The sequence below is a fragment of the Planobispora longispora genome (assembly GCF_016863135.1).
GTDB classification, from domain to species: Bacteria; Actinomycetota; Actinomycetes; order Streptosporangiales; family Streptosporangiaceae; genus Planobispora; species Planobispora longispora.
Map to the genome: position 1 here is coordinate 54,942 of NZ_BOOH01000051.1, position 96,156 is coordinate 151,097.

General features: G+C 72.4%; 84 protein-coding genes and 1 riboswitch (1 of these 85 cut by a window edge). Of the genes, 49 read left to right on the top strand and 35 right to left on the bottom strand.

Annotated elements, in window-relative coordinates; genetic code table 11:
• Positions 1-482, bottom strand: the start of a protein-coding gene (locus Plo01_RS30375; RefSeq protein WP_203894158.1) for a LacI family DNA-binding transcriptional regulator. The gene continues 574 nt to the left of window position 1, outside the view; 482 of the gene's 1,056 nt are visible here — the first part of the coding sequence; its start codon is at positions 480-482; its stop codon lies beyond the left edge, outside the window.
• A 43-nt stretch (positions 483-525) separates the two neighbouring features.
• Positions 526-3,144 (bottom strand): glycoside hydrolase family 3 C-terminal domain-containing protein, encoded by a 2,619-nt coding sequence (locus Plo01_RS30380; protein WP_203894159.1) that lies wholly within the window; start codon positions 3,142-3,144, stop codon positions 526-528.
• Between the two features lie 535 nt (positions 3,145-3,679).
• On the opposite strand from Plo01_RS30380, the gene Plo01_RS30385 reads away from it, so the two are divergent.
• The 11 genes from Plo01_RS30385 (at position 3,680) to Plo01_RS30435 (ending at position 15,959) form a co-directional block, all read left to right on the top strand.
• Positions 3,680-4,978, top strand: a complete 1,299-nt coding sequence (locus tag Plo01_RS30385) for an ABC transporter substrate-binding protein (protein WP_203894160.1) — start codon at positions 3,680-3,682, stop codon at positions 4,976-4,978.
• A 99-nt stretch (positions 4,979-5,077) separates the two neighbouring features.
• Positions 5,078-6,052, top strand: coding sequence for a carbohydrate ABC transporter permease (locus tag Plo01_RS30390; RefSeq protein ID WP_203894161.1), 975 nt, complete (start codon positions 5,078-5,080; stop codon positions 6,050-6,052).
• Between the two features lie 5 nt (positions 6,053-6,057).
• Positions 6,058-6,918 carry a carbohydrate ABC transporter permease gene (locus Plo01_RS30395; RefSeq protein WP_203894235.1) on the top strand — a complete coding sequence of 287 codons (861 nt, stop codon included), beginning with the start codon at positions 6,058-6,060 and terminating at the stop codon, positions 6,916-6,918.
• Positions 6,919-7,281: 363 nt separating this feature from the next.
• On the top strand, positions 7,282-8,604 hold the full coding sequence (locus Plo01_RS30400; protein ID WP_203894162.1) for a sugar ABC transporter substrate-binding protein: 1,323 nt from the start codon (positions 7,282-7,284) through the stop codon (positions 8,602-8,604).
• Between the two features lie 80 nt (positions 8,605-8,684).
• A complete protein-coding gene (locus Plo01_RS30405) occupies positions 8,685-9,707 on the top strand; it encodes a carbohydrate ABC transporter permease (RefSeq protein WP_239317364.1) in 1,023 nt (340 codons plus the stop codon).
• Positions 9,700-10,539 carry a carbohydrate ABC transporter permease gene (locus tag Plo01_RS30410; protein ID WP_239317366.1) on the top strand — a complete coding sequence of 280 codons (840 nt, stop codon included), beginning with the start codon at positions 9,700-9,702 and terminating at the stop codon, positions 10,537-10,539. Before Plo01_RS30405 ends, Plo01_RS30410 begins: the two co-directional genes overlap by 8 nt.
• 110 nt (positions 10,540-10,649) lie before the next feature.
• Positions 10,650-12,002, top strand: a complete 1,353-nt coding sequence (locus tag Plo01_RS30415) for a GH1 family beta-glucosidase (protein WP_203894163.1) — start codon at positions 10,650-10,652, stop codon at positions 12,000-12,002.
• Between the two features lie 69 nt (positions 12,003-12,071).
• Positions 12,072-12,218: riboswitch (adenosylcobalamin (AdoCbl) riboswitch) on the top strand.
• Between the two features lie 42 nt (positions 12,219-12,260).
• Complete coding sequence (locus tag Plo01_RS30420; protein ID WP_203894164.1) at positions 12,261-13,226, top strand: ABC transporter substrate-binding protein; 966 nt, start codon at positions 12,261-12,263, stop codon at positions 13,224-13,226.
• Entirely contained in the window at positions 13,227-14,420 is a 1,194-nt protein-coding gene (locus Plo01_RS30425; RefSeq protein WP_373871742.1) for a FecCD family ABC transporter permease, read from the top strand.
• A gap of 94 nt (positions 14,421-14,514) precedes the next feature.
• Positions 14,515-15,288 (top strand): ABC transporter ATP-binding protein, encoded by a 774-nt coding sequence (locus tag Plo01_RS30430; protein WP_203894165.1) that lies wholly within the window; start codon positions 14,515-14,517, stop codon positions 15,286-15,288.
• Positions 15,285-15,959, top strand: coding sequence for an adenosylcobinamide amidohydrolase (locus tag Plo01_RS30435; protein WP_239317368.1), 675 nt, complete (start codon positions 15,285-15,287; stop codon positions 15,957-15,959). Before Plo01_RS30430 ends, Plo01_RS30435 begins: the two co-directional genes overlap by 4 nt.
• Here Plo01_RS30435 and Plo01_RS30440 read toward each other — a convergent pair.
• Positions 15,923-16,516, bottom strand: a complete 594-nt coding sequence (locus tag Plo01_RS30440; RefSeq protein ID WP_203894166.1) for a CGNR zinc finger domain-containing protein — start codon at positions 16,514-16,516, stop codon at positions 15,923-15,925. The genes Plo01_RS30435 and Plo01_RS30440 overlap by 37 nt on opposite strands.
• 39 nt (positions 16,517-16,555) lie before the next feature.
• On the opposite strand from Plo01_RS30440, the gene Plo01_RS30445 reads away from it, so the two are divergent.
• Positions 16,556-17,248, top strand: a complete 693-nt coding sequence (locus Plo01_RS30445; protein ID WP_203894167.1) for a maleylpyruvate isomerase family mycothiol-dependent enzyme — start codon at positions 16,556-16,558, stop codon at positions 17,246-17,248.
• Between the two features lie 98 nt (positions 17,249-17,346).
• On the opposite strand, the gene Plo01_RS30450 is transcribed toward Plo01_RS30445, so the two are convergent.
• On the bottom strand, positions 17,347-19,146 hold the full coding sequence (locus tag Plo01_RS30450) for a hydantoinase B/oxoprolinase family protein (protein WP_203894168.1): 1,800 nt from the start codon (positions 19,144-19,146) through the stop codon (positions 17,347-17,349).
• Positions 19,139-21,343 (bottom strand): hydantoinase/oxoprolinase family protein, encoded by a 2,205-nt coding sequence (locus Plo01_RS30455; RefSeq protein ID WP_239317371.1) that lies wholly within the window; start codon positions 21,341-21,343, stop codon positions 19,139-19,141. Before Plo01_RS30455 ends, Plo01_RS30450 begins: the two co-directional genes overlap by 8 nt.
• A 309-nt stretch (positions 21,344-21,652) precedes the next feature.
• Between Plo01_RS30455 and Plo01_RS30460 the strand changes: the two genes are divergently transcribed.
• The 4 genes from Plo01_RS30460 to Plo01_RS30475 all read left to right on the top strand — a co-directional run bounded on the left by Plo01_RS30460 (position 21,653) and on the right by Plo01_RS30475 (position 27,267).
• The gene (locus Plo01_RS30460; protein WP_203894169.1) at positions 21,653-23,479 is read left to right on the top strand and encodes a zinc ribbon domain-containing protein; all 1,827 of its coding nucleotides are present in this window, start codon (positions 21,653-21,655) and stop codon (positions 23,477-23,479) included.
• On the top strand, positions 23,479-25,164 hold the full coding sequence (locus tag Plo01_RS40585; protein WP_239317374.1) for a serine/threonine-protein kinase: 1,686 nt from the start codon (positions 23,479-23,481) through the stop codon (positions 25,162-25,164). Before Plo01_RS30460 ends, Plo01_RS40585 begins: the two co-directional genes overlap by 1 nt.
• An 86-nt stretch (positions 25,165-25,250) precedes the next feature.
• Entirely contained in the window at positions 25,251-26,546 is a 1,296-nt protein-coding gene (locus tag Plo01_RS30470) for a sensor histidine kinase (RefSeq protein WP_203894170.1), read from the top strand.
• Positions 26,547-26,601: 55 nt separating this feature from the next.
• On the top strand, positions 26,602-27,267 hold the full coding sequence (locus Plo01_RS30475) for a response regulator (protein WP_203894171.1): 666 nt from the start codon (positions 26,602-26,604) through the stop codon (positions 27,265-27,267).
• An 86-nt stretch (positions 27,268-27,353) separates the two neighbouring features.
• Here Plo01_RS30475 and Plo01_RS30480 read toward each other — a convergent pair whose 3' ends face one another.
• Positions 27,354-28,046, bottom strand: coding sequence for a hypothetical protein (locus tag Plo01_RS30480; protein WP_203894172.1), 693 nt, complete (start codon positions 28,044-28,046; stop codon positions 27,354-27,356).
• Positions 28,047-28,257: 211 nt separating this feature from the next.
• Between Plo01_RS30480 and gdhA the strand changes: the two genes are divergently transcribed.
• On the top strand, positions 28,258-29,601 hold the full coding sequence (gdhA, locus tag Plo01_RS30485; RefSeq protein WP_203894173.1) for an NADP-specific glutamate dehydrogenase: 1,344 nt from the start codon (positions 28,258-28,260) through the stop codon (positions 29,599-29,601).
• Between the two features lie 121 nt (positions 29,602-29,722).
• On the opposite strand, the gene Plo01_RS30490 is transcribed toward gdhA, so the two are convergent.
• Complete coding sequence (locus Plo01_RS30490) at positions 29,723-30,670, bottom strand: phosphotransferase (protein ID WP_203894174.1); 948 nt, start codon at positions 30,668-30,670, stop codon at positions 29,723-29,725.
• Positions 30,671-30,721: 51 nt separating this feature from the next.
• Positions 30,722-31,177, bottom strand: coding sequence for an ATP-binding protein (locus Plo01_RS30495; protein WP_203894175.1), 456 nt, complete (start codon positions 31,175-31,177; stop codon positions 30,722-30,724).
• 136 nt (positions 31,178-31,313) lie between these two features.
• On the opposite strand from Plo01_RS30495, the gene Plo01_RS30500 reads away from it, so the two are divergent.
• Both Plo01_RS30500 and Plo01_RS30505 read left to right on the top strand, forming a co-directional pair.
• Positions 31,314-32,147 (top strand): helix-turn-helix domain-containing protein, encoded by an 834-nt coding sequence (locus tag Plo01_RS30500; RefSeq protein WP_203894176.1) that lies wholly within the window; start codon positions 31,314-31,316, stop codon positions 32,145-32,147.
• Positions 32,132-32,335 (top strand): DUF397 domain-containing protein, encoded by a 204-nt coding sequence (locus Plo01_RS30505; protein ID WP_203894177.1) that lies wholly within the window; start codon positions 32,132-32,134, stop codon positions 32,333-32,335. The genes Plo01_RS30500 and Plo01_RS30505 overlap by 16 nt, the downstream gene beginning before the upstream one ends.
• A gap of 714 nt (positions 32,336-33,049) precedes the next feature.
• On the opposite strand, the gene Plo01_RS30510 is transcribed toward Plo01_RS30505, so the two are convergent.
• Positions 33,050-33,448 (bottom strand): hypothetical protein, encoded by a 399-nt coding sequence (locus tag Plo01_RS30510; protein ID WP_203894178.1) that lies wholly within the window; start codon positions 33,446-33,448, stop codon positions 33,050-33,052.
• A 325-nt stretch (positions 33,449-33,773) separates the two neighbouring features.
• Here Plo01_RS30510 and Plo01_RS30515 point away from each other — a divergent pair, with 325 nt between their 5' ends.
• Together Plo01_RS30515 and Plo01_RS30520 are read left to right on the top strand one after the other, a co-directional pair.
• A complete protein-coding gene (locus Plo01_RS30515) occupies positions 33,774-34,388 on the top strand; it encodes a TlpA family protein disulfide reductase (RefSeq protein ID WP_203894179.1) in 615 nt (204 codons plus the stop codon).
• Between the two features lie 17 nt (positions 34,389-34,405).
• On the top strand, positions 34,406-35,287 hold the full coding sequence (locus Plo01_RS30520) for a cytochrome c biogenesis CcdA family protein (RefSeq protein WP_203894180.1): 882 nt from the start codon (positions 34,406-34,408) through the stop codon (positions 35,285-35,287).
• A gap of 6 nt (positions 35,288-35,293) precedes the next feature.
• Here the strand turns inward: Plo01_RS30520 and Plo01_RS30525 are convergent, their stop codons facing one another.
• Genes Plo01_RS30525 through Plo01_RS30535 form a run of 3 tightly spaced genes read right to left on the bottom strand, consistent with a single transcriptional unit; the run spans position 35,294 to position 37,307 of the window.
• The gene (locus Plo01_RS30525; protein WP_203894181.1) at positions 35,294-35,905 is read right to left on the bottom strand and encodes a class I SAM-dependent methyltransferase; all 612 of its coding nucleotides are present in this window, start codon (positions 35,903-35,905) and stop codon (positions 35,294-35,296) included.
• Entirely contained in the window at positions 35,902-36,630 is a 729-nt protein-coding gene (locus Plo01_RS30530; protein ID WP_203894182.1) for a TIGR04282 family arsenosugar biosynthesis glycosyltransferase, read from the bottom strand. Before Plo01_RS30530 ends, Plo01_RS30525 begins: the two co-directional genes overlap by 4 nt.
• Positions 36,627-37,307, bottom strand: coding sequence for a glycosyltransferase family 2 protein (locus Plo01_RS30535; RefSeq protein WP_203894183.1), 681 nt, complete (start codon positions 37,305-37,307; stop codon positions 36,627-36,629). Before Plo01_RS30535 ends, Plo01_RS30530 begins: the two co-directional genes overlap by 4 nt.
• Positions 37,308-37,399: 92 nt before the next feature.
• On the opposite strand from Plo01_RS30535, the gene Plo01_RS30540 reads away from it, so the two are divergent.
• The gene (locus Plo01_RS30540; RefSeq protein WP_203894184.1) at positions 37,400-38,887 is read left to right on the top strand and encodes a hypothetical protein; all 1,488 of its coding nucleotides are present in this window, start codon (positions 37,400-37,402) and stop codon (positions 38,885-38,887) included.
• A 13-nt stretch (positions 38,888-38,900) separates the two neighbouring features.
• On the opposite strand, the gene Plo01_RS30545 is transcribed toward Plo01_RS30540, so the two are convergent.
• On the bottom strand, positions 38,901-39,902 hold the full coding sequence (locus tag Plo01_RS30545; RefSeq protein ID WP_203894185.1) for an NAD-dependent epimerase/dehydratase family protein: 1,002 nt from the start codon (positions 39,900-39,902) through the stop codon (positions 38,901-38,903).
• A 521-nt stretch (positions 39,903-40,423) separates the two neighbouring features.
• Here Plo01_RS30545 and Plo01_RS30550 point away from each other — a divergent pair.
• The 5 genes from Plo01_RS30550 to trpS all read left to right on the top strand — a co-directional run bounded on the left by Plo01_RS30550 (position 40,424) and on the right by trpS (position 45,880).
• Positions 40,424-40,717, top strand: a complete 294-nt coding sequence (locus tag Plo01_RS30550) for a hypothetical protein (RefSeq protein WP_203894186.1) — start codon at positions 40,424-40,426, stop codon at positions 40,715-40,717.
• Between the two features lie 150 nt (positions 40,718-40,867).
• Positions 40,868-42,964 carry a DUF6421 family protein gene (locus Plo01_RS30555; protein WP_239317377.1) on the top strand — a complete coding sequence of 699 codons (2,097 nt, stop codon included), beginning with the start codon at positions 40,868-40,870 and terminating at the stop codon, positions 42,962-42,964.
• Positions 42,961-43,629 carry an SDR family NAD(P)-dependent oxidoreductase gene (locus Plo01_RS30560; protein WP_203894187.1) on the top strand — a complete coding sequence of 223 codons (669 nt, stop codon included), beginning with the start codon at positions 42,961-42,963 and terminating at the stop codon, positions 43,627-43,629. The genes Plo01_RS30555 and Plo01_RS30560 overlap by 4 nt, the downstream gene beginning before the upstream one ends.
• Positions 43,630-43,649: 20 nt before the next feature.
• Entirely contained in the window at positions 43,650-44,762 is a 1,113-nt protein-coding gene (locus Plo01_RS30565) for a threonine aldolase family protein (protein WP_203894241.1), read from the top strand.
• A gap of 152 nt (positions 44,763-44,914) precedes the next feature.
• Positions 44,915-45,880 (top strand): tryptophan--tRNA ligase, encoded by a 966-nt coding sequence (gene trpS, locus Plo01_RS30570; RefSeq protein ID WP_203894188.1) that lies wholly within the window; start codon positions 44,915-44,917, stop codon positions 45,878-45,880.
• 43 nt (positions 45,881-45,923) lie between these two features.
• Here the strand turns inward: trpS and Plo01_RS30575 are convergent, their stop codons facing one another.
• Together Plo01_RS30575 and Plo01_RS30580 are read right to left on the bottom strand one after the other, a co-directional pair.
• The gene (locus Plo01_RS30575; protein WP_203894189.1) at positions 45,924-46,223 is read right to left on the bottom strand and encodes a DUF3467 domain-containing protein; all 300 of its coding nucleotides are present in this window, start codon (positions 46,221-46,223) and stop codon (positions 45,924-45,926) included.
• A 66-nt stretch (positions 46,224-46,289) separates the two neighbouring features.
• The gene (locus Plo01_RS30580) at positions 46,290-46,958 is read right to left on the bottom strand and encodes a DUF305 domain-containing protein (RefSeq protein WP_203894190.1); all 669 of its coding nucleotides are present in this window, start codon (positions 46,956-46,958) and stop codon (positions 46,290-46,292) included.
• 121 nt (positions 46,959-47,079) lie between these two features.
• Here Plo01_RS30580 and Plo01_RS30585 point away from each other — a divergent pair, with 121 nt between their 5' ends.
• Positions 47,080-47,790: a thioredoxin-like domain-containing protein gene (locus tag Plo01_RS30585; RefSeq protein WP_203894191.1), complete on the top strand. Its 711-nt coding sequence runs from the start codon at positions 47,080-47,082 to the stop codon at positions 47,788-47,790.
• Between the two features lie 69 nt (positions 47,791-47,859).
• Here the strand turns inward: Plo01_RS30585 and ald are convergent, their stop codons facing one another.
• A complete protein-coding gene (gene ald / locus Plo01_RS30590; RefSeq protein WP_203894192.1) occupies positions 47,860-48,975 on the bottom strand; it encodes an alanine dehydrogenase in 1,116 nt (371 codons plus the stop codon).
• 213 nt (positions 48,976-49,188) lie between these two features.
• Here ald and Plo01_RS30595 point away from each other — a divergent pair, with 213 nt between their 5' ends.
• The gene (locus tag Plo01_RS30595; protein ID WP_203894193.1) at positions 49,189-50,277 is read left to right on the top strand and encodes an excalibur calcium-binding domain-containing protein; all 1,089 of its coding nucleotides are present in this window, start codon (positions 49,189-49,191) and stop codon (positions 50,275-50,277) included.
• Positions 50,278-50,325: 48 nt separating this feature from the next.
• Here the strand turns inward: Plo01_RS30595 and Plo01_RS30600 are convergent, their stop codons facing one another.
• From Plo01_RS30600 to Plo01_RS30610, 3 genes are all read right to left on the bottom strand, one after another.
• Positions 50,326-51,702 carry an NCS2 family permease gene (locus tag Plo01_RS30600; protein ID WP_203894194.1) on the bottom strand — a complete coding sequence of 459 codons (1,377 nt, stop codon included), beginning with the start codon at positions 51,700-51,702 and terminating at the stop codon, positions 50,326-50,328.
• 37 nt (positions 51,703-51,739) lie between these two features.
• On the bottom strand, positions 51,740-53,950 hold the full coding sequence (locus Plo01_RS30605) for a xanthine dehydrogenase family protein molybdopterin-binding subunit (RefSeq protein WP_203894195.1): 2,211 nt from the start codon (positions 53,948-53,950) through the stop codon (positions 51,740-51,742).
• Positions 53,951-54,050: 100 nt separating this feature from the next.
• Complete coding sequence (locus Plo01_RS30610) at positions 54,051-57,095, bottom strand: AfsR/SARP family transcriptional regulator (RefSeq protein ID WP_203894196.1); 3,045 nt, start codon at positions 57,093-57,095, stop codon at positions 54,051-54,053.
• Between the two features lie 962 nt (positions 57,096-58,057).
• Here Plo01_RS30610 and Plo01_RS30615 point away from each other — a divergent pair.
• The 4 genes from Plo01_RS30615 to Plo01_RS30630 all read left to right on the top strand — a co-directional run bounded on the left by Plo01_RS30615 (position 58,058) and on the right by Plo01_RS30630 (position 62,764).
• Positions 58,058-59,350, top strand: a complete 1,293-nt coding sequence (locus tag Plo01_RS30615) for a helix-turn-helix domain-containing protein (protein ID WP_203894197.1) — start codon at positions 58,058-58,060, stop codon at positions 59,348-59,350.
• Positions 59,351-59,428: 78 nt separating this feature from the next.
• Positions 59,429-60,034 (top strand): copper resistance CopC family protein, encoded by a 606-nt coding sequence (locus Plo01_RS30620; RefSeq protein WP_203894198.1) that lies wholly within the window; start codon positions 59,429-59,431, stop codon positions 60,032-60,034.
• Positions 60,031-62,169, top strand: a complete 2,139-nt coding sequence (locus Plo01_RS30625; protein ID WP_203894199.1) for a bifunctional copper resistance protein CopD/cytochrome c oxidase assembly protein — start codon at positions 60,031-60,033, stop codon at positions 62,167-62,169. Before Plo01_RS30620 ends, Plo01_RS30625 begins: the two co-directional genes overlap by 4 nt.
• A gap of 181 nt (positions 62,170-62,350) precedes the next feature.
• Positions 62,351-62,764, top strand: coding sequence for a sensor histidine kinase (locus Plo01_RS30630; protein WP_203894200.1), 414 nt, complete (start codon positions 62,351-62,353; stop codon positions 62,762-62,764).
• A gap of 43 nt (positions 62,765-62,807) precedes the next feature.
• On the opposite strand, the gene map is transcribed toward Plo01_RS30630, so the two are convergent.
• Positions 62,808-63,656: a type I methionyl aminopeptidase gene (gene map, locus Plo01_RS30635; RefSeq protein ID WP_203894201.1), complete on the bottom strand. Its 849-nt coding sequence runs from the start codon at positions 63,654-63,656 to the stop codon at positions 62,808-62,810.
• Positions 63,657-63,701: 45 nt separating this feature from the next.
• On the opposite strand from map, the gene Plo01_RS30640 reads away from it, so the two are divergent.
• Complete coding sequence (locus Plo01_RS30640; protein ID WP_203894202.1) at positions 63,702-63,881, top strand: hypothetical protein; 180 nt, start codon at positions 63,702-63,704, stop codon at positions 63,879-63,881.
• Between the two features lie 73 nt (positions 63,882-63,954).
• Here the strand turns inward: Plo01_RS30640 and Plo01_RS30645 are convergent, their stop codons facing one another.
• Positions 63,955-64,614 carry a cyclase family protein gene (locus Plo01_RS30645; RefSeq protein ID WP_203894203.1) on the bottom strand — a complete coding sequence of 220 codons (660 nt, stop codon included), beginning with the start codon at positions 64,612-64,614 and terminating at the stop codon, positions 63,955-63,957.
• Positions 64,611-64,880 carry a CBU_0592 family membrane protein gene (locus Plo01_RS30650; protein WP_203894204.1) on the bottom strand — a complete coding sequence of 90 codons (270 nt, stop codon included), beginning with the start codon at positions 64,878-64,880 and terminating at the stop codon, positions 64,611-64,613. The genes Plo01_RS30645 and Plo01_RS30650 overlap by 4 nt, the downstream gene beginning before the upstream one ends.
• 103 nt (positions 64,881-64,983) lie before the next feature.
• Here Plo01_RS30650 and Plo01_RS30655 point away from each other — a divergent pair, with 103 nt between their 5' ends.
• Positions 64,984-65,937, top strand: coding sequence for a LysR family transcriptional regulator (locus Plo01_RS30655; RefSeq protein WP_203894205.1), 954 nt, complete (start codon positions 64,984-64,986; stop codon positions 65,935-65,937).
• 64 nt (positions 65,938-66,001) lie between these two features.
• On the opposite strand, the gene Plo01_RS30660 is transcribed toward Plo01_RS30655, so the two are convergent.
• On the bottom strand, positions 66,002-66,580 hold the full coding sequence (locus Plo01_RS30660; protein ID WP_203894206.1) for a hypothetical protein: 579 nt from the start codon (positions 66,578-66,580) through the stop codon (positions 66,002-66,004).
• Positions 66,581-66,736: 156 nt separating this feature from the next.
• Here Plo01_RS30660 and npdG point away from each other — a divergent pair, with 156 nt between their 5' ends.
• Positions 66,737-67,411 (top strand): NADPH-dependent F420 reductase, encoded by a 675-nt coding sequence (gene npdG, locus Plo01_RS30665; protein ID WP_203894207.1) that lies wholly within the window; start codon positions 66,737-66,739, stop codon positions 67,409-67,411.
• Positions 67,412-67,527: 116 nt separating this feature from the next.
• On the opposite strand, the gene Plo01_RS30670 is transcribed toward npdG, so the two are convergent.
• Both Plo01_RS30670 and Plo01_RS30675 read right to left on the bottom strand, forming a co-directional pair.
• Positions 67,528-68,133, bottom strand: a complete 606-nt coding sequence (locus Plo01_RS30670) for a response regulator transcription factor (protein WP_203894208.1) — start codon at positions 68,131-68,133, stop codon at positions 67,528-67,530.
• A complete protein-coding gene (locus tag Plo01_RS30675) occupies positions 68,130-68,792 on the bottom strand; it encodes a sensor histidine kinase (RefSeq protein ID WP_203894209.1) in 663 nt (220 codons plus the stop codon). Before Plo01_RS30675 ends, Plo01_RS30670 begins: the two co-directional genes overlap by 4 nt.
• A 110-nt stretch (positions 68,793-68,902) precedes the next feature.
• Between Plo01_RS30675 and Plo01_RS30680 the strand changes: the two genes are divergently transcribed.
• Complete coding sequence (locus Plo01_RS30680) at positions 68,903-69,043, top strand: hypothetical protein (protein WP_203894210.1); 141 nt, start codon at positions 68,903-68,905, stop codon at positions 69,041-69,043.
• 261 nt (positions 69,044-69,304) lie between these two features.
• Here the strand turns inward: Plo01_RS30680 and Plo01_RS30685 are convergent, their stop codons facing one another.
• Positions 69,305-70,075, bottom strand: a complete 771-nt coding sequence (locus Plo01_RS30685) for an ABC transporter permease (protein WP_203894211.1) — start codon at positions 70,073-70,075, stop codon at positions 69,305-69,307.
• A 2-nt stretch (positions 70,076-70,077) separates the two neighbouring features.
• A complete protein-coding gene (locus Plo01_RS30690; RefSeq protein WP_203894212.1) occupies positions 70,078-71,028 on the bottom strand; it encodes an ABC transporter ATP-binding protein in 951 nt (316 codons plus the stop codon).
• Positions 71,029-71,358: 330 nt separating this feature from the next.
• Here Plo01_RS30690 and Plo01_RS30695 point away from each other — a divergent pair, with 330 nt between their 5' ends.
• Positions 71,359-72,183 (top strand): hypothetical protein, encoded by an 825-nt coding sequence (locus Plo01_RS30695; protein ID WP_203894213.1) that lies wholly within the window; start codon positions 71,359-71,361, stop codon positions 72,181-72,183.
• A gap of 16 nt (positions 72,184-72,199) precedes the next feature.
• Here the strand turns inward: Plo01_RS30695 and Plo01_RS40590 are convergent, their stop codons facing one another.
• Positions 72,200-73,768, bottom strand: a complete 1,569-nt coding sequence (locus Plo01_RS40590) for an aminotransferase-like domain-containing protein (protein ID WP_239317379.1) — start codon at positions 73,766-73,768, stop codon at positions 72,200-72,202.
• Between the two features lie 62 nt (positions 73,769-73,830).
• On the opposite strand from Plo01_RS40590, the gene Plo01_RS30705 reads away from it, so the two are divergent.
• Together Plo01_RS30705 and Plo01_RS30710 are read left to right on the top strand one after the other, a co-directional pair.
• Positions 73,831-75,003: a trans-sulfuration enzyme family protein gene (locus Plo01_RS30705; protein WP_203894214.1), complete on the top strand. Its 1,173-nt coding sequence runs from the start codon at positions 73,831-73,833 to the stop codon at positions 75,001-75,003.
• A gap of 228 nt (positions 75,004-75,231) precedes the next feature.
• Positions 75,232-76,152 (top strand): threonine/serine dehydratase, encoded by a 921-nt coding sequence (locus Plo01_RS30710; protein ID WP_203894215.1) that lies wholly within the window; start codon positions 75,232-75,234, stop codon positions 76,150-76,152.
• A gap of 103 nt (positions 76,153-76,255) precedes the next feature.
• On the opposite strand, the gene panB is transcribed toward Plo01_RS30710, so the two are convergent.
• Positions 76,256-77,101, bottom strand: a complete 846-nt coding sequence (gene panB / locus Plo01_RS30715; RefSeq protein ID WP_203894216.1) for a 3-methyl-2-oxobutanoate hydroxymethyltransferase — start codon at positions 77,099-77,101, stop codon at positions 76,256-76,258.
• Positions 77,102-77,260: 159 nt separating this feature from the next.
• Here panB and Plo01_RS30720 point away from each other — a divergent pair, with 159 nt between their 5' ends.
• The 7 genes from Plo01_RS30720 to Plo01_RS30750 all read left to right on the top strand — a co-directional run bounded on the left by Plo01_RS30720 (position 77,261) and on the right by Plo01_RS30750 (position 85,364).
• Positions 77,261-78,457 (top strand): MFS transporter, encoded by a 1,197-nt coding sequence (locus Plo01_RS30720; RefSeq protein ID WP_203894217.1) that lies wholly within the window; start codon positions 77,261-77,263, stop codon positions 78,455-78,457.
• Positions 78,458-78,747: 290 nt separating this feature from the next.
• On the top strand, positions 78,748-80,256 hold the full coding sequence (locus Plo01_RS30725) for an MFS transporter (protein ID WP_239317381.1): 1,509 nt from the start codon (positions 78,748-78,750) through the stop codon (positions 80,254-80,256).
• A 7-nt stretch (positions 80,257-80,263) separates the two neighbouring features.
• Positions 80,264-80,893, top strand: a complete 630-nt coding sequence (locus Plo01_RS30730) for a TetR/AcrR family transcriptional regulator (RefSeq protein WP_203894219.1) — start codon at positions 80,264-80,266, stop codon at positions 80,891-80,893.
• Positions 80,894-81,056: 163 nt separating this feature from the next.
• Positions 81,057-83,075 (top strand): right-handed parallel beta-helix repeat-containing protein, encoded by a 2,019-nt coding sequence (locus Plo01_RS30735; RefSeq protein ID WP_203894220.1) that lies wholly within the window; start codon positions 81,057-81,059, stop codon positions 83,073-83,075.
• Positions 83,072-83,497, top strand: a complete 426-nt coding sequence (locus Plo01_RS30740; RefSeq protein WP_203894221.1) for a cupredoxin domain-containing protein — start codon at positions 83,072-83,074, stop codon at positions 83,495-83,497. The genes Plo01_RS30735 and Plo01_RS30740 overlap by 4 nt, the downstream gene beginning before the upstream one ends.
• Complete coding sequence (locus Plo01_RS30745; protein WP_203894222.1) at positions 83,494-84,789, top strand: hypothetical protein; 1,296 nt, start codon at positions 83,494-83,496, stop codon at positions 84,787-84,789. Before Plo01_RS30740 ends, Plo01_RS30745 begins: the two co-directional genes overlap by 4 nt.
• A gap of 8 nt (positions 84,790-84,797) precedes the next feature.
• Positions 84,798-85,364 carry a TetR/AcrR family transcriptional regulator gene (locus Plo01_RS30750; RefSeq protein WP_239317383.1) on the top strand — a complete coding sequence of 189 codons (567 nt, stop codon included), beginning with the start codon at positions 84,798-84,800 and terminating at the stop codon, positions 85,362-85,364.
• Positions 85,365-85,570: 206 nt separating this feature from the next.
• On the opposite strand, the gene Plo01_RS30755 is transcribed toward Plo01_RS30750, so the two are convergent.
• The gene (locus Plo01_RS30755; RefSeq protein ID WP_203894224.1) at positions 85,571-87,814 is read right to left on the bottom strand and encodes a multicopper oxidase family protein; all 2,244 of its coding nucleotides are present in this window, start codon (positions 87,812-87,814) and stop codon (positions 85,571-85,573) included.
• Complete coding sequence (locus Plo01_RS30760) at positions 87,811-88,407, bottom strand: DUF6220 domain-containing protein (RefSeq protein WP_203894225.1); 597 nt, start codon at positions 88,405-88,407, stop codon at positions 87,811-87,813. The genes Plo01_RS30755 and Plo01_RS30760 overlap by 4 nt, the downstream gene beginning before the upstream one ends.
• 157 nt (positions 88,408-88,564) lie before the next feature.
• On the opposite strand from Plo01_RS30760, the gene Plo01_RS30765 reads away from it, so the two are divergent.
• Positions 88,565-89,605 carry a GAF domain-containing sensor histidine kinase gene (locus Plo01_RS30765; RefSeq protein ID WP_203894226.1) on the top strand — a complete coding sequence of 347 codons (1,041 nt, stop codon included), beginning with the start codon at positions 88,565-88,567 and terminating at the stop codon, positions 89,603-89,605.
• Positions 89,598-90,356, top strand: coding sequence for a response regulator transcription factor (locus Plo01_RS30770; protein WP_239317385.1), 759 nt, complete (start codon positions 89,598-89,600; stop codon positions 90,354-90,356). The genes Plo01_RS30765 and Plo01_RS30770 overlap by 8 nt, the downstream gene beginning before the upstream one ends.
• A gap of 57 nt (positions 90,357-90,413) precedes the next feature.
• Here the strand turns inward: Plo01_RS30770 and Plo01_RS30775 are convergent, their stop codons facing one another.
• From Plo01_RS30775 to Plo01_RS30790, 4 genes are all read right to left on the bottom strand, one after another.
• Positions 90,414-92,198, bottom strand: a complete 1,785-nt coding sequence (locus tag Plo01_RS30775; protein ID WP_203894227.1) for an NAD+ synthase — start codon at positions 92,196-92,198, stop codon at positions 90,414-90,416.
• Positions 92,199-92,307: 109 nt separating this feature from the next.
• Positions 92,308-93,261, bottom strand: coding sequence for a TolB family protein (locus tag Plo01_RS30780; protein WP_203894228.1), 954 nt, complete (start codon positions 93,259-93,261; stop codon positions 92,308-92,310).
• A 151-nt stretch (positions 93,262-93,412) separates the two neighbouring features.
• Entirely contained in the window at positions 93,413-94,954 is a 1,542-nt protein-coding gene (locus Plo01_RS30785; protein WP_203894229.1) for a glycoside hydrolase family 13 protein, read from the bottom strand.
• 148 nt (positions 94,955-95,102) lie between these two features.
• Positions 95,103-96,035, bottom strand: a complete 933-nt coding sequence (locus Plo01_RS30790) for a TolB-like translocation protein (RefSeq protein ID WP_203894230.1) — start codon at positions 96,033-96,035, stop codon at positions 95,103-95,105.
• Positions 96,036-96,156 lie beyond the last annotated feature (121 nt).

Genomic DNA, 96,156 nt, shown 5'->3' on the forward strand with positions numbered 1-96,156 from the left:
GCGTCGACGAGCATGCGGGGGAGCGGGTCGTCGGCGTTGGTGGAGACGAGCACGGCCCCGTCGGCGTTGCCCTGCCGCAGGTAGGTGAGCACCTGGGCGCGGGTCTCGTCGGTCTCGGCGAACATCAGGATCGGGTGCACGCCGCGGGGGCGGAGGAAGCCGACGATGCCGCCCGCCACCCGGCCGAAGAACGGGTCGGCGAAGACCTGACCGGGGAAGGGGTCCTCCCCGGTCTCGCCGCCCGCACCGGAGACGACCAGGGCGATCGAGCCGGTGCGGCGGGTGACGAGGGATCGGGCCGCCTGGTTGGGGACGTAGCCGGTGGCCGCGATGGCCTGCCGGACCGCCTCCTGGATGGCGGGGTCGACGTTGCGGATGCCGTTGATCACACGGGAGACGGTGGCGCGGGAGACGCCCGCCGCCCGGGCCACGTCCTCCAGGGTGGGGGATGATCCCGATGACGGCGGGAGACCTTCGCTCATGGGGTTCTTTATAGCATAGTGGGAGAGCGCTCTCCAAGGAAGCTCACGGCTCGACCAGCACGTCCGCGCCGACGTCCGCGCCGGCGAAGACCGTGGCGCTCAGCGGCAGGTCGACGGAGGAACGGCCGGCCAGGAGCGTGAAGGCGCCCTCCTCGGTGCACCAGGCGTGCCGCTCGGCGGACCAGTGCTGGAAGGCGCGCGCCGGGACGCCGACCTCGACCTCCACGGTCCCGCCCGGCTCCGCGACGGCCGGGGCGAAGCCGGCCAGCCACCGGACGGGCCTGGTCACCTCCGTCTCCGGACGGGACAGGTAGACCTGGACGACCTCGCGCCCGGCGCGCCGGCCGGTGTTGCGCAGCCGTACCCGGACCGTGAGCGGGGCGCCGGGCGCGACCCGCCGCGGCACGGAGAGGCCCTCATAGGACCAGGAGGCGTATCCGAGCCCGTGCCCGAACCAGTACGCAGGCGCGGCCGGTTCCCGAAGCCAGGCGCGGTAGCCGATGTCCAGGCCCTCCCCGTAGGTGAGGACCCCGTCCTCGGGGACGGTGGAGAAGAGCGCGCTCTCGCTCCAGGTGGTGGGCAGCCGGCCGCCGGGCTCGGCGGCGCCGAGCAGGACGTCGGCCAGGCCGTGCCCCGCCTCCTGCCCGGGGAACCAGCTCAGCAGCACGGCCGGCACCTCCTCGTGCCACGGCATGACGACCGGGCCGCCGGAGTTGACGACCACGACCGTGTCCGGGCAGGCGGCGGCCACCGCGCGGACGAGCTCGTTCTGGCGGCCCGGCAGGTCGAGGTGCTCGCGGTCGAAGCCCTCGCTCTCGATCTCCTCGGTGGTGCCGACCACGACGACGGCCAGGTCGCAGGTGCGCGCGAGCTCGACCGCGGCGGCGAGCGCGTCCGGCCCGTCCTGCCGGACCGGGTCCGCGGCCAGGATCGAGGCGACCCCGGTTCCGGGGGCGAAGTGCCGCCGGGCGACGAGCTCGACCTCCCGGCCCGCGGTCAGCGAGAGCCGGACCCGCCGGCAGGGAGGGGTCAGGTGCACGGTGGCGGGGTCGTCGGTGTCGAGCAGGACCTTCTCGTCGATGCGGAGCAGGCCGTTCACCTCCAGCTGGACACGACCCCATCCGGCGAAGGAGATGTCCCAGGGGCCGTCGGCGCCGGGGCGCAGCAGGGCGCGGATCTCGACGGCGACGGCGGAGGCGGCCCGCCCGGGTTCCGGCAGGCGGCCGGTGAGCCGGTGCTCGGCGTGGACCTCCGCGCCGGAGGCGTCCAGCAGGCGGACCAGCAGGCCGGGCTCGCCGGTCCGCGGGTTGCGGGCGTTGCCGGTGTCCAGCGGGGTGGGCCGGCTGTCGAGGTGGACGCCGGGGGAGTAGATCACCTCCGCCGCGCCGGCCAGGGCCTCGCGGAGGCCGTCGAGCGGGGACACGGTGGAGACGGGGTAGACGCCGGCGCTGCCGCCGCCCTGGATCCGGGCGGCGGCGGCGTTCGGGCCGATCACGGCGATCCGGCGCAGCCGGGCGGGGTCCATCGGGAGCAGGCCGCCCTCGTTGCGCAGGAGCACGGTGCCGGCGGCGACGGACCTGCGCAGCAGCGCGCGGGCGGCGTCGAGCTCCTCCGGGGCGAGGGGCGCGGAGGACGAGGAGGCGGACGAGCCGGGGGAGGAGGCAGCGGAGGACGAAGAGGCGGACGTGCCGGGGGAGGGGGCAGCGGAGGACGAGGAGGCGGACGTGCCGGGGGAGGGGGCGGCGGTCACCGCTTCAGCGGAGGACCCGCCGGAGAGCGGGGCGGCGGGCCCGTCCGGGGAGCCGGGATCCAGCGCGCCGACCCGGTCGGCCAGCCGGAGCAGGCGCCGTACCTTGTCGTCGATCGCGGCCTCGGGCACCTCGCCCGCGCGCACCGCCGCGACCAGGTTCTCCTCCCACAGGGGGTTCGGCCCCGGCATCGCCAGGTCCTGGGCGGCGCGGGCCGACGGGACGGTGGAGCGCACGCCTCCCCAGTCCGACACGACCACCCCGTCGAAACCCCATTCGCCCTTGAGCGGCTCGGCGAGCAGCGGGCTCTCCGACATCGTGGCGCCGTTCACCCCGTTGTAGGCCGACATGACGGCCCAGACGCCCGCCTCCACCGCCGCCTCGAACGGCGCCATGTACAGCTCGCGGAGGGTCTGCTCGTCGACCCGGGCGTCGAGGGTGAGCCGCTCGGTCTCGGAGTCGTTGGCGACGTAGTGCTTGGCGGTGGCGGCCACCCCGCCCGCCTGGACGCCGCGGATGTAGGCCGCGCCGACCCTGCCGGTCAGCAGCGGGTCCTCGGAGTAGCACTCGAAATGCCGCCCGCCGAGCGGGGAGCGGTGCAGGTTGAGCGTCGGGGCGAGCACGAGGTGGACGCCCTTGCGCCGCGCCTCGGCGGCGATCAGCCCGCCCAGCAGCTCGACGAGGTCCTCGTCCCAGGTCGCCGCCATCGCGGTCGCGGAGGGCAGGGTCAGGGAGGTGTTCCGCTCGTCCCAGCCCTCCCCGCGCACGCCGACCGGGCCGTCGGAGGCGACCATGGCGCGCAGCCCGATGGCCGGCTCGTCCCGGAGCCGCCACACGGTCGCCCCGGTGAGCAGGCGGACCTTCTGCTCCAGACTGAGCTCGTCCACCAGACGGTCGAACTTGTCGGCGCTCACACTCTTCCCCTTCGGTCGTGGAGGTTGATAATGGAGAGCGCTCTCCAGTGAGGACATAGCGTCATGGTCGCCGCAGGGTGCTGTCAATGGGCCGCGGGGGAGCCGTGCGCCGGGCGAGGTCTCTGTAACGGGAATGGGTACGGCCGGTTTCGAACCGATACGGGCCAAGCCTTGACAGGGTTCCCCCGGCAGGGGCACGCTCTCAGCACAGAGAGCGCTCTCTTGTCTTCTCGTCGCCGCATGCGTCGAGCACTCCCCACACCGAGGAGAGCCCTGTGCACTCAACCGCAGTTCAGAGGGCTCGTCGGTATGTGGCGGACCTGAAACGACCGGGTCGCCGCCGTCGCGACCGGTCGGATCGGACCGTTCCGAGAGAGCGTTTTCGGACATCGCGAGAGACCGCTCCGCCGAGGAGGCCGGGATCCGCCGCCGGGCCGGTGCGACGACCGCACGGCGTGTCGCGCTCGGGGCGGCATGCCGTACGGCCACGCCGGTCCTCTCCCCCAAAGATCACCAAGGGCCCAAGGAGGGTTCGATGGGTATGCCCCGTCCCCGGTTTCTCGCTCCGATGATCGCCGCGGTCGCCCTGACCGTGAGCGTGACCGCCTGCGGCGGCGGCGGAACGGAGGCGAGCGGGCAGGCCGGTCCCGGCGCGCCGGCCGAGAAGATAAAGCTGACCGTCGCGCTGTTCAGCGACTTCCACTACGCGCCGCTGTACGAGGAGTTCAAGAAGACGCACCCCAACGTGGAGATCGTGGAGCGCCGGGCGCAGTTCAACGACCACCACACCAACCTCATCACGCAGCTGACCACCGGCGCGGGCGCCGCGGACGTCGTGGCGGTCGAGGGCGGCTACGTCGGCGCCTTCACCCCCTCGCCGGAGAAGTTCTACAACCTCAAGGACTACGGCCTGGACAAGCGGCAGAGCGAGTACCTGGACTGGAAGTGGCAGCTGGGCGTCTCCAACGACGGCTCGTCGCTGATGGGCCTGGGCACCGACGTCGGCGGCCTGGCCATGTGCTACCGGCCCGACCTGTTCAAGAAGGCCGGGCTGCCCACCGACCGCGAGGAGGTGTCGGCGCTCTGGCCCACCTGGGACCAGTACGTCGAGACGGGCAAGAAGTTCGTCGCGGCCGGCGTCGAGGGCGCCAAGTTCACCGACGGCCCGGGCGAGCACTTCCGCGCCATGGTCGAGCAGGCGCCGGTCGGTTACTACGACGAGCAGTACAACATCATCGCCGGGAGCAACCCGGAGGTGCGCAAGGCCTACGACATGGGCGTCCGTATGGTCAACGAGGGCCTGTCGGCCAAGCTCGCCGCCTTCACCCCGCCGTGGAACACCGGGATCGCCAAGGGGACCTTCGCCACCATGGTCTGCCCGGCCTGGAAGACCGGCACGATCAAGGACCAGAACCCCGGTGAGGGCGCCTGGGACATCGCCGCGGTGCCCGGCGGCGGCGGCAACCAGGGCGGCACCCACCTGATGCTGCCCAAGCAGGGCAAGCACCCCAAGGAGGCCGCGGAGCTGATCGACCTGCTCACCAGCAAGGAGAGCCAGATCAAGCTCTTCAAGGAGGCCAGCGCGCTGCCCTCGCTGCCCGCCCTGTACGACGATCCGGCGGTCAAGGACTTCGTCAACCCGTACTTCGGCAACGCGCCGATCGGCAAGATCTTCACCGACGCCGCGAAGGCCCTCAAGCCGCAGAAGGTGGGTCCCAAGGCCGGTGATCTCCTGAAGGCGTTCGGCGACGCCCTTCAGCGGGTCGAGCAGGGCAAGCAGAACCCGGAGGAGGCCTGGGCCCAGGCGCTGAAGGACGTCGGCAGGATCAAGTAGCCCGTCCCCGCCCTCGTCCAGCGCCGGTCGGCCGGCCGGCCACGCGCCGGCCGGCCGGCCGGTTCCTTCCCCGCTCATGAGTCGCCGAAAGGAGCTGCCATGGCCACTCGCGCGCCAGAGCGCCTGGCGGAGGTCCCCCCGGGCAAGCCGGCGGGACATCACCGCCGCGCCGTCCGCCGCCACCTGGTCCACCAGCTCGACGTCAAGGGGTCGCCGTACGCGTACGTGGCCCCGTTCTTCCTGCTCTTCGCCGCGTTCGGGCTGTTCCCGCTGGCCTACACCGCCTGGGTGAGCCTGCACGAGTGGACGCTGCTCGCGGACGAGCAACCCTTCGTCGGCCTGGAGAACTTCAGGACGCTGCTCGCCGACGACTACTTCTGGAACGCCACCTTCAACACCCTGTCCATCGGGGTGCTGTCCACCGTCCCGCAGCTGCTGCTGGCCATCTGGCTGGCGCACCTGCTCAACCGGCCGCTGCGGGCGCAGACCCTCTTCCGCGTCACGCTGCTGCTGCCCAACGTGACGAGCGTGGTCGCGGTGGTGGTGATCTTCAGTCAGCTGTTCGGCCGGGACTTCGGCATGATCAACTGGATGCTGTCCTGGTTCGGCGCCGACGCCGTGCCGTGGAACGAGGGGGTGGCGAGCTCCCACGTCGCCATCTCCATCATGATCATGTGGCGGTGGACCGGCTACAACGCGCTGATCTTCCTGGCGGCCATGCAGGCCGTCCCGCGCGAGCTGTACGAGGCGGCCACCATCGACGGAGCGAGCGAGTTCACCCAGCTCCGCCGGATCACCATCCCGATGATCAAGCCCACGATCGTCTTCGTCGTCATCACCTCGACGATCGGCGCCATGCAGGTGCTCGCCGAGCCGCTGCTCTTCGGCGTCTACACCCTCACCGGCGGCGTGGACCGGCAGTACCAGACGCTCGCGCTGTTCATCTACGAGAACTTCGTCAAGCTCGACTTCGGCTACGCCTCGGCCATCTCCTGGATGATGTTCGTCTTCATCGTCGTGATCGCCGGCGTCAACTACCTGATCACCCGCCGGAGCAGGGGAGGACTGCTATGACCGGCATGACCGCCGGCCGGACGAGGGGCCGGACGGCCCGCCGGGGCGTCCCCGGCGCCCCCCGCAGGCTCATCTATCTCACGCTGACGGCGGTGGCCTTCTTCTCGGCGATCCCGCTGTACTACAGCGTCGTGGTGGCCTCCCGGGACAACGCGGCGCTGGCGGAGGTCCCGCCCCCGCTGGTGCCCGGCGGGAACTTCTTCGCCAACGTGGCCCGGGTGTTCGACACCGTGCCCTTCGGGCTGGCGCTGGCCAACTCCGTCCTGGTCTCCGGCTCCATCGCGCTGTCGGTGATGTTCTTCTCCACGCTGGCCGGCTTCGCCTTCGCCAAGCTGCGCTTCCGCGGCCGGAACATCCTGCTGCTGCTCACCGTGGCGACCATGATGGTCCCGGCCCAGCTGGGGATCATCCCGCTCTACATGCTCATGGTGAAGCTGGAGTGGACCGGCACGATGTACGCGCTGATCGTCCCCGCCATGGTCAGCGCGTTCGGCGTCTTCTTCATGACGCAGTACCTGTCCCGGGCGCTCCCGTCCGAACTGCTGGAGGCGGGCCGGGTGGACGGCTGCACCACGTGGGGACTGTTCTGGCACGTGGTGATCCCGGTCGCCCGCCCCGCGGCGGCCGTGCTCGGCATGCTCACCTTCATGTCGGCCTGGAACGACTACTTCTGGCCGCTGGTCGTGCTGACCCCGGAGAACCCCACCGTGCAGGTCGCCCTGTCGACGCTGGCCGCCGGGTACGTCAACGACTACGTGCTCGGCCTGACCGGTACCGCGCTGGGCACGTTGCCGCTGGTCGTCGTGTTCGCCCTGCTCGGCAAGCAGATCATCGGAGGCATCATGCAGGGGGCCGTCAAGGGCTGAGCGCAGGGGAGCCCCGGGGCCGGACGCCCGGGGCGGTTCGGGATCGGACGTCGGGTGCCGCCGTGTGGCGGCACCCGACGTCGTTTTATGGGAAATCGCTCTCCAAGGCGGAGGCCCACATCGTGAACATCAAGAATTGGTCACGGCCGGTTGGAAACTCCCTGTTCACGTAGGGGAAGCGAGGAGGAAACCGGATCCGGGCCCCCGGCCGGAGGGGGTGAGGCTTGACAGTGCTCGCCCCGCAGGGACACTCTCCTCTTGGAGAGCGCTCTCCGATCCCGGTCGTATCGGGACTGCGGAACATCCGGACCCACCCCCCGACTCCCCCCGAACTCCGGAGTCCTCACCATCGAAGGAACAACCGTGCGTATTCGAAAGCTCGCCACCACGGCCCTGGCCGGGGCCCTGCTGCTGGCCGCCTCCGCCTGCGGCGGCGACGGCGGCGACGGCGGAACCTCCGCCGAGAGCGGCGCCCCCAAGACCCTCACCTACTGGGCGTCCAACCAGGGCCCCAGCCTCGAGGCCGACCAGGAGATCCTCAAGCCCGAGCTCGACCGCTTCAAGAAGGAGACCGGGATCGAGGTGAAGGTCGAGGTCGTGCCGTGGGCCGACCTGCTCAACCGGATCCTCGCGGCCACCACCTCGGGCCAGGGCCCGGACGTGCTCAACATCGGCAACACCTGGTCGGCCTCGCTGCAGGCCACCGGCGCCTTCGTGCCCTTCGACGACGCGCTGCTGGCCAAGCTCGGCGGCAGGGACCGCTTCCTCGGCCCGAGCCTCGCGGCGACCGGGGCCTCGGGGCAGCCGCCCGCCGCGGTCCCGATCTACGGCATGACCTACGGCCTGATGTACAACAAGAAGATGTTCGCCGAGGCGGGCGTCGAGGCCCCGCCGAAGACCTGGGACGAGCTCATCGAGACGGGCAAGAAGCTCACCAAGGACGGCAAGTGGGGCCTGGCCGTGGAGGGCGCCAGCGTCACCGAGAACGCCCACCACGCCTTCATCTTCGGCCAGCAGCACGGCGCCGAGCCGTTCGACGCCTCCGGCAAGCCGCAGTTCGACTCCGACAAGCAGGTCGCCGCGACCAAGCAGTTCCTGGACCTGATGGCGGTCCACAAGATCGTCAACCCGAGCAACGCCGAGTACGGCAACGGCACCCAGGCCGTGCAGGACTTCACCTCCGGCAAGGCCGCGATGCTGATGTGGCAGTCCATCGCCTCCTCGGCGAAGGCGGCCGGCATGAGCGAGGACGACTACGGCGTCGCCCCCATCCCGCTCCCCGACCCCGCCCAGGGCGGCAAGCAGGTCAACGGCATGGTGGCCGGCATCAACATGGCGATCTTCAAGAGCAGCAGGAACCGGGACGCGGCCGTGGAGTTCGTCAAGTTCATGACGGGCAAGCAGACGCAGCAGAACCTCAACAAGGCCTACGGCTCGCTGCCCACCGTCAAGGACGCCTACGACGACCCCGCGTTCCAGAGCGAGCACATCAAGGCCTTCCAGGAGATCCTCGCCACCACCGCGGCGCCGCTGCCCCAGGTGCCCGAGGAGAGCCAGTACGAGACGCTGGTCGGCACGGCGATGAACGAGCTGTTCGCGGACGTGGCCAGCGGCAAGCAGGTCACCGAGGAGCAGATCAAGGCGAAGCTGACCGAGGCCAACGAGAAGATGCTGGCCGGCAGCTGACCCGCCCACCCGCGGCGCCGGGCGGAGCACCGCCCGGCGCCGCGCTCGCTTCCGATCCCCTCGATCCCCCCGATAGGAGAATGATGGTCGCGTCCACCACGCCGCGGCCCGGCGCGCGGCGCGGAACCGGGTCGCGGGAGGGCGGGTCCCCGCGGTCCAGCGGGAGGGGGCCGGGCCGGATCGCCGCCCTGATCCCGGTGCGGCTGCGCCGCCTCGGCCTGCCGTACCTGCTGATCCTCCCGGCGATCGTGCTGGAGCTCCTCATCCACCTGGCGCCGATGCTGGTCGGCATCTGGATGAGCTTCCTCAAGCTCACCCAGTTCTTCATCCGCAACTGGTCCGCGGCCCCGGGCGCGGGCCTGGCCAACTACGAGATCGCGGTGGACTTCGACTCGGCGGTGGGCGCCTCCCTGCTGCGGTCCTTCACCGTCACCGTCGCCTTCACCGTGCTGGCGGTCGGCCTGTGCTGGCTGCTGGGAACCGCCGCGGCGGTGCTGATGCAGGGGAGCTTCCGCGGCCGAGGGGTGCTGCGCACCCTGTTCCTGACGCCCTACGCGCTGCCCGCCTACGCCGGGGTGATCACCTGGAGCTTCATGTTCCAGCGCGACTCCGGCATGGTCAACCACATCCTCGTCGAGCAGTCCGGCCTGCTGGACGAGCGCCCGTTCTGGCTCATCGGCGGCAACAGCTTCGTCGCCCTGCTGGTGACCTACGTCTGGCGGGTCTGGCCGTTCGCCTTCCTGGTGCTCATGGCCGGGGTGCAGAACATCTCCGACGACCTCTACGAGGCCTCGGCGATCGACGGGGCCGGCTGGTGGCGGCAGCTGCGCTCGATCACGCTGCCCATGCTGCGCCCGGTCAACCAGGTCGTGGTGCTCGTGCTGTTCCTGTGGACCTTCAACGACTTCAACACGCCCTACGTCCTGTTCGGCGGGTCGGCCCCCGAGGAGGCCGACCTGATCTCCATTCACATCTACCAGAGCTCCTTCGTCACCTGGAACTTCGGCTCGGGCTCGGCGATGTCCGTGCTGCTCCTGCTGTTCCTGCTGCTGGTGACCGCGGTGTACCTGGTGGCGACCTCACGGAGGAGAAGCCGTGCGTGAGCCCCGATGGCTGCCCTGGGCCCGCTGGATCGTGCTCGGGTCCCTCGGCCTGTTCACCCTCGTCCCGCTGTACGTGATGGCCACCACCTCCATCAAGCCGCTCGGGGACGTGCAGGGCGACTTCCACTGGATCCCCACCACGATCAGCCTGCAGCCCTTCGCCGACATCTGGCGGACGGTGCCGCTGGCCCACTACTTCGTCAACAGCCTGATCGTGGCCTCCGCCGCGGCCGTGGCGTCGGTGACGATCGCGGTCTTCGCCGCGTACGCGATCAGCCGCTACCGCTTCCCCGGGCGGAGGATCTTCTCCATCACGGTGCTGTCCACCCAGATGTTCCCCGGCATCCTGTTCCTGCTCCCGCTGTTCATGATCTTCGTGAACCTCGGCAACACCATCGGCGTGGAGCTGTACGGCAGCCGCACCGGCCTGATCGTCACCTACCTGACCTTCTCCCTGCCGTTCTCCATCTGGATGCTGGTCGGCTACTTCGACTCCATCCCCACCGCGCTGGACGAGGCCGCCCAGGTGGACGGGAGCGGGCCGGTCGGCGCCCTGCTGCGGGTGGTCATCCCCGCGGCGATGCCCGGCATCGTGGCGGTCACCATCTACGCCTTCATGACCGCGTGGGCCGAGGTGCTCTTCGCGTCGGTGATGACCGACGAGAGCACCCGCACCCTGGCCGTCGGCCTGCAGGGGTACTCCACGCAGAACGACGTCTACTGGAACCAGTTGATGGCCGCCTCCCTGGTGGTCAGCGTCCCGGTGGTGGCCGGATTCCTGCTCCTGCAGCGCTATCTGGTGCAGGGCCTGACCGCCGGCGCGGTCAAGTGACCGTCCCGGCCCGCCGGACGGCCGTCCGAGCCTGACCGGCCCTCCGAGCATGCCCGGGCGCGTTCCCGCGCGCCCGCCTCCCGTTCCCTTCTCCCGAGGAGAGTTCACATATGCAACCGCAGTCCGCCTTCGGCCCCGGCTTCGTCTGGGGGGTGGCCACCTCGGCCTATCAGATCGAGGGCGCGGTCTCCGAGGACGGCAGGTCGCCGTCGATCTGGGACACCTTCTGCCGCGTGCCCGGCGCCGTCGACGGCGGCGACACCGGCGACGTGGCCTGCGACCACTACCACCGCTGGCCCGAGGACGTGGAGCTGATGCGCCGCCTCGGCGTGGACGCCTACCGCTTCTCGGTGGCCTGGCCCCGGGTGATCCCGGACGGGGCGGGCGAGGTCAACCCGCGCGGCCTGGCCTTCTACGACCGGCTGGTCGACGCCCTCCTGGAGGCGGGCATCCGCCCGTTCGCCACCCTGTACCACTGGGACCTGCCGCAGGCGCTGCAGGACCGCGGCGGCTGGCCGAGCCGGGAAACCGCTCTCCGATTCGCGGAGTACGCGGCGGCGGTCGCCGGGGCGCTCGGCGACCGGGTCACCGACTGGACCACCCTCAACGAGCCGCTCTGCTCCTCCTGGATCGGCCACCTCGAAGGCCGCATGGCGCCCGGCTGGACCGACCTGACCGCGGCCGTCCGGGCCTCCTGCCACCTGCACCTCGGGCACGGCCTGGCCGTCCAGGCGATCCGGGCCGCCGCCCGGAGCACGCCGTCCATCGGGATCGTCAACAATCTCAGCACCTGCGAGCCCGCCACCGACAGCGACGAGGACCGCGCCGCCACCCGCCGGATGGACGGCCACGTCAACCGCTGGTGGCTGGACCCGGTCCTGGGCCGCGGCTACCCCGAGGACATGATCGAGGTCTACGGCGTCGACCTGCCGCTCCGGGAGGGCGACCTGGAGACGATCGCCGCCCCGCTGGACTACCTCGGGCTGAACTACTACTTCCGGCAGATCGTCGCCGACGACCCCACCGGTCCCGCCCCGTACGCCCGCCAGGTCCCGGTGCCCGGCGCGCCGGTCACCGGGATGGACTGGGAGATCAACGCCGACGGGCTGGAGCGGCTGCTGCTCCGGCTGACCCGCGAGTACGGGGCCGAGAGGCTCTACGTCACCGAGAACGGCTCCGCCTGGCCCGACACCGTCGGCCCGGACGGCACGGTCGACGACCCCGAGCGCACCGCCTACCTGGAGGACCACATCGCCGCCTGCGCCCGCGCGGCCCGGCAGGGCGCGCCGCTGGCCGGGTACTTCGCCTGGTCGCTGCTGGACAACTTCGAGTGGGCTTACGGCTACGACAAGCGTTTCGGCCTGGTCCACGTCGACTACGCGACCCAGGCCCGCACCGTCAAGACCAGCGGCCACCGGTACGCCGCGCTGATCCGCGACCACCGGCGGGCGCCCGTGGCCTGACGCCTGTACCACCGCCTTTCGAAAGGTCGGCGGGTGCCCTGCCTCATCAGGGCATCGGGCGAGGTTGATACCGTTTGCCCGACGCGCGGTGTGGAGCGAAGTCCGGTGCGAGTCCGGCGCTGTCCCGCAACTGTCATGGCCCGTGACGGGCCGAGCCAGGTCGCCTCTCACCGTGCCGACGCCGTCGAACCCTCGTGGAAAGGGTGATCCGTCATGATTTCAGCGGGTCCTCGGTTCCAGCAGATGAAAGGACCTTTCGTGAGGCCCGTACGTACATCCCTCGCGGGCGCGCTCCTCGGTGTGCTGGCCCTGGCCGGATGCGGCCAGAGCTCCACCGGCGCCCCGCAGGGCGATGCCGCCACCGCCTCCGGGGCGCCCTCCGCCGCCTCCTCGGAGGCCGGGGCCTTCCCCGTCACCGTCGAGGCGGGCAACGGCCCGGTCGTCATCGCCGAGCGGCCCGAGCGGATCGTCTCCCTGTCGCCCACCGCGACCGAGAGCCTGTTCGCCGTCGGCGCCGGTGCGCAGGTCGTCGCGGTCGACGACCAGTCGAACCACCCGGCCGAGGCGCCCAAGACCGATCTGTCCGGCTTCAAGCCGAACGCCGAGGCGATCATCGCGCAGAAGCCCGACCTGGTCGTGCTCGCCAACGACATCGACGGCATCGTGGCCAAGCTGGCGAAGGTCAACGTCCCGGTGCTGCTGGAGCCCGCGGCCACCAAGCTCGACGAGGCGTACGACCAGATCACCGACCTCGGCGCGGCCACCGGCAACACGGCCAAGGCCCAGGAGGTCGTGACCGGGATGAAGAAGAAGATCGACGAGGTCGTGGCCGCCGCGCCCAAGGACAAGAAGCTCACCTACTACCACGAGCTGGACACCACGCCCTACTCGGTGACCTCCAGCACCTTCCTCGGCCAGGTCTACGCCCTGTTCGGCCTGACCAACATCGCCGACAAGGCCCCGGACCTGGCCGGGGGCTATCCCAAGCTCTCCGCCGAGTTCGTCGCCCAGGCCGACCCCGACCTCGTCTTCCTCGGCGACACCAAGTGCTGCGGCCAGAACAAGGACACCCTGGCCAAGCGCCCCGGCTGGTCCAAGCTCTCCGCGATCAAGAACGACCGGGTCGTCGGGCTCGACGACGACATCGCCTCCCGCTGGGGCCCGCGCGTGGCCGACCTCGCCGAGCAGGTCGGCGCCGCCGTCGAGAAGGCCGCCTCCGAGTAAGTGACCGATCCATCTGATTCCACCGCCCCGCCCGCCGGCGGGACGGCGGACGGCTCCGCCCACGTGCCCGGCGCGGCGTCCGGCCGTACCGCTCACGCACCCGGTTCCGCCCCCGGCGGCGCCGGTACGGCGGAAGGCGGCGCGGGCGTTTCCGGCGCACCCGCGGGGCGGGCCACCCGGCTCCGGCCGGCGGCCCTGCTCGTCGCCCTGGGCGTGCTCCTGGCGAGCATGACCACCGGCACGCTGGCCGGGGCGGCGGACATCGCCCCCGGGCAGGTGATGCTGGAACTGCTCGACCGGCTGCCGTTCGTCTCGGCGGGCTCCGGTCTCACACCCGTCGAGCAGGGACTGCTGGTGGAGCTGCGGCTGCCCCGGGTGCTGCTCGGGGCGGTCGTCGGCGGCCTGCTGGCCATCGCCGGGGCCGCCTACCAGGGAGTGTTCCGCAACCCCCTGGCCGACCCGTACCTGCTGGGCGCCGCCGCGGGCGCGGGCCTCACCACCACCGCGGTCATCGTGCTGCTCAAGGGCGACACCGAGGCCGTCACCATCCCCGCCGCGGCGTTCGCCGGGGCCGTCGGCGGCGTCCTGCTCGCCTACGCCCTGGGCAACGTCGCCGGCCGGGGCGGCGGGACCGCCACGCTGGTCCTGGCCGGGGTCGCGGTGACCGCCTTCCTCACCGCCGTGCAGACGTTCGTCCAGCAGCTCAGCGTCGAGGACCTCCAGCGCATCTACGGCTGGATCCTCGGCACCGTCGACGGCGGCTGGGAGCGGATCACGCTGATCGTCCCCTACGCGGCCGTCTCGGTGGCGGTCCTGCTGGCGCACGGGCGGCTGCTCGACGTGCTCTCGGTCGGCGACGACGAGGCCGTCAGCCTCGGTCTCAACGCCACCCGCGTCCGGCTCGTCGTCCTGCTGGCCGCCTCCCTGGCCACCGCCGCCGCCGTCGCCGTCAGCGGCCTGATCGGCTTCGTCGGCATCGTCGTCCCGCACGTGATCCGCCGCCTGGCGGGAGGCTCCTACCGGGTCGTGCTCCCGCTCTCCCTGATCGGCGGGGCGGCCTTCCTGGTCTTCGGCGACGTGATCGCCCGGACCGTGCTCGCCCCGGCGGAGCTGCCCATCGGCGTGGTCACCGCGTTCGTCGGCGCGCCGTTCTTCGTCGCCGTCCTGCGCGTGACGAAGCGGGTGGAGACGTGATCCGGGCCGAGATCGCGGCGGTCACGGAGATTCGGACGGGGCCCGCGGACCACGGGACGGGCCGCCCCGGAGGGCCGGTCCCCGGGGTGACTCCATGAGCGATGTCAGAGCGCACGACCTCTCGGTCGTCCTGGACACGCGGACCGTGCTGTCCGACGTCGGCCTCCAGGTGCGCGGCGGTGACTGGCTCGCCGTGATCGGGGCCAACGGCGCGGGCAAGTCCACGCTGCTGAAGGCGGTGGCCGGAGTGCTGCCGTACTCCGGCGAGGTGCTCATCGACGGCACGTCCGTCCGGCGGCTCAAGCCCCGGGAACGGGCCCGGCTGCTGGCCTACGCCCCCCAGAGCCCGGTGCTGCCGGCCGACATGACGGTGTTCGACTACGCCCTGCTGGGCCGCACGCCGTACATCCCCTATCTGGGCCGGGAGAGCCGCCGCGACCGCGAGGTGACCGCGTCGGTGCTGGAGCGGCTGGACCTCGCGCCGTTCGCCGGTCGCGCGCTCGGCCGCCTGTCGGGCGGCGAGCGCCAGCGGGTCGTGCTGGCCAGGGCGCTGGTCCAGCAGGCTCCCGTGCTGCTGCTCGACGAGCCCACCACGGCCCTCGACCTGGGGCACCAGCAGCAGGTGCTGGAGCTGGTCGACCGGCTCCGCCTGGCCGACGGGCTGACCGTGGTCACGACCCTGCACGACCTGAGCCTGGCGGGGCAGTACGCCGACTCGATGATGCTGATCTCCGACGGCCGCGTGGCCGCCTCGGGGAGCCCGGCGGACGTGCTCACCGAGAAACTGATCGACGCGCACTTCGGCGCCCGCGTCCGGATCACGAGCGGCCCGGACGGCAGGCCCGGCGTCCACCTGGAGCGCCCGTGACCCCGGACCTGCGGCTGAGCCACCGCCGGGAGGACGGCGCCCGCCTGGCCTCGCTGCTGTGGGAGCTCGGCGCCGGCTGGCGGGGGATCTCCTCGGCCATGCTCGGGGGCGGCATCGGCCCGGTGGAGTGGGTGCTCAACGCCCAGGTGCCCGGCGGCTACGCGCGGATGGACCCGGTGGAGCACCTGCTGGAGTTGGCCCCGCCCGGCCCCGGCGTCGGCATGCTCACCGCCGCCTCGGTGGGCCGCTTCACCCGGGCGGAGGACGGCGGGGCGCACGCCGTGACCACCGTCGGCCTGCGCGTGCCCACCTGGGCCGCCGCCCCCGAGGGGGCGGCCGACCCCGAGCTGGCGCCCGTGCACACCCCGGGCACGATCAACATCATCGTCGCGGTCCCGGTCGCGATGAGCGACGCCGCCCTGGTGAACGCGGTGATGACGGTGACCGAGGCCAAGACGCAGGCGCTGGTGGAGGAGGGTTTCCCGTGCACCGGCACAGCCTCCGACGCGGTCTGCGTGCTGGCCCGCGCGGACGGGCCCGAGGAGCTCTTCGGCGGCCCACGCTCCACCTGGGGCGCCCGGATCGCCCGCGCGGTCCACCGCGCCGTCCGCCAGGGCACCCGGGCCTGGGCCGGTCAGGGCCCCTCACGTACGGCGCGGCGGGCCCGGTAGGCGGCCATCTTGGCGCGTGCGCCGCAGCCGTCCATGGAGCACCAGCGGCGGTGACCGGACCGGCTGGTGTCCAGGAACAGCAACGTGCACGGGTGGAACTCGCATTCGCGCACGCGCCCGGCCAGCGGCCCGCCGAGCAGATCGACGGCGTCGCGGGTGATCTCGGCCAGCAGCGTCTCCGCGGTCGCCTCGCCCCGGACCCGTCGCAGACGGCCGTCGGAGCCGATCTCCAGCCGCTCCGCCGGCGCGGGCCGGGCGGCCCAGTCGTTCACGGTCGCCAGCGCCTCCGGCGGGATCTCCCGTTCCTGCAGGCGGGCGGTGAACAACTCGTACATCGCCTCTCGGAGGGCGCGCGCCCGACGCAGCTCCGGCTCGCCCGCCGCCGGAGCGGTCAGGCCCGTCCCGCCCGCCGCCGGGGCGGTCAGGCCCGCCTCGGCGAACCAGCGGTCCAGGTCGGCAGGGGCGGCCAGCCGCTCGACGCGCTCCGTCCGCCGCCTGCCCATGGTGGCGATGAAGTTCAGGCAGTGCCGTCCGCCGTGGAATCGGAAGGTGCTCACCCTGTTGAAGTTACCGGATTAACCGGTAACCTGCTTGCCATGACACCGAACGATCTTGTGGCTCGCGTCCGCGACGGCCAGCGCCGCCTGGAGAACCTGCTCACCGGCCTCACCGATGACGACGTCCGGGCCCCCTCCGCGCTGCCGGACTGGTCGCGCGGTCATGTGATCACCCATCTGGAGCAGAACGCCGCGGCTTTCACCCGCCAGGCGGAGTACGCCCGCCGGGGCGAGCTCATCGACGTCTACGACGGCGGGGCCGACGGCCGTGCCGCCGCCATCGAGCGCGAGGCCGGCCGCGGGGCCGGGGAGCTCCGCGAGGCCCTCGCCGAGGCGCACGCCGCCCTGGAGGACGCCTGGGCGGGAACCGGCGAGGACGTCTGGGGGCGGCCCATCCGCTACCGCGACGCCACCCTCCTCGACACCGTCCACGCCCGCTGGCGCGAGGTCGAGGTCCACATGGTCGACCTGGACCTGGACTACCGGCCGTCGGACTGGCCGATCGACTTCTGCGACCACGCCGTGGACTTCCTGGCCCCCCGCGTCCCCGTCGGGACGCACGTGACGATGATCGCCGGTGACGCGGACCGCCGGTGGAGCATCGGGAGCGGCGACCCCGTCGTCCTGCGCGGGAACGCGGGAGACCTGATCGCCTGGCTGGCCGGGCGGGCTCCCGTCGGGCCGGTCGTCGGCGAGACCGGCTCCCTGCCCGAGCTCGGTCCCTGGCCGTGATCATCCGTACGGCCGTGATCATCCGTACGGCAGGGAGCCTCCGCGCCACCTGGGATCCCCGCGCCATCTGTGATCGTGGCGCGCGGCCCCGGCCGTGATCACCGCGTGACCGTCCCGTCCTCCCGCACGGTGACGCCGTAGTCCCGGGCCGCCGCCTCGGCGGTGACCTTCCCGGCGCGCAGGTCGCCCGCCACCTCCTCCGGCGGCCGCTCGTGCGGCGGGCCGACGCCCCCGCCGCCGGTGGTCTCGACGACGAACGCCTCCCCGGCGCGGAACAGGGCGTTGTTGACCTTCGAGGCGAGCCGTTCCAGCGTGCCGTCCGCCCGCCGCCGGTAGAAGCCGCCGAGCCGGCCGGGAAGGCCGCCGGAACGGCCCGGGGGAGGGGTCCGGAGCCGGTCGCCGCGGGTTGTGACGTGCGCGTCGGCCAGGAAGCGGAGCACCGTGCGGGAGCCGAGGCCGCCGCGGTGGCGGCCCGGGCCGCCGGAGTCGGGGACGGTCTCCACCGACTCCACGATCAGCGGGCAGCGGGTCTCGACCGGCTCGGCCTGCGGGACCGAGTTGCGCCCGATGCCGAAGTGCACGCCCGTCGCGTCCGGCCCGTCCTTGCCCCGCCGGGCGCCGACCCCGCCGAAGTCATAGGACAGGTGGATCCAGTACGGCGCGCGCACCGCCGCGATGGAGAACGGCTGCAGGATGCCGCTGGCGGCGATGGCCCGCTCGGGCACGGCGTCCGAGAGCGCCTGGAAGATCGCCTCCATCGCCGCGTAGATGGGTACGAACCGGCCGCCGCAGGGATGGGGGGAGCGGGCGTCGAGCAGCGAGCCGGGCGGGAGCCGTACCTCGATCGCCCGAAGGCAGCCGTCGTTCATCGCGATCGTCGGGTCGAGGAAGCAGCGGACCGCGAAGATCGCGGCGGCCAGCGACTGCGAGGCCGAGGCGTTGATCGCCGCCGGCACCTGCGGGTCCGTCCCGGCGAAGTCCACGACCACCCGCCCCCGGCCGGCCGTCCCCGGGACCCCCGTCCCGGCCGGGCCCGCCGGACCGGCCGTTCCCGGGGTCTCCGCCGCGGCCCCGTTCGCCGGGTCGGCCGTTTCCGGGATCCCCTCCTCCCGTTCGACCGTGACCGCCACCCGGACCGTGTGGGAGCGGGAGAGGTCGATGCCGTCGTCGTCGATCGAGTAGGACGACGCGTAGCGGCCGGGCGGCAGTGCGGCCAGGGCGGCGCGGGTCCTCGCCTCGGTGTAGTCGAGATAGTCGTCGATCCCCCGGGCGAGCCCGGCCGGGCCGTACTCGGCGATCATCGCCTCGACCCGGGCGGCGGCGACGGCGGTGCCCGCGATGAGCGCGCGCACATCGCCCATGACCTTGCCCGGGGTACGGCTGTTGGCCCGCAGGATCGCCTCGATCGCGGGCTCGATCCCGTGCGAGGTGGCCAGGCGGACCGGGGGCAGCTGGAGGCCCTCCAGGAAGACGTCGGTGGCCAGCGGGGCCATGCCGCCCGCGGACAGGCCGCCGAGATCCGAGACGTGGATCATCGTGGCGGTGAAGTAGGCGGGGGAGCCTCCGGCGAAGACCGGCCGGTAGACGAGCAGGTCGTTGGTGTGCACGCCGCCCCGGTAGGCGTCGTTGAGCACGAAGACGTCACCGGGGCGCATGGTCGCGGCAGGGATGTCCTTCAGCACCTCCGGCAGGGCGGCCTTGAGCGCCATGCTGTTCATGAGCGTGGTGGCCATCGACTGTGCGACCAGGCGGCCCCCGGCGTCGAGGACGGCGGCCGAGGCGTCCGACCCCTCGACGATGAACGTCGAATAGGCCGAGCGGACGACGACGATGCTCGCCTCCTCCGCCGCCACCACCAGCGCGTTCCGCAGGACCTCGGCGGTCAGGGCGTCACTCATGCGATCCCCCCGTGCCCGCACCCGTGTCTGTGCCCGTGTCTGCTTCCGCGCCTTTCCCCGTGCCCGTTTCCGCACTCGCGCTCGTACTCGCGTCTGTGTCCGTTTCCACATCGGTGTCCGTTCTTGTGAGGATCACCGCCATGTCCTCCGCGAGCACCGCCCGCCACCCGGGCGGCACCACGATCGTCGACTCCGCGTCCTCCACGATCGCCGGACCCCCGGTCTCCCGGAGGGACGCCCTGGTGAACACCGGCACCTCCGCATACCCCCCGGTCTCGGCGAAGTACGCCGTCCGCCGCGCCGTACCCGAGGCGCCGGCCACCGCCGCGCTCCCGCTCGCCGTACCGGCGCCGGAGGAAAGGGCCGTGCCGGGGGGCGGGGCGGCGGGGATCGGCGCCTCCGCGCGGCGGGCGGCGGGGAGGGTGACGCGGACGCGGTAGCCGACGACCTCGACCGGGCCGCGCTGGGCGATGCCGTACACCTGCTCGTACCGGGCGGAGAAGCGGGCGGCCAGGTCGCCGGGGGAGTCGGTCCAGGGGACGGTGAGGTCGTGGGCCTGGCCGGTGAAGCGGACGTCGGCCGAGCGCTCCACGGACACGCCGGGGTCGCCGGGCCGTACTCCCAGGTCGGCGGCCGCCGCCTCGGTGAGCTCGGCGAAGACCTGGGCGGGATCGGCGCCCAGGGCGGACCGGACCCGGTCCACCGACAGGTCCCCGGCCAGCAGCCCGGCGGCCGAGGCCACGCCGCAGTGGGCCGGGACGACCACGGTGGCGATGCCGAAGCGGGCGGCGACCCGGGCCGCGTGCATCGGGCCCGCGCCGCCGAAGGCGACCAGCACGAAGCCGCGGGGATCGATGCCGCGCTGGACGGTCACCACGTGCACCGCCGAGCCCATCGCGGCGTTGGCGATCTCGTGGACCGCGTGCGCGGCCTCGGCCCGGGACACCCCCAGCGGCCCGGCCAGGCGCAGGTCGATCGCCTTCTCCGCGAGGTCCCGGGCGAGCGGCATGGTCCCGCCCGCGAAGGACGCGGGGTCCAGGTAGCCGAGGACCAGGTCGGCGTCCGTCACGGTCGGCTCCTCGCCGCCGAGCCCGTAGCAGGCCGGGCCGGGTTCCGAGCCCGCCGAGCGCGGTCCGACCCGCAGGCTCCCGGCCGCGTCCACCCACGCGACGCTGCCCCCGCCCGCCCCGACCTCGGCCAGGTCGATGGCGGGCGTCTTGATCGGCACGCCGGTCCCGGCCCGGCGCCCGCCGAAGCTGCCCTTGCCGCCGACGTGGAACTCGTGCGTGATCTCGGGCCTGCCGCCCCGGATCACGCAGGCCTTGGCGGTGGTGCCGCCCATGTCGAAGGAGATCGCGTCGGGATGCCCGGTCGCGGCGGCGGCCAGCACCCCGGCCGCCGGGCCGGACTCGATCGTCGCCACCGCCCGGCGCGCGGCCAGTTCGACCGGCATCACGCCGCCGCCCGACTCCATCACGTGCACGGGGGCGGTGATCCCGATCCCGGCCAGCCGCGAGGTCAGCCGCCGCAGGTAGCCCTCCATCACCGGCCCGACGTAGGCCGACATGATGGTCGTCGTCGCCCGTTCGTACTCGCGCAGCTCCGGCCAGACCTCCGAGGAGATCACCACCGTGGGGACGGTCCGGCGGAGGATCTCCGCGACCCGGCGCTCGTGGGCGGGGTCGGCGTAGGAGTGCAGCAGGCAGACGGCGGCGGCCGTGATGCCGCGCCGGGCGATCTCCCGGCCGACGCGGGCCACGGCGGCCTCGTCCAGCGGCCGCAGCACCTCGCCGGAGCAGGAGATCCGCTCGGGCACCTCGAAGCAGTCCTCGGCCGCGACCGGCGGCGGGGGAGGGTCGAACCTCAGGTCGTAGCGGTCCTCCTCGACCCTGGCGTACCGGCCCAGGGGGATCGCGGAGCGGAAGCCGCCGGTCGTGACGTAGGCGACCCGGACGCCGCGGCGCTCCAGCACGGCGTTGGTGGCGAGGGTGGTGGCGTGCACGACCCGGGTCACGAGAGAGGGGTCGGTACGGCCCAGCGCGGCGGCGACGCCCGTGATGATCCCCTCGGCCGGATCGTCGTGGGTGCTGAGGCACTTGGCAACGGTGACCTCACCCTCCGGCCCCCGGAGCACCACATCCGTGAACGTCCCGCCGACGTCGACGCCGATCGTGTACTCCGGGCGCTGCGGAGGCATCGAATTTTTCGCGCGGTCCGGACGTTCCGCGGGCCGGGAATCCTTCGACCGGTCAGAACAACCAGAATGCCGTGGGTGGTCGGATTTTTCCGGATATGCCGGGTGTTTTGAGTCCGCTGGATGTGCTGGATGTCCGTAGTGTCCTGGATATCCTGGGCGCTCCGCGTGCCCCTCCCGCCCTTCCGGCCCGCCGGTTCGCGCGTTCACGGATCGCAGGTTATGTCCCGAGCAAGCGCTTGTCTACGTTCGCTTCTCTTGAGCTTGAGGCGATAGGTTGCGACCCTTGTCCTATCCCCCTAGGGAGTGACGATGCGGCGGCGCAGAACGGTTGTGGCACTCCTCGGCGGCCTGGCACTCGTGGTCGCCGCGGTGCCCGCTGCCCTGGCTCACGAACACCCCAGCGGAATCACCGACCTGGTGACCCCCGCGGTCGTCCGCGTCGAGGCGAAAGCCAAGGTGGACATCACCCTGCTCGACCACATCGGCGAGCTGGTCCACGTCGAGCGGAGCTACGAGGTGCCGATCGGCACCGGCACCGGCACCGTCGTCAACCCCGAGGGCGCCATCGTCACCCTGACCGGCGTCGTGCGGACGGACGAGGACATGGCGGTCCACGCGGCCAACCGGATCTTCGCCGAGCACCACAAGGTGAAGATCGCGGATGACTTCGAGCGGCACACCCTCAGCGACGAGACGCTCAACCGCCATCTGCAGCAGTGCTATCCGCCGAAGCGGCCGACCGCGACGTGCATCATCGACGTCACCACCGAGATCCAGATCTTCCCGAACATCTCGCCCGCGGACGACGAGGGCTTCCGGGCCGAGGTCGTCCACACCGGGAGCCGTCCCGACGCCCCGGCCGTGCTGATGCCGGTCGGCCGCGCCGACGGCGGCGCGGGCCTGCCCACCGCCCCGCTCGCGGCCAAGGTGCCCGACAAGGAGGGCGCGCCGGTCGCGGTCGCCGGGTTCACCGGACGGCCCTCGGCGACGGTGAAGGAGAAGGTGGAGATCGCCCACCTGCGGGCCGGGGGCGCCGGCGAGGGCGGGCGTCAGTTCAAGGACCCGGAGGGCAAGGTCGACGAGCCGCCCAAGGTGGGCAATCTGATCGACCAGGGCCTGCTCGGCGGGCCGGTGATCGAGGACAAGAAGGGCGAGGTCGTCGGGCTGCTGATCGGCGGCGGCGCCGACGGCCGGATGATCGGCGTCCGCGAGATCACCAAGGCGCTGGCCGAGGCCAAGGTCACCCCCCGGCGCGGCCCGATCGACGCCGCGTTCGAGCAGGCGCTGATCCGCTTCCACACCAAGTACTACGGCGACGCCGTCCCGGGCTTCCAGCGCGTCCTGGACCTCTACCCGGGTCACCCCGTGGCCGCCGCCCACCTGAAGACCTCCCAGGCCAAGCGCGGCACCGCCGAGGACCTGGGGACGAAGCGGGCCGCCGCCCCCACCGACGACCGGGGGACGGGCCTGCCGCTCTGGCCGTTCCTGGCGGGCGGCGGCGTGCTCGTGGCGGCCGTGGTCGTCGGCGTGCTGCTGTTCTGGCGGCGCGGCGCCGGTCCCGGAGACGACGGGACCGGGGAGAACCGGTTCCCCGGAGCCGCGGGCGCCGAGACCGATCCCGGAGCCGTGGGCGCCGGGACGGCGGGCGGCCTCATGGGCGCCGGACCCGGGACCGGGCCAGGGACCGGACCGGGAACCGGTCCCGGCGGGTACGGGACCGGAGAGGGCCGGATGGGGGACACCGGCCCCCGGGGAGTCGGCGTTCCGGCTTTCGAAGCGCCGCAGACCGGGCCGCGGCATCCCGGCCCGGATGACGGAAACGACGTCACCGTGGTGGTGGGCCGCTCCTTCCCTCCGCTGCCGGTGACCTCCTCCCCGGCGGGGACGGCCCAGCCGTCCGCCCCCGGGCAGTCACCTCCTCCCGGCCAGCCGACCGCCTCCGGCCGGCCGTCAGCGCCCGGCCAGCCCGTGCTGGTCGCCCGGGATCCGGGCGCACGACCGAAGGACACCGAGCGGGCCGACGACTCCATCACCGCCGGCGGCTCCACCGTCCAGAAATACTGCACCGCATGCGGGATGCGGCTGGGCCCGGCCCACCGCTTCTGCGGCTATTGCGGTCACCCCGCTGAGGCGTGATGACACTGAACGAGAGAGCGCTGATCGGCCAGGAAGTGGCCGGTTACCACGTCGAGGACGTCATAGGGAAGGGCGGCATGGCCGTGGTCTACCTCGCGGTGGACTCCCGGCTGGGCCGCAGGGTGGCGCTGAAGGTCCTCAACCCCCTGCTGGGGGAGGACGACCGGTTCCGGCAGCGGTTCATCCTGGAGTCGCGGACGGTCGCCGGGATCGACCACCCCAACATCATCCCGATCTACGAGGCGGACGCCGCCGACGACGGCACCCTCTACATCGCGATGCGCTACGTCGACGGCCCGGACCTGCGCCGCCTGTTCTACGACCGGGGACCGCTGCCGGTCGGCCAGGTCAACCGGATCGCCGCCCAGGTCGCCGCCGCGCTGGACACCTCGCACGCGCACGACCTGATCCACCGTGACGTCAAGCCCGCCAACATCCTGATCGCCGGGCACGCCGAGGGTGAGCACGTCTACCTCACCGACTTCGGCATCACCAAGCACCGCACCTCGATCTCCGGGCTGACCCAGACCGACCAGTTCATCGGCACCCCCCGCTACATGTCGCCCGAGCAGATCAACAAGGAGACCATCGACGGCCGCTGCGACCAGTACGGCCTGGCCTGCGTGGTCTACGAGGCGCTGTCCGGGCGGCTGCCGTTCCAGCGCGACAACGAGATCGCCCTGCTCTGGGCGCACCTGGCGGAGTCGCCGACGCCGCTCAGCACGCTCCGGCCCGAGCTCCCCATGGAGGTCGACGGCGTCATGATGCGGGCGCTGGCCAAGTCGCCCGAGCAGCGCTACGGCAGCTGCACGGAGTTCATCGCCCAGCTGCGCGACGCGATCAGCGGCCAGGCCTACCGCCTCCAGCAGCCTCCGCCGGGACACCACGCCACGCAGGGGCAGGAGGTTCCGCACCTCCAGCGGCTCTCCCCGCTCCACGAGGCACCGCAGCCCCACCAGGTCCATCAGCCCCACGCCCAGCAGGCCCACCAGGGGCAGGCTCAGCAGTCCCACCAGGCCCGGCAGCCCTGGGAGACCACCGGCTCGGCCACCCGCGCGAGCGCCTCCGGGCGGGGCAGGCGCGGCGTGCTCATCGGGGCCGGCGCGGCGATCGCGCTGATCGTCACGCTGGTGACGGTGCTCGCCGTGGTCCTGCGGGGCGGCGACGGCGCGTGGGAGCCCCACCGGGGCTCGGCCGCCGTGCCGGTGGCCTTCGAGCACCCCGCCGACTGGACCGTCATGCAGCACGCGGACGCGTTCACGGTCGCCGCCCCCCGGGCCGAGGAGTTCCGGGCGCTGTTCAGCACGCCGGTCGTCGCCGACTGGGCGGCCGTCAACGAGATCATCAAGAGCGAGCCGGAGGAGGCCACCGGCGTCTTCACCCAGACCCTGGACACGCTCGACCCGCGCGGCGGGTCCCAGCAGCTCCAGGAGACCCTGCAGTCCTCGCTGCCCGGGACGGTCAGCGTGTTCTCCCAGGTGGTCCAGGTGAGCGTCGGCGGTCAGCCCGGAGTTCGGCTGGAGGGGGCGATCGCCGACCCGCAGCGGGGCGGCCAGCTCGACTTCATCGGGTACGCCGTGGAGCGGCCGGACGAACCCGCCCTCGTGATCTACTTCTGCGCGCAGGGCCGCTGTGACGACTCCCTGGCCAACCGGCTGGTGCGGAGCGTGTCCTTCCCGTCGTGATTGATCACTTGTGGCCCACTTGCAAGCGGCTTGTCTGGGCGTTTTGTCCTGTATGAATAGAGCTGATCAGGGTTTAGTCTCCCCGCATGGTGGTTCCCTCCCCGCTGCTCCGGCGCCTCCGCACGGTGTCGAAGACCGACCTGTCGATCGGCCTGTCGATCATCGTTCTCGGGACGTTCGAGGCGTTCACGGTCGCGGCCGGGTACGGCGCGGCCGAGACGCCCGAGCTGTGGTGGATCGGCCAGGCCCTGGTCACCGGCGTCCTCGTCTGGTTCCGCCGCAAGGCGCCGGTCGCGGTCTTCATCCTCATGATCCTCGCCCAGTACGCCTGGCACCGGCAGGGCTACGAGAACTGCCAGGTCTGGCAGCTCTTCTCCCTCCTGCTCGTCTTCCACACGGTCGGCGCGGAGCTGCCCCTCCGGCCCGGCCTGGCCTGGGCGGTCGCCGGCGTCCTCGTCTTCGGCTCGGGCGCGGTGGACCACCGGTGGCTCCCGCTGGAGGAGGTCACCTTCCTGACCATGATCTTCAGCGCCGCCTACCTCACCGGTCTGGCCCTGCACGCCCACGCCGCCCGGACCCGTCGCCTGGCCGAGCACGCCGTACGGCTGGAGCGTGACAGGGAGCGCCGCGCCGCCGAGGCCGTCGCCGAGGAACGGGCCCGCATCGCCCGGGAGCTCCACGACGTCGTCGCGCACAGCGTGAGCATGATGGTGATGCAGGCCGGGGTGCTGCGCCGCCGGGGCGGAGGGGACGAGAGCGCGCTGCTCGGCATCGAGCGCTCGGGCCGGGAGGCCGTCGAGGAACTGCGCGTCATGCTCGGCGCGCTGCGCATGCCGCTGGAGGAGTCCATCCCCCAGGCCGGGCTGGACCAGCTCGCCGTCACGGTCTCCACGCTCGCCTCCTCGGGGCTGCGGGTCGCGATGGAGGTGACCGGCGAGCCCGTACGGCTCCCGCCGGGCCTGGATCTGTCCGCCTACCGCATCGCGCAGGAGGCGCTCACCAACGCCGTCAAGCACGCGGGCGGCTCCGCCATCTCAGTCCGCGTCGCCTACCACGACGACTCCGTCGAGCTGGAAGTCTTGGACGAGGGCGGCGGCGTCCCGTCCGGACTGTCGACCGGCAACGGCCTCATCGGCATGCGTGAGCGCGCCGAGCTGTTCGGCGGCGCCTTCGACGCGGGCCCGCGAGCCGGAGGCGGCTTCCGGGTCCGCGCGCGCCTGCCGATCTCCCGGGGGTTCTCGTGTCGACGTGACGCCCGCGGCCTGCTCCCGGGGCCCGTCCGGCGGAAGGAAGGCCGGTGGCGTGCGGACGGGCCGGCAGCGCCCCGGGCATCGGCGTCACGCATTCCGCAGCCGGTATTTCGCACAGAGTTTTCACAGTAGAGGAGGAGGCGCTTCCTCCCGGGCGTGAACGCCGGGGTCTCGCGCCGGTAACCAGATGAACACTATCCGCATTGTGATCGCCGACGACCAGGCGATGGTCCGCGCCGGGCTCCGGCTCGTCGTGGAGAGCGAGCCCGGCATGGAGGTGGTCGGCGAGGCCCCGGACGGGCTGGAGGCCCTGGCCGTGGCCCGCCGCACGCGCCCGGACATCGTGCTGATGGACATCTCCATGCCCCGCATGGACGGCCTCACCGCGGCCCGGCAGCTGCTCGACCAGCCGGACCCGCCCAAGGTGGTCATGCTCACCACCTTCGACACCGACGAGAACCTCTACGCCGCCCTGCGCGCGGGCACCAGCGGCTTCCTGCTCAAGGTCTCCCCGCCCGAGCAGCTGGTGGAGGCCATCCGCGTGGTGGTCGGCGGCGACGCCCTGCTGGACCCGGCGGTGACCACCCGCGTGATCGCCTCCTTCGCCGGCCACCACGAGCCCGCGCCCCCGCCCCAGCTCGCCGAGCTGACCCCGCGCGAGCTGGAGGTGCTCCGGTTCCTGGCCCGCGGCATGACCAACGCCGAGATCGCACGCGAGCTCTTCGTCGGCGAGGCCACGGTCAAGACCCACGTGGCGCGGGTGCTGATGAAGCTGCACCTGCGGGACCGGGCCCAGGCGGTGGTGTTCGCCTACGAGTCGGGCGTGGTGCGCCCGGGCGCCGCCGTCGGGTAGCCGCCGGAGCGGCCGGGCGCCGCCGCGCCGCGGCCCGGCCTCCCCGTCCGGAAGGGCCGGGCCGCGGCACGACGGCGGAATCGTGATCAGACGGCGGGCGTCACGGCCTGCGGCGCGGTACGGGCGGCCGGGTAGTGGGAGATCCACTCCTCGCGGCTCATCCGGAGCATCCTCACGCCGAGCCAGCCCAGCGCGACCACCGGGATGCCCCAGAGCACCACGGTCGCCGGGCCGTACGGAACCGCCATCGAGCCGCCGTAGCCGATCGCCAGGACGAGCGGGACCCACCAGTGGGCGAACCCGGCCCGCCAGACGCCGACCGCCAGGACCGGCATGCCGAAGATGGCGAAGAAGATCCAGGGCATCTGGAAGCCGAAGACGACGCCGGGCAGGTTCACCATCTCGTCCATGATGCGGGTGGCCTCCTCGGGCGCGTAGTGCTTGCCGAGCCACCACTCCACCGGGTCGGCCATGAGAAGGCCCGAGGCGTTGATGTAGCCGAGGATGACGAGCGGGCCCGCGATGTGCCCGAAGACCGTCGCGCGGCGGCGCATCACGTGCAGCAGGCCGAGGGCCGCCAGGGCCATCAGCAGATACGCCCAGTGGTACATGACCGACTGGACCTGGGCGAGGGCGGGGTCGTCGCCGAAGCTGACCGCCTCGCGCTCGTCGCCCCAGGTGCCGGGATCGAGGATGACGGCGATCGCCTGGAGCAGCGGGGCGACGATCAGCAGCACGCCGGAGGCGACGCGCCGGAAGTCGGCGGAGTCCTTGAACATGCGGGGGTTCCTTGCTGTGCGGAGACCTGAGCTGGCCTTATGCCGAGGAAGGTAGTCCGCGGCACCGCATCCGGTCGTCCGCCGCGGGGCGGACCCGGCGTCCCCCCGCGGAGGTAAGGGCTGTTCGCCCGGGGGTGATGAAAAGCGCGTCGGCCTGTTCTCATAAGGTCTAGACCTCGACTGTGAGATCCGACATCCGGGAATATATGTGATGCTGCACGAGAAGCTCTCGTCGATCTACGACAACGTCCTCCGCCGCAACCCCGGCGAGACCGAGTTCCATCAGGCCGTCCGCGAGGTGCTGGAGAGCATCGGACCGGTCCTGGGCAAGCACCCGGAGTATGCCGAATCCAAGATCATCGAGCGGATCTGCGAGCCCGAGCGGCAGATCATCTTCCGGGTGCCCTGGGAGGACGACCGCGGCGAGGTGCACATCAACCGGGGCTTCCGGGTCGAGTTCAACAGCGCGCTGGGGCCGTACAAGGGCGGACTGCGCTTCCACCCCTCGGTCTACCTCGGCATCGTCAAGTTCCTCGGCTTCGAGCAGATCTTCAAGAACAGCCTGACCGGCCTGCCGATCGGCGGCGGCAAGGGCGGTTCGGACTTCGACCCCAAGGGCCGCTCCCAGCGCGAGGTCATGCGCTTCTGCCAGAGCTTCATGACCGAGCTCTACCGTCACATCGGCGAGCACACCGACGTCCCCGCCGGTGACATCGGCGTCGGCGGGCGCGAGGTCGGCTACCTGTTCGGCCAGTACAAGCGGATCACCAACCGCTACGAGTCCGGCGTGATCACCGGCAAGGGTCTCAGCTACGGCGGCGCGCAGGTGCGCACCGAGGCTACCGGGTACGGCTGCGCCTTCTTCGTCGACGAGATGCTCAAGGCCCGCGGCACCTCCTTCGACGGCAAGCGTGTCGTGGTGTCCGGCTCAGGCAACGTCGCCGTCTACACGATCGAGAAGATCCAGCAGCTCGGCGGCGTCGTGGTCGCCTGCTCCGACTCCTCCGGCTACGTCGTGGACGACAAGGGCATCGACCTCGACCTGCTCAAGCAGGTCAAGGAGGTCGAACGGCTCCGGGTGGACGTCTACGCCGAGCGGCGAGGCGGCGAGGCGTCCTTCGTCTCGGGACGGAGCGTCTGGGAGGTGCCGTGCGAGGTGGCGATGCCGTCCGCCACCCAGAACGAGATCACCGGCCACGATGCCGAGCTCCTGGTGCGCGGCGGGTGCGTCGCGGTGGGCGAGGGCGCCAACATGCCCACCACGCCGGAGGGCATCAAGGTCTTCCAGGAGGCGGGCGTCGCCTTCGGGCCCGGCAAGGCCGCCAACGCCGGAGGTGTGGCCACCAGCGCGCTGGAGATGCAGCAGAACGCCAGCCGCGACTCGTGGACCTTCGAGTTCTCCGAGCGCCGCCTGGCGGAGATCATGCGTGACATCCACGCCCGCTGCCTGTCGACCGCCGACGAGTACGGCATGCCGGGCAACTACGTGGCCGGCGCCAACATCGACGGCTTCAAGCGGGTCGCCGACGCGATGCTCGCCCTCGGCCTCGTCTGAGGAGGCCGAGCCGGGCACGGGAATCGATGACCATGGCGATGGTGCAGGATCCGCGCGTGATCGCGCACCATCGCTGTGATCGATGGTGCGCTCTCCCGACGGGCCGTACGGCGCCGCCCGCTCAGGGGGCGACGGCGCGGCGGAGGCCGGTGAGCGAGGCGGCCAGGAGGCGGGTGCGGCCGGTGGACTCGGCGTAGTCGGCGAGGGCCGCGCACAGGAACACCGCCAGCACGCGCGCGGCCGTCTCGCGTTCGGGGCCGGGCGGGCGCCCGTAGGCCGACAGCAGCGCCGTGCGGGCCGCTCCCGAGAAACCCGAGTAGGCCAGCGAGAGGTCCACCGCGGGGTCGGCCAGGCAGAGGTCGCCCCAGTCGATGACGCCGGTCGCCCGGCCGTCCGGGCCGACCAGCAGGTGGCGCAGGTGCAGGTCGCCGTGGACGACCGCGGCGGGGCCGGGCGGCGGATCCGCCTTCTCTCCCTCGGCGAGGAGCCGCTCGACGGCCGGGTCGGGTTCCCACGTGCCGCGCCGGGCGAGCCTGTCCAGCCGCTCACGGGCCATCGGCGCCCGGACCCCGGGATCGCCCCGGCGCATCGGGTCGGCGGGCAGTCCGGAACCCGCCTCGGCGACCAGACGCGGATCGTGCAGGGCGCGCAGGAACGCGCCGAGATCGGCGGCGGCCCGCACCCGCCCGGTCTCCGGGAGATCGGCCTCGGCCAGTTCCCCGCCGGGGATCAGTTCCGCGCCCCAGAAGGGCCACGGGTAGAGGCCGCCGGGACGCCCGATGCGCGTGGGGACCGGCAGGGCCAGGGGAAGCGCCGGCGCGAGGGCGGACAGGGTCGCGATCTCCCGTTCGACGCCGGGCAGCGCGACGGCGCGGCGCGGGAACCGGAACACCCACCGCTCGCCGACGAGGTGGACCGTGTTGTCCCAGCCGGTGGCCAGCAGCGTGACCGGCGCTCCGCGGAGATCGGGAAACTGCTCGCCCACGAGCGCCGCCGCGTCGGCCTCCCCGACGTCGTGCTCGGCGGCCCACTCCGCCGCGGGCTCGTCTCCCCGTTCGTCGCTCGTCACGGCCGTCACGTTATCGCGTGCGATCGGTGTCACGCGCGCGGCCGATCGGTGTCACGCGTGCGGCGCCCCCGGGACGGGGCACGCGTCGAGGGCGCACCACACGGTGCGTCCCAGGATGCCGCGGTCGCGCACGCCCCAGCGCCCCTGGGAGAGCTCGCGGACGATGGCCAGGCCGCGGCCGCACTCCGCGTCGTCCGGCACGGCGTCGAAGACACGCGGCCAGGAGGATTCTCCGCCCGGGTCGGTCACCTCCAGGAAGAGGAGATTCTGCACACGGGTGAGCGTGAGCACGATCAGGTCGCCCGTGCTGCCGCGGCCGGTGTGCACGGCTGCGTTGGTGACGAGTTCGGAGGTCGCCAGCCGTACGTTCTCGTAGGCCCTGTGATCCGCGCCGATCCACTCCCGCACGCAGGCGCGGGCCTTCGCGGTGGACGCGGGCTCGAAAGCCAGACAGGCCTCCCCGAGGATCTCGGCCTCGACGCCTTCAGGAACGATTACCGAATTCATGGATACCTGCTCGGTGGCCGGTTTTCTGATTTGTGTTTCGAGGATGGCACTATGCGGCTACCGTCTGTATCGGAATGACCACAGCCCATGTTCAACGCTTTCTGTGAAACCACCGGTGAAACGGAGGTGGCAGGTGATGCCGAAGCCCAGAGAGCTTGACCCCAGCACCTCGCCGATTGCCTTTTTCGGCTATGAGCTGCGGCGGCACCGGCAGGAGGCGGGGCTGACCCAGTCGAAGCTGGCCAGCAGGGCGGGGTTCGCGCTGGGCACGATCTCGATGGCGGAGACCGGGCGACGGCCCCCGACGGAGGATTTCGCACGGCGGTGCGACGAGGCGCTGGGGGCCGACGGCGCCCTCATCCGCATCAAGGAGATGATCGACAACGTCTCGGCCCGGCTGCCCACGTGGTTCCGGCCCTGGGCGGAGATCGAGCAGACCGCCGAGAGCCTGCGCACGTGGGAGCCGCTCATCGTGCCGGGCCTGCTCCAGACGGAGGACTACGCGCGGGTGCTCTTCAGCGGCGAGCCCCGCGCGACGGCCGGGGGAGTGAAGCGGGACGTGGCCGCCCGGATGGAGCGCCAGCGCATCCTGGAGCGGGAAGATCCGCCCATGCTCTGGGTCGTCGTCGACGAGGGTGTGCTCGGCCGCCGCATCGGTGACGACGCCGTCATGGCCGCGCAGCTCGACCACCTGCTCGGAGTGGCCCGCCTGCCGCACGTCACCCTCCAGGTGCTGCCCTTCGAGGCGGGCAGCACCGTCGGGCTGCTCGGCGGGTTCGCCATTGCGCAGGTCCGGGGCTTTGCCAATACTGTTTACATGGAGTCGGCTGGCCAGGGTCAGGTCACCGACCGGCCCGACGACGTGGCGGATATCACGACCAAATACGAGGCGATCCGCGCCGAGGCGCTTCCTCAGCGGGCTTCGCTGGCGCTCATTCGGGAGATGAAGCAGCGATGGATCGGGAACTGAACGAGGCTGTGTGGGTGAAGTCGCCGTTCTCCGGCGGCAACGGTGGCAACTGCGTGGAGATAGCCAAGCTGTCGGGCGGGCGGGTCGGCGTCCGTGACAGCAAGGATCGATCTGGTCCGGCACTGGTGTTCACTCCGTCCGAGTGGACCGCTTTCACCCGCTGGGTCCGTACGGACGACACGGTCTGAGCGGGTGCCGTACGGCCGCGCGCCGGGACGGCGCGCGGCCGTGCCGATGAGACCCACGGGGGAGGGACGGTCAGCGCGTTTCCATCCAGACGCTGACGATCTGGTGGTGGATGACGATGGCGTCGGAGGCCGTCCCGGCGACCGGGGCGGTCGCCGAGACGAGCGCCGCCCGTCTTCTCGTGTTCATGCATGACCTCCCGGGGGTGGAGATGTCGTGTGCATGGCTGCCGGAGCCCGGCGGCCAGGTCGCCGCAGCGACTGGCGCTTATTTCATAAGAAACTTTCCTAAAAATTAACCTAGTCACACCTCTGTGGCGTCGTCAACACTCTGGTGCGCCCGGAGCGGGAGGTCCGGTGAGCCGCGGCCGGGGCGTCGGAGGCGTGCGGCGGTGCGGAGACGGGACGGGGCCGCGGCACGGCGTGCGTGTGAAATGGCGTGGCCGCGACGGGGCGAGGTTGTGAAACGGCGCGGCCGCGATATCCCGGCGCACGAAGGCCGGGCGCCCCGGAAGAATCTCCGGGGACGCCCGGCCCTCGTGGTCGGGAATGATCGGCGGTTCGGCATCGGCGGCCATGCGATGAACGCGTCGACGCCCTCTCCGCTCCCGGACGGTGAAACCGGAATGCGCGATCGGAATGCGCGATGGAGCGCATTCCGCAATGCGTCCTCCGGAATCATCCGCCGGGAATCAATTCACGAACGAGACTTCAGGCTTATCGGAAATCGCCGTCCGTCTGGATGCGGACGCTCGCGAACACGTTCGTCGTGCCGTTGTTCTTCGCGCAGACCGCGTAGAACCCGGGTCCCTGGAACGTGCCGCCCGAGCTGCGGCCCTCGGTCTGGTAGAAGGTCGAGTTGTCGTCGGTGGAGCTGAGCAGGGGGCCCAGGTCGCCGAAGCTCGGCGACGGACCCCGGACGGCGAAGCGGACACCGGGGAACCGTGCGGTGCCCGTGGTCCGGTACTTGTCGGAGGCGTACTGCTGAACGCAGATCCGTTCGCCGGGGACCAGCGTCTTGGAGACGTTCTGCTCCGCCAGGGCGGCCGTCGCACCCCCGAAGAGAACCGTCGCGACGCCTGCGGTGACGATCGCTCCGGTTACCAGCTTCCGCATGGATGAACCTCCCGTTCTTCACGGCCGGGCCGGTCCCGTGCCGTATTGCCGCGGATTCGCGGGGAGTATGACGGGCGGATGAAGATTAGTTTTTAACAGTATTGATCCATATTTTTCGTGAATTCTGGAAATGGAGCTCCCGGTCTGCGTGGAGCAGGGGTGCGGGTCATTTCAGCGATAGTGCTATCGCCGAATAAATGGGTGTGATCCCGTTATGTCGCCATGGTCGCCCGCACCTACGCGCATGACGGCCGCCCGCCGGGCCGCCCCGCCCCTTCACCACCTCGTAAGGTTTCGCCGTCCGCCCCGTGCCTACGCTTGACCCGTGATCAGATCTCGTACGGCGGCCGCCCTCGCCGCGACCGCCCTGCTCGCCGCGGGATGCGGAGCCGGAATGGACGACACGGCCACGCAGGCCCGCGGCGGTGAACCGTCGCCGGCGAGCACCGCGCCCGCCCCGGCCACCACGGCTCCTTCTCCCACGAGCGGCTCGGGGGAGCCACCCGAGCCGACGGCGGCCTCGAAGGCGCCCGTCCCGGAGGCGCTGACGTTCACCGCCAAGACCCTGGACGGCAAGACCTTCGAGGGGGCCGGCCTGGCGGGCAAGCCGGTGGTCTTCTGGTTCTGGGCCCCGTGGTGCCCCAAGTGCCTGTCCGAGGCGCCCGCGGTCAAGGCCGCGGCCGGCAAGTACGGCGACGTCGCCTTCGTCGGGGTCGCGGGCCTCGACACCGAGCCCGCGATGAAGGAGTTCGTCCGGCGTACCGGGACCGGGAACATCGTGCAACTCTCCGACGAGAAGGGCGCGGTGTGGACCAGGCTGGGCGTCAGCCAGCAGTCCACGTTCGTGTTCATGAAACCGGACGGCTCGACCGAGAAGGCCTCGGGCCCGCTCGACTCCGGCGAGCTGAACGGGCACGTCGAGAAGCTCCGCGCCGGATAGCGCCGGGACGGTCCCCGATGCTCTCCGCCGACCTGCCGCTCGCCCTGGCCCTCGCCGCGGGCACGGTCGCCGCGTTCAACCCGTGCGGCTTCGCGATGCTCCCGGCCTACCTCACCATGTTGATCGTCGATGACGGCGGCGGGAGGGAGGCGGACGGCGGGGCCGTACGACGCGGCCCGATGTTGCGGGCGGCGCTGCTGGCCGCCGCGATGACCGCCGGGTTCGTCACGGTCTTCGGCCTGTTCGGGGTGGTCGTCACCCCGCTCGCCCTCTCCGTCGGGCAGTACCTGCCGTGGGTGACCGTCGTGATCGGGACCGTCCTCGCCGGGCTCGGCCTGTGGCTGCTGAGCGGGAGGGAGCTGCTCCTCCCCGTCCCCGCCCTCGGCTCCGGCCGCGTCACCGCCTCCCCGATCTCGCTGTACGGCTACGGCCTGTCCTACGCGGTGGCCTCCCTGTCCTGCACCGCCGGGCCGTTCCTCGCGGTCACCTCGGCCTCCCTGGCGAGCGGCGGCGTCCTGGGCGGCCTGGCGGTCTTCGTCGCCTACGCGGCCGGCATGGGGCTGGTCGTCACCCTGCTCTCGCTGGCCGTGGCGCTGGCACGCGGCGCGGCGGTCGCCCGGATGCGCCGGATCCTGCCCCACGTGCCGCGGATCAGCGGCGGCCTGCTCCTGCCGGCCGGCCTGTACGTCGTCTACTACGGCTGGTACGAGCTGCGCGTCTTCGCGGGCTCGTCCGCCGACGACCCGATCGTGGGCGCGGCGACGGCCGTGCAGGGGGCGGTCGCCGCCTGGGTCGAGGCGCTCGGGGCGGGGTGGATCGCCGTCGCGCTCGCCATGCTCGTCCTCGGCGCGGTCACGCTGCGCCGGGTACGGCGGAGCGCCGGATCCCGCCGCCGGTGACGCCGCTCAGCGCAGGCCCGCGAACCAGCGTCCCGCCTCACGCCAGCAGTCGGCCGTGGTGAACCCGCCGGCCACGGCCAGGCGGACGACGTCGGTCACCGAGACCGTCGCCCACCCGAACCAGCCTCCGACGGCATCGGCGCGGCGGAGCCGTACCCGGTCGACCCGGCTGTCAGTCCCGGGCGGTTCGGCTTCGACGACGGCCTCGCCGCCGGGCCGTACCAGCTCCCTGATCCGGAGCAGCAGGGCTCCGGGGTTCCCGCCGATGCCGATGTTGCCGTCGGCCAGCAGCGCGGTCGCCCAGGTACCGCTGCCGGGCACGTCACCGAAGACATCCCGGACCAGGGCGGGACCTCCGGCCCGGCGGGTCAGGCGGACGGCGCGCGGGGTGATGTCGATGCCCAGAGCGGGGATGCCGCGGCGGGTGAGCGCGACGATGAGCCGTCCGGGTCCCGAGCCGACGTCCAGGGTGGGACCGGCGCACCGGTCCAGGACGGACTCGTCGCCGTCGATCGGTTCACGCCAGCGGGTCGCCTCCAGCGGCCGCCTGGTTCCGTCGAGGTATTCGATCTCGGTCGCCACTCCGGAGAGGGAGTCGGCGTAGAGCCTGCCCATCATCGCGAGGCGCCCGCTCCCGTCGCCCCGGTTCCAGCCCCGGCTCCCGTCGCGATCCCGGTCACGGCCCCGGTCGCGGCCCCTGCTGACATGACCGGGGCCACGGCCCGGAAGGCGGCGGCGAACCGCGTGCCGGGCGCCTCGGCCGCGATCCGGAGGGCGTCGTCCGCCGTGTCCACGTCGTTCAACTCCGGCATGGTCGCCACGGTCAGCCCGGCCGCCCGCAGGCGCCGCAGCTGGGCGGCGCCGGTGTCGGGCCGGGACATGGGCACGCCGAGCAGGAGCGCCGGATCGGGACGGCGCAGGCCCAGCAGCCAGAAGCCGCCGTCGGCCGCCGGGCCGTAGACCGCGTCGTGGTCGGCCAGCGCGGCGCCCGCAGTCCGCAGCAGGTCCGGTGTGACGTGGGGGGTGTCCATGCCGATGAGGACGACGGGTTCACGGTGCAGCCGGTAGGCGTCGGCGAAGGCCGCGGCGAGCCGCTCGTCGAGGCCGTCGCCGCGTTGCGCGATCACGACGAAGCTCTCGGGGCCTCCGGGCAACCATGTCCCGGGGAGCCCGTCGAGGGCGAGGACGCGGTGCCGTACCGGTGCGGCGGCGACGGCGCGCAGGGTGTCCTCCAGGGCGGCGGCGGCCAGCCGCGCGGCCTGGCCGGGAGTGAACGGCGGGGTCAGGCGGGTCTTGACCCGCCCGGCGACCGGTTCCTTGGCGATGACCACGATCTGTGTCATGCCGTCTTCTCCAGGGCCTTCCCCGGGACGTTCCCCATGACGCGCCGCATGTCGCCGATGGCCCGCAGGGTTCCCCGGACCGTGCCGGTCACCTTGGAGCGCCCGGCACGCGGCAGGTAGTCCACCCGGGCCTCGGTGATCCGCCATCCGGCCGCCGCGGCACGCAGCACCATCTCCAGCGGGTAGCCGAAGCGGCGGTCGGTCAGGTTCAGGCCGAGGAGGCCGGCGCGTCTGGCCGCCCGCATCGGGCCGAGGTCGTACAACCGGGCGCCGGTGCGCCGCCGCAGGCTCGCGGCCAGGACGGCGTTGCCCGCCCGCGCGTGCACCGGCCAGGCGGCAGCGGACCGCGGGACACGCCGGCCGAGCACCAGATCGCCCCGGTCCTCCCGCACGGGTTCGGCGACGGACGGCAGCTGGCGGGGGTCGAGGGAGGCGTCGGCGTCCATGAAGCACACGATCTCGGAGGTCGCGGCCAGCAGACCGGCGTGGCAGGCGGCACCGAACCCGGGCCGGGGCTCGGTGACCACCCACGCGCCGAACTCGGCGGCGATCTCGGCGGAGCGGTCGGTGGAACCGTTGTCGACCACGATCGGGCGGTAACCGCGTGGCATCCGCTCAAGCACCCAGGGGAGAGCGGTCTCCTCATTCAGACATGGCAACACCACGTCGATCTTCATGGCTCCGACGTTAGACCGGTCACGGCCGGTCAACTCTTACGAAGTGATGACATGATCCCGGGAAATCCCCAGTTCAGACCTACCGTGGGAAAGTGATCGAAGGTTCACGGCCGCAGCCGGGGAAGGCCTCCCGGCGATCGCCGAGGGCGGCGGAGGACGGCACGGAGCTGCGGGCCGGGCCCGGGACGGGCGCGGGCCACCCGGCGGGGCGGGAGACGGGCGCGGGCCCGCGGGCACGGGGAGAAGGGGACGCGGGACACCGGGCGCGGCGCATCGCGACGGCGGCGTGGGGCGCGTCGATCGTCGTGGCGTCCGCGGCGGGAGCCGTCCTGCACGGGCTCGGCGTGCTCACCATCGACCACCTGCCGCCGCTGCACGGCCATTTCCGCCTTCCTCCGATCGCGTTGCTCCCCGCCGTCGCGTTCGCCGCCGTCGCGTTCGCCGCCGTCGCGGTCCCGGCGCTGCCGTCCCTTACCCGGCGGCTGCGTTTCGGGTGGGCGCTGGCCGTCGCGTACGGCTCCGCGCTGGCCTGGACCGTGCTGCTGGCGATCTCGGCCGACGGGCTGGCGGAGCCCTTCACCCACCCGCAGGAGTACCCGGCGGTGCTGCCCGCCGTGGGGGATGACCCGCTGGGCTGGCTGGACACCTTCACCGAGCGCCTGCCGGGCTACCCCACCCACGTGCGGGGTCATCCGCCGCTGGCCGTGCTCGTGGTCTGGGCGCTGCGGGCGGCCGGGCTCGCGGGACCGCTGTGGGCCGCGCTGCTGGTCGTCGCGGTCGGGTGCTCGGCCACGGTGGCCATCGCGCTGACCGTGCGGGGCCTGGCCGGGGAGGAGGCCGCGCGCGGGGCGCTGCCGTACCTCGCCCTCACCCCCGCCTCGGTCTGGATCGCCACCACCATGGACGCCTTCTTCGCGGGAGTGGGTGCCTGGGGGGTCGCCCTGCTGGTCCTCGGCCGGAGCCCGGCGGGCCGGGTGCTCACCGCGGCCGCGGCCGGGGTGTTGCTGGGAGCGCTGCCGTACCTCAGCTACGGTCTGGTCCCCTACCTGCTCATCCCCGTCGTGGTCATCGTGGCGGCGCGGGTCCCGAGGGCGGTCGTGCTCGCGGCGGTGACGGGTGCGGGTGCGGTGACGGCGGCGTTCGCGGCCGGCGGGTTCCTCTGGCCCGCCGGGGTGCTGGCCACCCACGCGGAGTGGTCGGCCGATCCCGGCGCGGCCCGGCCGTACCTGTACTTCCTGGTGGCGAACCTGGCGGTGCTGGCCCTGCTGACCGGTCCGGCCACCGCGATGGGACTGGTACGGCTCACACCCGGTGCGCTGCGGTCCGGCCCGGCGTCACCTGATCCCGCGGTCCCCGGCCGGGCCGCCGTCCGGGGGGTCGGGATCCTGGTCGCCGCAGCCCTGGTGGCGGTGCTCGCCCTGGACGTCAGCGGGGTGACCCGGGGCGAGGTGGAACGCATCTGGGTGCCCTATGCCGTCTGGATCGGTCTGGCCGCGAGCCTGGCGGACGGACGCCGCCCGCTCGCCGCCCAGGCCGTCACCGGCCTGCTGCTGCAGGGACTGGTCATCTCTCCCTGGTGAGCGGGCTGCGAGGTCAGCCCAGCGGCGCGGTGGAGAACTCCCGCATCCCCTCCGCGAACCCGACGGACGCGCGGAACCCCAGCCCCGCGCGCGCCCGCTCGGGTGAGGCCACGATGTGCCGTACGTCGCCGAGCCGGTACTCGCCCGTGACCACCGGCTCCGGACCGCCGCGCTCGGCCGCCAGGACGGCGGCCAGTTCCCCGACGGTGTGCGGGACGCCGCTGGCCACGTTGTAGGCGACCAGCCGCCCCGGCTCTCCCGCGCGGGCCGCCGCCAGGTTCGCCTCCGCGACGTCGCGGACGTGGACGAAGTCACGCCGCTGCCGGCCGTCTTCGAACACCCGCGGCGCCGTTCCCCGCTCCACGGCGGACCGGAAGATCGCCGCCACTCCCGAGTAGGGGGTGTCGCGGGGCATCCGAGGCCCGTACACGTTGTGGTAGCGGAGCGCGACGGCCGCGCCGCCGGTCTCGCGCGCCCAGTTGGCGGTCAGGTGCTCCTGGGCGAGCTTGGTGGTGGCGTAGGCGTTGCGCGGGTCGGGCGGGGCGTCCTCGCCGATGGTCGCGGAGTCCACCGTGGCGCCGCACCGGGGGCAGCGCGGTTCGAACCGTCCCCGCTCCAGGTCCTGTACGGCGCGCGGCCCGGGCCGTACCCGGCCGTGCTCGGCGCAGTCGTAGGCGCCCTCACCGTAGACCACCATCGAGGAGGCCAGGACCAGCGCGCCGACGCCGTGGCGGGCCATCGCCGCCAGCAGCACGGCCGTGCCGTGCACGTTCACCGAGGCGTAGTCGGGGAGGTCGGCCACATCCACGCCGAGCCCCACCTTGGCCGCCTGGTGGACGACCAGGTCCACGCCGCGCAGCGGCCGGTCGAGCGCCCGCCGGTCACGGACGTCCCCGGCGATCACGTCCGTCGCGGGCCGCAGGTCGAACCCGGTGACCTCGTGTCCGGCCCGCCGGAAGACCTCGGCGACATGCCCGCCGATGAATCCGGCGGCTCCGGTGATCAGCATTCTCACCGGGCCGACGGTATCCGGGCCTCCGGGACGGCAGAAGGACTGGCTCGACGACGTTCGCAGGCCGTAAGAATTACGGTGATCAGAGGAGGGCGGGGCCCGGGGCGCGGGTCCTCTCATCGGATCACGCGGCCCACCTGCCGGGTACTGCGGTTCTCTCGCCGCGCCGCGGGTAGGGGTCCGTATAGGTCCGTCCGAATCTCATGTTATGGCCATTACTTGACACTCTTTACCTAATTTTTGGAAACAGGCCATAACTAGCAGGCATGACCGCTTCTAGCCTGCTTTCTTTGCATTTAGCGCCAAATTTCAGTCTGATTGGTGCTCATGTGAGGCAAGTTTCTGTTTTTTCGGCTGAGAATCGGGGAGAGGGCCCTAATCTGGGGACAAGAGAGACCCGATCCCGGGAAGATGTGTCGTGGTGCTGCCCGCGCAGCGGCAGGTTGGCCCTCGGGAAGGGGTTCCAGCGGAGTCCGCTTGCGTCCCCGCCGGTCAACGCCGTTTCTTCCCCGAGGAGATTCGATATGAGCGATCACCGCAGCCGGTGCGAAGTCTGTGGCGGCGTCCGGCCCGCGCAGAACCCCGGTGAGTACACCCGTGATCGGCTGCTGCTGATCGCCGAGGTCGGGTTCTGCGCCTGCCGGACCGCCGCGACCGCCGCCGACGGCCATGCTTCCCCCGAGCCCGGGTCCGCCGAGCCCCGGACCGCGGAGATCCGGTCCGCCGAGCCGGAGACCAGGCCCCAGTCTGCCGCGCCTCGTCCGGCCGAGGCTCAGCCCGCCAGGCCCCAGCCCGTCGGGCCCAGGGCCGGAGGCTGAGCGCCGCCCCCATGGGCTGAGCGCCGTCCCCGCGCCGATCGCCTGCCCCGGTGCTCCTGTGACTCCTGGGCAGCCGTAAGGCGTGTGCTCAAACCGGGACATGGTGTGTATATTTTCCTTCAGTGAGTCCTGTCTGAAGGAGGATTTGTGGTGAGGGCCTTCCCCCGGGTGTTGTTCGACGAGGCGCACAGTGAGTCCTGGACGATCCGGCGGGACGTGGCCGAGGCGATGAATCCCGGCCATCCGGACGACAACAGCTACGCCCGCGCCGCCGAGCTGCTGCGCCGCCTGGGGCACGTCGTCACCGCGCACACCGAGGGCGCCGTCACCCCGGCCGTCCTCGCCGGCGCCGACGCCTTCGTGATCGCGCACCCCTCCGGGGACCGCTGGGAGCGCACCGTCGACTCGGGCAGCCCGGTCTTCACCGCCGAGGAGATCGACGCGATCGAGGAGTATGTCGCCGGAGGCGGGGGCCTCGTCGTGCTGGCCGAGTGCGAGCAGGACAAGTACGGCAACAACCTCGCCGATCTCCTCGACGTCTTCGGCGTCAAGGTCGCGCACGCCACCGTCCAGGACCCCAGGAACGCCCACAACGGCGTGGCCTCCTGGATCCTGGGCGTTCCCGGTGAGACGGGCCGCGAGGACCTCCTGGCCGGGGCCCGCCGCGCCTGCTTCTACCGATCCGGGGTGCTCGCCGCCCCCGCGGACGCCACGGTGCTGTTCTCGACCTCCCCCACCGCCGCCCCCGCCGGGGAGCCGCTGGCGGTGGCCGTACGGCACGGTGAGGGCCGCGTCGTCGTGGTCGCCGACTCCGACCTGTTCGGCGACGACTCGATCGCCGACTACGACCACGCCGCCCTCTGGGGCAATCTCATCACCTGGGTCTCCCGCATCCCCGCGAAGGCCGCGCCGGGCGCGGTGGAGGGTGAGAAGAGGGGAACGGCGCGGGAGGAGGCGCTCGCCGTCTTCCGGAGGCTCAAGGACGCCGTCGAGCGGCTCAGGCCGCTCCAGGCCAAGGACGGCTCGATCGAGGGCGACCGGGACCTCGCCGTCGCGCTGATCTCCGAGATCGTCGAGCACGTCGCGGCTCTCGCGCCCCGTTTCCCGCACGACGAGGCCTACCTCGCCGCCGTCGTCGCCGACTTCCGCAAGTGGGTCGAGCAGGGCCTCGGCGTGCCCGACTTCCTCGACTCGCTCAACGCCTTCCACCCCGACACCCAGCGGGTCGACGGGCTGGAGCACCTGGTCGTCTTCCCGATGTACACCCAGAACGGCACCACCTTCCGGTACGTCGAGGCCGTGTGGATCCGCACCGTCTGGCCCGAGTGGCTGGCCGAGCTGGAGCGCACCCGCTACGACAACCCGCTGTTCGTGCCCATCGCCTTCGAGGACTTCACCTCCGGCTACGACACCAACTCGGCGGTGCTGTTCCCGGAGACCGTCGCGGTCCGCGAGACCCCGGCCCGCTTCACCTGGGGAGGCATCTTCTGCGACCGGGAGGCCGCCCGGTTCCGCAGGGTCGGCCGGGCCGCCGCGGACACGCTGAAGCTGGCGCTGCCGCCGGACGCCGCCCGCCTGCTGGAGTCGCAGGAGCTGGCCCAGGACACCTTCGTGCTCTGGGACCTCGTCCACGACCGCACGCACAGCCACGGCGACCTGCCGTTCGACCCGTTCATGATCAAGCAGCGGATGCCGTACTGGCTCTACTCCCTGGAGGAGCTGCGCTGCGACCTGACCGCGTTCGGCGAGGCCGTGAAGCTGGAGGAGGAGGGCGTGCCGCACGCCCGGTACGTCCAGTACGCGATCCTGTTCGACCGGCTCTTCCGCTTCCCGATCACCGGTGACCGGGTCCGCAACTACGACGGCCTCGGCGGCCAGCTGCTCTTCGCCTACCTGCACCGCAACGACGTCGTACGGTGGACCGACAACCGGCTCAGCGTCGACTGGTCGCGGCTCGCCGGCGGCGTGGCGGACCTGCGCGGCGAGGTGGAGAAGCTCTACCGCGACGGCATCGACCGCTCCAAGCTCGCCCACTGGCTGGCCGCCCACGAGCTCGTCGCGGCCTACGTCGAGCCGCACCCGGCCTCGGTCTGGGCCCGGGGCGTGGACGCGCTGCCGACCGAGGGCTTCCCGAAGGCCGTGGTGGACGCGGTGCTGTCCGACGAGTTCCCGCTGAGCATGTTCTACGAGGCCCTGCGCCGTAAGCTCGGCGAGGTCGTCGACTCCACGAAGGGGATCCGAGCATGATCATTCTTGTCGCCGGCGCGGCCGGCCCCGCGGGTCAGGCGGTCGTCCGCCGCTTCGCGGACCAGGGACACACCGTCATCGGCGTCGACAAGTCGGGCGCCGACGGGACGCTCACGGAGCACCCGAGCGAGCGCGACCACAGACAGGTGGACCTCCTCGACTTCGACGCGGTGCGGAAGCTCGCCGCGGACGTCCGGGCCGAGCACGGCCGCGTGGACGGCGTCGTGCACCTGGTCGGCGGCTGGCGCGGGTCGAAGACCTTCGCCGAGACGAAGCTGGAGGACTGGGCGCTCCTGCACGACCTCCTCGTCCGCACCCTCCAGCACGTCACGCTCGCCTTCGAGCCGCTGCTCAAGGCGAGCGAGCGCGGGCGGTTCGCGATCGTCTCCGCCAAGGCGGCCGAGCGCCCCACCCAGGGCAACGCGGCGTACGGCACCGCCAAGGCCGCCGCCGAGGCGTGGACCCTCGCCTTCGCCGACGCCCTGGAGGGCACCGGCGCCACCGCGAACATCCTGGTCGTCAAGGCCCTCGTGCACGAGGGCATGCGCGCGGCCGCCCCCGACAAGAAGTTCCCCGGCTTCACCGACGTCGAGGACCTCGCCGCGGCGATCGAGGGCCTGTGGGACACCGACGTCAACGGCACCCGAACGGATCTCACCCAGTGACGGACGCGACACCCCGCGCCGTGACCGGCGCCCCGGCCGGATCGGCGAGCGGTTCCACGGCCGGGACCGCGACCGACGCGGTCCGCAGGCACGACCCGGCGGTCAAGGGCTTCGCCAGCGACAACTACGCCGGGATCCACCCGGAGGTCCTCGCCGCGATCGCGCTCGCGAACGGCGGCCACCAGACCGCCTACGGCGACGACGTCTACACCGAGGCGCTCCAGGACGTCTTCCGCGGGCACTTCGGCCCGGCGGCCGAGGTCTGGCCGGTGTTCAACGGCACCGGCGCCAACGTGGTCGCGCTGCGCGCGATGACCGCCCACTGGGAGGCCGTGGTCTGCGCCGAGTCGGCGCACATCCACACCGACGAGGGCGGCGCGCCGGAGCGCACGGCCGGGCTCAAGCTGCTGCCCGTGGCCACCCCGGACGGCAAGCTCACCCCCGAGCTGATCGACCGGCAGGCGTGGGGCTTCGGCGACGAGCACCGCGCCCAGCCCAGGGTCGTCTCGATCACGCAGACCACCGAGCTGGGCACGCTCTACACCCCGGAGGAGATCAGGGCGATCTGCGAGCACGCCCACGGCCTGGGCATGCTCGTCCACCTCGACGGGGCCCGGGCCGCCAACGCCGCGGCCGCGCTGGACGTGCCGCTGCGCGCGTTCACCACCGACGCGGGCGTGGACGTGCTCTCCTTCGGCGGCACCAAGGCCGGGCTGATGTTCGGCGAGGCCGTCGTCGTGCTCAACCCCGACGCCGTGCGGGGCCTGCGCTACCTGCGCAAGAGCGCGATGCAGCTCGCCTCCAAGATGCGCTTCGTCTCGGTGCAGTTCGAGGCGCTGCTCGCCGGGGACCTGTGGCTGCGCAACGCCCGCAACGCCAACGCGATGGCCCGGCGGCTGGCCGAGGCCGTCCGGGGGATCCCCGGTGTGGAGATCCCGCGCCCGGTCCAGGCCAACGCGGTCTTCGCGATCCTGCCGCCGGAGGTCACCGAGCGGCTGCAGAAGCGCTTCCGCTTCTACACCTGGAACGAGGCCACCGGTGAGGTCCGCTGGATGACCGCGTTCGACACCACCGAGGCCGATGTCGACGCCTTCGCCGCCGCCGTCGCCGAGGAGATAGCATTGTCCGCATGAGCCACCGCAGCCTGGGTCTGTGGCGGGCCGCCTCCCGGCGGACCCGCTAGCCAGCCCAGCCTGCGCAGAGAAAACGGCCGCCGTTCACCGGCGGCCTTTTTCGTCTCCCGGGCCGGTGATCCGGCGGTCCCTCCACCCCGAAGGGACGAGAAATGAACAAGCGCGTCTTCTCCGCCTTCCAGGCGACCGGCCGTCTGACCCTCGGCAACTACCTCGGCGCGATCCTGCCCGCCGTACGGCTCCAGGACGAGGCCGTCTGCGTCTACGCCGTCGCCGACCTGCACGCCCTGACCGTCAGGCACGATCCCGCGCTCCTGCGCGCCCGCACCCGCGAGGTGGCGGCTCTGCTGCTCGCCTGCGGGCTGGACCGCTCCGTGCTCTACCTCCAGTCGCGGGTGCCCGCCCACGCCGAGCTGCACTACCTGCTGGAGAGCACGGCCCACGAGGGCGAGATGCGCAGGATGGTGCAGTTCAAGGAGAAGTCGGCGGCGCAGGAGGAGGTGCGGCTCTCGCTGCTGACCTATCCCGCGCTGATGGCCGCCGACATCCTGCTGAACCGCGCGGACCTCGTGCCGGTGGGGGACGACCAGCGCCAGCACATGGAGCTCACCCGCGACCTGGCGCTGCGTTTCAACCGCCGGTACGGCGAGACGTTCGTCGTCCCCGAGGCCGTGTACCCCCGGGTGGCCGCCCGGGTCATGGACCTGGCCACGCCCACCGCGAAGATGAGCAAGTCCGGAGCCTCGGAGGCCGGGACGGTCTACCTGCTCGATCCTCCCGACGCCGTCCGGCGCAAGATCATGAGGGCCGTGACCGACTCCGGGAGCGAGGTCTGCTACGACCCGGAGGGCAAGCCGGGCGTCTCCAACCTGCTCGCCCTGCTCGCGGCCTGTTCGGGCAGGCCGGTGGAGTCGCTGGCCTACGGCTCGTACGGCGCGCTGAAGAAGGACGCGGCCGAGGCGGTGAGCGAGGCGCTGGCGCCGGTCCGGGAGCGTTTCGCGGTCCTGTCCGCCGACCCGGCGGAGCTGGAGCGGCTCCTGGCCGCTGCGGCGGCCAGGGTGATCGAGGAGACCGCCGGTCTGCTGGCCGCCGCCCGCCGGGCCGTCGGCCTGGCCTGAGGGGAGCCGGTCCCGGGGCCCCGGAGGGAGCCGATCCCCCCGGTCAGGGTTTGTGGCCTGTCTCGTTCTCGTACTGGGTGAGCTGCTGTTCCAACGCCTTCATCAGCTCGAACACCTGGCTCGGGGGGATGCGGATCCGGCTGACGATCCGGGTCGGCACGCTGACGAAGGGCTGCCCCGACGACGGGTCGTTGGCCAGCTGCGGCGGTCGGGTGATGACCGCGAAATCCAGGACGAACCCATCCTGGGTATGCCATACCGAGGCGAAATTGGCGTACTGCCCCATTTCAACCTCAGCGGAGATGCTCACCTCCAGGCGGTTCTCCGGCTCGTCGTTCACCATGTGAGTCTCCTCCGGCCAGGCCGTCCCCACGCTCCCGGCCGGGAGCCGGCCACGGACGCTCAGGCGCTATTCAAGAATGGACGGCAGCGGCTGGGCACCCCGCTGCCTGAGCATGTCGGTCATCAGTTTGATCTCACCGCTCTGCGTGTTGACGATGTGCCGGGCCATCGTTACCACCTCGTCGCGTTCGGACAGGTTCAGCAGGGCCTCCGCCATCTGCACGCCGCCCTCGTGATGGCGGATCATGAGCTGGAGGAAGAGGACCTCCTTGTCCTTCCCGGTGGCCTGACGGAGCCGTTCGAGCTCGTCCTCGCTCGCCATGCCGGGCATCGCGGCCGACGTCCCGGCGCCGGTGGCCGGCGTCCCGCCGCCGTGGCCGTGACCGGCCATCCACGCCATCGGCGGCTGCCCGCCCGCCTGGTTGAGCTCCCACTGCTGCAGCCAGCCCATGAACATGCCGCGCTGGGCGGTCTGGGTGATGATGATGTCGTAGGTGAGGACCCGCAGCTTGTCGTCGGCGCTGCCGTCCCTGGTGATGAACGACATCTGCACGGCCTGTGAGTGGTGGACGGCCATGTCGCGGGCGAATCCGGCCTCGGCGGAGGCGTCGGTCGGCTCGCCGTCCCGGCCCAGGACGAACAGCAGGACGACGGCTGCGACCAGGCAGCCCAGCAGAACGCCCAGCGCCGTGCGTCGCCATGACTTCCGCGGGTAGTCTTCAACAGGGTTTTCCATTACCCGCCAAGCCTACTCACCCCGGACGGCGCCGTGCCGTCACGTGCCCGGTGTCCCTTATTCTCCCTATACGGCGGCAGGGCATAAGGTAACCCGCAGTTGTACGCCGGCCGGAGGATCGATGACGAAGGACAAGACGCAGGCGAGACGCGATCACCTCGCCAAGATGCGTGCCCAGCAGAAGGCCAAGGAGCGCAGGACGGCGCTCTTGATGTGGGGCGTCGGCGGTGTGGTCATCGTCCTGATCGTCGGCCTGGTCGGCTTCTATCTGGTGAAGCAGGCCAAGGAGACCTCGCTGGACGCCGTCGTCAGCGCCAAGTATCCCGGGAGCGTCCACGTCCCGGCCAAGGTCTCCTACAAGGAGACCCCGCCGATGGGCGGGGAGCACCACGAGGTCTGGCAGAACTGCGGGATCTACGAGGCGCCGATCAACAACGAGAACGCCGTCCACTCGATGGAGCACGGCGCCGTGTGGATCACCTACCGGCCCGACCTGCCCAAGGACCAGGTGGACGTCCTGAAGGAGATGGCCTCCAGCGACTACATGCTCCTGAGCCCGTACCCCGGCCTGCCGAGCAGCGTCGTGGTCAGCTCCTGGAACAAGCAGCTCAAGCTGGACGGCGCCGACGACCCGCGCCTGCCGAAGTTCATCCAGAAGTTCAAGCAGGGTCCCGAGACGCCCGAGCTCGGCGCGACCTGCGACAGCGAGCTGACCACCACCACCGCCGAGAACCCGATCCCGGAGGCCAGCCCGACGCCGACCGGGAGCCCGGCCCCCAGCGGCAGCCCGACCGCGGAGCCCGAGGCGTCCCCGTCGCCCACCTCCTCCTGACCTTCCACCGGGGTACGGCCGCCCGGACGCCGGAAGCGGCGGCCGTACCGGCCGGGAAGATCCGGAAGATCAGGCCAGCACCCGCTCCAGGGGCACCGCCTCCAGTCCGTGGGCCTCGGCCACCGGCTGGTTGGTCAGGTGCCCCTTGTGCGTGTTCAGGCCCAGGGCCAGCGCGGGATCGCCGCGCAGCGCCTCGTGCCAGCCCAGCTCGGCGATGGCCAGGGCGTAGGGCAGCGTCACGTTGGTCAGCGCGTAGGTCGAGGTGTGCGGGACCGCGCCCGGCATGTTGGCCACGCAGTAGAAGAGCGAGTCGTGGACCTGGTAGGTCGGCGCGGCGTGCGTGGTCGGCCGGGAGTCCTCGAAGCAGCCGCCCTGGTCGATGGAGATGTCCACCAGCACCGATCCCGGCCGCATCCGGGAGACCAGTTCGTTGCTCACCAGCGTGGGAGCCTTCGCCCCGGGCACCAGCACCGCGCCGATGACCAGGTCCGCCTCGAGGACCGCGCGCTCGACCTCGTAGCTGTTGGACGCGACCGTCTGGCAGTGCCCCCGGTAGACGACGTCGGCCTGGCGGAGCCGGTCGATGTTCTTGTCCAGCAGCACGACCTCGGCGTGCATGCCCAGCGCGATGACGGCGGCGTTCATCCCGGAGACGCCGGCGCCGATTATCACGACGTTGGCCGCGTGCACGCCCGACACCCCGCCCATCAGCACGCCGCGCCCGCCGCCCTGCCGCATCAGATGGTAGGCGCCCACCTGCGGGGCGAGCCGCCCGGCGACCTCCGACATCGGGGCCAGCAGCGGCAGGAAGCCGCCCGGGGTCTGCACGGTCTCGTACGCGATGCCGGTGATGCCGGAGTCGAGCATGGCCCGGGTGCACGCCTCGGAGGCGGCCAGGTGCAGGTAGGTGAACAGGACCTGCTCCTTGCGCATCCGGTGGTACTCCTCGGCGACGGGCTCCTTCACCTTCAGGACGAGGTCGCCCTCCGCCCACACCTCGTCGGCGCTGTCCAGGATGGTCGCCCCCACGCTCTCGAAGTCGGAGTCGGGAATCGACGATCCGACGCCGGCGCCTTTCTCGACGAAGACGCGGTGTCCCTGCCGGACGAACTCGTGGGCGCCGGCAGGCGTGAGGGCCACGCGATACTCATGGTTTTTGACCTCGCGGGGAACTGCGATCTTCACAAGTCCTCCAGGGTTCGCCTGTGTCCTCTTCACTCTGCGTTCCCGGGGAAGGCCTCACCATGCACAAGCTGGAAGGAATCGAGCAACTCTCGTGACAGCCTGTTAATTCCGGCTGCCAAGCGTGTTTCCGTGGACCGGACTTGACCGCTCGATTACCCCCCCGTTGCATTGATCGGTAGGCTCGCCGCCAGCAAACGTGAGGAATGCTGGGATATGACGATGGAGATGCACGCGGGTCCGGGTGGGCCGCCCGAGCCTCAGGGACCTCCACCGAGTCCGTCCGGTCTTCCGCCGGAGCCGCAGGGTCCGCCCGGCGAGCCGAGGGCGAGCCGGATCACCACGATCGCTCTGATCACCGCCCTGGTGCTCGCGGTGCTCGTCACCGGCGTGCTCGGCACCATCGCGGTGCTCATGACGCGCAATCCCGACATGCCGCTCGGCGCCCCGCCGCCGCGGAAGCTGGCCGCCCCCATCCACTTCGCCCCGGTCACCGGGACGCAGCCGGGGGCCTGCGCGACCCCCGACAGCTATCCCGACGACGCCGGGCAGGTCTGCTACACGGTCGCCCCGGGAGTCGAGATCTCCTCGGTGCGGGAGATCGAGGCGGTACGGGAGACCACCGGCGCCTACTCGGTCCGCATCGCCTTCGCGCCCGCGTCCCGCGACCAGATCAACAGCGTGACCGAGGAGGCGGACGGACAGCAGCTCGCGATCGTCGTGGGCGGCAGGGTCGTGGCGGCCCCCCGCGTCGGGGAGGTGATCACCCAGGACAGCCTGCGGATCTCCGGCTCGCTCACCAAGGAGCAGGCGGATGCCATGGTCGCCCGGCTGCGCGGCGGCACGGCGGCGCCCGCCACCCCCGGCGCGCCCGGTACGGCCACCGCCGGTCCCGGACTCCAGTCGCCCCTCAGCCCGACGGCGACCGCGCCGGCCTCGGTGCCCACCGCCCCCGGCACGGGCACCACCGCCCCGGGAACGAACCCCACCGCCCCGGGAACGAATCCCACCGCCCCGGGAACGAATCCCACCGCCCCCGGCACGGGCGCCACGGCGCCCGCCGTGCGCTCCACCGCTCCCGGCGCGACCCCGTCGGCTAACCCCGCGTCGGCCCGGCCGACGCCCACCCGGGGCAGCCGTCCGATCCGCAGCGGCGGCCCGGGCACCGACCCCCGCTTCCGCACCTGCAAGGAGGCGTTCTCCGAGGGCTACGGGCCGTACCACCGGGGCGTCCACGAGGAGTACGCCTGGTACACCGACCGGGACCGGGACGGGGTCGCCTGCGACACCGAGGACATGAGCTGACCGCCCGCCCGGTCCACCACCCGGCCCGCCCGGCTCCGGGCCGGGCGGTCAGGCGGTGAGCCGCTCGACGGCGTCGATGCCGAAGTACACCAGGAAGATCGCCGTGACCGCCCAGAGCAGCCACGGGATCCGCCGGGCCCGGCCGGTCGCCGCCTGGACGACCGTGTAGGCGATCACGCCCGCGCCCACTCCGTTGGTGATGGAGTAGGTGAAGGGCATCAGCACGATCGTGAGGAACGCCGGGATCGCGATGGTCAGGTCGTCCCAGGGCACGTTCTTGGCCTGGGTCATCATCAGCGCGCCCACCAGCACCAGCGCGGGCGCCGCCGCGGCGGCCGGGACGATCTGCGCGATCGGGGTGAACAGCAGCGTCAGCGTGAACAGGCCGCCGGTGACGAGGGAGGCCAGGCCGGTCCTGGCGCCCTCGCCGACCCCGGCCGCCGACTCGACGAAGACCGTTCCGGCGGAGGCGCTGCAGAGTCCGCCGATCGCCCCGGCCGTGCCGTCCACCGTCAGGATGGCGCCCAGCCGGGGCACCCGGCCCCGCTCGTCCACCAGCCCGGCCTCGTCGCTGACCCCGATGACGGTCCCCATCGCGTCGAAGAACCCCGACAGCACGAGGGTGAACAGCACGACGGTCGCGGTCACCGCACCCGCCGCGGCGAACCCGCCGAACAGGTCGACCTGGCCGATCAGTCCGAAGTCCGGCGCGGCCACCACCGTCTCCGGCACCCGGGGCACCACCACGCCCCAGGACGCCGGGTCGACCGCGGCCACCGAGTTGACCAGCACCGCCAGCACGGCGGTGACCGCGATCCCGATCAGGATGGCCGCGGGGGTCCGCCGCACGTGAAGGACGATCATCAACAGCAGGCCGAAGCAGAACAGCGCGACCGGCCAGCCCGACAGGTGCCCGGTCGTGCCCAGCTGCACGGGCGTGCCCTCGCCCCGGGCCACGAATCCGGCGTCCACCAGGCCGATCAGCGCGATGAACGTGCCGATGCCCATACTGATCGCGTGCTTCAGCGGCAGCGGGATGGCGTTCATGATGAGCTGCCGGAGCCCGGAGACGGCCAGCAGCACGATCACCAGGCCCTCCAGCACCACCAGCCCCATCGCCTGGGCCCAGGTCATGTGCGGCGCGGCCTGGTAGGCGACCACCGCGTTCAGCCCCAGCCCCGCCGCCAGCCCGAACGGCGCGTTGCCGGCCACTCCCATGAGGATCGTGCTGATCGCCGCCGCGAGGATGGTCGCCGTGGTGAGCTGCGGGATCGACAGCTTCGCCCCGGTGACGTCGGTCGCCCCGCCCAGGATGATCGGGTTGAGCAGGATGATGTAGGCCATCGCCATGAACGTCGTGAGGCCGCCCCTGACCTCCCGGCCGACCGTCGTGCCGCGCGCCGACAGCTCGAAGAACCGGTCCACGGATCCCCCTTCTCACACGTGGGGGATCGACCGCTTCCTACCCGTTCAGCGCGATGTCATGGGGACGGATCGGCACCCGGGGCAGCTCCAGCCCGGTCGCGGCCCGCACGGCGGCCGCCACCGCCGGGGTGGACGACAGCGTGGGCGGCTCGCCCGCGCCGCGCAGGCCGTACGGCGCGTGCGGATCGGGGTTCTCCAGGATCGAGACCTTCATCGGCGGCATGTCGAGGGCGGTGGGGATCAGGTAGTCGGTGAACGACGGGTTGCGCACCACGCCGCCGGAGACCTGGATCTCCTCCATCAGCGCCAGCCCCAGCCCCTGCGCCGAGCCGCCGTGGATCTGCCCCTCCAGCGCGATCGGGTTGAGGATCCTCCCGACGTCCTGCACCGCCGCCAGCTCCACGACCTTGACCAGGCCCAGCTCCACGTCCACGTCCACCACCGCGCGGTGCACGCACAGGGCGAGCTGGGTGTGGGAGTCGCCCTGCCCGGTCACCGGGTCCATCGGGAAGGTCGGCCGGTGCCGGTAGACCCGGGTCTCCTCGACCGGGCCGGTGCGCTCCAGGACCTCGGCCAGCGTCGATCCGTCGGCCCGCAGTTTGCCCAGCCGTTCCCGCACGGCCTCGCACGCGGCCCGGACCGCGCCGCCGGTGACGTACGACTGCCGGGAGGCCGAGGAGGAGCCCGCCGAGCCGACCGCCGTGTCGGCCGTGGCCACCGTCACCCGGTCGATTCCCAGCTCGGTGCGGGCGATCTGCTCCTGGACGGTCACCAGTCCCTGCCCGACCTCGGCGGCGGCGGTGTGCACGAGCACGTGCGGCTCGCCGCCGAGCAGCTCCACCCGGACCCGGGCGGTGGAGTAGTCGTCGAAGCCCTCGGAGAAGCAGATGTTCTTGATGCCCACGCCGTAGCCGACGCCGCGCCGCACCCCCTCGCCGCGGGTGGTCTGGGAGACGCCGCCGGGCATGTCCAGAAGGTCGTCCCCGCTCGCGGGCGGGAGCGGCATCGCGGCGAGCTCGCGGAGCATGCCGGCCAGCGGCGCGGGGGAGTCGATCACCTGTCCGGTGGCCAGCCGCGAGCCCTGGGAGACGGCGTTGCGGATCCTGATCTCGACCGGGTCGAGCCCGCACGCCTCGGCCAGCTTGTCCATCTGCGACTCGTAGGCGAAGCACGCCTGCACCGCGCCGAAGCCGCGCATCGCGCCGCAGGGCGGGTTGTTGCTGTAGACGCCGTAGGCGTCGACGCGGATGTTGCCGACCTCGTACGGCCCGACCCCGAGCGAGGCGGCGTTGCCGACCACGGCGGGGGAGGAGGAGCAGTAGGCGCCGCCGTCCAGGAGGATCTCCGCCTTGACGTAGACCAGCTTCCCCTCGCGGGTCGCGCCGTGCTCGTAGCGCATCCGGGCCGGGTGCCGGTGCACGTGCCCGAAGAACGACTCCTCCCGGCCATAGACGATCTTCACGGGCCGGCCGGTGCGCAGCGCCAGCATGCACGCGTGGACCTGCATCGACAGGTCCTCCCTGGCGCCGAACGCGCCGCCCACCCCGGCCAGCGTCACCCGTACCTTCTCGGCGGGCAGCCCGAGGCACGGCGCGACCTGGTCGCGGTCCACGTGCAGCCACTGGGTGGCGACGTACAGGTCCACCCCGCCGTCCTCGGCCGGTACGGCCAGGCCGGACTCGGGTCCCAGGAACGCCTGGTCCTGCATGCCGACCTCGTACTCCCCGGTGACCACGACGGGCGCGGAGAACTCCGAGCCGACCCGGACGGGCTGGTGGCGCAGCACGTTGCCGGAGTCGTGGACCCGCGGGCAGTCCGGATCGAACGCGGCCCGGCGCGGATCGGTCACCGCCTCGCGGAGCTCGTAGTCCACCACGATCGCCTTCGCCGCCCGGCGGGCCCGCTCCGGGTGGTCGGCGGCCACCAGCGCCACCGGCTCACCCTGGTAGCGGACCTGATCGACGGCGAGCACCGGCTGGTCCCTGCGCTCCAGGCCGTAGAACTTCTCGCCCGGCACGTCCTCGTGGGTGAGCACGGCGAACACGCCCGGCATCGCCAGCGCGGGACCGATGTCGATCGAGCGGATCCAGGCCGACGGGTGCGGACTGCGCAGGGTCGCGCCCCAGACCATGTCCGCGAGATACAGGTCGGAGGAGTAGGCGAACTCGCCCGTCACCTTCAACGCCCCGTCGGAGCGGAGCACGCTGTCCCCGACGCCCTGGCTCTGCCGTGTCTCGGTCTCGCTCATTTCAGCAGTACATCAAGCCGCCCCGGGTGCCGCCATGGCAGACACCGCGAAACCCGTGGTCCGGCGTTGGCGACTGTTGCGCTGCCCGGCCGTCCCCGCCTCAGCCGGCCGTCCCCGCTCGGCCGGCCGTGCTCCCGTTCTCGGACGCCGTGAGCATCCCGCGGGCGGCGAGGACGACCCTCTCCTCTTCGAGGGCTTCCTTCTCCAGCACCTCGTTCCCCGTCGCCCGGCAGAGAGAGAAAGTCTGCTCCAGGTAGTCGGCGGCCCGGTCGAGCTCGCCGAGAAGCCGGTGGGAGCGGGCGAGTCCGAACAGGAAATGCGGTTCGGCGACGGGCATCTTCGCGGCCCGCGCGGCGACGAGCCCCTTCTCGAAGCAGGCCCTGGCCGATACCGGATCCTCTTTGTCGAGGTGGACCTTGCCGATTTCCTCGCGAAGCGTCGCCTCATAGCGGAGCGGGTGGACGCTCTCGGGAAGATGGGAAAGGGCTTCCTCCAGCGTGGCGAGCGCCTGGTCAAGCTGCCCCAGACCCCTGCGCGCTATGCCGATCATCAAGAGAGCGTAGAACCTGCCCTGCCCGAATCCGATCGCTCCGCTGAGGGCCAGCTGCGCTTCCGCATATGCGATGGCCTCCCCATGACGCCCCAAGTCGTTGCAGGTCTGGGCGAGACCGCCCAGAGAGCGCTGTTCACCGTACGAGTCGCCCAGCTCACGATAGAGGGCGAGTTGCCTCTCGTAATGGGAGAACGCTTCCGCATAGCGATAGGCGAGGCAGAGAGCGCTCGCATGGTAATAGTGGCCGGTCGCTGTGAGCACTCGGTCGCCCAGACGGCTTCCCGCATCGAGGGCGCGACGGGTGACGTCGAGCGCGGACATGCGGTGGCCGGTGTACAGGAGGTTCCAGAAGGTCTCGGAAACCAGGGCGAGACCGAGCCGGACAGTCCGATCGGCGGCGGACGCCATGCCTTGGGAGGCGGCGGACAGGAGATTGGACCGCTCCTGATCCAGCCACTGCTGGGCCTCTCTTCCTGAGGCGAGCGGGACGGGATTCTCTCTGAGCCGGATGTCGGGCAGGAGGGTGCTGCGAGGATACCCGGTCAGTTCCATGGCGAGACGGGTGGTCGCGACGTACGCCTCCAGCGCCCTGTCGAGCGCTTCCCGGGAAGATTCCTGCCCCGTCCTTTCAGCCTGTTCCCGGGCGAAGAGCCGTACCAGGTCGTGCAGGCGGTACCGGTCCGGCTCGTCGCACTCGACGAGATGGGCGTCCAGCAGCCGTTCCAGCGCCCGCTCCGCGAGATCGACCGGGGCGTCCAGCAGGGCCGCCACGACGTACGGCGTCACGTCGGCCACCTCGAGCATGCCGATCAGGCGCAGGGCCCGGGCCGCCGTCCGCTCCAGGGAGGCGCCGCCGGAGAGCAGGTCGTAGCTGACCGCCAGGCTGGAGCGGACCGCGACGTCGCCCGCCTCCAGCTCGCGCAGGCGCCTGCGCTCGTCCTCCAGCCGCGTCACCAGGTCGGCCACCGCCCAGCCCGGCCGGTTCGCCAGCCGGGCCCCCGCGATGCCCACCGCCAGGGGCAGCCCCGCGCACAGGTCGATCAGCCTGCCCGTCGCCCGGACGTCCGCGGCGGCGCGCCCGGCGCCCACCAGCTTCGCGAACATCGCCGTCGCCTCGGCCCGGCGCAACCGCCCGATCGGCACCCGGACGCAGTCGTCGACCAGGACGAAGTTCTCCCGGCTGGTGGCCAGGATCGCGTTGCCCTCCGGCACCGACAGCAGGGGGCGGATCTGGGCCAGATCCGCGACGTCGTCCAGCACGACGAGGGTCCGGCGGCCGTGGAGGAGACTGCGCCACATGGCCGCGGCCTGGTCGACGTCGTCCGGTACGGCGTGCGGGGGAGTGCCCAGGTCCCGCAGGAAACGGCCGAGCACGTCCAGCGGCTCCAGCCTGCGGATGCCCGGAGTCGCCCCGTGCAGGTTGGCGTAGAGCTGCCCGCCGGGGAAGAAACCGGCGACCGCGTGGGCGGTCCGGACGGCCAGGGCCGACTTGCCCGATCCCGGCGCCCCGGTGATCGCGACCACGTGGTGCGGGCGGGCGCCGTCCCAGGGGGCGAGCAGCGATCGCAGCCGGACGAGTTCCTCGGTCCGGCCGACGAAGCCGGTGAGATCGCGCGGTAGCTGACGCGGCGGCGCGGTTGCGGCGGGGGAAGGCGGGCCGGCCGGATCCGGCTCGGGAGCGGTGAGCGCGGACGGAGCGGGAGCCGCGGAGTCCGCGGAGTCCGCGGAGCTCACGGAACCCGCGGAGCTTGCGGAGCCTGTGGAGTCCGCAGGGCTCACGGGGCCCGTAGGACCGACGGAACTCGCGGAGCTCGCGGAACCTGCGGAGCTCGCGGAGCTCGCGGAGTCGGAGACGCGGAGCTCGCGGAGCTCGCGGAGCTCGCGGATGCGCCGGTGGAGTTCCCGGACCGGCTCGCCGGGTTCCAGCCCGCTCTCCTCCGCCAGGGCCTTCCTGAGCCGCTCGTAGGCGCGCAGTGCCGCGGCCCGGTCGCCGGACAGGTGGAGCCCGCGCATGAGCTGCTCCCAGAGCCGCTCGTTCACCGGGTGGGCCGCGGCCTCCGGCCGCAGCCGGGCGACGGCCTCCAGGTGCCTGCCCATGCCGAGCTGCAGCTCCGCGAGCTCTTCCGCCGCCGCCAGCCGCTCTTCGGCCAGGCGGCCCGCGGCGTCGTCGAGCACCGTGCTCCCCCGGGCGTCCTGGAGGGGCTCGCCGTGCCACAGGTCGAGGGCGTGTTCGAGGTGGCGGCACGCGGTCTCCGGGTCGCCGGCGCGTGCCGATCGCCTGCCGCGCCGTACGTGATCGCGGAAAACGAGCAGGTCCAGCTCGTCCGGCTGGAGCGCGATGAGGTATCCGGTCCCGTGGGTGCGGATCGGCGCCGAGCGCGGGCGGTCGGGGGAGAGGAGTCCGCGGAGCGTGTGGACGTAGGTCTTGAGATTCCGATCGGCGGAGGGCGGAGGGGCGTCGTCCCACAACGCCCGCATCAGGTGGGGGACGGGGACGGGGGCGCCGCCGCCCAGGAGGAGCGCCGCCATCAGCTGGCGGTGTTTGAGCCGGGAGACGGGGACGGTCTCACCGCCGGGACGTCGAACGGCCACACTACCCAAGATCGAAAATCTCACCGGGGCCCCAAGACGTTAAGACGGACAAGCCATACTGAACAGTGGATAAATGAGCTTCACGAGGCTAGTGCTGATTTTTTTGTGAATCAACCCGCCTCTATGTGGGGCTGGGTATTCGTAATGTATTTACGGTGTATCGAACATCGGCGCCGGCATACTCGGGGAATGGCCCCGCCGGCGGGATCCGGTCGCTTATCCGGAGGCCGGCGATCGCGTGAGGGGATGAGGCGGCGATCCCCGGCTTGATTGACGGGACGGCGCGCGGGTGAAGAAGCGGTGCCGCGAGGTGGCCGGGAAGCTCCGAGGGGAGCGTGCGCCGCGGGTGCCGTCACCCGGCGCGAGTGACTTCCGGGCCTCCTTGGGGCTTTGCGGCGATTCCCCGCCCCGCGGATCCGCGGGGGCGCCGGTGCGATCGGTAAGCGTGCTGACCGAAGTGCCGCGCTGCTCTTGTGCTGGGCAATGGGATGTGGTTTTCTCGCCGTATGTCATCGTTGTCATGAGGGGGCAGCTTGATGACGTTGGCGAGTGGACGTGTGGTGCGGGCCGGTGCGCCCTTGACATGGCGGCTGTCCGGCGTGTCCCACTGCCGGTGGGCCCGTGGAACACGCCGAACATCTCTGAAGCGTGTGAGGGAACTCGCTTCTTCTGGAAGAAAACTGCCGGGTCGCGGTTATGCGCCTCTTCGCGGCTCATGTCCTCCGTGCCGCGCAGAGACGCGTCGTATCAAACTAGATGGGGTAGCCCCAGGGGCCGGCCTGCTGGACCACACCTTCTGCCGCAGGGGAGGCAGACGAATCAGCGCCAGCGGCCGTAGCATTGCCTGCAACGGCGACTACGGTCGCGAACAGGACCGCGAGGGCAGAGAAGGCAAGGCGTCGACGCACGGGAGACTCCTGTCGTAGGTTCTGCTGCTCAACCAACATCTTTCAAGGGGTAACGTGACTGGTCAAGACTTGGTCGGGCAGCGTATCAAGACCGTGCGCCGTCAGCGCGGCCTTTCCCAGGCGCAGCTCGCCCACCCCGAACTGTCCGACAGTTACGTGTCGCTCATCGAGAGCGGCAAGCGCACTCCGACCCCCGCGGTGCTGGAACTTCTCGCCGTCAAACTCGACTGCTCGCTCACCTATTTGCTGAACGGCGTGACCGCGGAGCAAATGCAGGAGATCGAGCTCGCCCTCGGCTATGCCCGGATGGCCATGGAGAACGGCGAGGTGGCCGAGGCGCGCACCCGATACACCGAACTCCTCACGGACAACGGACTCGCGGGCCTGCCGCAGCTCCGTCAGGAGGCCGAGTACGGCCTGGCGATCGCGGCGCAGGCCTGCGGCGACCTCGACGCGGCGATCGGCCTGCTGAACCGGCTGCGTGAGCGCGACGCGGCCGACATGTCCCCCGAGCGGCACATCGACATCGTGACGGAGCTGTCCATGTGCTACCGCGAGCGGGGAGACCTCGGGCGGGCGGTGACCGTCGTGGAGGAGATCCTCGGCGGGGCCGTGCGGCCCGTGTGGACCGACGGCCTGATCAGGCTGGGCGCGCAGCTCCTCGCCGCCTACATCGACCGGGGGGACCTGCTGCGGGCGCAGCAGTTCTCCGACGAGCTCATCGCGGCGGCCGAGACTCTCGGCACGCCGCTGGCCCTCACCCTGGCGCACTGGGGAGCGGCCATCCTCGCGGTGGAGACCAAGGACGGCGACAAGGCGGTCACCCATGTCCAACGGGCGGTGGCCATCCAGTCGGAGTACGGCGACCCCCGCCGTTCCAGCCGGCTGCACAACGACTACGCGGCCATCATGCTGCTGGTCCGTCCCACGGAGGCGGCGACCTGGCGCGACACCCTGGAGCGGGTGAAGGTGGAGCTGGCCGAGAGCGCCAGCACGTCGAGGGACAAGCTGCGCTGCGCGATGAATCTCATCCGCGCCGAGCTCCTGCTCGGTTCTTCGGAACGGGCCGAGGCGCACATCCAGACGATCAGCGCCCTCCTCGAGGGGATGCCGAACGACCTGCGGGCAGACGCCCATCTGATGGCCGGCCAGGTCCTCGCCGAGCTCGGCAGGACCGGGGAGGCCGTCGGTGAGCTGACCGAGGCGATCGCACTGCTGGAGCCACTGCCGACCACCCGGTTCACCACCCAGTCCTGGGTGACCGCCGCGCAGATCCTGGACCGGGTCGACGAGACCGACCGCAGCGTGGAGGCCTACCACCGGGCGCTGGCCTGCGTGGGCCTGTAGGTCTTCCGGGCCTTCAGCACGCTGAGAGAGACGGAGGGGGCGGGACCGGGGCAGGCTCTCGGTAGCCTTGGGGATGCCATGAAGACTTCCCCATTCGCGGCCGCCCTGGTGCTGCTCGCCGCCCTCGTCCTCAGCACGGTCCCCGCCGCGCCGGCTCTGGCCCACGACACGCTGAAAAGCAGCGACCCCGGCAAGGGGGAGAAAGTCGAGAGCCTGGAGAGGGTGAAGCTGACGTTCACCGCCTCGGTGCGCTTTCCGAAAGTCGTCGTGCGCTCGGCGGACGGCGCGCCGTACCACGACGGCAAGCCCGCCTCGGACGGTCCCGTGGTGACCCAGGAGGTCAAGCCGGACCTCCCGCCGGGCGAATACGTCATCGCCTACCGCGTGGTCTCCTCGGACGGTCACCCGATCGAGGGGGAGGTCCCCTTCACCCTGACCGGGAGCACGGCTCCGAGCCCGGCCGCGGAGACGCCCGGGACGAGCGCGAGCCCGAGCCCGGAGGAGAGCCCGGCCGGTACGGCGGCGCCCGGGGCCTCGGAGTCCCCGGTGCGGCTCACCCCGGCTCCGGCGGCGGACACGGCGGGCTCCGGCGGTGTGCCCGGCTGGCTCTGGCTCGTCATCGGAGGACTGACCGGCATCGGCATCGGACTGTTCTTCAGCATGCGCAACAAGAAGCAGCCATGAGCACCGCGGAGCGGGACGGCGGCGAGAAAACCGGCGTCGGGAAAACCGGCGTCGAGAAGATCGGCAGCGAGAAGGCGAGCATCGTGGCGGAGGAAGGCGTCCGGGACGGGACCGGACGGACGGTGCGGCTGGCGCTGGCGGGCGCGGGCGCCGCGGTCGCCGCCCTGGTGGTCGCGATGATCGCGACCGGGGCCGCGACCCCCCGGATCATCCCCGGGCTCTCCGACGAGGGCGCGCTCACCCGGTGGGGACTGCCCCTGGCCAAGCTGGTGATGGACGCCGCGGGCGTGCTCACCGTCGGCACGCTGCTGGCCGCCGCCGTCTTCTTCCCCAGCGACAAGGGGCTGCTGGGCAAGTCCGCGCAGGCGTACGTCAGAGCCGCCTCATGGCTGGCGCTCGTCTGGGCGGCCGCCGCCGTGGCGACGATGGTCTTCAGCCTGTCCGACGTGCTCGGCCTGCCCGTCGCCGACGTGCTCGGCGGCGACGAGCTGACCAGTTTCGCCAGCCAGGTGTCGCAGGGCATCTCGCTCACCCTGGTGGTGCTGTTCGCGGTGGCCGTCGCGCTGTTCTCCCGGGGGGCGATCACCGTCGGCGCGGCGGGCGGCCTGCTCGTCCTCTCCCTGGTGACCATGCTCCCGCCCGCGCTGACCGGGCACTCCGCCTCCTCCCCCAACCACGACCTGGCCACCACCGGCGTGGCCGTCCACCTGGTGGTCCTGGCGCTCTGGGTGGGCGGGCTGGCCGTGCTGTGCGCCCACGCGCTGCGCGGGCAGCCGCACCTGGAGGTCGCCGCCACCCGGTTCTCCTCGATGGCGCTGTGGTGCTTCATCGGCGTGGGATTGTCGGGCCTGTTCAGCGTGGTGGCCCGGCTCACCTCGCTCTCCGAGCTGTTCACCTCCGCCTACGGCCTGCTGCTGCTGGCCAAGACCGCGGCGTTCGCGCTGCTCGGGGTCGCGGGCTGGTGGCATCGGCGGCGGACCCTGCCCCAGCTCGCCTCGGCCCGCTCCGGAGCGTCCGGAAAGTCCGGCGCCGGGCGGTCGGGCGCGTTCGCGCGCTTCGCCATCGGCGAGGTCGTGATCATGTTCGCGGCCGTCGGGCTGGCCGTCGCGCTCTCCCGCACGGCGCCGCCCCCGGCGGTCCTCCCGGCCGATCGGGCCTTCGAGCTGCTGGGCTACCCGATGCCGCCGGAGATCTCGCCGGCGAACCTGGCCTCGCTGTGGTGGCTCGATCTGTTCTCGGGCACCCTGGCGGTCCTGCTCGGCGGGCTCTACCTCGCCGGGGTGCGGCGGCTGGCCCGGCGCGGCGACTCCTGGCCGTGGGGCCGTACGGCGGCGTGGTTCACCGGCGTGCTGATCCTGGTCGTCGCCACCCAGAGCGGCGTCGCCCGGTACGCCAAGGTTCTGTTCAGCGTGCACATGGTCGAGCACATGACGCTGTCCATGCTGGTCCCGATCTTCCTGGTGCTCGGCGCTCCCGTCACCCTGGCCCTGCGCGCCCTCAAGCCCGCGGCGCGCCGCGGGGACCGCGGTCCCCGCGAGTGGCTGACCACGATCCTGCACAGCCGGTTCGTCCGCTTCGTCGGCCACCCGGCGATCGCCACCGCGATCTTCGTCGGCTCCGCCTACGTGCTGTACTTCACGCCGCTGTTCGCCGCGGCGATGGAGGAGCACCTCGGGCACATCGCGATGACGGCGCACTTCCTGCTCAGCGGGTGCCTGTTCTTCTGGGTGATCATCGGTGTGGACCCGGCGCCGCACCGGCTTCCCCACGTGGCCCGGCTGATCGTCCTGTTCGTCACCATGCCCTTCCACGCGTTCTTCGGCATCGCGCTGATGAACATGGGCACCGTCCTGGCCGCCGACTGGTACGACCAGCTCGGCCGCACCTGGGGCGCCCCGGCGCTCGCCGACCAGCGGGACGGCGGGGCCATCGCCTGGGGCTTCGGGGAGATCCCGACGCTGATCGTGCTGATCGCCCTGGCCATGCAGTGGTGGCGTGACGACGATCGGAAGGCGCGCCGCGCCGACCGCCGCGCCGACGCGGTCGCGGCGCGGACCGGAGGGAGCGGCGACGCCGAGCTCGACGCGTACAATGAGTACCTGGCCAAACTCAATAAGCGAAATCGCGCCGAATAGCGCGACGGCTACGGCCCTCTATCCTCATCTGCCGCCCCGACCGTCTCCCTGTAACCTTTCAGGCGGGGGTTCGGGCATCGCCGCAGCGGGTGCAGCGTTCTGTCACCGTTACGCGCCGCGTTCGTTCACGTGCTCGGTTGGGGACCGATGACCGAGACGTGTGCGTCAGGAAGGTTGAGGAGTGTCCGAAGAACTTCGCATACGCGAGGGAAGGAGCCTGGCCCAGGCTCTCGAGGAGCATCTCGCCGACTGGTCGGGACGTACCGGGATCGCGGTGGAGATCTGGGCGCTGCCCACCCACGACGCGCCTCCCCGGGTCGCCCGGGCGGTTCTGGCCACCCTGGGGGAGGCGCTGTCCAACGTCGAGCGGCACAGCGGGGCCGGCCTCGTCTCGATCGCCGTCACGCTCGGGCCCAGCGGCCTGCGCATGACGGTGAGCGACCACGGCCAGGGGTTCACCGGTCAGGCCGGGGGGCGGGGCGTCACCGCCATGCGGACCCACCTGAGCGAGATCGGCGGCACGGTCACCGTCAACGGGGTGCCCGGCGCGGGCACCACCGTCACCGCCGTGGTGCCCAGCGACCGCGATCGTTAGGGCGCCGGGCCGGGACCCGCTCAGGGGAGCGCCGGGATCTCGCTCAGGGGAGCGTCAGGATCTCGTGGCCGGTCTCGGTGACCAGGATGGTGTGCTCGAACTGGGCGGTGCGCTTGCGGTCCTTGGTCACCGCGGTCCAGCCGTCCGGCCAGATGTCGTACTCGATCGTGCCGAGCGTCAGCATGGGCTCGATGGTGAACGTCATGCCGGGCTCCAGCGTGACCGCCAGCGACGGGTCGTCGTAGTGCGGGACGATCAGGCCGGAGTGGAACGTCGTGCCGATGCCGTGGCCGGTGAAGTCGCGGACCACGCCGTAGCCGAACCTCTTGGCGTAGGCCTCGATGACCCGACCGACCACGTTGAGCTGCCGGCCCGGGGCGACGGCCTTGATGGCCCGGCTGGTGGCCTCGCGGGTGCGCTCGACCAGCAGGCGCGACTCCTCGTCCACGTCGCCGACCAGGAAGGTGGCGTCGGTGTCGCCGTGCACGCCGCCGATGAAGGCGGTGATGTCGACGTTGACGATGTCGCCGTCGCGCAGGACGGTGTCGTCCGGGATGCCGTGGCAGATCACCTCGTTGATCGAGGTGCACAGGGACTTGGGGTAACCCCGGTAGCCGAGGGTGCTCGGGTAGGCGCCGTGGTCGAGGACGAACTCGTGGCCGATCCGGTCGAGCTCGTCGGTGGTGACGCCGGGCGCCACGTGCCGCCCGACCTCCTCCAGCGCCTGGGCGGCGATCCTGCCGGCGACCCGCATCCGCTCGATGATCTCGGGGGTCTTGACGTCGGACTCGCCGGTTTTCGGGGTTTTCTTCCCGACGTACTCCGGCCGCTGAATGTGGGCGGGGACTTTACGCATGGGCGAAATCCGCCCGGGCTGGAGCACTGTTGTCATGTTTTCCAAGTCTAGTTGGGGTTACGGCAGGGCAGGATGGTTGATATGGGTGATCAGTGGTGGTTCTGCCTGAAGCACATGACGGCCGAACCCGAGAGCGGCTGTCCCAACAAGGATCGCATGGGTCCCTACGAGACGCGCGAGGCCGCGGCCGACGCGCTGAAGACCGCGGCCGATCGCAACAAGAAGTGGAAGGAGGACGACCGGGACTGGAACGGCGGCTGACCGCCGGCTCCCGGGCCGCCCTCCGGACTTCCGGGCCGGCTCCCGGGCGCCCCGGCTCCTCCCGGAGCGCCTCCTAGGCGTCGACGACCGCGTAGGCCCGCACCGGGAAGGTGCCCAGGCCCGCCACCATCGGCGGGGTGGCGTGGAAGCGGAACCCGCCGTCCGGGAGGGCGGCGAGGCCGGTCATGTGCTCCACGATCGGGATGCCCGCCCCGAGCAGCAGCGTGTGCGCGGGGCGGGGCCCGCGCGGCGGCGTGTCGTCGATGTTCAGCGCGTCGATCCCGACCAGCGCCGGCCCCGCCTCCGCCAGCCACCGCGCCGCCTCGGGCTCCAGGTAGGGGTGGCCGTGCAGGTAGGCCTCGGTGCCGAAGTGCCGGTCCCAGCCGGTGTGGACGAGCACCGCCTTGCCCCGCACGTCCAGGCCGGTCAGCAGGTCCAAGCCGACCGAGCGCAGGCCCTCGGCGCGCACGACCAGGCCGGGCAGGTCGGCCATCGCCTCCAGCGGCACCTCGGACAGGTCCGGGCCGCCGGGGTAGCGGTGGTAGGGGGTGTCGAGGTAGGTGCCGGTGTTGCCGGCCAGCTCGATGCTGCCGATGTGGAACTCGGTGCCCGGCTCGTAGACGTCGCGCGAGGCCTCGCGGCTCAGGTGGACGCCCAGCCGGGGCCCGGGGATGCCGGGGTAGGTGACCATGCCCTCGGTGATCCGGTGGCTCAGCTCGATCAGCCGTCTCACGATGCGTTCAACGCCTTCTTCCTGGATCGGGCCGTGACCATCCTGGTGACGGCCGTCACGCCGATCACCGCCCAGACGGCGTTGAGGATGGTCGAGGGCCATGCGGTGTGGTAGGCCGTGCTGATCATCAGGGCGATCGAGCCGAAGAGGTTGAGCAGCTGGTACGGCATGCCGTCCCCGGCCATCCGGGACGACGAGGCCATGACGTAGGCGAACAGCAGGGTCGCGGCCCCGGCCCAGCCGATCAGGTCGATGAGGAGCGTCACGGAATCACGCTCCGGTGCGGGAGGAACTCATGGCACCATGATTCCGAGCTCCTTATCTGAAGGGCAAGTAAAGATTCCTTCAGCTCGTCGTAAGCTGAGCTGTATGGACATCGACCCCCGGCGGCTCCGGGTGCTGCACGAGGTCGCCCGCCGCGGCGGCGTCATGCGCGCGGCGGAGGCGCTCCACCTGACCGCCTCCGCGGTCTCCCAGCAGCTCGCCCTCCTGGAGCGGGAGGTCGGGCTCGCGCTCATCGACCGCTCCCAGCGCCGCGCGGCCCTCACCCCGGCCGGGCGGGTGCTCGCCGGATACGCCGAACGGGTCGAGGAGGAGCTGGCCGAGGCCCGCAGGGAGCTGACCCGCTTCACCGAGCGCCTGTCCGGGCCGGTGACCGTCGCGGCCTTCCCCACCGTCATCCGGCACCTGCTGGTGCCCGCGCTGGGCGCGCTCGCCGGCGACCACCCCCGCCTCGAACCGCGCATCATCGAGCTGTACGGCCCCGCCGCGCTCCAGGAGCTCCGGCTCGGCGGCGTGGACCTGGTCATCACCGAGCACGACGCCGACGAGCCCGTCCAGGAGCGGCCGTCGGTCGTCTCCCACCGGATCCACGTGGACGAATACCGGATCGTGGTGCCTCCGGGCTGGACGCCGGGGCAGGAGGGGATCCCGCGCGACGTGGCGGATCTGGCGGACGCGCCCTGGATCGCCGGGCCCCCGGGCCAGGCGTGCGGCCACGCGCTGGACCGGCTGGCCGCCCTGCACGGGTTCACCCCGCGCCGGGTCCACGTGATCGAGGAGTTCCCGCCGATCCTGGCCCTGGTCGCGGCCGGCCACGGCGCGGCGATCGTGCCGTCCCTGGCGCTGCTGGACGTCCCGGCGGGGGAGGTCGCCGTCACCGCCATCCCGGGGGTGGGCGCGCGCAGGCTCGACGCGGTGACCCGCGTCAGCCGTACCCGCTCCGGAGAGCCCGACCCGGTGCAGGCCGTGGTCATCGCCGCGCTGCGGGAGGCCGCCGACGGCCTGACCGTCCGGCTCGGCGAGCACTGGGCGCCGCGGTAGGGCCGCCGGGGACCCAGGGAGCCCGCCGGGACGCCCTCGATTCCGGGAGCGGGTCGCCGGGCGCTCAATCCGGGACGTGCGGTCCGCTGAGGCGCTCCAGCATGCGGGCGAGGCGGTCGCGGAACCCCTGGCGGCGGGGGGCCTCGCCGGCGGCCATGCTCACCAGGTGCTGGGCGCCGTCGAAGGAGACCGGCGCCCGGAGGGGGACCGCCAGGGCGTCGTGGGCCAGCCCTTCCAGGTCGGGGTCGCCGCAGTCCAGCGCGAGGATGGTCGCCCCGGTGCGGCGGGCGTCGCCGACCCGCTCCAGCAGCGCCTCCGGCGCCCGCTCCTCCGCCACCACGAACAGCGTCTCGCCCCGCGCCGCCCGCTCGATCCGCTCCAGCCCGACCCGCAGGTGGGCGGGGGCGTCCGGGGCCGGGGTCCAGCGCACCAGCGTCGGGGCGAGCTGCGGCAGGCCCGACAGGCGCGCCTCGTCGCCCAGGTGCGCGGTCAGGTGCCAGGGCTCGTCCGCGGGGGTGCCGACCACCAGCAGACCCCCGGGGGAGCGGGTCGCACGCAGAGCCGTGCCCAGCTCGCGGGTGCGCTCGACCCAGGAGGTCGATTCCAGGACCTCGCGCAGGAATGCCACCGACCCAGCGTCCATGGGACCAATGGTGCCCCAGGCACCCTGAGACTGTCTGTGGAACTCAGCTCTGGCATCATCTGGGCGTGGAGCGTGCGACGGCGGGTCCGGACGGGCGCGGCCATGTCAGCGGCCCGGCGCGGAGCGGGGCCGGACGGGAACGATGAGGAGCGATGAGTGAGCACTGACCTGCCGGACGTGAGCGGAATCTCCCTCGGCATCCTGGGCGGCACCGGCGACCAGGGCAAGGGACTGGCCAGGCGGTTCGCCATCGCCGGGCACACCGTGCTGATCGGGTCGCGCAGCGAGGAGCGGGCGCGCGAGGCCGCCGAGAGCCTCGCCGGGCTCGCCGGGCCGGTCCGCGGCGCCGACAACGCGACCGTGGCGGCCGAGGCCGACGTGGTGATCGTGGCGGTGCCGTGGGACGGCCACAAGGCCACCCTGGAGTCCCTCCGCGCCGAGCTGGACGGGAAGATCGTCGTCGACTGCGTGAACCCGCTGGGCTTCGACAAGCAGGGCGCCTACGCGCTCGCCGTCGAGGAGGGCAGCGCCGCCCAGCAGGCCGCCGCGGTCCTGACCGGCAGCCGCGTGGTCGGCGCCTTCCACCACGTCTCGGCCGTCCTGCTGCTGGACCCGGAGGTCGAGGAGGTCGATCTGGACGTGCTCGTGCTGGGCGACGACCGCGAGGCCACCGACCTCGTCCAGGCGCTGGCCGGCCGGATCGCCGGGGTCCGCGGCGTGTACGGCGGCCGTCTGCGCAACGCCCACCAGGTCGAGGCCCTCACCGCCAACCTGATCTCCGTCAACCGCCGCTACAAGGCCCACGCCGGCTTCCGCGTCACCGACATCTGACCGGCCGTCCCCGCGGGGGTCCCGGCCGGCCGCGGTTCCGGGACGCGCCGGGACGGCGTGCGGGCGCGGCGCGGTCTGGTCCGGGGCGGTCCGGCGCGGCGCGGATGCGCGGCGGGTCAGATCCAGCCCGCGTCCTCGGCGATGCGGATGGCGTCGATCTTGTTGCGCGCCCCGGTCTTGGTGATGGCCGAGGTCAGGTAGTTGCGCACCGTCCCGGCGGACAGATGCAGCCTGGCGGCGATCTCCTCCGCCGGGGCGCCGCGCGCGGCCTGCCCGAGGACCTCCCGCTCCCGGGCGGTGAGCGGGCTGGCGCCGTACTCCATGGCCGTGGAGACCAGCTCGGGATCGAGCACGCGCAGGCCCCGCGCGGTGCGGCGGACGGCGTCGGCGAGGCGGTCGCCCGGGGCGTCCTTGACGAGGAACGCCTCGATGCCGCAGCCCAGAGCCCGGCGGACCTGGCCGGGCTGGCCCATCGCGGTGAGCACCAGCACGCGGCAGCCGGGCAGCCGCTCCCGCAGCTCCACCGAGGCGGTGATGCCGTCGACGCCGGGCAGGTCGATGTCCAGGATCGCCACGTCCGGCCCGGTGCGCAGGGCCGCGGGGACGATCTCGTCGCCCCGGGTGACCTCGGCGACCACCTCGATGTCGGGCTCCAGCCGGAGCAGCGCGGTGAGCGCCGCCCGGATCATGTGCATGTCCTCGGCGAGGAGCACCCGGATCACGCGGTCACGTCCAGCGCGAGCGGCACCTCCACCGAGAGCCGGAATCCGCCGTTCCCGGTCCGCTCGGCGCGCAGCGAGCCGCCCAGCCCGCCCGCCCGCTCCCGCAGGCCGGTCAGGCCGCCGCCGTCGGCCGCCCGCTCGGGGGCGCCGTCGTTGACCAGCTCCAGCCGTACGGCCCCGCCCGCCGCAGAGGTGCTGATCGAGCAGGTCGTCGCCCGGCTGTGCCGGATCACGTTCGTGACCCCCTCGCGCACCGCCCAGGCCAGCGCCTCCTCGGTGCGCCGGTCCAGCTCCAGCCCGGCGAGGTTGGTCTGACAGCCGACGCCCGACGCCTCCAGCAGCGCCACGGCGCGCCGCACCTCCTCCGCCAGCGACATCCCCCGGTAGCCCCGCGCGACGTTCCGCACGTCCTGCGCGGCGTCCCTGGCCACCTGGACCAGGTCGGCGAGCTCGTGCCCGGCCGAGACGGGATCGCGCTCGACGAGCCTGCGGGCGAGGTCGCCCTTGAGCGCGATCGTGGTCAGGCTGCTGCCGAGCCCGTCGTGCAGGTCCCGGGAGATGCGCAGCCGCTCGCGCAGCACCGCGGCCTCCGCCAGCTCGGCCCGGGCCCGCTCCAGCTCCCGGGTGACCGCCACCAGCCGCACCGCCGCGTACAGCACGAAGCTCGTGACCAGGACCGTGATCCCGACGTAGAACCCCCCCGTAGAAGACGGAGACGGGGGAGCTGGAGGAGTTGGAGGAGCTGGAGGGATTGGAAGAGTAGGCGAGCGTGGCGAACCACACCTGTCCTCCCACCACCGGCGCCAGCGCGACCAGCCCCCACGGCATGCGCAGCCGCAGCAGCAGGACCGAGCCGAGCATGGAGGGGAACGTGACCCAGAAGAAGCCGAGCACGGTCATCGGGGCGTAGGCGGCGATGATCAGGATCACCGTGGAGACCGTCAGCCCGCCCGGTTCCGCGCCGTCGAGGGCGGCCTTCACCTCCCTGTGGAACGGTACGTAGAAGGCGACGAGCGCGGCGGCGGCCACGGCGATCTGCAGGGCGGACCCCGTGGACAGCAGCATCAGGAGCGCCGTCAACGGGAATCCCACCGCGATGGTGACGATCGCGCCGATGGCGAGCTGCTTCGGGGTTATTCGCATATCGGACGATTATTCCTGTAGCGGGCAATCATGACCGGCGCGGTTCCCAGCGGAACCGACGGGCGATCACGAGCAGGGCGATCGCGGTCCATACGGCCAGGTTCAGCGCCGGTACGGCCGCCGCCCTCAGATCCCCGGCGAGCGTGCCGTCCGGGGCGTAGGCCGTGCGGGCCAGATCGGTGATCGCCTCAGTGGGCAGGAGGCCGAGCGCCGTGCCCACCCAGTCCGGCAGCATCTCTCCCAGCGGGCCGAAGCCTCCGCCGCCGAGCCCGGCGAGCATGAAGAACGGCATCGCCATGGCGGCGGCGATCTCGGCGCGCGGCACCAGCGGGGTGAACGCCACCCCGAGCAGGCACAGCACGGTGGAGCCGAGGACGACGGCGAGCGCGAAGAGCAGGGGGTCGCGGGGGACCGGGAGGCTCGTCGTCGCGTACAGGACGCCGGAGATCACGGCCGCCAGCAGCGTGCTCTGCAGCACGAGGTTGGCGACCTCGCCACCCAGGATCGAGCCGTCGCCCAGCCCGGTGGTCCGCATCCGCTTGAGCAGGAGCTGGTCGCGGCGGGCGGTGATCGTGACCACGATCTGGTTGAACGTGGAGATCACCAGGACCATCGCCAGCACGCCCACATGCTGGCCCACCACGAGGTCGAGGCTCCCGCCGCGGAGCCTGTCCATCATGAAGGGCAGGCCGATGCCCAGCCCCAGGAAGAGCAGCACCGACGTGCTCAGCGCCGCGCGGTCGCGCCAGAACAGGCGGCCGCCGAAACGGGTCACGACCGCCAGGTCACGTACGGACATGCTCACGCCGCCTCACTCTTCGCGGAATCCTTCACGGGGGTCTCCTCGGGGGCTGTCCCGGCGTTCCCGGCGTTCCCGGCGAGGTCGAGGAAGAGGTCCTCGAGCGTCGCCGTACGGACCTCCAGCCCGCGCAGGCGCACGCCGCGTTCGCCCGCCCAGCCCAGCAGGGTCTGCGCGGCGAGGTCGGGGTCCTCGACGCGGCAGACCGCGGTACGGCCCTCCACGGCGGTGACCGGGACCGGGAGGTCCTGCGGGGAGACCTCGGCGGGCAGCTCGAAGGCGACCCGGCCGGCCTGCGCGGCGAGCGTCTCGGCCATCCCGCCGCTCGCGACGATCGTCCCGCGATCCATGATCGCCATGGTGGACGCCAGCCGCTGGGCCTCGTCCAGGTAGTGGGTGGTGAGCAGGATCGTGGTCCCCTGCCCGGCCAGGTCCCGGATGACCTGCCAGGTGTTCTTGCGCGCCTCGGGGTCCATCCCGGTGGTCGGCTCGTCGAGGAAGAGCACGTCGGGGCGGTTCAGCACGGCCAGCGCGAGGTCGAGGCGGCGCTTCTCGCCGCCCGAGAGCTGGCGCACCCTCGTGTCCGCCTTGGCGCCGAGCCCGGCGAGCTCCAGGGCCTCGTCCCGGGACCGGGGCGCGGCGACGAAGTCACGCCAGGCGTCCACGGTCTGGGCCACGGTCAGGTCGGGGAAGAACCCCGCCTCCTGCAGCATGATCCCGGTCCGCCTGCGCATCCGGGCGCGGTCCGCGACCGGGTCGAGCCCGAGGACCCGCACGGTCCCCCGGCCGGCGGGCCGGAACCCGGCCAATACCTCGACGGTGGTGGTCTTCCCCGCGCCGTTCCGCCCGAGCAGGGCGAAGAGCTCACCCTGCTCGACTGTGAACGATACGTCTCTGACCGCCTCGAACTCCCCGTAGCTCCTGCCGAGCCCGTCCACCTGAATCGTCGTCATGTCCACGAGCATGGAGAGGGGCGGCGGCCGGGCACAGTGAGAAATTCACGACTTCGGCTGGTCTGTTACGCAGGGGCAGGGGCTTCGCGGGGGACGGGGAGGCGGCGCCCTATGCGATACCGGATATGGCCGTTATCGGGTCAGACGAGCGTCCTTGGGTCTGTGGCGTGATATCGGGGCGCCTATACCGTCCGTAGCGTATTGATCAATTTTCGTGAAAGGGCATCGTGTCGGGCGCCGCGTCCCTCCGGGCGGCGGAAACACTCGGGGCATCGATGCCATCCGCCTTCTCGCCACCGGGTGAAGGTCGTCGTCCTGCGAGGACAAGTCATGCGCGTGCCCCTGTTCTGTCTGGCCTTTTCCCTGTTCGGCTGCCTGGCCGCCGGCGTCGCGCCCGCGGAGGCCGCGAGCCCGTCCTCCGGCGGTGTCCCGCCCGGGACGGCCGTGGGGGAGCGGGTGGCCTTCGCCGGGGGAGGCGAGGGCGGCGGCGAGAGCGGCGGCGAGAACAGCGGCGGCGAGGGCGGCGGCGAGAACAGCGGCGGCGAGGGCGGCAGCACGCCTGGTCCGGCCGAGCCCGGTACGGAAACGCCGTGCCCGCCCACGCCCAGTCCGGGCTCCGGACCCGGCGAGGGGCTGCCCCGACCGGCGGAGCCTCGACCGGCGCAGCCCGACGAGGACGAGGGGACCGGTCCCAACACGCCGTCCCACGCCGAACCGCGTGACGGCGGCGCGGACGAGCGGGACAGGACGGGGCGCTCCAGGCCCCGGTCGGAGGTCGAGCAGCGCGGGGGATGGGAACCGGGCGAGGCTTCTCCGCGGGAGGTGGCGAACCCGCCCGTCTGGGGCAAGGGATCGCCGGACCCGGCCGAGATCGGCCGGAGGTCGTCGTGGGGTGAGCGGTCCCCCGCCGCCTACTTCGAGCGGGAGCTCACGGTGGAGAAGACGCCGGCTCCCGAGGCGATCCCGGTGACGTGGGCGCCCGAGGCCGTTTCCGGCGCACAGCACCAGCCCGCGGGCCCGGGGAGCTCCGCGGCCGGCGGCGGGGCGGCCGCGGCGGTGCTGGCGGGGAGCGGCGGGGCGGCCGCGGCGGTGCTGGCCGGGGGAATCGTGTTCACCCTCCGCCACCGGCGCCGTCCGATCCTCCCGGAGCGTTAGAGGCCCTCCCGGAGCGTCAGAGGACCAGGGGGTGCAGCACCCGGGACTGACTGCTGCCGTCGTAGTCCTGCCAGGCGGCGGCGAGCCGGTCGACGGCCGAGGACAGTTCCTGTTCGGGGAGCAGGAACGGCAGACGCAGGAAAGCGTCGTGGCCGCCCAGGGGGTCGAACGCGCGTCCCGGCGGGACCGCGACCCGGTGCCGGAGGGCCACCTGGGCGAAAGCGTCGGCGTCGCCGTGCGGCAGCCGTACCCAGACGGTCTGACCGCCGAGCGCCGGTTCGGCGGACCAGTCGGGCAGCGCGCGGGCCAGTTCGGCCAGCAGATGGCCGTGCCGCCGCCGCAGGACCGCGACGCGCTCGCGGCGCAGCTCGCCGACGCGGGCGAGCAGTCGTGCGGCGGCGAGCTGGGAGAGCACGTCGCCGCCGAGGTCGTGGACGGACCGGAGGCGGGCGAGCCGGGAGATCACCGGCTCCGCCGCGCGGATCCAGCCGATCCGCAGGCCTCCCCAGACGAGCTTGCTCAGTGAGCCGACGGTGATGATCTGCTCGCCCGGGTGGAAGGAGCAGAGCGGGGGCGGCGGTTCGCCGGAGAAGCAGAGCTCGGCCGGGACCTCGTCGTCGATGAGCGGCACGTCGTGCTCGGCGGCGAGCCCGGCCAGCCGCCGCCGGATCAGGGACGGCATGACCGAGCCTGTCGGGTTGTGCCCGGTCGGGATGAGATAGGCCAGGGCGGGCCGGGCGGCCAGCGCCGCCCCGAATTCCACCGCCCCGGACCCCGCCGTCCCGGATCCCGTCGCCCCGTACCCCACGGCTCCGGCCGCCGCCGTGCCGGACCCCGCCGTGCCGGACCCCGCCGTGCCGGACCCCGCCGTGCCGGACCCCGGCGTGCCCGACCCCGACGGGACCGCGGCCGTGCGGAAGCGCGCCGCCGCCTCCCGGAAGGACTCCAGCGCGCCGGGGTAGGTGACGGGCTCGGTCAGCACGGTGTCACCCGGGGAGAGGAAGGCGCTCGCCAGCAGCGTCAGCGCCTGCTGCGCGCCGTTGGTGACGAGGATCTCCCCGGGGGAGGTGGGAACCCCGCGGGCCCCGTAGTAGCGGGCGAGCGCCTCGCGCAGCGCCGGATGCCCGGCCGGGTGGTAGCCGATGTCGTGCCGGACCGCCGCGAGCTCCGCTCCGGCCTCGGCGTAGGCCTCGATCAGGGCGGGCGGGGGTTCGTCCGGGGCGGCGCACGACAGCAGGGCGACGCCGTCCGGCAGGCCCAGCAGATGCTGGTGCAACGGGTTGACCGCCATGGCGGCCGTGGTCCGGGTGGCGGGCAGGGCGGCCGGGGCGACCCGGGTGCCGCTGCCCTGCCGGCGGACCACCTTGCCCTCCTGCTGGAGCTGGTCGTAGGCAGCGACCACGGTGCCCCGGCCGACCGCGAGCCTGCGGGCGAGAAGCCGCTCGGGCGGCAGGAGGCTGCCGGACGGCAGCTCGCCTTCGTCGATGAGGGCGCGGATGCCCCCGGCCAGCAGCAGGTAGAGCGGGCCCCGGCCGGAGGACCACCTGCCGAGCCGCGCGGTCAGCTCGTCTAAATTGGATCGCATGATGAGCCAATCTTGCCGGATTGGATCTGATGGACAACCCCACGAACGGACATCGTTGACATATGACTGAATTGCGCCCGGAGACCCGTACCGTCCACCTGCCCCAGCCGACGCTGGACGGCAGCCGCCCGATCGCGGTGCCGCTCTACCAGACCTCCGGCTTCGTCTTCGACGATCCCGCGGTCTTCGCCGACGGAATGAACCGTCCCGATGGGGCGTTCGTCTACGGCCGCCTGTCCAACCCCACGGTCCGCGCGCTGGAGGAGGCCGTCGCCGGTCTGGAGGGCGGCGTCGGCGCCGTGGCCACCGGCTCGGGCATGGGGGCGATCAACTCCGTGCTCCTGTGCCTGCTCCGGCCCGGCGACCACCTGATCGCCCAGAAGGCCCTCTACGGCGGCACCGCGGCGATGATCAACGACCTGGTGGCGCGGTTCGGGATCGAGGTGACCTACGTGCCCGAGGACGATCCGGAGGCGCTGCGCGCGGCGGTCCGGCCGTCCACGAAGCTGGTCTACCTGGAGACGATCGCCAACCCGGTGACGCAGGTGGCCGACCTGCCCGGGATGTGCGCCGCGGCCCGCGAGGCCGGGCTGATCTCGGTGGTGGACAACACCTTCGCCTCGCCGATCCTGTGCCGCCCGATCGAGCACGGCGCCGACGTGGTGGTCCACTCCACGACCAAGTACCTGAGCGGTCACGCCGACGTGCTCGGCGGCATCGCGGTCTTCGCCGGGGACGAGCTCTACCGGAAGGTGTGGAAGTACGCCACCCATCTGGGCGCGACCGCCGACCCGTTCGCCGCCTGGCTCACCCTGCGCGGCATCCAGACGCTGCCGCTGCGCATGGAGCGCCACTGCGCCAACACCCGCGAGCTGGCGACCCGCCTGGACGCCCACCCCGCGGTGTCGGCCGTGTACTGGCCGGGCCTGCCCTCCCACCCGTCGTACGCGCTGGCGGGCAAGCTGCTGCCCGACTTCGGCGGGGTCTTCTCCTTCGACCTGGTCGGCGGGCGCGAGGCCGGGGAGAGGTTCATGAGCTCGGTGCGGGTGGCGCTGCTGGCCCCCTCGCTCGGCGGCGTGGAGACGCTGATCCTGCACCCGGCGACCACCTCCCACAAGTCGCTGACCGCGGAGGAACTCGCCCGGCACGGGATCGGCGAGGGGACCGTCCGCGTCGCGGTCGGCATCGAGCACGTCGAGGACCTGTGGGCGGACTTCGCCCAGGCGCTCTCCTGACGGGCGGGCCGGCCGCGATCGGGACGGCGTGGGCCATGGCCGGAATGGTGCGAGCTTTGACCGGAACGGCGCGTGCTCCGGCCGGAGCGAGGCCCGCCGGTGCGGTTTGATGGGAGCTCCGGGTCTTTCGGGTCTTTTCTGGGGGAGGGGAACCGCACCAGTGGGCGAGCGGAGCGAGCGGGCCGGTGGACACGGCGGTGGCGTGAACGTGACTGACGGGGAGGACGCGTGAGCGTGTCGATCCTGGACGTGGAGCGGGCCGCGGAGCGGATCGCCGGATACGCCCGCCGTACTCCGGTCCTGGAGATGTCGCCGGGGGTGTTCCTGAAGCTGGAGGCGCTGCAGCACTCCGGGTCGTTCAAGGTCAGGGGCGGGTTCAACCGCGCGCTGGCGGCCCGGGAGGCCGGGGCGCTGCCCGGGGCCGGTCTGATCGCCGCGAGCGGCGGCAACCACGGCCTGGCGGTCGCCTACGTCGCCCGGGCCCTGGGCGTCCGTGCCGAGATCTTCGTGCCCACGGTGTCGAGCCCGGTGAAGGTCGCCGGGCTGCGGGCGCTGGGGGCGGAGGTGACCCAGACCGGTTCGATCTACGCCGAGGCGTACGAGGCGTCGGCCAAGCGGGCCGCGGAGACGGGCGCGCTGGAGGTCCACGCCTACGACCAGGCCGACGTGGTCGCCGGGCAGGGCACGACGGGGCTGGAGACGCTGGAGCAGACCGGGGGAGTGGACACGATCCTGGTCGCCGTGGGCGGCGGCGGGCTGATCGCCGGGATCACGGCGGCGGTCGCCGGCCGGGCCCGGGTGGTGGCGGTGGAGCCGGAGCTGATCCCCACCCTGAACCGGGCGCTGGCCGCCGGAGGGCCGGTCCGGGTCGAGGTGAGCGGGGTGGGCGCGGACGCGCTGGGGGCGAGCCTGATCGGCCGGATCGCCTACGAGGTCACCAGCGCGGCCGGGGTGCGGAGCCTGCTCGTGCCCGACGAGGCGATCGTCGAGGCCCGCCGGGAGCTGTGGCGCTCCTGCCGCGTCGCCACCGAGCACGCCGGGGCCGCGGCCTTCGCCGCCCTGCACTGCGGTGCTTACGTCCCCGCGCCGGGGGAGCGGGTGGCCGTCGTCGTCTGCGGTTCCAACACCGATCCCTCGACCCTGGCCTGACCGCACGGCCCCGGGCGTCCGCCGTTCCGGCGCCGGTGGGGGCGCGGCGGCCGGGTGGGGTGGTGGCCGTCGTGCCCGCCGTGCCGGCGCCGGGGCGGAGGGGTCAGTGGTAGCTGTGCTCGGGCGTGGGGAAGGCCCCGCCGGCCACCTCGCCGGCGAAGGAGCGCACCGCCCGGTCCATCTCCTCGGCCAGGTTGAAGTACTTCTTGACGAACTTGGCCGGGCGCTCGGTGAGCCCCATGAGGTCCTGCCAGACGAGGACCTGGGCGTCGGTGGACGGGCCCGCGCCGATGCCGATCGTCGGGATCGACAGGGAGGTCGTGACCCGCTCGGCGAGGTCGGTGGGGACGCACTCCAGGACCACGGCGAAGGCCCCGGCGGCCTCCAGGTCCTTGGCGTCGGCCATCAGCTCGTCACCGGACTGGCCGCGGCCCTGCACCCGGTAGCCGCCGAAGACGTTGACCGACTGGGGGGTCAGGCCGAGGTGGGCCATGACCGGGATGCCCGCCGAGACGAGGGCCTCGACCTGGGGGAGCACCCGGCGCCCGCCCTCCAGCTTGACCGCGTGGGCGCCCGCCTCCTTCATGAACCGCACGGCCGTCTCGAGAGCCTGCTGGGGGGAGGCCTGGTAGGAGCCGAACGGCAGGTCGGCCACCACCATCGCGCGCGAGGAGCCCCGCACCACGGCGGCCGTCAGCGGCATGAGGTCGTCGACGGAGACCGGCAGCGTGGAGTCGTAGCCGTAGACCACCATGGCCGCCGAGTCGCCGACGAGCAGCACGGGGATGCCGGCCTCGTCGAAGATCCTGGCGGTCATCGCGTCGTACGCGGTGACCATCGGCCACTTCTCGCCCCGCTCCTTGGCGGCGGCGACGTCGCGCACGGTGACCCTTCGTCCGGTCTGGCCGCCGTAGAGCGCGGTCGGCCGACTGGTTGCAGAAGAGGACATGAGAACCCTCCAGAGTCTCGAGGCGCCCCTGTGGCGTCCCCGGACGTCTCCGATGATGACATGCGTTCGCTTGGTTAAACACCCCCCGGCCGCCCGGTAATCCGGTGGCGGAACTGTCGGTGCCGTACGCCACAATGCAGGTGGAGGTAAGCAATAAAAATGGCCATCGAACCTTACCGTCGCCTGCTGGCCCTTCCGGGCGTCCGGACGCTGCTGCTCGTGGGACTGATCGCGCGGATCCCGTCCACCGCGGTGGGTCTCACGCTGACGCTGCACGTCAACGAGAGCCTCGGCCTGGGCTGGTTCGAGGCGGGCGCGGTCGGCACCGCGACCACGGTGGGCATGGCCGTCGGGTCGCCGCTGGCCGGAAGGCTCGTCGACCGGTACGGCCTGCGGCCGGTGCTGCTGGCGACCGGCGTCGCGCAGCTCGCCTTCTGGACCTCCGCCTGGGCGCTGCCGTACCCCGTGCTGGTCGTCGCCTCGGTGGTCGCGGGCCTGCTGGCGCTGCCGGTGTTCAGCGTGATCCGGCAGTGCCTGGCCGCCATGGTCCCGGTGGAGCAGCGCAGGACCGGCTTCTCCCTCGACTCGATGCTGGTCGAGCTGTCCTACATGGCCGGGCCCGCGTTCGCCGCGGCCGGCACGGTGGCGCTCGGCAGCACCTGGACGATGTGTCTCGTCGCGGCCGGTCTGGCCGGCTCCGCCGCGGCGCTGATCCTGCTGGACCCGCCCACCCGCTCCGACGAGGAGAAGGAGGAGGCGGCGGAGAAGGTCCCGCGGGGAGAGTGGCTGACCCCCGGCCTGGTGACCCTGCTCGGCACGGCCTCGGCGGCCACCTTCATCCTGACCGCGACCGAGCTCTCCCTGGTGGCGACGATGGACCGCGCCGGGGACACCGCCTGGATCGGCCTGGCGATCGGGGTGTGGTGCCTCTACTCGCTGCTGGGCGGTTTCGTGTACGGCGGGCTGCCGCGAGGGTTCTCCCCGCTGGTCCTGATCGGGGGCATGGGCCTGCTCACCGTCCCGGTCGGTCTGGTCGGCGGCGGCTGGTGGTGGCTGGTCGTGGCCCTGCTCCCGGCCGGGGTGCTGTGCGCCCCCGGGCTCTCCTCCACGGTGGAGGCGGTGAGCCGCTGGGTGCCCGCCGGGGCCAGGGGCGAGGCCATGGGCCTGCACGGCACGGCCCTGCTGATCGGCGGCGGGGTCGCCGCGCCGATCGCCGGAGCGATCATCGACAGCGCCGGACCGGGCTGGGCGTTCGCCGCGGCGGGGCTGGTCGGCGTGGTGATGGTGCTGGTCGCGCTGCCGTTCTGGCGGCGGAGCGCGGTCGCGGTGAAGGAGCCTCAGCCGGTCGCCGTCTGAGAGCCGGTCGCCGCCCGAGGGGCGGCGGCCCGTCGCGGGGCCGGGACGGGAGTCGGGTCCCGGCCTCGGGGTAGGGCGCGCTGGAGCGACCGGCCGGCGGCCCGTGGGCCGTGAAGGGCGCGAGCGGAGGGAGGATCCATCCGAATAATACGAAACGATCCCGTTGCGTATCGGAATGAATAGCGATACGCTCGCGTTGCGAAACGGTTGCGTATCGGAAGGTGGAATCCCCCGTGAAATCCCCCATGGACCAGAAATTAGGCCACCCGAGGCGTTGGCAGATTCTGGGAGTGCTGGTCTTCAGCCTCCTGGCGGTCGTGCTCGACAACACCATCCTCAACGTCGCGCTGAAGACGATCGCCGATCCGGTGGAGGGCCTGGGCGCGTCCCAGAGCCAGCTGGAGTGGGCGATCAACTCCTACACGCTCGTCTTCGCCGGCCTGCTGTTCACCTTCGGGGTGATCGGCGACCGGACCGGGCGCAAGCGGATGCTGCTCGTCGGCATGGTCCTGTTCGGCCTCGCCTCGCTGGCCAGCGCCTACGCCCAGGATCCGGCGCAGCTGATCGTGGCCCGGGCGTTCATGGGCATCGGCGGCGCCGCGATCATGCCGGCCACCCTGGCGATCATCTCCAACGTCTTCCCGCCGCAGGAGCGCGGCAAGGCGATCGGCGTCTGGGCCGGCGGGGTGGGACTGGCCGTGGCGATCGGCCCGATCACCGGGGGCCTGCTCCTCGAGCATTTCTGGTGGGGATCGGTCTTCCTGGTCAACCTGCCCATCGTGGCGATCAGCATGGTGCTCATCGGCACGGTGGTGCCCGAGTCGCGTGATCCCAAGCCGTCCAAGCTCGACCCGGTCGGCGTGCTGCTGTCCATCGTCGGACTGGTCGCCCTCACCTACGGCATCATCCGCGGCGGTGAGCTGGCCACGGTCGCCAGCGTCGAGGTGCTCGCCCCGGCGATCCTCGGCGTCGCCGTCCTGGCCGCCTTCGTCTGGTACGAGCGCCGCATCGACCACCCGGCCTTCGACGTCACCCACTTCCGCGACCCGCGCTTCTCCACCGCGATCGGCATGATCGGCATCGTGTTCTTCGCGATGATGGGCGCGATGTTCTTCCTGGTCTTCTACCTGCAGATCGTGCTGGGCTTCACGCCGCTGCAGGCCGGTGCGCTGATGCTCCCGTTCGCGGTGGCCCAGCTCATCTTCGCCCCCCTCAGCCAGCAGATGACCGCGCGCTTCGGCGCCAAGCTCACCGCCACGGTCAGCATGGTCGTCGTGGCCGCGGCGCTGGCCGCCTACGCGTTCATGGACGCCGGCACCCCGGTCCTGGTGATCGAGATCGTCTTCTTCGTCCAGGGCGCCGCGATGGCCAACATCATGCCGCCCGCCACCACCGCGATCATGGAGTCGATGCCCCGGGAGAAGGCCGGAGTCGGCTCGGCCATGAGCAACACCGTCCGCCAGGTGGCGGGCGCCCTCGGCGTGGCCCTGCTCGGCTCGCTGCTCTCGGCGACCTACCGCGACGAGATCACCCCCTCGCTGGCGGGCCTGCCGGAGGAGGCGCGGCACACGGCCGGCGAATCCCTGACCGGCACGCTGGCCGTCGCCGGCGAGCTCGGCGAGCGCGGCGCCGCGCTGATCGCCCCCGCCGTGCGGGCCTTCCTGGACGGCATGCACATCACGGCCCTGGTCGCCGCCGGGATCGCCCTCGTGGGGGCCCTGACGGTGGTGCGCTGGCTGCCCGGCAAGCACGCTCCCGCGTCTGAGCAGCGACGCGACAAGGAACCGGCAGTAGTGTAGGCGCGATATGACGAGCACCGACGAGAACCGGCCGGCCCGCCCCGCGGGCCGTCCGCGCAGCGCCAAGGCGGAGAAGGCGATCATCGAGGCCACCCTCGATCTGATCAGTGAGAGCGCCGGCATCTCCGAACTGTCGATCGAGGCCGTCGCCGCCCGGGCGGGCGTGGGCAAGACCACGATCTACCGGCGCTGGTCCAGCAAGGAAGACCTGGTCGTCGACGCCCTGGCGGTGCTGAAGGCCCCGCTGCCGCCGATCTCCGGGCGGTCGGTCCGCGAGGACCTGATCACCTACCTGGAGGTCATGCGCAGGGAGGCGGGCGACGTGCGGAGCCGGTGCGTGATGAACATCGCGATGAACGAGTCCGAGCGCCACCCCCGCCTGGTGGAGCGCATCCGCCAGGCGACGGTCGGGCCACGCCAGGAGGCGCTGCGCGCCCTGCTCCGGCGCGGTGTCGACACCGGCGAGCTCCGGGCCGATCTCGACCTCCCGATCGCGATGGCGATGGTGGTCGGCACCGTGATGTGGTACGCCAAGTCGGCCGGGCTCGGCGAGGCCGGGGCGGACGGCGGAGCTCTCCCCGAAACCCTCGCCGAGCGCCTCGCCGACCACATCCTGGCCGGTCTCACCCCCCGCTGACGCCGTACCCCCACCCCTCACGGGCACGCAGCCGTCACGTCCGCGCGCGGCCGTCACGCCGCATCCCGGCCCCCGCAGCCTCCCGGCGCGGGGGCCGTCCCATGTCCGGCCCGGGATTCTGCGGGCTCTAGGCAAAACGTGAACATTGTTCTAATCTCCCGGCATGCGTCCGTTGCGCAGGGTCATGACCGTCGCCGCACTGACCCTCGGCCTCCTGCTGCCCGTCTCCGCCGCCCTCGCCCACGAGGAGCGTCCGGTCACCTTCCCCGACGGCACCGGCAGCGTCCCGGCGCACCGTACGGGTGAACCCGACCTGCTCGTCTGCAAGACCGACCGCGCGGACTTCGACAAACGGATCGCGAACTTCCCCGCCGACCTGAAACAGCGCAACCTGGAGCTGTTCGAGCGCTGCCAGGACAAGGGCTACCGCCACCTGCAGGAGGCCGTGGACCAGGTCGACCGGGCGGGGATGGACATCGCGATCCTGCCCGGCGTCTACCTGGAGGAGCCCAGCCAGCCCGAGCCTGCCGGGGACTGCGCCGAACTGGACGCCCGCTGGTCGTCGTGGGGCTATCAGATCCTCTCCTTCGAGCAGCAGAAGCAGTGCCCGCACAACCAGAACCTGGTCGCCATCCTCGGGATCGAGGACCTGCAGATCGAGGGCACCGGCGCGAGCCCGCTGGACGTGATCATCGACGCGCAGTACAAGAAGCTGAACGCGATCCGGGCCGACATGACCGACGGGATCTACTTCCGCAACTTCACCGCCCAGCGGACCACGTTCAACTCGCTCTACATCCTGGCCACCGACGGGTTCGTCATCGACAGGATGCTCACCCGCTGGAACGACGAGTACGGCTTCCTGACCTTCGCCAGCGACCACGGCCTCTACACCGACTGCGAGTCCTACGGCAACGGCGACTCCGGCATCTACCCGGGCAGCGCCTCGGACATCAACAACGGCCGCGGCCACGACGTGCCGCGCTACTCCATCGAGATCCAGCGCTGCAAGAGCCACCACAACATGGTCGGCTACTCCGGCACGGCGGGCGACTCGGTCTACGCCCACGACAACGAGTTCTACGCGAACATGGGCGGCGCCTCGATGGACAGCGCCTTCCCCGGGCACCCCGGCCTGCCGCAGAACCACGCGAAGTTCGAGCGCAACAAGATCTACGACAACAACCAGGACTACTACCGGCACGTCGCCGACGGCACCTGCGCCAAGCCCCCGGCCGAGCGCGGCTACGAGCGGGGCGTCGTCTGCCCGCAGATCGGCATGCCCCCGGGAACGGGCGTCATCACCGCGGGCGGCAACTGGAACGTCTTCCGGGACAACTGGATCTGGGGCCACGACGAGGCCGCCTTCAACCTGCTGGCCGTGCCCGCCTTCATCCGGGGCGAGGAGTCCTGGGACAAGCAGTTCGACACCTCCCACCACAACCTCTACGAGGGCAACCGGCTCGGCGTCACGCCCGCCGGGGAGAGCCGCCCCAACGGCGCGGGCGTCTCCTGGGACGGCCAGGGCGGCGGCAACTGCTGGCAGCGCGACGCCGGCCCGTCCACCCCCTGGGCGCTGCCCGCCTGCGGCTCGGCGGGACCGTCCCGCGTCCTCAGCGAGCCGGTCAAGATCGCCAAGAACTACCTGTGCAGCGAGTACAGCGTCCGCGAGCGGCGGCTGCCGGCCGGCTGCGACTGGTACGGCTCGACCGGCCTGGCCCGGGTCGAGATCCAGCTCGCGCTGGCGGGCTCTCTCGTCCTCGGCCTGGTCGCCGTCCTGCTCTGGCGCCGCAGGTTCCCCTCGCGCGCCGGGCTGGCGGTCACCTCGATCGGGCTGGCGGGCCTGACCCTGGACGTCTTCGGGGCGGCGTACGGATACACGGTGCTGCCCGCCGTGGCCCTCGCGCTGATGGGCGTGTGGCTGATCGGGGCCGGGCGGCTGGCCGGGAGCGGCCCGGCGGGCAGGAGGGTCTTCGGCTGGTTCACGGTCGTGCTCGGCGTCCTCACCCTCGCCGACGCGTTCGACAAGGCGATCGTGATGATCCCGCTGCTGCCGGTCGGCCCCGGCTGGATCCGCGGCCTGCTCACCGGCGTATGGACCCTGTGGGCGATCGTCCTGATCGCCCCGAGGCCGCGCCGCGCGGCGGCTCCCGCCGAGGTCCCGCAGGAGGCCCACGCGTGAGACCCCCGCGCTGGGCGCCGGCGCCGGCGGGCGCGGGCGCGCTCTTGACCGCCTGCGCGCTCTTGACCGCCTGCACCATCTCCACCGGCCACCACAACCCCGGGACCGACCACGCCGTGGCCACCGCGCCCCCGGCCTACGACGCCTACGGCGCGCCCAAGGGCCCGACGCTGAACATCACGATCGCCGCGGGGAAGGTCACCCCCGCCCCCGGCCGCGTCGAGGTCGTCAAAGGGCACGCCGTCCGCCTGGTCGTCACCTCCGACACCGCCGACGAACTGCACATCCACGGCTTCGACCTGACCCGCCCCCTGGAGCCGGGCAGACCGGCCACCGTCGACTTCATCGCCGGCCGCACCGGCCTGTTCGACGTCGAGACCCACGACTCCGGGCTGGTCCTCACCCAGCTCCTGGTCCGATGAACCCGGCGGCGGAGGTGCTCGCGCACGGCGTGGGGGACCGGCACGACCTGCCGATCCCGCTGTTCTACGCCTTCGCCGGGGCGTTCGCGGCGCTGTTCGTCTCGTTCCTGGGGCTCGCGCTGCTCTGGGCGGACTCGCGCTTCCGGGGCGGTGCGGCGGGACGGCCGGTGGCGCTGCCCGGGGGCGCGCGGACCCGCTGGACCCTGCGGATCCTGGGCCTGGCCGGGACCGCCTTCGCCGGGGCGTGGATGCTGCTGGGCCCCGACGACCCGGAGCGGAACCCGGCCGCCCACCTGGTCTACGTGGTGTTCTGGGTCGGCCTGGTCCCGGCGTCGCTGCTGTTCGGCCCGGTCTGGAAACCGCTCAACCCGCTGCGCACGATCCACCTGCTGCTCGGCGGCCGGGACCGGGGCCCCGCCCCCTTCGGATACTGGCCGGCCGCGCTCGGCCTGACCGCGTTCACCTGGATGGAACTGGTCTCGCCGGAACCGGCCTCGACCGCCACGCTGCTGGCCTTCTTCACGCTGTACAGCGCGGCGCACCTGGCCGGGGCCCTGCGGTACGGCGCCGGATGGTTCGACCGGGCCGACGCCTTCGAGGTCTACTCCGCCCTGATCGGCCGCCTGTCCCCGCTGGGCCGCCGGGACGACGGCAGGCTCGTCCTGCGCAACCCGTTCAACGGCCTCGACGCCCTGCGCCCGGCCCCCGGCCTGGTCGCCACCGTGTGCGTGCTGCTCGGCTCGACCGGCTACGACGGCTTCTCCGGCGCGACGTGGTGGGTGGACGCCCTGCAGTCCGGGCCGCTGGGCCGTACCGCGACCGGGACCCTGGGCCTGCTCGCCGCGATCCTCCTCGTGGCGCTGCTCTACCGGGCGTGCGTCGGCGCGGCCGGGCTGATCGGCGGCGCGCGAACCGGGGGCCCGGGGCCGGGAAGCGGCGTACGGGTCACCGGGGGCGGGGCGGCGGCCCTGTTCGCCCACTCGCTCATCCCGATCGCGGTCGGCTACCTGATCGCCCATTACTTCTCCCTCCTGGTCATCGAGGGCCAGCGGGCGGCCGTCCTCTCCTTCGGCCTGGAGCGGGCCGTGGACCCCGAGGTCGTCGGGCCCGGCGTGATCGCCTCCGTCCAGGTGCTGGCCATCGTGATCGGTCACGTCGTGGGCGTCGTCGCCGCCCACGACCGCTCGGTGCGGCTGTTCGCGCCGGTGCGGGCGGTCGCCGGGCAGATCCCGCTGCTGATCCTGATGATCTGCTATACCCTCGGCGGGCTCACCCTGCTGCTCGCGGCATGATTGAGGCCGTGGGATCCTCCGTACGCCGAAACCCGGTCCAGCAGCGCAGCGTGGAACGGGTGAACCAGATGCTCGACGCGGCCGCCGCCCTGCTCGACGAGGGGGGCTACGAGGCGCTGAGCACCCGTGCGGTGGCGGCCCGCGCCGAGGTGCCGATCGGCTCGATCTACCACTTCTTCCGCGACAAGCGCGGCCTGGCCGACGCCCTGGCCCGGCGCAACCTGGAGCGCTTCCTGGCCGGGGTCGAGCGGCGGCTGGCGGGAGTGACGCACTGGACGGCCATGGTGGACCTGATCGTGGACGAGTACGTCGAGATGAAGCGCACCGTCCCGGGCTTCGCCGTCGTGGACTTCCGCGAGAACAAGGTGGTCGCCGAGTCCCTGGCGGCCCATCTCGCCCGCCGGATCGCCCCCGCCGACGCGGCCGACCTGATCCGTCCCATGACCGTCGCCGTCGAGGCCGCCGATGCCCTGCTCAAGCTCGCCTTCCGCGAGTCCCCGGGGGGCGACCCCCACTACGTCGCCGAGACCAAGGAACTGCTCCGCGCCTACCTCGACCGCGCCCTTCCCCACTGAGAGTGTCCCGAGGACGCCTCGGGAACGGGCGGCTCCGGGAACGTCTCGGGAACGCCCCGAGGACGCGCTGGGAACGTCTCGGGAACGCCCCGAGGACGCGCTGGGAACGGCCTGGAGCGCTCCGAGGACGCCTCGTCCCGCCGTGCCCCGCCGATCCGGAGTCCCGGTGGCCGCCCGGCCGGACCCACTCCGGCCGGGAGACGCGCCTACTCGGGATGGTTGGCGGTCGTGCCGCCGACGCCGAAGGACGTGCCGACGCCGTCGTAGGCGAAGTGCAGCACCATGCCCGCGACGGCGTGGGTGAGATCGTGGCAGTGCGCGAGCCAGATGCCGGGGTTGTCGGCGCGCAGCGCGACCTGCCACACCTCGCCGGGCTGGACGTCGAAGGTGTCCAGCCAGAGCGGACCGCCCTCCGGGACCTTCCCGTCGCGGGACAGGACGAGCACGTGGTGGCCGTGCGGGTGCATGGGATGGGTGTCGGATCCCCGGTTGACCACGGTGAGGCGGATCAGCTCGCCCTCGCGGACCCGCAGCGGCGGCACGTGCGGGAAGACCTCGCCGTCGACGGTGTAGGCGTACTGGGGCACGCGGCCGACGAACCTGAACTGGCGGTCGAGCACCATCGTGTAGTCGCGGTCGAACGCCTCCGCCGGGACGGGCGCGCCGTAGCGGAGCGGGCCGAACTCCTCCGGCGGCGGCGCGGGGGAACCATAGGAGAGCAGGTCGAGCACCGGCGCGTCCACGAACGGGACGGCGCCGGCGGGCGCGGTGACATCGGGCACGCCGGTTCGGGGCGTGGTGGCGGGCGGGGCGGTCCCCGGGGCGGTCCCGGGAGCGGCGGGCGGGGTCAGGACCAGGCCGGTCCACGGTGCTCCCTCCACGGCGAGCCGCACCGGCCGGGCGGGCATCGTGAAGGCGAGGTCGTGGCGGGATCCGGCGGGCACCCTGAGCACCACGCCGGACACCTCCGACGGCCCGGACAGATCACGGCCGTCCACCGCCACCACCCGGAACGGGGAGCCGTCCAGCGAGAACCGGCGCGGGACCGAGTCGGTGTTCACCAGCCGGAGGCGGACCGGGGTCCCCGCCGGGATCTCACGCGTGCCGGGCAGGTCGCTGGCGCCGAGCGTCGTGACGCCGCCGAAGGTGTGCACGGGCAGGGTGAGATCGAGACCGGCGCCGGAACCCGTCGTGGACAGACCGGCACCTGGGTTCGTTGTGGACTGGCCTGCGCCTGAATCCGTTGTGGACTGGCCTGCGTCTGGGTTCGTTGTGGACTGGCCGGTGCCGGGGTCCGTTGTGGGCTGGCCGGGGCCTGGGCCCGCCGTGGACGTGCCGGTGTCAGGGCTCGTCGCGGCCGGCCGGGGGAGGACGACGAGCGTGCCGAACAGACCGCGGGGAACGGACTCGGCCGGGTTCTGGTGGCTGTGGTACCAGTAGGTCCCCGGGACGTCGGCGAGGAACCGGTAGGTGAAGGCGCCGCCGGGCATGACGGCGTCCTGCGTCACCCCGGCGACCCCGTCCTCGCCGTTGGGCACGTCGTATCCGTGCCAGTGCAGGCTCACCCCGGTGGCGATGTCGGTGTTGCGCAGCTCGACCTGCACCAGGTCGCCCTCGGTGACGGTCAGGGCCGGGCCGGGCAGCGAGCCGAAGGTCCAGGCGTCGAGGGTCCGGCCCGAGGGCAGGGCGACCCGCTCCTGGCGGGCGGTGAGGACGAAGCGCCGGAGCGGCCCCTCCGCGTCGGCGGGCGTGCGCAGCCCGGCCACGGACGTGCCGCCCGGCTGCGTGCCGTCCGGGTGCGTGTCGCCCGAGTGGGTGCCCCCCGAGTGGGCGTCGCCCGGGTCCGCGCCGTGCGCGTGTCCGCCCGCGAGATCGGAGGTGCGCGACCAGGCGGAGCCCGCGGGGATCGCGACCGCGAGCAGGCAGACCACTCCCAGCGCCCCCGCCGTGACGGGACGGCCGCGCCCGCTGACCGTCAGCCAGGTGATCCCCGACGCCGCCGCCACGAGGGTCACCAGGACGAGCCCGGAGACCGGGGTCGCCGGGTAGCCGACGACCAGGGTCGCGATCGGGCCCGCCGCCGCGCCGTACCCGGTGGTCAGCAGGGCGGTCCGCACGGCCGGCGAAGGCGTCGCGGCACGCCCCCGTGCCGCCGCGACGAGGAAGGGACCGGCGAGCGGCACCGCCACCAGGGCGGGGAGGACCACCAGCGGGAGCGCCAGCACCGCCTTCTCCTGCGCGAACCACCAGCCCTGGGCGGCGAGGGCCGCCACGGTCGCGATCCGGCCGGCGGTCGCGGCGACGGCGAGGCCGGTCAGGGCCGCCCCGACGAGCGCACCGCGCCGCCCGGCCCCCTCCTGCCGGACGGCCACGGTGATGCCCGCGCCCAGCCAGAACCCGGCGACCAGCACGGTCAGGGCCAGGTCCAGGGCGAGGAGGGCGCGGGTCATCGCTGATCCGGGGGGAACTGCGGGGAGTCCGCGCTGACCTGGGCGCGTTCCGGGAGCGGGACGACCCGGGAGGCTTCAGACCCGTCCCAGGACGGCTCCACGGAGACCCCGGAGGTCCCGGGAGCCGCGGAGGACGCCGGGGCGAGGCCCGCCTCCGCGTGCGCGCGCGCCCGCCGTACCAGCACGATGCAGACCCACAGGATCACCAGCCCGTTGACCGCGTGCAGGCCGAGGATGGCCTGGCCGGCCACGTTCGTCTGCTCCTCGGACGACCCGGTGATGCCCGCCAGGATGAACCAGAGGATCTGCACGATGATGAGGCCGAAGGGCAGGAGGGTGAACCCGATCAGGCGGCCGGGGGCCTTCGCGATCGCGGCCATGATTGTTGCCAGGAGGGTGAGGATCGGAATGGCGCCCGAGCCGTTGATCCGGTGCATGATGAACTGCGAGTCGTTCTCCGGGACGGTGAAGACGCCGAACGCGGCGAAATAGAACTGGATCACGACCGCGCCCAGCAGGAGCACGCACAGGACGGCGTACGCCTGGCGTGCGAACGAGGGGCGGGCGGGCCGTGCCGCTGAAGCGCTGGTCATGAGTGCCTCCGGTTTCTCGCTTCCACACAGTCGACGCTAGGAAGCGGGAGGCGGGTGTTTAACCGGGTGAACCCTCAGAGTGGGGTGGGGTTTTCCTCCAGGCTGACCCCAGGCGGGCCTCCTGGTGATGCCTGGCCGCCGCACACAGAATGGGCGTATGCGAGCTCTCTGCACGGTGCTCGCGGCAGTCGGCGGGTGTGCGATCGCGCTGGCCGTCGCTCTCGCGCCGGCCGCGGGCCGGCCGTCCGTGGCCGGCTGGGTCCTGCTGGGGCCGTTCCCCATGTACGCCGCCGTGCTGCTGGCGATCGGTGTGACCCTGCTGCTCCAGCCGGTGCGCGGGCGGCTGGAGCAGCTGGCCGACCGGTGGGTCTTCGGCGCCAGGCTCGACGGCTACCGGCTGCTCAGCCGGTTCGGCGCGGCGCTGGAGAAAGCACAGGGCCCGGCCACGCTGCTGCAGGAACTGGCCGAGACCGTGCGCCGGGGGCTGAACCTGACCTGGGCCCGGGTACGCCTCGACCCGGACGTCGCCCGGGCCGGGAGCGCGCAGGGGGTCGGCGCCGGGAAGCGGGCGGACCCGGCGCTGGTGGTCCCCATCATCCACGGCCAGAGGGTGCTGGGCAGCATCGAGTGCGGTCCCCGGCGGGACGGCCCGTTCCTGAAGGAGGACCGCCGCCTCCTGGGCTACCTCGCCGGCCAGGCGGCGGCCGCCGTGCACAACATCCACCTCACCGCCGAGCTGTCCGCGCAGCTCCGGCTGATCCGGCGGCAGGCGGCCGAGCTGTCCGCCTCCCGGGAGCGGGTCGCCCAGGGGCAGGACGCCGAGCGCCGCCGCATCCAGCGTGACCTGCACGACGGCGTGCAGCAGGAGGTGGTGGCCCTGACCGCCAAGCTGGGGCTGGTCCGGCAGCGGCTGGGGCGCGGCGACCCGCGGGGCGGGCAGGACCTGGCCGAGCTCCATCAGGACCTGGGCACACTCCTGAACGGTCTGAGGGAGTTCGCCTACACGATCCATCCGCCGGTCCTCAGCGACCAGGGGCTGCTGTTCGACCCGGCGGCCGGTCACGGGCTGGGCCTGACCGGGCTCGCCGACCGGCTCGACATCGTCGGCGGCGCCCTGCGGGTGGACACCGCCGAGGGGGAGGGCACCGAACTGCGCATGGAGATTCCCCTGACCCGGCCGGAGGACATCGATGCCTGAACCCCTGCGGATCGTCATGGCCGACGACAACTACCTCGTCCGGGAGGGCGCGCGGCGCCTGCTGGAGGACTCCGGCGAGGTCGTCGTCCAGGCCGCGGTCGGCTCCGCGCCCGAACTGCTCGACGCGGTACGGCGCATGCGCCCCGAGGCCGTGCTGACCGACATCCGCATGCCCCCCGGAGCGGTCCCGGAGGGCCTGCCCACCTATGACTCTGCGGCGGGCCCGGTCAACGGAGCCGCCCAGGCCGACCGGACCGGCCGGGCGATGGAGGGCATCGACGCCGCCCACGCCATCAAGGCGGGCCACCCGGAGATCGGCGTGGTCATCCTGTCCCAGTACGTCGACGAGTCCTACGCCTTCGAACTGTTCCGCGACGGCACCGCCGGCCTGGCCTACCTGCTCAAGGACCGCATCGGCGACCTGAACCGGCTGCTGGACGCGCTGCGCGAGGTGTCCCGCGGCGGATCGGTCATCGACCCCCAGGTGGTCGAGGCGCTCGTCACCCGCCGCGTCCGGCTGCGAGAGTCACCCCTCGCCCCGCTCACCGCCCGCGAGCTCGACGTCCTGCGCGAGATGGCCCAGGGCCGCGGCAACGCGGGCATCGCCGCCGAGCTGTCCCTGTCGGAGTCGTCGGTGGAGAAGCACGTCAACGCCATCTTCGCCAAGCTCGGCCTCACCGCCGAACCGCTGGTCCACCGGCGCGTCACGGCCGTGCCGACCTTCCTCCGCGAGGCCGGCCTCAGCGGCTGACACCGCCGCCGGTCGCCCCGCCCGGGAAGGCCCCGGCCGCGCCCGCCGGGAAACACGTCAGGGGGTGGTCTCGCGCCAGCGGGTGGTGATGGGGAGGCGGCGGTCGCGGCCGAAGTTCTTGGGGGTGATCTTGGGGCCCGGGGGATACTGGCGGCGCTTGTACTCGGCCAGGTCGACCAGGCGGATGACCCGGGCGACCAGGGCGGGGTCGTGGCCGGCGGCGATCAGCTCGGCCGAGCCCATGTCCTTCTCGACGTAGTCGTCCAGGAGGCGGTCCAGCACGTCGTACACCGGCAGGGAGTCGGTGTCGCGCTGGTCGGGGCGGAGCTCGGCGCTGGGCTCCTTCTCGATGGAGTTCTCCGGGATCGGCGGGCGCGGGAAGTCGTACAGGAAGGGGCTGGAGACGCCTGCCTGGGCGTTGCGCCAGCGTGAGAGCTTCCAGACCAGGGTCTTCAGGACGTCCTTGATGGGCGCGAAGCCGCCCGCGGAGTCGCCGTAGAGCGTGGAGTAGCCGGTGGCCAGCTCGCTCTTGTTGCCGGTGGTCAGCACCAGGTGGCCGTGCTGGTTGGACAGGCCCATCAGGATCATGCCGCGTACCCGGGCCTGGAGGTTCTCCGCGGCGAGCCCGGTCAGGTGGATGTCCTTCTCGAAGGAGGTCACGATGTCGGCGATCGGCACGATCTGGGCGTTGATCCCCTGCCGGTTCACCAGCTCCTGCGCGTCGGCCAGCGAGTGCTCGGAGGAGTAGACCGAGGGCATCAGCACCGCGTGGACCCGGTCCGGGCCGATCGCGTCGGAGGCGATGGTGGCCGTCAGGGCCGAGTCGATGCCGCCGGACAGGCCGAGGATGACCGACTGGAAGCCGTTCTTGGCGACGTAGTCGCGGACCGCGAGGACCAGCGCGGAGTAGACCTCCGCGGTGTCGTCCAGGTGCGCGGCGATCGTCGGGGGCTCCGGCTCGTACGGCTCCAGCGGGCGGGCCGACAGCTCCACCCGCTGCACGGTGATGACGGTGCCGTCCCCGGCGTCCACCTCGAACGCGTCGGGTCCGCGGGGGGACGCCTCGGGCAGCTCCAGGTCCGCCACCAGCAGTTCCTCGGTGAACTGCGCGGCCCGCGCCACCAGCTCGCCCGAGGCCGAGACGATGATCGAGTCGCCGTCGAAGACCAGCTCGTCCTGCCCGCCGACCTGGTTGGCGTAGGCGAGGGCGCAGCCCGCCTCCCGTGCCCGCCGGGAGACCAGCGCCAGGCGCACGTCGTCCTTCTCCCGCTCGTACGGCGAGGCGTTCGGCACCACCAGCAGCCCCGCCCCGGCCTCGGCCGCCACCGCGACCGGCCCCCCGTCCTGCCACAGGTCCTCGCAGACGGCGACGGCCACGTCCACCCCGTGCAGCCGGAAGATCGGCAGCCGGTCGCCGCGCACGAAGTAGCGGTATTCGTCGAAGACGCCGTAGTTCGGCAGGTGGTGTTTTGCGGTCTTGACGACCACGCGGCCCCGGTGGAGCAGCGCCGCCGCGTCGAGCGGGGCGCCCTTGGGCTGCCCGACCCGCGGGGCGAGCCTGGCCCGGTCGACGTATCCGACGACCACGGGGATCTCGCCGAGCCCCTCCTCGGCCAACCGCCCGGCCACGGCCTCGACCGCCGCGACCGACGCCTCCACGAACGAGTTCCGCAGCACCAGGTCCTCGACCGGGTAGCCGGTGAGGAACATCTCGGTGAAGACCACCAGGTGCGCGTCTCGGCCGGCGGCACGCCGGGTCCACTCGACGAGCTTGTCGGCGTTGGCCGTCAGGTCGCCGACCGTGGGATTGGTCTGAGCCAGGGCGATTCGCAGTTGAGCCACGGTCTCAACTTTATTCGCGGCGGGCGGAAGGCTGGGAACGGGGTGACGCCCGTGCAGGGCGGGGATCGGGCCGCGCCCGGATCCCCCGGCCCGCTCCTCGCCGGGAGGCTCAGCGCAGGACGCGGACCAGCGCGTGCTTCCTCACCCGGGCGGGCTCGGCCACGCGCTCGCGGGTCCCGCCTGACGAGACGATGACCAGGGTGTTGTGAGTCCTGCCCGCGACCCGGACCGCCAGCCGGTCGCCGGGCAGGTAGCGGGCGCCGATCAACCTGCCCCCGACCGGGACGGCGATCTTCCTGCCGGTACGGGTGTCGTAGATCGACGGGGTGAACCACGCCGGCCAGCTTCCGTCCCCGGCCGGCTCGCTCCTGCGGATCGTGCGCACCACGATCCTGCGCCCGTCCTCCGACAGGCTCTCCACGTGGTTGGCGAGGTCGACGCCGGGGACGCGGCGGGACTTCCCGGTCACGGTGTCCAGCAGGCACACGCCGTCGGTGGTGCCGGCGTAACCGGCCAGCACCCTGCCGTCCCCCGACCAGGCCAGGTGGCAGACTCCCCGGGTCCTGCCGAGTCTGGCCCGGCCCCTGCCGTCCGCGCCGACCACCATGACGACCGGCGTCCCGGCCTCGGCGTCCAGCGGGTAGGCGACGCGCCTGCCGTCGGGTGACCAGGCGGGGGTCGCGCAGGGCCCGATGTACCGGGCGTCGCGGGCGATCACCCTGTCACCGGAGGGACCCGTGACGCGCAGCCGCGACCTGGCGTCGATCCACGCGATCCGCCGGCCGTCCGGGGAGACCGAGAACTGGCCGACGAAGCCCGGCCCGCCCGCCGTCCGGCGGGTCCACGCGCCCCGACGGTGGACGAGCGCCTCCACCTTGTTCTCCCGGCGGTCGCCGAAATGGGCGACGTAGACGCCCCCGGCCGGCCGGGCGCCTGCGGACGGGGAGGTCGCGGCGGCGGGGCTGCCGGCGGGCACGGGGACGGCGGGCGCGGGAGCGACGACGGACGCGGGTGCGGCGGACACGGCGAGTGCCGTTCCGAGGATCAGGGCCCGAGGGTGCACGACGGTCTCCTCATCGACGGGCGCGGCGGCGACGGGCGGGGCGCGAAGCCCTGCGGGGCTCGCGGGGGCGTGTGGCTCGAACCCTAACTCCGAAGCGCCGCCATGCGCCCGGCCATGGGCAGGCGGCATGGGACCCGGCGGACCCGCCCGATCAGAGGCGGAACCAGGCGGTGCTCGCCCCGGCCACCGTCCCGGCGTGCGTGACGGCGGAGCTGAGCGCGGGCGTGCCCCACTCCACCGGGTACGGGTCGCCGCCGAAGACGGTCACGCAGACCATGTCGCCCCGCTGAAAGATGATCACATCCTCGCGGCCGGAGGGCAGCCACTCCAGCCGGCCCTTGAACCCGGCGCGCATCCGCAGGGCGTCGCGGTGCAGGGACCAGGTCGAGTCGGGACGGGCCGCCTGTTCTTCGATCGCGAACGCGCCGAACCAGTCCGGCTGCGGCAGCCAGGTGATCGACGAGGTGGAGAAGCCGAACGACGGTCCCTCGGACGTCCACGGCAGCGGGACACGGCAGCCGTCGCGGCCGTGCTCCTTCTTGCCCGAACGGAACCAGGTCGGGTCCTGCCTGAGCTCGTCGGGCAGGTCGAGGACCTCGGGCAGGCCGGCCTCCTCGCCCTGGTAGAGGTAGACCGAGCCGGGCAGGGCCAGCACCAGCATCATCGCGGCGCGTGCCCGCCGTACGCCCAGGTCGACGTCCACCACGCCGCGCGGCCGGGTGTCCGGCCCGCCGGTGCGGGAGACCAGCCCGAAGCGGCTGACGGTCCGGTGCACGTCGTGGTTGGCGAGCGTCCAGGTGATGACCGCGCCGGTGGAGACGATCTGCTCCAGGCCCCGTTCGATGGAGGCGCGGAAGCGGGAGGCGTCCCAGGGGCAGACCAGCAGGTCGAAGTAGAACGCCTGCTGGAGCTCGTCGGGGCGCAGGTAGAGCGCGAGATCGCCGACCGTGGGCACCCAGATCTCGCCGACGAGGATGCGCTCGCGGGCGTCGGCGATCTTGCGCCAGCGGCGCAGCACGTCGTGCACCTCGGGCTGGTTCTGCGCCAGGATGTTGTACTCCGGGTGGTGCGGCCAGTCGGGCAGGTCGGCGTGCTTGAACAACATGTGCACCACGTCGATGCGGAAGCCGTCCACGCCCCGGTCGAACCAGAAGCGCAGCACGTCCTCGAAGTAGGCGGCGACCTCGGGGTTGCGCCAGTTGAAGTCGGGCTGGCCGGAGTCGAAGCTGTGCAGGTACCACTCGTCGTCCACCCGGGTCCAGGCCGGGCCGCCGAAGACGGAGTGCCAGTTGTTGGGCGGCTCGTCGCCCCGGCCCGGCCGGAAGATGAACCGCTCCCGCGCGGCCCGGTCGCCGGCCAGCGCCTCCTTGAACCAGGCGTGCTCGACCGAGCAGTGGTTGGGCACCAGGTCCATGAAGACCTTCAGCCCGAGGGCGTGGGCCTCGGCCAGCAGCCGGTCGAAGGCGGGCAGGCCGCCGTAGCGGGGGTCGACGTCGGTGTAGTCGGCCACGTCGTAGCCGTGGTCGGCGCCGGGGGAGGGGTAGCAGGGATTGAGCCAGATCCCGTCGACGCCCAGCGCGGACAGGTAGGACAGCCGGGCCCGGAGCCCTTCCAGGTCGCCCACGCCGTCGCCGTCGGAGTCGGCGAACGAGCGCAGGTAGACCTGGTAGACGACGGCGTCACGCCACCACATGGGTTTCCTCCCGAGAGCCCGGACGATATCCGCTGGGGTTTCTCCCCCGGAGACCGCCCGATATCCGTCTCCCGGGAGTTCCCCGGAGTCCCCGCGATTTCCGGGGGACTCCGGGGCTCCGCGGGGCTCCGGGAGAGCGGGCGCCGGCTCAGCCGGTGATCTGGAGCAGCCCCAGCCGCCTGACGGCGGGCTTCTCGCTCAGGCTCTGCAGGGTCTTGCCGGAGGAGTCCAGGACGACCAGCGTGTTTCCGGCCTTGCCCGCGACCCGGACCACCAGGCGGCCGTCACGCAGGTAACGGGCGCCGATCAGCCTGCCCTCGACCGGGATGGCGATCTTCTTGCCGGTCCGCGTGTCGTGGATCGACGGGACGAAGGACAGCGGCCAGGAGCCGTCCCCGGCGTCCGCGTTCGCGCCGATCGCGTTCACCACGACGCGGCGGCCGTCGGGGGAGAGGCTCTCCACGTGGTTGGCGAGCTTGATGCCGGGGACCTTCGCCGAGACGCGCGACCCGGTGGTCAGGAGATGCACGCCGACGGTGTCCCCGGCGTATCCGGCGAGGGTACGGCCGTCGGCCGACCAGGTGAGGTGGCAGGGGCCGAGCGTCGTGCCGAGCGTCGTGAGGCCCTTGCCGTCGGAGCCGACCGCGGCGACGGCGGTGCGATCACCCTGCCCGGACCCGCCGGCCCCGGCCGTGGTGGGGAAGGCGATCCGCCGGGAGTCGGCCGACCAGGCGGGGGTCATGCAGGGACCGCCGTAGGCCGCGCCCCTGGCGACGACCTTGTCCGTGGTCTTCCCGCCGGCGGTGCTGGAGACGTGCAGGCGGCCCTTGCCGTCGATCCAGGCGACCTTCCGGCCGTCGGGGGAGGCGGAGAACTGCCCGGCGAAGGAGGCGTCGCGGCTGGCCCAGACCGGCCGCCCGTCGTTCTTCAGCACCCGGATGCCGTTCCCGTAGCTCAGATAGACACCCTGCCCGGTCAGCGGGGCCGGGGCGCCGCTCCGCTCCGGGGCGGCGGCCTGTGCCGGAAGGGCGGCGGCGGATACGGCGAGTGCGGCGCCGGCGGCCAGGGCCCAGTACTTCACGACAGTTCTCCTCGGAAAAGGGGGCGATACCGGTGGTTAGAATCCCGAACGCCGCGAAAGGTTCACCCGATTCGCCGGAATTGTTGTAACCGAAACAGAGCCGCGGCGGTCAGCCTGCGAT

Coding starts and splice junctions, on each gene's coding strand:
- Plo01_RS30385 (WP_203894160.1), top strand. CDS start 3,680: ATGGGTATGCCCCGTCCCCGGTTTCTCGCTCCGATGATCGCCGCGGTC.
- Plo01_RS30390 (WP_203894161.1), top strand. CDS start 5,078: ATGGCCACTCGCGCGCCAGAGCGCCTGGCGGAGGTCCCCCCGGGCAAG.
- Plo01_RS30395 (WP_203894235.1), top strand. CDS start 6,058: ATGACCGCCGGCCGGACGAGGGGCCGGACGGCCCGCCGGGGCGTCCCC.
- Plo01_RS30405 (WP_239317364.1), top strand. CDS start 8,685: ATGATGGTCGCGTCCACCACGCCGCGGCCCGGCGCGCGGCGCGGAACC.
- Plo01_RS30415 (WP_203894163.1), top strand. CDS start 10,650: ATGCAACCGCAGTCCGCCTTCGGCCCCGGCTTCGTCTGGGGGGTGGCC.
- Plo01_RS30430 (WP_203894165.1), top strand. CDS start 14,515: ATGAGCGATGTCAGAGCGCACGACCTCTCGGTCGTCCTGGACACGCGG.
- Plo01_RS30445 (WP_203894167.1), top strand. CDS start 16,556: ATGACACCGAACGATCTTGTGGCTCGCGTCCGCGACGGCCAGCGCCGC.
- Plo01_RS30450 (WP_203894168.1), bottom strand. CDS start 19,146: ATGAGTGACGCCCTGACCGCCGAGGTCCTGCGGAACGCGCTGGTGGTG.
- Plo01_RS30455 (WP_239317371.1), bottom strand. CDS start 21,343: ATGCCTCCGCAGCGCCCGGAGTACACGATCGGCGTCGACGTCGGCGGG.
- Plo01_RS30460 (WP_203894169.1), top strand. CDS start 21,653: ATGCGGCGGCGCAGAACGGTTGTGGCACTCCTCGGCGGCCTGGCACTC.
- Plo01_RS40585 (WP_239317374.1), top strand. CDS start 23,479: ATGACACTGAACGAGAGAGCGCTGATCGGCCAGGAAGTGGCCGGTTAC.
- Plo01_RS30470 (WP_203894170.1), top strand. CDS start 25,251: ATGGTGGTTCCCTCCCCGCTGCTCCGGCGCCTCCGCACGGTGTCGAAG.
- Plo01_RS30475 (WP_203894171.1), top strand. CDS start 26,602: ATGAACACTATCCGCATTGTGATCGCCGACGACCAGGCGATGGTCCGC.
- Plo01_RS30480 (WP_203894172.1), bottom strand. CDS start 28,046: ATGTTCAAGGACTCCGCCGACTTCCGGCGCGTCGCCTCCGGCGTGCTG.
- gdhA (WP_203894173.1), top strand. CDS start 28,258: ATGCTGCACGAGAAGCTCTCGTCGATCTACGACAACGTCCTCCGCCGC.
- Plo01_RS30495 (WP_203894175.1), bottom strand. CDS start 31,177: ATGAATTCGGTAATCGTTCCTGAAGGCGTCGAGGCCGAGATCCTCGGG.
- Plo01_RS30500 (WP_203894176.1), top strand. CDS start 31,314: ATGCCGAAGCCCAGAGAGCTTGACCCCAGCACCTCGCCGATTGCCTTT.
- Plo01_RS30505 (WP_203894177.1), top strand. CDS start 32,132: ATGGATCGGGAACTGAACGAGGCTGTGTGGGTGAAGTCGCCGTTCTCC.
- Plo01_RS30510 (WP_203894178.1), bottom strand. CDS start 33,448: ATGCGGAAGCTGGTAACCGGAGCGATCGTCACCGCAGGCGTCGCGACG.
- Plo01_RS30520 (WP_203894180.1), top strand. CDS start 34,406: ATGCTCTCCGCCGACCTGCCGCTCGCCCTGGCCCTCGCCGCGGGCACG.
- Plo01_RS30525 (WP_203894181.1), bottom strand. CDS start 35,905: ATGATGGGCAGGCTCTACGCCGACTCCCTCTCCGGAGTGGCGACCGAG.
- Plo01_RS30530 (WP_203894182.1), bottom strand. CDS start 36,630: ATGACACAGATCGTGGTCATCGCCAAGGAACCGGTCGCCGGGCGGGTC.
- Plo01_RS30535 (WP_203894183.1), bottom strand. CDS start 37,307: ATGAAGATCGACGTGGTGTTGCCATGTCTGAATGAGGAGACCGCTCTC.
- Plo01_RS30550 (WP_203894186.1), top strand. CDS start 40,424: ATGAGCGATCACCGCAGCCGGTGCGAAGTCTGTGGCGGCGTCCGGCCC.
- Plo01_RS30560 (WP_203894187.1), top strand. CDS start 42,961: ATGATCATTCTTGTCGCCGGCGCGGCCGGCCCCGCGGGTCAGGCGGTC.
- trpS (WP_203894188.1), top strand. CDS start 44,915: ATGAACAAGCGCGTCTTCTCCGCCTTCCAGGCGACCGGCCGTCTGACC.
- Plo01_RS30575 (WP_203894189.1), bottom strand. CDS start 46,223: ATGGTGAACGACGAGCCGGAGAACCGCCTGGAGGTGAGCATCTCCGCT.
- Plo01_RS30580 (WP_203894190.1), bottom strand. CDS start 46,958: ATGGAAAACCCTGTTGAAGACTACCCGCGGAAGTCATGGCGACGCACG.
- Plo01_RS30585 (WP_203894191.1), top strand. CDS start 47,080: ATGACGAAGGACAAGACGCAGGCGAGACGCGATCACCTCGCCAAGATG.
- Plo01_RS30595 (WP_203894193.1), top strand. CDS start 49,189: ATGACGATGGAGATGCACGCGGGTCCGGGTGGGCCGCCCGAGCCTCAG.
- Plo01_RS30605 (WP_203894195.1), bottom strand. CDS start 53,950: ATGAGCGAGACCGAGACACGGCAGAGCCAGGGCGTCGGGGACAGCGTG.
- Plo01_RS30620 (WP_203894198.1), top strand. CDS start 59,429: ATGAAGACTTCCCCATTCGCGGCCGCCCTGGTGCTGCTCGCCGCCCTC.
- Plo01_RS30625 (WP_203894199.1), top strand. CDS start 60,031: ATGAGCACCGCGGAGCGGGACGGCGGCGAGAAAACCGGCGTCGGGAAA.
- map (WP_203894201.1), bottom strand. CDS start 63,656: ATGACAACAGTGCTCCAGCCCGGGCGGATTTCGCCCATGCGTAAAGTC.
- Plo01_RS30640 (WP_203894202.1), top strand. CDS start 63,702: ATGGGTGATCAGTGGTGGTTCTGCCTGAAGCACATGACGGCCGAACCC.
- Plo01_RS30655 (WP_203894205.1), top strand. CDS start 64,984: ATGGACATCGACCCCCGGCGGCTCCGGGTGCTGCACGAGGTCGCCCGC.
- Plo01_RS30660 (WP_203894206.1), bottom strand. CDS start 66,580: ATGGACGCTGGGTCGGTGGCATTCCTGCGCGAGGTCCTGGAATCGACC.
- Plo01_RS30685 (WP_203894211.1), bottom strand. CDS start 70,075: ATGTCCGTACGTGACCTGGCGGTCGTGACCCGTTTCGGCGGCCGCCTG.
- Plo01_RS30690 (WP_203894212.1), bottom strand. CDS start 71,028: ATGACGACGATTCAGGTGGACGGGCTCGGCAGGAGCTACGGGGAGTTC.
- Plo01_RS30695 (WP_203894213.1), top strand. CDS start 71,359: ATGCGCGTGCCCCTGTTCTGTCTGGCCTTTTCCCTGTTCGGCTGCCTG.
- Plo01_RS40590 (WP_239317379.1), bottom strand. CDS start 73,768: ATGCGATCCAATTTAGACGAGCTGACCGCGCGGCTCGGCAGGTGGTCC.
- Plo01_RS30705 (WP_203894214.1), top strand. CDS start 73,831: ATGACTGAATTGCGCCCGGAGACCCGTACCGTCCACCTGCCCCAGCCG.
- panB (WP_203894216.1), bottom strand. CDS start 77,101: ATGTCCTCTTCTGCAACCAGTCGGCCGACCGCGCTCTACGGCGGCCAG.
- Plo01_RS30720 (WP_203894217.1), top strand. CDS start 77,261: ATGGCCATCGAACCTTACCGTCGCCTGCTGGCCCTTCCGGGCGTCCGG.
- Plo01_RS30730 (WP_203894219.1), top strand. CDS start 80,264: ATGACGAGCACCGACGAGAACCGGCCGGCCCGCCCCGCGGGCCGTCCG.
- Plo01_RS30735 (WP_203894220.1), top strand. CDS start 81,057: ATGCGTCCGTTGCGCAGGGTCATGACCGTCGCCGCACTGACCCTCGGC.
- Plo01_RS30745 (WP_203894222.1), top strand. CDS start 83,494: ATGAACCCGGCGGCGGAGGTGCTCGCGCACGGCGTGGGGGACCGGCAC.
- Plo01_RS30755 (WP_203894224.1), bottom strand. CDS start 87,814: ATGACCCGCGCCCTCCTCGCCCTGGACCTGGCCCTGACCGTGCTGGTC.
- Plo01_RS30760 (WP_203894225.1), bottom strand. CDS start 88,407: ATGACCAGCGCTTCAGCGGCACGGCCCGCCCGCCCCTCGTTCGCACGC.
- Plo01_RS30765 (WP_203894226.1), top strand. CDS start 88,565: ATGCGAGCTCTCTGCACGGTGCTCGCGGCAGTCGGCGGGTGTGCGATC.
- Plo01_RS30770 (WP_239317385.1), top strand. CDS start 89,598: ATGCCTGAACCCCTGCGGATCGTCATGGCCGACGACAACTACCTCGTC.
- Plo01_RS30785 (WP_203894229.1), bottom strand. CDS start 94,954: ATGTGGTGGCGTGACGCCGTCGTCTACCAGGTCTACCTGCGCTCGTTC.